The organism is Streptomyces beigongshangae (assembly GCF_019710745.1).
GTDB classification, from domain to species: Bacteria; Actinomycetota; Actinomycetes; order Streptomycetales; family Streptomycetaceae; genus Streptomyces; species Streptomyces beigongshangae.
In genome coordinates this window covers 1-114,801 of sequence record NZ_JAHKJW010000004.1, presented here as the reverse complement: position 1 = coordinate 114,801, position 114,801 = coordinate 1, and the positions used below count along the sequence as shown (strand labels likewise).

General features: G+C 72.2%; 97 protein-coding genes, 1 tRNA gene and 2 pseudogenes (1 of these 100 only partly in view). 41 read left to right on the top strand and 59 right to left on the bottom strand.

Translation table 11 applies throughout. From position 1 onward, the window contains the following. Positions 1–658, bottom strand: partial view of a hemolysin family protein gene (locus tag KM933_RS04495; protein ID WP_221348469.1) — the 5' end (the start) only. The gene continues 782 nt to the left of window position 1, outside the view; only the first 658 of its 1,440 coding nucleotides appear in the window; it begins with the start codon at positions 656–658; its stop codon lies off the left edge, out of view. Between the two features lie 301 nt (positions 659–959). On the opposite strand from KM933_RS04495, the gene KM933_RS04490 reads away from it, so the two are divergent. Both KM933_RS04490 and KM933_RS04485 read left to right on the top strand, forming a co-directional pair. Further along, entirely contained in the window at positions 960–1,952 is a 993-nt protein-coding gene (locus tag KM933_RS04490) for a sporulation protein (RefSeq protein ID WP_221348468.1), read from the top strand. Between the two features lie 165 nt (positions 1,953–2,117). Continuing rightward, entirely contained in the window at positions 2,118–2,693 is a 576-nt protein-coding gene (locus KM933_RS04485) for a TerD family protein (RefSeq protein WP_221348467.1), read from the top strand. Positions 2,694–2,941: 248 nt separating this feature from the next. Here KM933_RS04485 and KM933_RS04480 read toward each other — a convergent pair whose 3' ends face one another. The 4 genes from KM933_RS04480 to KM933_RS04465 all read right to left on the bottom strand — a co-directional run bounded on the left by KM933_RS04480 (position 2,942) and on the right by KM933_RS04465 (position 6,968). Next, on the bottom strand, positions 2,942–4,174 hold the full coding sequence (locus KM933_RS04480; protein ID WP_308013251.1) for a cation:proton antiporter: 1,233 nt from the start codon (positions 4,172–4,174) through the stop codon (positions 2,942–2,944). Between the two features lie 3 nt (positions 4,175–4,177). Beyond that, a complete protein-coding gene (locus KM933_RS04475; protein WP_260333033.1) occupies positions 4,178–4,648 on the bottom strand; it encodes a cation:proton antiporter regulatory subunit in 471 nt (156 codons plus the stop codon). A 161-nt stretch (positions 4,649–4,809) separates the two neighbouring features. After that, the gene (locus KM933_RS04470) at positions 4,810–6,243 is read right to left on the bottom strand and encodes a flotillin family protein (RefSeq protein ID WP_221348465.1); all 1,434 of its coding nucleotides are present in this window, start codon (positions 6,241–6,243) and stop codon (positions 4,810–4,812) included. A gap of 209 nt (positions 6,244–6,452) precedes the next feature. Beyond that, on the bottom strand, positions 6,453–6,968 hold the full coding sequence (locus tag KM933_RS04465; protein ID WP_221348464.1) for a hypothetical protein: 516 nt from the start codon (positions 6,966–6,968) through the stop codon (positions 6,453–6,455). A 506-nt stretch (positions 6,969–7,474) separates the two neighbouring features. On the opposite strand from KM933_RS04465, the gene KM933_RS04460 reads away from it, so the two are divergent. Then, complete coding sequence (locus KM933_RS04460; protein ID WP_221348463.1) at positions 7,475–8,527, top strand: PucR family transcriptional regulator; 1,053 nt, start codon at positions 7,475–7,477, stop codon at positions 8,525–8,527. Between the two features lie 64 nt (positions 8,528–8,591). On the opposite strand, the gene KM933_RS04455 is transcribed toward KM933_RS04460, so the two are convergent. Both KM933_RS04455 and KM933_RS04450 read right to left on the bottom strand, forming a co-directional pair. Beyond that, positions 8,592–10,160: a serine/threonine-protein kinase gene (locus KM933_RS04455; RefSeq protein WP_221348462.1), complete on the bottom strand. Its 1,569-nt coding sequence runs from the start codon at positions 10,158–10,160 to the stop codon at positions 8,592–8,594. A 184-nt stretch (positions 10,161–10,344) separates the two neighbouring features. Then, positions 10,345–11,352, bottom strand: a complete 1,008-nt coding sequence (locus tag KM933_RS04450) for an FkbM family methyltransferase (protein ID WP_221348461.1) — start codon at positions 11,350–11,352, stop codon at positions 10,345–10,347. Between the two features lie 194 nt (positions 11,353–11,546). Here KM933_RS04450 and KM933_RS04445 point away from each other — a divergent pair, with 194 nt between their 5' ends. Then, the gene (locus KM933_RS04445; protein WP_221348460.1) at positions 11,547–12,533 is read left to right on the top strand and encodes a hypothetical protein; all 987 of its coding nucleotides are present in this window, start codon (positions 11,547–11,549) and stop codon (positions 12,531–12,533) included. 9 nt (positions 12,534–12,542) lie between these two features. On the opposite strand, the gene KM933_RS04440 is transcribed toward KM933_RS04445, so the two are convergent. Further along, on the bottom strand, positions 12,543–14,681 hold the full coding sequence (locus KM933_RS04440) for an AfsR/SARP family transcriptional regulator (protein ID WP_221348459.1): 2,139 nt from the start codon (positions 14,679–14,681) through the stop codon (positions 12,543–12,545). 232 nt (positions 14,682–14,913) lie between these two features. Here KM933_RS04440 and KM933_RS04435 point away from each other — a divergent pair, with 232 nt between their 5' ends. After that, positions 14,914–15,795, top strand: a complete 882-nt coding sequence (locus KM933_RS04435) for an alpha/beta fold hydrolase (RefSeq protein ID WP_221348458.1) — start codon at positions 14,914–14,916, stop codon at positions 15,793–15,795. A gap of 135 nt (positions 15,796–15,930) precedes the next feature. Beyond that, positions 15,931–16,356, top strand: coding sequence for a luciferase domain-containing protein (locus KM933_RS04430; protein WP_221348457.1), 426 nt, complete (start codon positions 15,931–15,933; stop codon positions 16,354–16,356). A 184-nt stretch (positions 16,357–16,540) separates the two neighbouring features. Here the strand turns inward: KM933_RS04430 and KM933_RS40190 are convergent, their stop codons facing one another. Together KM933_RS40190 and KM933_RS04420 are read right to left on the bottom strand one after the other, a co-directional pair. Beyond that, a complete protein-coding gene (locus tag KM933_RS40190; protein WP_221348456.1) occupies positions 16,541–17,452 on the bottom strand; it encodes a L,D-transpeptidase in 912 nt (303 codons plus the stop codon). Next, positions 17,442–17,951: a SigE family RNA polymerase sigma factor gene (locus KM933_RS04420; RefSeq protein ID WP_221348455.1), complete on the bottom strand. Its 510-nt coding sequence runs from the start codon at positions 17,949–17,951 to the stop codon at positions 17,442–17,444. The genes KM933_RS40190 and KM933_RS04420 overlap by 11 nt, the downstream gene beginning before the upstream one ends. A gap of 166 nt (positions 17,952–18,117) precedes the next feature. On the opposite strand from KM933_RS04420, the gene KM933_RS04415 reads away from it, so the two are divergent. Further along, positions 18,118–19,335, top strand: coding sequence for a sigma factor-like helix-turn-helix DNA-binding protein (locus KM933_RS04415; RefSeq protein WP_221348454.1), 1,218 nt, complete (start codon positions 18,118–18,120; stop codon positions 19,333–19,335). After that, positions 19,332–21,119: a transglycosylase domain-containing protein gene (locus tag KM933_RS04410; protein WP_221348453.1), complete on the top strand. Its 1,788-nt coding sequence runs from the start codon at positions 19,332–19,334 to the stop codon at positions 21,117–21,119. The genes KM933_RS04415 and KM933_RS04410 overlap by 4 nt, the downstream gene beginning before the upstream one ends. Before the next feature lie 178 nt (positions 21,120–21,297). Here KM933_RS04410 and KM933_RS04405 read toward each other — a convergent pair whose 3' ends face one another. From KM933_RS04405 to KM933_RS04395, 3 genes and pseudogenes are all read right to left on the bottom strand, one after another. Further along, positions 21,298–23,922, bottom strand: coding sequence for an eCIS core domain-containing protein (locus tag KM933_RS04405; RefSeq protein ID WP_221348452.1), 2,625 nt, complete (start codon positions 23,920–23,922; stop codon positions 21,298–21,300). A 274-nt stretch (positions 23,923–24,196) separates the two neighbouring features. Next, on the bottom strand, positions 24,197–24,442 hold the full coding sequence (locus tag KM933_RS40530; protein ID WP_430727276.1) for a hypothetical protein: 246 nt from the start codon (positions 24,440–24,442) through the stop codon (positions 24,197–24,199). Beyond that, positions 24,439–25,463: pseudogene (locus KM933_RS04395) on the bottom strand (permease). The gene KM933_RS40530 and the pseudogene KM933_RS04395 overlap by 4 nt, the downstream one beginning before the upstream one ends. Positions 25,464–25,886: 423 nt before the next feature. On the opposite strand from KM933_RS04395, the gene KM933_RS04390 reads away from it, so the two are divergent. After that, positions 25,887–27,230: a helix-turn-helix domain-containing protein gene (locus KM933_RS04390; RefSeq protein ID WP_221348451.1), complete on the top strand. Its 1,344-nt coding sequence runs from the start codon at positions 25,887–25,889 to the stop codon at positions 27,228–27,230. Between the two features lie 90 nt (positions 27,231–27,320). On the opposite strand, the gene KM933_RS04385 is transcribed toward KM933_RS04390, so the two are convergent. Beyond that, on the bottom strand, positions 27,321–28,724 hold the full coding sequence (locus KM933_RS04385; RefSeq protein ID WP_221348450.1) for a hypothetical protein: 1,404 nt from the start codon (positions 28,722–28,724) through the stop codon (positions 27,321–27,323). A gap of 158 nt (positions 28,725–28,882) precedes the next feature. Beyond that, on the bottom strand, positions 28,883–30,004 hold the full coding sequence (locus KM933_RS04380; RefSeq protein ID WP_260333057.1) for a PP2C family protein-serine/threonine phosphatase: 1,122 nt from the start codon (positions 30,002–30,004) through the stop codon (positions 28,883–28,885). Positions 30,005–30,269: 265 nt separating this feature from the next. On the opposite strand from KM933_RS04380, the gene KM933_RS04375 reads away from it, so the two are divergent. The 3 genes from KM933_RS04375 to KM933_RS04365 all read left to right on the top strand — a co-directional run bounded on the left by KM933_RS04375 (position 30,270) and on the right by KM933_RS04365 (position 33,364). Next, positions 30,270–31,385, top strand: a complete 1,116-nt coding sequence (locus KM933_RS04375) for an ATP-binding cassette domain-containing protein (RefSeq protein ID WP_221348448.1) — start codon at positions 30,270–30,272, stop codon at positions 31,383–31,385. Beyond that, on the top strand, positions 31,382–32,239 hold the full coding sequence (locus KM933_RS04370) for an ABC transporter permease (RefSeq protein WP_221348447.1): 858 nt from the start codon (positions 31,382–31,384) through the stop codon (positions 32,237–32,239). Before KM933_RS04375 ends, KM933_RS04370 begins: the two co-directional genes overlap by 4 nt. 240 nt (positions 32,240–32,479) lie before the next feature. Then, positions 32,480–33,364: a hypothetical protein gene (locus KM933_RS04365; protein WP_221348446.1), complete on the top strand. Its 885-nt coding sequence runs from the start codon at positions 32,480–32,482 to the stop codon at positions 33,362–33,364. Here KM933_RS04365 and KM933_RS04360 read toward each other — a convergent pair. Beyond that, positions 33,279–34,601: an aminotransferase-like domain-containing protein gene (locus KM933_RS04360; protein WP_221348445.1), complete on the bottom strand. Its 1,323-nt coding sequence runs from the start codon at positions 34,599–34,601 to the stop codon at positions 33,279–33,281. The genes KM933_RS04365 and KM933_RS04360 overlap by 86 nt on opposite strands. A gap of 95 nt (positions 34,602–34,696) precedes the next feature. Between KM933_RS04360 and KM933_RS04355 the strand changes: the two genes are divergently transcribed. Both KM933_RS04355 and KM933_RS04350 read left to right on the top strand, forming a co-directional pair. Further along, positions 34,697–35,473, top strand: coding sequence for an alpha/beta fold hydrolase (locus KM933_RS04355; RefSeq protein WP_221348444.1), 777 nt, complete (start codon positions 34,697–34,699; stop codon positions 35,471–35,473). Between the two features lie 192 nt (positions 35,474–35,665). Next, positions 35,666–36,718 (top strand): endonuclease/exonuclease/phosphatase family protein, encoded by a 1,053-nt coding sequence (locus tag KM933_RS04350; RefSeq protein ID WP_430727275.1) that lies wholly within the window; start codon positions 35,666–35,668, stop codon positions 36,716–36,718. Between the two features lie 197 nt (positions 36,719–36,915). Here KM933_RS04350 and snpA read toward each other — a convergent pair whose 3' ends face one another. Next, positions 36,916–37,599, bottom strand: a complete 684-nt coding sequence (gene snpA, locus KM933_RS04345) for a snapalysin (RefSeq protein WP_221348442.1) — start codon at positions 37,597–37,599, stop codon at positions 36,916–36,918. 186 nt (positions 37,600–37,785) lie between these two features. Here snpA and KM933_RS04340 point away from each other — a divergent pair, with 186 nt between their 5' ends. Beyond that, positions 37,786–38,709, top strand: a complete 924-nt coding sequence (locus KM933_RS04340) for a LysR family transcriptional regulator (protein ID WP_221348441.1) — start codon at positions 37,786–37,788, stop codon at positions 38,707–38,709. A gap of 61 nt (positions 38,710–38,770) precedes the next feature. On the opposite strand, the gene KM933_RS04335 is transcribed toward KM933_RS04340, so the two are convergent. Next, the gene (locus tag KM933_RS04335; RefSeq protein WP_221348575.1) at positions 38,771–40,864 is read right to left on the bottom strand and encodes a PhoX family protein; all 2,094 of its coding nucleotides are present in this window, start codon (positions 40,862–40,864) and stop codon (positions 38,771–38,773) included. A gap of 246 nt (positions 40,865–41,110) precedes the next feature. Between KM933_RS04335 and KM933_RS04330 the strand changes: the two genes are divergently transcribed. Beyond that, complete coding sequence (locus tag KM933_RS04330) at positions 41,111–42,970, top strand: VWA domain-containing protein (RefSeq protein WP_221348440.1); 1,860 nt, start codon at positions 41,111–41,113, stop codon at positions 42,968–42,970. A gap of 208 nt (positions 42,971–43,178) precedes the next feature. Continuing rightward, positions 43,179–44,903, top strand: a complete 1,725-nt coding sequence (gene metG, locus KM933_RS04325; protein WP_221348439.1) for a methionine--tRNA ligase — start codon at positions 43,179–43,181, stop codon at positions 44,901–44,903. Positions 44,904–45,006: 103 nt separating this feature from the next. Here metG and KM933_RS04320 read toward each other — a convergent pair. Both KM933_RS04320 and KM933_RS04315 read right to left on the bottom strand, forming a co-directional pair. Further along, positions 45,007–45,495, bottom strand: a pseudogene (locus tag KM933_RS04320) (hypothetical protein); the annotation flags it as partial. Continuing rightward, entirely contained in the window at positions 45,486–45,929 is a 444-nt protein-coding gene (locus KM933_RS04315) for an ATP-binding protein (RefSeq protein ID WP_221348437.1), read from the bottom strand. The gene KM933_RS04315 and the pseudogene KM933_RS04320, both read right to left, overlap by 10 nt. A 218-nt stretch (positions 45,930–46,147) precedes the next feature. Between KM933_RS04315 and KM933_RS04310 the strand changes: the two genes are divergently transcribed. The 5 genes from KM933_RS04310 to KM933_RS04290 all read left to right on the top strand — a co-directional run bounded on the left by KM933_RS04310 (position 46,148) and on the right by KM933_RS04290 (position 49,783). Continuing rightward, the gene (locus KM933_RS04310; RefSeq protein WP_221348436.1) at positions 46,148–46,999 is read left to right on the top strand and encodes a helix-turn-helix domain-containing protein; all 852 of its coding nucleotides are present in this window, start codon (positions 46,148–46,150) and stop codon (positions 46,997–46,999) included. A gap of 8 nt (positions 47,000–47,007) precedes the next feature. Further along, complete coding sequence (locus KM933_RS04305; protein ID WP_221348435.1) at positions 47,008–47,205, top strand: DUF397 domain-containing protein; 198 nt, start codon at positions 47,008–47,010, stop codon at positions 47,203–47,205. A 580-nt stretch (positions 47,206–47,785) separates the two neighbouring features. Then, positions 47,786–48,682, top strand: a complete 897-nt coding sequence (locus tag KM933_RS04300) for a hypothetical protein (protein ID WP_221348434.1) — start codon at positions 47,786–47,788, stop codon at positions 48,680–48,682. Continuing rightward, positions 48,679–49,080 carry a type II toxin-antitoxin system VapC family toxin gene (locus KM933_RS04295; protein ID WP_221348433.1) on the top strand — a complete coding sequence of 134 codons (402 nt, stop codon included), beginning with the start codon at positions 48,679–48,681 and terminating at the stop codon, positions 49,078–49,080. The genes KM933_RS04300 and KM933_RS04295 overlap by 4 nt, the downstream gene beginning before the upstream one ends. A gap of 226 nt (positions 49,081–49,306) precedes the next feature. After that, positions 49,307–49,783, top strand: a complete 477-nt coding sequence (locus KM933_RS04290) for a hypothetical protein (RefSeq protein ID WP_221348432.1) — start codon at positions 49,307–49,309, stop codon at positions 49,781–49,783. On the opposite strand, the gene KM933_RS04285 is transcribed toward KM933_RS04290, so the two are convergent. The 8 genes from KM933_RS04285 to KM933_RS04250 form a co-directional block, all read right to left on the bottom strand. Then, the gene (locus KM933_RS04285) at positions 49,771–50,151 is read right to left on the bottom strand and encodes a hypothetical protein (protein WP_221348431.1); all 381 of its coding nucleotides are present in this window, start codon (positions 50,149–50,151) and stop codon (positions 49,771–49,773) included. The genes KM933_RS04290 and KM933_RS04285 overlap by 13 nt on opposite strands. 141 nt (positions 50,152–50,292) lie before the next feature. After that, on the bottom strand, positions 50,293–51,621 hold the full coding sequence (locus KM933_RS04280) for a hypothetical protein (RefSeq protein ID WP_221348430.1): 1,329 nt from the start codon (positions 51,619–51,621) through the stop codon (positions 50,293–50,295). Next, a complete protein-coding gene (locus KM933_RS04275; protein WP_221348429.1) occupies positions 51,618–53,018 on the bottom strand; it encodes an MFS transporter in 1,401 nt (466 codons plus the stop codon). Before KM933_RS04275 ends, KM933_RS04280 begins: the two co-directional genes overlap by 4 nt. Then, positions 53,015–53,890 carry a hypothetical protein gene (locus tag KM933_RS04270; protein ID WP_221348428.1) on the bottom strand — a complete coding sequence of 292 codons (876 nt, stop codon included), beginning with the start codon at positions 53,888–53,890 and terminating at the stop codon, positions 53,015–53,017. Before KM933_RS04270 ends, KM933_RS04275 begins: the two co-directional genes overlap by 4 nt. Beyond that, positions 53,887–54,798, bottom strand: a complete 912-nt coding sequence (locus KM933_RS04265) for a multinuclear nonheme iron-dependent oxidase (RefSeq protein ID WP_221348427.1) — start codon at positions 54,796–54,798, stop codon at positions 53,887–53,889. Before KM933_RS04265 ends, KM933_RS04270 begins: the two co-directional genes overlap by 4 nt. 4 nt (positions 54,799–54,802) lie before the next feature. Beyond that, positions 54,803–56,632, bottom strand: coding sequence for a B12-binding domain-containing radical SAM protein (locus tag KM933_RS04260; protein ID WP_221348426.1), 1,830 nt, complete (start codon positions 56,630–56,632; stop codon positions 54,803–54,805). Position 56,633: 1 nt separating this feature from the next. Next, on the bottom strand, positions 56,634–56,870 hold the full coding sequence (locus KM933_RS04255) for a hypothetical protein (RefSeq protein ID WP_221348425.1): 237 nt from the start codon (positions 56,868–56,870) through the stop codon (positions 56,634–56,636). Positions 56,871–56,955: 85 nt separating this feature from the next. After that, a complete protein-coding gene (locus tag KM933_RS04250; protein ID WP_221348424.1) occupies positions 56,956–57,126 on the bottom strand; it encodes a hypothetical protein in 171 nt (56 codons plus the stop codon). Positions 57,127–57,505: 379 nt separating this feature from the next. On the opposite strand from KM933_RS04250, the gene KM933_RS04245 reads away from it, so the two are divergent. Beyond that, the gene (locus tag KM933_RS04245; protein WP_221348423.1) at positions 57,506–57,826 is read left to right on the top strand and encodes a hypothetical protein; all 321 of its coding nucleotides are present in this window, start codon (positions 57,506–57,508) and stop codon (positions 57,824–57,826) included. Between the two features lie 103 nt (positions 57,827–57,929). Here KM933_RS04245 and aspS read toward each other — a convergent pair whose 3' ends face one another. Then, positions 57,930–59,699, bottom strand: a complete 1,770-nt coding sequence (gene aspS, locus KM933_RS04240) for an aspartate--tRNA ligase (protein ID WP_221348422.1) — start codon at positions 59,697–59,699, stop codon at positions 57,930–57,932. Between the two features lie 228 nt (positions 59,700–59,927). Here aspS and KM933_RS04235 point away from each other — a divergent pair, with 228 nt between their 5' ends. After that, complete coding sequence (locus KM933_RS04235) at positions 59,928–62,183, top strand: ATP-binding SpoIIE family protein phosphatase (protein WP_221348421.1); 2,256 nt, start codon at positions 59,928–59,930, stop codon at positions 62,181–62,183. On the opposite strand, the gene KM933_RS04230 is transcribed toward KM933_RS04235, so the two are convergent. The 3 genes from KM933_RS04230 to KM933_RS04220 form a co-directional block, all read right to left on the bottom strand. Beyond that, on the bottom strand, positions 62,111–63,265 hold the full coding sequence (locus tag KM933_RS04230; protein ID WP_221348420.1) for an AI-2E family transporter: 1,155 nt from the start codon (positions 63,263–63,265) through the stop codon (positions 62,111–62,113). The two genes, KM933_RS04235 and KM933_RS04230, sit on opposite strands and share 73 nt — an antisense overlap. Positions 63,266–63,523: 258 nt before the next feature. Next, positions 63,524–64,495 carry a pirin family protein gene (locus KM933_RS04225; protein ID WP_221348419.1) on the bottom strand — a complete coding sequence of 324 codons (972 nt, stop codon included), beginning with the start codon at positions 64,493–64,495 and terminating at the stop codon, positions 63,524–63,526. Positions 64,496–64,770: 275 nt separating this feature from the next. Beyond that, on the bottom strand, positions 64,771–65,268 hold the full coding sequence (locus KM933_RS04220; protein ID WP_221348418.1) for an SseB family protein: 498 nt from the start codon (positions 65,266–65,268) through the stop codon (positions 64,771–64,773). Positions 65,269–65,540: 272 nt separating this feature from the next. Here KM933_RS04220 and KM933_RS04215 point away from each other — a divergent pair, with 272 nt between their 5' ends. The 3 genes from KM933_RS04215 to KM933_RS04205 all read left to right on the top strand — a co-directional run bounded on the left by KM933_RS04215 (position 65,541) and on the right by KM933_RS04205 (position 69,388). Further along, on the top strand, positions 65,541–67,367 hold the full coding sequence (locus KM933_RS04215) for an acyl-CoA dehydrogenase (RefSeq protein WP_221348417.1): 1,827 nt from the start codon (positions 65,541–65,543) through the stop codon (positions 67,365–67,367). 263 nt (positions 67,368–67,630) lie between these two features. Next, complete coding sequence (locus KM933_RS04210; RefSeq protein ID WP_221348416.1) at positions 67,631–68,929, top strand: M18 family aminopeptidase; 1,299 nt, start codon at positions 67,631–67,633, stop codon at positions 68,927–68,929. A gap of 210 nt (positions 68,930–69,139) precedes the next feature. Then, complete coding sequence (locus KM933_RS04205; RefSeq protein WP_221348415.1) at positions 69,140–69,388, top strand: DUF6458 family protein; 249 nt, start codon at positions 69,140–69,142, stop codon at positions 69,386–69,388. A 133-nt stretch (positions 69,389–69,521) separates the two neighbouring features. On the opposite strand, the gene KM933_RS38970 is transcribed toward KM933_RS04205, so the two are convergent. Beyond that, entirely contained in the window at positions 69,522–69,911 is a 390-nt protein-coding gene (locus KM933_RS38970) for a cupin domain-containing protein (protein ID WP_308013264.1), read from the bottom strand. Between the two features lie 219 nt (positions 69,912–70,130). On the opposite strand from KM933_RS38970, the gene KM933_RS04195 reads away from it, so the two are divergent. Both KM933_RS04195 and KM933_RS04190 read left to right on the top strand, forming a co-directional pair. After that, the gene (locus KM933_RS04195) at positions 70,131–71,120 is read left to right on the top strand and encodes a helix-turn-helix domain-containing protein (RefSeq protein WP_221348413.1); all 990 of its coding nucleotides are present in this window, start codon (positions 70,131–70,133) and stop codon (positions 71,118–71,120) included. Further along, a complete protein-coding gene (locus KM933_RS04190) occupies positions 71,117–71,611 on the top strand; it encodes an LURP-one-related/scramblase family protein (RefSeq protein ID WP_221348412.1) in 495 nt (164 codons plus the stop codon). Before KM933_RS04195 ends, KM933_RS04190 begins: the two co-directional genes overlap by 4 nt. 93 nt (positions 71,612–71,704) lie before the next feature. On the opposite strand, the gene KM933_RS04185 is transcribed toward KM933_RS04190, so the two are convergent. Next, complete coding sequence (locus KM933_RS04185) at positions 71,705–72,541, bottom strand: carbon-nitrogen family hydrolase (RefSeq protein WP_221348411.1); 837 nt, start codon at positions 72,539–72,541, stop codon at positions 71,705–71,707. A gap of 154 nt (positions 72,542–72,695) precedes the next feature. Here KM933_RS04185 and KM933_RS04180 point away from each other — a divergent pair, with 154 nt between their 5' ends. Continuing rightward, complete coding sequence (locus tag KM933_RS04180; protein WP_221348410.1) at positions 72,696–73,520, top strand: maleylpyruvate isomerase family mycothiol-dependent enzyme; 825 nt, start codon at positions 72,696–72,698, stop codon at positions 73,518–73,520. A 154-nt stretch (positions 73,521–73,674) separates the two neighbouring features. Here KM933_RS04180 and KM933_RS04175 read toward each other — a convergent pair whose 3' ends face one another. Then, positions 73,675–75,573 carry a protein kinase domain-containing protein gene (locus KM933_RS04175; RefSeq protein ID WP_221348409.1) on the bottom strand — a complete coding sequence of 633 codons (1,899 nt, stop codon included), beginning with the start codon at positions 75,571–75,573 and terminating at the stop codon, positions 73,675–73,677. 397 nt (positions 75,574–75,970) lie between these two features. On the opposite strand from KM933_RS04175, the gene KM933_RS04170 reads away from it, so the two are divergent. Then, the gene (locus KM933_RS04170) at positions 75,971–77,041 is read left to right on the top strand and encodes an alpha/beta hydrolase (RefSeq protein WP_221348408.1); all 1,071 of its coding nucleotides are present in this window, start codon (positions 75,971–75,973) and stop codon (positions 77,039–77,041) included. A 165-nt stretch (positions 77,042–77,206) separates the two neighbouring features. On the opposite strand, the gene KM933_RS04165 is transcribed toward KM933_RS04170, so the two are convergent. Beyond that, positions 77,207–78,586, bottom strand: coding sequence for an MFS transporter (locus KM933_RS04165; protein ID WP_221348407.1), 1,380 nt, complete (start codon positions 78,584–78,586; stop codon positions 77,207–77,209). Further along, positions 78,583–79,317, bottom strand: coding sequence for a GntR family transcriptional regulator (locus KM933_RS04160; protein ID WP_260333032.1), 735 nt, complete (start codon positions 79,315–79,317; stop codon positions 78,583–78,585). The genes KM933_RS04165 and KM933_RS04160 overlap by 4 nt, the downstream gene beginning before the upstream one ends. A 203-nt stretch (positions 79,318–79,520) precedes the next feature. Between KM933_RS04160 and KM933_RS04155 the strand changes: the two genes are divergently transcribed. Continuing rightward, a complete protein-coding gene (locus KM933_RS04155; RefSeq protein WP_221348406.1) occupies positions 79,521–80,417 on the top strand; it encodes a D-alanyl-D-alanine carboxypeptidase family protein in 897 nt (298 codons plus the stop codon). 121 nt (positions 80,418–80,538) lie between these two features. Here the strand turns inward: KM933_RS04155 and KM933_RS04150 are convergent, their stop codons facing one another. From KM933_RS04150 to pdhA (KM933_RS04140), 3 genes are read right to left on the bottom strand one after another with little or no spacing between them, the layout of a single operon-like run. Continuing rightward, complete coding sequence (locus tag KM933_RS04150; RefSeq protein WP_221348405.1) at positions 80,539–82,020, bottom strand: dihydrolipoamide acetyltransferase family protein; 1,482 nt, start codon at positions 82,018–82,020, stop codon at positions 80,539–80,541. 10 nt (positions 82,021–82,030) lie between these two features. Next, complete coding sequence (locus tag KM933_RS04145) at positions 82,031–83,011, bottom strand: alpha-ketoacid dehydrogenase subunit beta (protein WP_221348404.1); 981 nt, start codon at positions 83,009–83,011, stop codon at positions 82,031–82,033. Beyond that, positions 83,008–84,180: a pyruvate dehydrogenase (acetyl-transferring) E1 component subunit alpha gene (gene pdhA / locus KM933_RS04140; protein ID WP_221348403.1), complete on the bottom strand. Its 1,173-nt coding sequence runs from the start codon at positions 84,178–84,180 to the stop codon at positions 83,008–83,010. The genes KM933_RS04145 and pdhA (KM933_RS04140) overlap by 4 nt, the downstream gene beginning before the upstream one ends. A gap of 406 nt (positions 84,181–84,586) precedes the next feature. Here pdhA (KM933_RS04140) and KM933_RS04135 point away from each other — a divergent pair, with 406 nt between their 5' ends. Both KM933_RS04135 and KM933_RS04130 read left to right on the top strand, forming a co-directional pair. Further along, positions 84,587–85,249, top strand: coding sequence for a response regulator (locus KM933_RS04135; protein WP_221348402.1), 663 nt, complete (start codon positions 84,587–84,589; stop codon positions 85,247–85,249). A 319-nt stretch (positions 85,250–85,568) separates the two neighbouring features. Beyond that, positions 85,569–85,991, top strand: coding sequence for a pyridoxamine 5'-phosphate oxidase family protein (locus tag KM933_RS04130; RefSeq protein WP_221348401.1), 423 nt, complete (start codon positions 85,569–85,571; stop codon positions 85,989–85,991). 37 nt (positions 85,992–86,028) lie between these two features. Here the strand turns inward: KM933_RS04130 and KM933_RS04125 are convergent, their stop codons facing one another. Beyond that, entirely contained in the window at positions 86,029–87,597 is a 1,569-nt protein-coding gene (locus KM933_RS04125; RefSeq protein WP_221348400.1) for a protein kinase domain-containing protein, read from the bottom strand. A gap of 365 nt (positions 87,598–87,962) precedes the next feature. Here KM933_RS04125 and KM933_RS04120 point away from each other — a divergent pair, with 365 nt between their 5' ends. After that, entirely contained in the window at positions 87,963–89,609 is a 1,647-nt protein-coding gene (locus KM933_RS04120; RefSeq protein WP_221348399.1) for a protein kinase domain-containing protein, read from the top strand. A gap of 151 nt (positions 89,610–89,760) precedes the next feature. On the opposite strand, the gene KM933_RS04115 is transcribed toward KM933_RS04120, so the two are convergent. Continuing rightward, entirely contained in the window at positions 89,761–90,303 is a 543-nt protein-coding gene (locus tag KM933_RS04115; RefSeq protein WP_221348398.1) for a bacterial proteasome activator family protein, read from the bottom strand. Between the two features lie 190 nt (positions 90,304–90,493). On the opposite strand from KM933_RS04115, the gene KM933_RS04110 reads away from it, so the two are divergent. Then, positions 90,494–90,922: a hypothetical protein gene (locus KM933_RS04110; RefSeq protein WP_221348397.1), complete on the top strand. Its 429-nt coding sequence runs from the start codon at positions 90,494–90,496 to the stop codon at positions 90,920–90,922. A gap of 98 nt (positions 90,923–91,020) precedes the next feature. Here the strand turns inward: KM933_RS04110 and KM933_RS04105 are convergent, their stop codons facing one another. The 7 genes from KM933_RS04105 to pdhA (KM933_RS04075) form a co-directional block, all read right to left on the bottom strand. Further along, positions 91,021–92,001, bottom strand: a complete 981-nt coding sequence (locus tag KM933_RS04105) for an NAD(P)H-quinone oxidoreductase (RefSeq protein WP_221348396.1) — start codon at positions 91,999–92,001, stop codon at positions 91,021–91,023. Between the two features lie 39 nt (positions 92,002–92,040). After that, on the bottom strand, positions 92,041–93,138 hold the full coding sequence (locus KM933_RS04100) for a potassium channel family protein (protein WP_221348395.1): 1,098 nt from the start codon (positions 93,136–93,138) through the stop codon (positions 92,041–92,043). Beyond that, complete coding sequence (locus tag KM933_RS04095; protein ID WP_221348394.1) at positions 93,135–94,547, bottom strand: molybdopterin molybdotransferase MoeA; 1,413 nt, start codon at positions 94,545–94,547, stop codon at positions 93,135–93,137. Before KM933_RS04095 ends, KM933_RS04100 begins: the two co-directional genes overlap by 4 nt. Beyond that, the gene (locus KM933_RS04090) at positions 94,544–95,521 is read right to left on the bottom strand and encodes an NTP transferase domain-containing protein (RefSeq protein ID WP_221348393.1); all 978 of its coding nucleotides are present in this window, start codon (positions 95,519–95,521) and stop codon (positions 94,544–94,546) included. The genes KM933_RS04095 and KM933_RS04090 overlap by 4 nt, the downstream gene beginning before the upstream one ends. A gap of 124 nt (positions 95,522–95,645) precedes the next feature. Continuing rightward, positions 95,646–97,133 carry a dihydrolipoamide acetyltransferase family protein gene (locus KM933_RS04085; RefSeq protein WP_260333031.1) on the bottom strand — a complete coding sequence of 496 codons (1,488 nt, stop codon included), beginning with the start codon at positions 97,131–97,133 and terminating at the stop codon, positions 95,646–95,648. Next, complete coding sequence (locus KM933_RS04080) at positions 97,130–98,137, bottom strand: alpha-ketoacid dehydrogenase subunit beta (RefSeq protein WP_221348392.1); 1,008 nt, start codon at positions 98,135–98,137, stop codon at positions 97,130–97,132. The genes KM933_RS04085 and KM933_RS04080 overlap by 4 nt, the downstream gene beginning before the upstream one ends. Further along, on the bottom strand, positions 98,134–99,309 hold the full coding sequence (gene pdhA, locus KM933_RS04075; protein WP_221348391.1) for a pyruvate dehydrogenase (acetyl-transferring) E1 component subunit alpha: 1,176 nt from the start codon (positions 99,307–99,309) through the stop codon (positions 98,134–98,136). Before pdhA (KM933_RS04075) ends, KM933_RS04080 begins: the two co-directional genes overlap by 4 nt. A 188-nt stretch (positions 99,310–99,497) precedes the next feature. Between pdhA (KM933_RS04075) and KM933_RS40185 the strand changes: the two genes are divergently transcribed. After that, positions 99,498–99,983 carry an Lrp/AsnC family transcriptional regulator gene (locus KM933_RS40185; protein WP_221348572.1) on the top strand — a complete coding sequence of 162 codons (486 nt, stop codon included), beginning with the start codon at positions 99,498–99,500 and terminating at the stop codon, positions 99,981–99,983. Positions 99,984–100,098: 115 nt separating this feature from the next. Here the strand turns inward: KM933_RS40185 and KM933_RS04065 are convergent, their stop codons facing one another. Then, entirely contained in the window at positions 100,099–100,689 is a 591-nt protein-coding gene (locus tag KM933_RS04065) for a TetR/AcrR family transcriptional regulator (RefSeq protein ID WP_221348390.1), read from the bottom strand. Beyond that, a complete protein-coding gene (locus tag KM933_RS04060) occupies positions 100,686–102,200 on the bottom strand; it encodes a 3-hydroxyacyl-CoA dehydrogenase (RefSeq protein ID WP_221348389.1) in 1,515 nt (504 codons plus the stop codon). The genes KM933_RS04065 and KM933_RS04060 overlap by 4 nt, the downstream gene beginning before the upstream one ends. 191 nt (positions 102,201–102,391) lie before the next feature. Between KM933_RS04060 and paaN the strand changes: the two genes are divergently transcribed. After that, on the top strand, positions 102,392–104,086 hold the full coding sequence (gene paaN, locus KM933_RS04055) for a phenylacetic acid degradation protein PaaN (RefSeq protein ID WP_221348388.1): 1,695 nt from the start codon (positions 102,392–102,394) through the stop codon (positions 104,084–104,086). 95 nt (positions 104,087–104,181) lie between these two features. Here the strand turns inward: paaN and KM933_RS04050 are convergent, their stop codons facing one another. The 3 genes from KM933_RS04050 to KM933_RS04040 all read right to left on the bottom strand — a co-directional run bounded on the left by KM933_RS04050 (position 104,182) and on the right by KM933_RS04040 (position 107,239). Beyond that, positions 104,182–104,997, bottom strand: coding sequence for a TrmH family RNA methyltransferase (locus KM933_RS04050; protein ID WP_221348387.1), 816 nt, complete (start codon positions 104,995–104,997; stop codon positions 104,182–104,184). Next, positions 104,994–106,241 carry an HTTM domain-containing protein gene (locus tag KM933_RS04045; RefSeq protein WP_221348571.1) on the bottom strand — a complete coding sequence of 416 codons (1,248 nt, stop codon included), beginning with the start codon at positions 106,239–106,241 and terminating at the stop codon, positions 104,994–104,996. The genes KM933_RS04050 and KM933_RS04045 overlap by 4 nt, the downstream gene beginning before the upstream one ends. 164 nt (positions 106,242–106,405) lie before the next feature. Continuing rightward, entirely contained in the window at positions 106,406–107,239 is an 834-nt protein-coding gene (locus KM933_RS04040) for a DUF5819 family protein (protein ID WP_221348386.1), read from the bottom strand. A 308-nt stretch (positions 107,240–107,547) separates the two neighbouring features. On the opposite strand from KM933_RS04040, the gene KM933_RS04035 reads away from it, so the two are divergent. Continuing rightward, the gene (locus KM933_RS04035) at positions 107,548–108,696 is read left to right on the top strand and encodes an acyl-CoA dehydrogenase family protein (protein WP_221348570.1); all 1,149 of its coding nucleotides are present in this window, start codon (positions 107,548–107,550) and stop codon (positions 108,694–108,696) included. An 81-nt stretch (positions 108,697–108,777) separates the two neighbouring features. On the opposite strand, the gene KM933_RS04030 is transcribed toward KM933_RS04035, so the two are convergent. The 4 genes from KM933_RS04030 to KM933_RS04015 all read right to left on the bottom strand — a co-directional run bounded on the left by KM933_RS04030 (position 108,778) and on the right by KM933_RS04015 (position 112,360). Then, positions 108,778–109,107 carry a rhodanese-like domain-containing protein gene (locus KM933_RS04030; RefSeq protein WP_221348569.1) on the bottom strand — a complete coding sequence of 110 codons (330 nt, stop codon included), beginning with the start codon at positions 109,105–109,107 and terminating at the stop codon, positions 108,778–108,780. A gap of 81 nt (positions 109,108–109,188) precedes the next feature. Beyond that, on the bottom strand, positions 109,189–110,184 hold the full coding sequence (locus KM933_RS04025; protein WP_221348568.1) for a J domain-containing protein: 996 nt from the start codon (positions 110,182–110,184) through the stop codon (positions 109,189–109,191). 146 nt (positions 110,185–110,330) lie between these two features. Then, complete coding sequence (locus KM933_RS04020; RefSeq protein ID WP_221348385.1) at positions 110,331–111,812, bottom strand: DUF2252 domain-containing protein; 1,482 nt, start codon at positions 111,810–111,812, stop codon at positions 110,331–110,333. Between the two features lie 176 nt (positions 111,813–111,988). Next, positions 111,989–112,360 (bottom strand): winged helix-turn-helix transcriptional regulator, encoded by a 372-nt coding sequence (locus KM933_RS04015; RefSeq protein WP_221348384.1) that lies wholly within the window; start codon positions 112,358–112,360, stop codon positions 111,989–111,991. A gap of 228 nt (positions 112,361–112,588) precedes the next feature. Here KM933_RS04015 and KM933_RS04010 point away from each other — a divergent pair, with 228 nt between their 5' ends. Continuing rightward, positions 112,589–113,248 carry an FMN-dependent NADH-azoreductase gene (locus KM933_RS04010; protein ID WP_221348383.1) on the top strand — a complete coding sequence of 220 codons (660 nt, stop codon included), beginning with the start codon at positions 112,589–112,591 and terminating at the stop codon, positions 113,246–113,248. 387 nt (positions 113,249–113,635) lie between these two features. Here KM933_RS04010 and KM933_RS04005 read toward each other — a convergent pair. After that, positions 113,636–113,722 (bottom strand) — tRNA-Leu (locus KM933_RS04005). A 618-nt stretch (positions 113,723–114,340) separates the two neighbouring features. On the opposite strand from KM933_RS04005, the gene KM933_RS04000 reads away from it, so the two are divergent. Further along, a partial coding sequence (locus tag KM933_RS04000; RefSeq protein WP_260333028.1) for a DUF3662 domain-containing protein occupies positions 114,341–114,801 on the top strand: 461 nt, incomplete at its 3' end.

Here is a 114,801-nt window from a genome sequence, read left to right as displayed (position 1 = left end):
TCACGTTCTGGGCGGTCAGCTCGCCCAGGTGCAGCGTACGGACGAACAGCTCGGCGGAGTCGGGCTCCAGCGCGCCCTGCGCGGCCGAGTGCTGGGCCAGCGCGACGAGTTCCTCCGGGCCGCGTGCCGCGGCCAGCTCCTCGGCGGGCTCCAGGCCGAAGCGGCGCACGAAACGGTTCGCGGTGTTGTTGAGGTGGCGGATGAACGGGCCGAACGCCGCCGTGAAGGCGCGCTGCGGTCCCGCGACCACCTTGGCGACGGCCAGCGGCCGCGAGATCGCCCAGTTCTTCGGCACCAGTTCGCCGACGACCATCAGGACGACGGTGGAGACCACCACGCCCAGGACCGTCGCCACGGACGAGGCCGCGCCGCCCAGGCCGGCCGCCTCCAGCGGTCCTTCCAGGAGGACGGCCAGCGACGGCTCGGCGAGCATGCCGATCACCAGGGAGGTGACGGTGATGCCGAGCTGGGCACCGGACAGCTGGAACGTCAGCTTCCGTACGGCCTTCAGGGCGCCGTCCGCGCCCCGCTCGCCCGCCTCGGCCGCCCGTTCCAGATCACCGCGCTCGACGGTGGTCAGCGAGAACTCGGCCGCGACGAACAGCGCGCAGGCAAGCGTGAGCGACAGGGCGAGCAGGAGCAGCAGGATCTCGGTCACCGCGCCACCCCCGCTCCCGTACGCACGCGTCCCGGGCCGGACATGGCACGGCTGCTACTGGGAGGTTCACCCATGGTGGAACCGCTGCTCCTTCGTCGTCATCACACGTTTCCGCCAGTGTAAAGGAATCGCAAAGTGGGGTGTCCGGTGGCCGCGACGGCGGGGGTTCCGGATCCGGTGCGACCGGCCGCCCTTAATCTTCTACAGGTACGTAGAGGTGTGCAGGGGCACACAGAATCGCACAGAGGTACGCGGAGACACGTGGGCAGGGCCCACCGCACATGAAGGAGTCACCCTCTCCATGGTGTTCAAACGGCTGCTCGGATCACTCGGCGTGGGCGGCCCCACGGTGGACACGGTCCTGGACCCGGGCCCCGCGCTGCCCGGCGGCACACTGTCGGGCGAGGTCCGGCTCAAGGGCGGTGACGCGGACTTCGGCATCGAGCACATCACGCTGGAACTGGTCGCGGGCGTCGAGGCCGAGCACGCCGAGGGGGAGAGTGAGGGCGCGGTCGTCTTCGAGCGGTTCACCGTCGGCGGCGGCTTCCGGCTCGGCGGGGGCGAGGAGCGGACCGTACCGTTCGAGGTGGCGCTCCCGTGGGAGACGCCGGTCACCGAGCTGTACGGGCAGGACCTGGGCATCGTCCTCGGTCTGCGTACGGAGCTCTCGGTGGCGGGCGCGAGGGACAAGGGCGACCTGGACCGGCTGCGTGTGGCGCCCCGGCCCGTGCAGGAGGCGGTCCTGGAAGCCTTCGGGCAGCTCGGCTTCGGCTTCAGGTCCGCGGACCTGGAGTACGGCCGGATCGGCGGTACGGGCCAGCAACTCCCCTTCTACCAGGAGCTGGAGCTGACCCCGTCGCCGGCGTACGCCCACGCGGTCGACGAGATCGAGCTGACCTTCCTCGCCGCCCCGGCCGCCGTGGAGGTGGTCCTGGAGGCCGACAAGCGCGGCACGCCGTTCCCCTCGGGCGAGGCGGGCTCGTCGGGCTCCCCGGGCGACGCGCTGGCCAGGTTCACCGTCCCCCACGAGGGGGCCGCGCACCAGGACTGGAACACCGTCGTCGACGGCTGGGTCCGGCAGCTGGTCGAGCACCGGGAGTCGTACGGCCCGGACGCGGCGTACGGACACGACCGGCCGGCGCCGGGCATCGGCCCGTCGGTCGCCGTGGGCACGGCGGGTCTCGCCGTCGGCGTCGCGGGCGGCCTGGTGGCGGCGGAGATCGTGGACGAGGTGGGCGACTTCTTCGAGGACGAAGGAGAGGGAGAGGGAGAGGGAGAGGACGAAGAGGTCTGACGGGGGCCTGACGGGGCCGACCGGGGGCCGACGAAGGGCTGACGAAGGGCTGACGGGAGCCCGCCACCGGTCCGTCACGTCCCGTCTCCGCACTCTCCTTCCTTATTTTCTACAGTGATGTAGATTTTTCCTACGACGTACGCCCTCACCAACAAGGAGATCAGCGTGGGAGTTTCCCTGTCCAAAGGCGGCAATGTCTCGCTCAGCAAGGAGGCGCCGGGCCTGACGGCCGTGCTGGTCGGCCTCGGCTGGGACGTGCGGACCACGACGGGCACCGACTACGACCTCGACGCCTCCGCGCTGCTGGTCGACGCGTCGGGCAAGGTCCTCTCGGACCAGCACTTCGTGTTCTACAACAACCTGAAGAGCCCGGACGGTTCGGTCGAGCACACCGGTGACAACCTCACCGGTGAGGGCGAGGGCGACGACGAGTCGGTCAAGGTGGACCTGGCGGCCGTGCCCGCCGAGGTCGCGAAGATCGTCTTCCCGGTCTCCATCCACGACGCCGAGAACCGCGGGCAGAGCTTCGGACAGGTCCGCAACGCGTTCATCCGCGTCGTCAACCAGGCCGGCGGCGCGGAGCTCGCCCGCTACGACCTGTCCGAGGACGCGGCCACGGAGACGGCCATGATCTTCGGCGAGCTGTACCGCAACGGGGCCGAGTGGAAGTTCCGTGCGGTGGGGCAGGGATACGCGTCCGGGCTGGCGGGCATCGCGTCCGACTTCGGCGTCGGCGTCTGAGCGGGCCGCACCCGGCGTACCGCCGGGCCGCGTCCGGCGGTATGCCGGGTACGGCCCGGCGGGGCCGACCGCGCAGTTCCCCGCGCCCCGAGGACGGGGCTGCGCCCCGCAGGGGCGCGGGGAACTGCGCGGGGCGAGCGGCCACAGACGTCGCGCGGCCGGCCACCGCGCCGCCACGCCCGGCGCCGGCCGGGGCCGGGAGCGGGCGTGAACCCGGCCCCTGCCCCTGTCCCTGCCCTGGACCCGGCCTACTTCTCCGCGGGCGCGTCCGTGCTGGGGACCAGGTCCGGCTCCCGCTCCGCGGGCGTGGGCGCGGCCCCCCGCGACCGCCCGAGCGCCCACGTCGCCACCGGCTCCGCGTACCGCGCGGTCAGCGGGCCCACGATGACCAGGATCAGCACGTACGCCGTCGCCAGCGGCCCCAGCCTCGGCTCGATGCCCGACGTGACGGCCAGCCCGGCGATCACGATGGAGAACTCGCCACGGGCCACCAACGTACCGCCGGCCCGCCACCGCCCCTTCTCCGAGATCCCCGCCCGCTTGGCGGCCCAGTACCCCGTGGCGATCTTCGTACCGGCCGTGACGACGGCCAGCGCCAGCGCGGGCAGCAGCACGGGCGGGATGCTCGCCGGATCGGTGTGCAGCCCGAAGAAGACGAAGAACACCGCCGCGAACAGGTCCCGCAGCGGCGAGAGGAGCCCGTGCGCCCCCTCGGCCACCTCCCCGGACAGCGCGATGCCGACCAGGAACGCGCCCACGGCCGCCGACACCTGGAGCTGCTGCGCCACACCGGCGACCAGCAGGGTCAGGCCCAGCACCACCAGCAGGAGCTTCTCGGGGTCGTCGCTGGAGACGAAGCGGGAGATGTGCCGCCCGTAGCGCACCGCGACGACGAGGACGAGCCCGGCGACGCCGAGCGCGATGGCGAGCGTGGCACTGCCCGCCGCCAGACCGGCACCGGCCAGCAGGGCGGTGATGATCGGCAGGTAGACCGCCATCGAGAGGTCTTCGAGGACCAGGATGCTCAGGATCACCGGCGTCTCGCGGTTGCCGAGCCGCCCCAGGTCGCCGAGGACCTTGGCGATGACACCGGAGGAGGAGATCCAGGTGACACCGGCGAGGACGACGGCGGCCACCGGGCCCCAGCCGAGCAGCAGTGCCATCGCCGCGCCCGGCAGGGCGTTCAGCGCGGCGTCCACCAGACCGGCCGGGTACTGGGTCTTGAGGTTGGAGACCAGGTCGGTCGCCGTGTACTCCAGGCCGAGCATGAGCAGCAGCAGGATGACGCCGATCTCGGCGCCGATCGCGACGAACTCCTCACTGGTGCCCAGCGGCAGCAGCCCGCCCTCGCCGAACGCCAGCCCCGCCAGCAGGTAGAGCGGGATCGGTGAGAACTGAAAACGTCCGGCGAACCGGCCGAGCAGCCCGAGACCGAGGATGATGGCGCCGAACTCGATCAAGAAGACCGCGGACGAGTGCACGTGTCACTCCCTTCCGAGTATGGTCGCGGCCGACTCCACGCCCTCGCGGGTGCCGATCACGATCAGGGTGTCCCCGCCGGCCAGCCGGAAGTCCGGTGCCGGCGAGGGGATGGCCTCGGCCCTGCGCAGTACGGCGACGATCGACACACCGGTCTCGGTACGCATGCACGTCTCACCCAGCAGCCGGCCGTTCCAGTGCGAGACCGACGACAGCTCGATGCGCTCGGCCACCAGGCCCAGCTCGGTCGTGGACAGCAGGCTGGGGCTGTGGTGGTCGGGCATCAGCGCGTCGATCAGCGCTGCCGACTCCCCCGCGGAGAGCCGGACGGAGAGGGCGCAGGCGTCCGGGTCGTCCTTGCGGTACGCGCTCAGCGTCCGGCCACCGTCGCGGTGCGCGACCACGGAGAGTCGACGCTGCTCACGGGTCGTCAGGTCGTACCGCACCCCGATCCCCGGCAACGGCGTACTGCTCATGCGTGGACTGCCCATGACTGGTCCCCTGTCCGGTCTCGATCCATGTGTCGCGTTCACCCTACGGCGGGCTGCGAGACGTCCCGTCCGCAGCCCAGCGGGGCTGGTCGCGCGGTTCCCCGCGCGACCGGCCGCGACCGGACCGCGGACGGAACGCCGTCCCGTCAGTCGGTCACCTCGACCTTGCCGCCGGCGGGCGGGGCCGGTGTGGCCGCCGGGTCCGGTGTGGCCGCCGGGGCCGTGATCCTGCGGAGCAGGCCGGGCAGGTCGACCCCCGTCGTGGAGCCGAGCAGCTCGATCCCCTGGGCGACGTTGTCCGCGACCGTGCGGGACAACTGGCTCGCCCCGTCCGTCGAGATCACCGTCATCTTGTCCACCGCGCTGAGCGGCTCGGACGCCTTCGCGACGACCTGCGGCAGCACCTCGACGAGCATCTGCAGCACGGCCGCGTCGCCGTACCGGGAGAACGCGTCGGCCTTCTTGTGCATCGCCTCGGCCTCGGCGGAGCCCTTCGCCGCGATGGCGGCGGCCTCGGCCTCGCCCTCGATGCGTACGGCGTCGGCGAGCGCGGCACGGTGCGCCTTCTCGCCCTCACCGGTCAGCCTGGAGCGCTGCGCGTCCGCCTCGGCCTGCTTGACCAGGGCGACCCGGCGGGCCTCGGCCTCCTGCTCGGCCTGGTAGCGGGCGGCGTCGGCGGGCTTGCGGACCTTGGTGTCCAGCTCGCGGTCGGTCAGCGCGGCCTGCCGCTGGGCGACCTTCTCCTGCTCGGCGAGGACCTCCTGGCTGCGCGCCGCCTGGGCCAGCGGACCGGCCGCGGCGGCCCGGGCCGCCGCCTCGTCCGTCTCGGCCTGGATCTCGGCGGTCTTGAGCGCGAACGTCCGCTGGGCGACCGCGATCTCCTCCTCGGCCTTCAGGCGGGCCTGCTCGGCGGCGCGCCGGGCCACCGCCTCCGCGATGTCGGCCTCCTGCCGGGCGCGGGCGGCCTCGGGACGGCCGAGGTCCTCCAGGTAGGAGCCCTCGGTGGTGATGTCCTGGATCTGGAAGGCGTCGAGCACCAGGCCCTGCCCGGACAGGCTGGCCTCGGCCTCCTCCGCGACCTGTCCGGCGAACGCGGCACGGTCCCGGATGATGTCCTCCACCGACATCCGGCCCACGATGGAACGCAGCGCGCCGGAGAGGACCTCCTGGGTGAAGCCGACGATGCCGTCCTGCTGCATCAGGAAGCGCTGGGCCGCGGCGCGGATGGAGTCCTCGGTGCCGCCGACCTTGACGATGGCGACGCCTTCGAGGTTCGCCTTCACACCGCGCAGCGTGACGGCCCCGCGCACCGAGATGGGGATGTGCCGGCTGGACAGGTCGAGGGTGAACTTCTGCTGGACGAACGGCACGACGAAGACACCGCCGCCGACCACGACCTTCTGTCCGCTGTTGTCGGTGAACACCCGGCCGGTGTCCGGGTCGGTGGACTTCTTGCCGCGCCGGCCGGTGACGATGAACGCCTGGCTGGGCCCGGCCACCTTGTAGCGGGTGACGACGACGAGTGCGAGCAGGACGAGGAGTACGACGACTCCCACGACCGCGACGAGCACGGGACTCATGATGGGTTCCCCCTTGCCACCCCCCGGGCGGCGGATCGGTACGGGCCGTTCGGCGGACGCCCACGGTGCGGCGGCACGCTCACGACAGATGTGCTGGGCTGGGCGGGGCTTTGCTGGGCGGGACTTTGCTGAGCTGGGCCGGGATGGGCTGGGCCGGGCTGGGCTGGGCTGGGCTGGGCGGGACGGTGGCGCCATGTCGGCGTCGTGTCTCAGCGCCGGACCGGGCGGACCGCCACCGATGTCGGTGACAGGGACTCCTCGACCCAGATCTCGGTGCCCCGGGCCACGGCCTCGGGACTCCTCGCCGCGAGTTTGACCGGCTGGCCGGCCAGGTGCACGAGCACCTCGCCGTAGCCGTCGGGCGGGATCGCGGTGACGACGGAGCCCGGACTGCCGACGAGGTCGGTGCCGCGCGGCGTGGCGGACGGATCGTCGCGCATCAGGGCCCGGCTGAACCGCCAGGTCAGCCAGCCCGCGCCGGCTCCGGCACCGACCCCCGCCGCGGTGGCGGAGCCGGCTCCGAGTCCGGTCGTACCGAGCACCAGCGCCCCGCCGAAGCCGAGCATCGACACGAATCCGGCGATGACCGGCAGCGACAGCAGCCCGTCGAAGAGGCCGTCCAGGAAGCCGGCCCCGCCGGACACCCCTTCCAGAACGCCGTCGAAGACCAGCGCCAGGAGCAGCACGACGACACCAGCGATGCCGAGACCCAGAAACCACGTCATCCGGTCCGCCTCCTCGTCCGTGCCGTTCACCTAGGGACGACCGCATTGTGTCAGGTTCGTACATATGAGCCCATTGCCGGTTCCCGGCAGTCTTTACGCCTTCTTGATGCCGTGTCGTCACAGGCTTCGGGCCGCTGCGGAACCCTGCGCACCGTCCGGCATCGGGAGCGCATGAAGACTGCCGGGAACCGGCAGTGCGGTGGGCGGCGGCCCCGGGGCACGATGACCGGGCGAAAACGGGGGAGCCACGGGGGAACCACGGGGGAGCCACGGGGGACGGAGAGGGGTCCCGGTACCGGACGCCGTCGGTCGGCGTCCGGCACCGGGGCCCCGCCCCCCGTCCGCCTCCCCCTCCTTCGTGTCCCTCGTGTCCTTCGTGCCGAGGAGCACCGCCGCCTTCCACGCATCTGCCGCGTCCCGGCAGCGACCCCCGTCCTCGCTCCACCGCTCTCCCCGCGCATGCGCTAGAAAGACGGGGACGGCTCATCGAGAAACCGGGGGAGCGCATGGCGGGGCGGGACATACCCGAGGAGTACCTGGACGGGTACGCGCGCATCCTCGCCGACGCCTCCGCGACCGGTCGCCGGCTGACCCGTGACGAGCTCGACTCCCGCCGGGCTCTGGGCGAGCGGGCCGCCGAGGCGGGGTTCGGACTGCGTGCCCTGGTCGGCGCGCACCTCACCGCGGCCCGTGTGCACTGGCCCACCACGGCCGGTGAGAACACGCTCGCCGCCGTCGAGCAGGCCGTCGACGCCTTCGCCGAGGGCTACGAACGGGCCCAACTGCTCGCCGTGCGCCAGGAGGAGGCGGCCCGCCGGGAGTTCATCGACGACCTGCTGCACGGCCGCAGCGATCTCGGCCTGCTCGCCGAGCGCGCCGAACGCTTCGGGCTGCGCCTCTCGCACGCGCACGCCGTCGCCGTGGCACGGGGCGGGACGGGTTACGACGAAGGGGACGCGGTGCCCCGCGAGGTGGAGCGTGCGCTGTTCGCCAGGTTCGGCGACCGCAGCATCCTCGTGACCACCAAGGACGGACGGCTGGTGTGCATCGCCCCCGGCGACCAGGACGACGTGCTCTCCTTCTTCGCCAAGCAGGCGTACGCGGCCACCGACGGCGGGCAGGTCGCCATCGGCCGTTCCCAGCCCGGACCCGGCGGGGTCGTCCAGTCCTACGAGGAGGCCCTGAACGCCCTCGCCCTGGCGGAGCGCCTGGAGTTCGACACCCCCGTGCTGCGCTCCGCCGACCTGCTCGTCTACCCGGTGCTCACCCGGGACCGGCAGGCCATGGCCGACCTGGTGGTCAGCGCGCTCGGGCCGCTGCGCGCGGCGCGGGGCGGCGCCGGGCCGCTCCTCGACACCCTCACGGTGTACTTCGACGCGGGCTGTGTCGCCGCGGAGGCCGCCCGGCGGCTGTCACTGAGCGTCCGCGCGCTCACCTACCGGCTGGAGCGCATCCACAAGCTGACCGGGGCGAACCCGGCGGACCCGGTCCACCGGTACACACTGCAGACGGCGGTCATCGGGGCGCGGCTGCTGGACTGGCCGGAGAGGGACTTCTGACTTCGGCTTCTGGCTTCTGGCTTCTGGCTTCTGACTCTGGCTTCTGGGGGACCGCCCCGGCGTCTCATCCCTCGTCCTCCTCTTCCCCCTCGCCCCCCTCATCCCCTTCGTTCTCTTCGTCTCCCCCGCCGCCGCCCGCGTTCCCGGCCGGGTCGCGCTTCTCGGCCTTCTCCCCCTCCTTCTTCCGCGGTCCGTCCCCGTTCGCGGCGGGGTCCGGAGCGGTCGCGGGGTCCTGCGCCGGGCCGGCGCCGGACGTGGTCCCGGACTCCTGGTTCCGGCCGTCCCCGGCGCCCGCCGCGGTTCCCGCCACGGGCTCCCCGGACGCCGAACCGTTCGACGACTCGTCCGACGAATCGTCCGACGACCTGCCGGAGGTGCCCCCGGCCGGGGAGGCGGAGGGCGCCGTCCCCGACGGCCCGGTCTTCGTCCCGGTGGTGTCCGGCGCGAACATCGACATGCCCGCGAACACGGCCAGCACGAAGAGCACGGCCCCGGCGAGGACGCCGAACACCCGGGGCCGGCGGCGGACCGCGGTCCCGACACCTCCCCCGCGGCCGGACCCGGCGGGCCGCGCGCGGCGCGAGGGTCCGGGGCGGGCGGCGTGCGAGGAGGTGTCGGAGCGGGCCGCACGGGCGGCGGCGCGCCCGGTCGGCTGCGCGGCGGCGGAGGGCAGCCGGTACGTCGTCGGGGCCCCGGAGTCGGCGGCGCCGGACCGCGGCGGGGCGGTCCCGTACGACCCTTGCGCCCTCTGCGCCCTCTGCGTCCCCGGTGTCCCCTGCGTCCCCGGCTGTCGGGGTGCGGCGACCGGCAGCGGCTCGGCCCTCCCCCGCCAGGCCCCCGAGGCGAACCAGTCCGCGACCTCCTGGGCCGTGGGCCGGTCCTCGGGCTGCTTGGCGAGCAGCCCGAGGAGGTAGTTCTCGAAGGCGGGCGGCAGCCGGACGCCGTGCTCGCGGGGCGGCACCGGCGCCATGTCGATGTGCTGGTGCAGGGTGACCGTCGCGCTCTCGCCCTGGAACGGCGGTCTGCCGGTGAGGAGCTGGTACAGCACGCAGCCCAGGGAGTACACGTCCGAGGAGGCGGACGCCGGGCGCCCCAGGGCTCGTTCGGGGGCGAGGTAGAGGCTGGTGCCGACGATCTGGCCGGCGGTGGTGAGCGCGGACGACGGGTCGTCCACGAAGCGGGCGATGCCGAAGTCGCCGATCTTCACGGTGCCGTGGGCGTCCGAGAGGAGGTTGCCGGGCTTGATGTCCCGGTGCACGATCCCCTCACGGTGCGCGGCGGCGAGCCCGGCGGCGGCCTGGGCGGCGACGGTCGCGACCCGTTCCGGTCCGAGCGTGCCGGAGGCGGTCAGCTCCTGCGCGAGGCTGCGGCCCTCGACCAGCTCCATGACCAGGTAGAAACGATCCTCCCAGGCGCCGAAGTCGAAGACGGCGACGACGTACGGGTGGCTCAGCCGGGCGGCCGTCTGCGCCTCCAGCCGGAACCGCGCGGAGGACGCGCTGTCCGCCTCGTCCCCCAGCAGCAGCTTGACGGCCACGGACCGGCCGAGCACCTCGTCGGTGGCCTGCCACACCTCGCCCATCCCGCCCCGGCCGATGGACGCCTGCAACCGATACCGCTCCGCGACGAGCACCAGGGAATCATCCTCAACACAGCAGAAGACCAACACGACTACTGCGAGCGGCACTTCAGCGATGCGGAAGCGCTCGGGCGGGGGGTTCGCAGCGTCCCCAGCCTACCGATCTTCCGACCCCGCCGACGCCCGTCCGGGACGCAGACCCGCTCACCCCGCCCGTGCCGTCACCCCGCCCGTGCCGTCACCTCGCACGCCCCGTCACCTCGCCCGCCCCGTCATCCGCGCGCACCATCACGCAGTCGAACTCGACGACCCGGCCGGTCGCGGGATCCCGGGTGACGGGGTACATGCCGGTGACCCCGAACCCCGCCGCCTCGTACGCGGCGATCGCCTTCCCCATCGCCGGGCTCCCCTCGTACAGCTGGAGGGCCGCGACCTCCGACTGCATCCCGACGAATTCGGAGATCCGCTCGCCCGCCCCCGCGAACACCTCCATGTCGAACCCCTGCGTGTCCATCTTCAGATACGGCCGGGGGTCGTCGATGCCCTCCAGCGCCTTCTGCATCACGTCGTCGAGCCGCCGGATCTCGATCTCCTCGGTACGCCCCTTGGCGAACCGCCGGTAGCGCTCCTTGCCGTACTCGCTCGGCGGCAGCAGCGAGTTCATGGACTTCCAGTCCACGTGGATGGAGCGGACGGCCTCCTCGCGCCCGAGTGCGAAGTTGTACGCCTGCCAGTCGTGGTCGTTCTCGGCGGACCTGCGCAGCTTCGCGAACGTCGCGGCGACCGGCTCGAACGACACGATGCGTCCCGTGTAGCCGAACCGCCGCAGCCCCTTGCCGTACTGCCCGCTGTTGGCGCCGACGTCGAACACGCAGTTCACGCCGTTCAGTTCCAGCAGCGCGGCCACGTGCTGGGCGCACAGGTGGTGGGACGCGGCGAGCTGGAACTCCCGCTCCCCTTCCGCCGGCACGGCCCCGTCGAGAAGCAGCCGCGCTCCGGTGCCGCCGAGCGGCACGGTCGTCGGGTGCCGCTCCGTGGACCCGTGCGCCACCACCCAGGTGTCCGTCCCGGCCTCCGTGACCGTGTACCGCCCCTTGCCGCGGGTCACCAGGTCGGCTCCGCGTCCCACGGGCACGGCGGTCCGTTCGCCGCGCCGGAACACCAGGGCCGTACCGGGACCGAGGTCGACCACCTTCACGCCTATCCGGGGAAGGATACCGAGCAGTCTTCTGTAAAGGGTCTGCATCGGCTCAGCCTTGCAGAAGACGACTCGGCTTCACCCGTGCTTCACCGAACAATTCACGGAGCACGTGGACCGGTGTCCGTACGGGGTCGGGGGCGCGAGGGCTCACCCGGTCGGCCCGGTGCGCTGGTGGGAGGTGCCGGACGATGGTGCCGTGTGAGGAGACCCCCTGTCGTCGGGAGCCGTAGGAGGCATCCGTGCTGAACCGTCCGCCCCGCCGTGCCCGGCGCACCGCCCCCGCCCTCGTCCCGGCGCTGGCGGCGGCGACCGCCCTGCTCACCACGGCCGGGTGCTCGGACATGGTGGGCGGCGCCGACGCCGGTGCCGGTGCCGCGGACAGGGCGGCCGGCTCCGCCTCCCCCGCGGCCGCACGGGCCGTGTCGCCCTCCCCGTCGGTCACCGTCGCGCCCACGCTCACCGAGGCGCAGGCGGGATCGGCGCTGATCGGCCCCGCGGACCTGGGCGACGGCTGGACACCGACCGGGGGCGCGGCGACCTGGCGGGACGCCCTCCTCAAGGGGAAGCCGGACACCGCCGACTGCCGGCGGCTGCTCGACGGTCTGTACGCCGAGGATCTGCTGGGCGGGCCCGTCGGAGCCCGCTCGGTGGCGGGCTTCGACCGCGCCGACGGCGTAGCACAGCTCCGGTACCAGGTCGGGGCGTACGACCGGGCGGCGCTGGACGAGGCGCTGACCTGGCTGAAGAGGGTGCCGGAGACCTGCGGGGAGTTCACGGCCACGGACGCGCGGGGCGGGCAGGTCACCGTGCGGACCGCCGCGGCGCCGCCGCCCGGTCTCGGTGAGGCCCGCGCGGGCCTGCGGGTCACCGTGAACGGCTACGACTACGGCGACGGCGACGGCGACGAAGATGGCGACGAGGACGGCTATGGTGACGGTCAACCCGCCTTCCTGACACTGGACTTCGCCGCCGTACGGGTCGGCGACAGCGCCCTCTCCCTCACGCACGGCGGCCTCGCGGACATCGACGCCGAGGACACGCGGAAGGCGGTGGAGGCCGGTACGCGGCGCCTGGAGGAAGTGCTCGCGGGACGGACGCCCCCGGCGCCCCGGGAGACGGTCCCCGCGGTTCAGCCACCCGGGGAACGGGCCGACGGGGACGTGCAGGGCAGGCAGGACGAGCAGGACGAGCAGGACGAGCAGGGCGGGCAGGACGAGTGGGGCTGAGCGCACCGGTCATCGCCGGTCGGTGAGATACCGCTCGACCGGCCCCAGGGTGAGCAGTCCGCTGCCCGCGCCCGCGAGTTCGGCGGCGGCCGGGCGCAGACGGGTGCGGGCCCGTTCCAGCGCGGTGCGGTCGCCGAGCCGGTGGGCCGCCTCGGCCTCCAGCGCGCAGCATGCCTCGTACAGGAGGTCGTGCGGGGGCTCCGGGAGGGCGCGCAGGGCGGCACGGGCCTCGGCCCCGCGACCCGCCGCGAGCAGGGTGAACGGCTCGGCCCAAGGACGGTGGGGACCCCAGTCCGTCCCGAGGTCCTGGTCCGGCGGGAGTCCGTGGGTCAGGCGCAGGCAGAGGAGCGCGAGGGGGAGGAGGCCGCGTGCCAGGCCGGGCATGCCCGCGCCGTCCAGGCGGGCGGCGGCGGTGCGGTACGCGGTCTCGGCACGGGCGGGGTGACCGGTCGCGCTGAGCCGCAGGGCTCCGTACCACTCGGTGAAGGCGCCCACCAGGGGGAGTTCGTGGCGTTCGGAGAGGCGGTCGGCGGCGGCCGCGTGGTGGTCCGCGGCGGCGAAGTCGCCGAGCGCCGCACGGGCCTGGAGACGGATGAGGTGGCCCAGCACCTCGTAGGTCACCAGGCCGTGGCGGGCGGCCAGTCCGACGAGTTCCGCGCCGATCGCGTCCCGGCGCGGGGCGAGGCCCGCGCGGGTGAACGACTGCATGAACGCGCCGTTGAGGGCGAAGGCCAGGAGGGCCGGGTCGTCGAGGCGGCGGGCGAGCCCCTCCGCCTCGCGGGCGGCCTCGGGACCCCGGGGTCCGGTCGCGCCGCGGGTCTCCAGGGCGATGGTGGTCAGGAGGCGGCAGCGGGCGGCGTCGTGGGAAGAGGGGCCGTGGGAGGAGGGGCCGTGGGAGGAGGGGCCGTGGGAGGAGGGGCCGGTGGCGGGCAGGGCCGCGAGGGTCCGTTCCGCCGCGGCGACGATCCGGGCGGCCGCCGCGGGGTCGTCCGAGCGGGTCCAGATCGCCGGGACGTCGTACGCGCCGATGACCCGGGCGGTGAGTTCCGGGTCCGCGAACTCCTCCGCCGCGGTGATGGCCGCGGTGCGGTGGCGGCGGGCCTCCTCCAGGCCCGCGCCGCCGGTGACCGCGAGGCCGCGGAGCAGGTGGACGGTGGAGTCCAGGCGGGCGCGGGCACCTCCGGCGACGGTGCGGTCGTAGGCCGCGGCGGCCCGCGTCCACAGGCGGGCCGTGGGGTCGGCGGAGGGGACGCTGCCGTGGCCGGGCGGGGGTGAGGGCGAGAACGAGGGCAGGGGTGGGGGCGGGGGTGTTACCGCCGCACCTCCCCCGGTACCCCCCTGGACCCGGCCCGGCCGGAGGTCCAGGGCGGGGGAGTGGTGCAGGATGTCCGATTCCAGGTGGCGCAGGGCGGGAGACGGATCCACTCCCAGTCCGGTCACCAGGACCGTGCGGGCCCTGCGCAGGACCGCCAGCGCGTCGCCCTGGCGGTGGTGGCGGTAGAGCGCCAGGGCCAGGAGGCGCCAGGCGTCCTCCCGCCAGGGGTGGTCCGTGAGGTGGGCGTCCAGGTCGGGCACCGCGTCCGCCGGGCGGCCGAGCGCCAGCAGGGTCTCCGCCCGCCGTTCCACCGCCTGGAGGCGCAGTTCGGCGAGGCGGGCGCGTTCGGCGCGGGACCAGTCCTCCCCCGCGAACTCCGCGTAGGCGGGGCCCCGCCACCGGTCCAGCGCCTCCTCCAGGGTGGCGAGCGCCTCCGGTGCGGGCAGGCCGGCCGCACCGCCCAGTGCCGCCTCGAAGCGCCAGGCGTCCACCGCGTCCGGCGCCGCGCGCAGCGCGTAACCGGGGCCGTCGGTGACCAGCAGCCGGGCCGGTGTCCGTGGCGGCCGCTCCGGTTCCAGGGCGCGCCGCAGCGCGGCCACGAAGGTCTGCACCGCTCCCACCGCACCGGGCGGCGGGTCCGCCCACAGGTCCTCGACCAGCCGGGCGACGGGCACGACCCGGCGGCGGGCCACGATCAGCCGGGCCAGCACGGCCCGGTGCCGCGGCCCCTTCAGAGCGAGCTCCCGCCCGTCCCCGGCGAAGGCGACCGTCGGCCCGAGCACCCCGAACCCGATCCGGTCCTCCGTGTTCCGGTCCTCCGCGATCCGGTCCATACCGTCCGACACCCTCCTCACCAGCAGAGATCTCCGCCTCTCACGCTACTGCGCCCGCCTGTGGTGCCACCTGTCGTGCCACCTGTCGTCCCGCCCGCCGTCCCGCCCGACGATCGTCTGCTGATCGCCCGCTGATCGGCGTCCCCGAGGCTGGAACCGGGCCCGGTACCCGGTACCCGGCACCCCGCCCCGCTCTGCCCCGCCCCGCCCCGACACATCACCTGGAGACCCTGTGACCCCCACCATCCCCGGCTTCACCCAGCACCGCGTCGCCGTCGGCGAGGACGTCTCGCTGAACGTCGCCGTCGGCGGTACCGGCACACCCGTGGTCCTCCTCCACGGTTTCCCGCAGACCCACCTCATGTGGCGCCACGTGGCACCCGCCCTCGCGTCCGGGCACACCGTCATCTGCCCCGACCTCCGCGGCTACGGGGCCAGCGACAAGCCCGCCGACCCCGACGGCACGGCGTACTCGAAGCGCACGATGGCCGCCGACGTCGTCGCCCTCGCGAAGGCGCTCGGGCACGACCGGTTCGCGCTGGCCGGCCACGACCGCGGCGCCCTCGTCGCGATCCGCGCCGGCCTCGACCACCCGGACACGGTCACCCACCTCGCCTCCCTGGACGTCCTGCCGACGCTCGACATGTGGGAGGTGATGCGCGGCACGTCCGCCGCGGTCGGCTTCCACCTCTATCTGATGGCCCAGCCGCCCGGCCTGCCCGAGCAGTTGATCGGGGCGAGCCCCGACGCGTTCTTCGGCCACTTCCTGGACGCCTGGACGCGCGACCCGGCGGCCCTGCCGACGGACGTCCGCGCCGCCTACCTCGCGGCGTCCCGCGCGGCCGTCCCGTCGATCGTCGCCGACTACCGCGCCTCCGCGGGCGCCGACGTCGCGCACGACCGCGCCGACCGCGCGGCCGGCCGCCGCCTGCGGATGCCGGTGACCGTCCTCCAGCAGGACTGGGGCCCGGCCCTCGGCTTCGACGCCGCCGCGCTGTGGTCGGCGTGGGCGGACGACCTGCGGCACAGCACCGTCCCGTACGGCCACTTCATGGCGGAGGAGGCCCCCGACGAGATCACCGCGGTGATCCGGGACCTGCTGCGGCGCCCCTGACCCCGAACGCCCCTGCCCCGAACGCCCCCGACCCCGAACGCCCTTGAGGACGGCCGCGTCACCGGGCGTGCGACCACGGTGATCGGAGGTTGCCAGGGGTGGTACTGCAGGTGAAGCGTGCGCAAGGATGGGGTCATGACCGCGGCCCCTCGCGCCATGGCTCTTCTGGAGACCTGGCCGAACCTGGTAAGTGGCCCGCCCCGGTGCGCCGTCGGGCTCGCCTTCGCATCGGCGGGACACGAGATCGTCCACTTCCACTCCGACGACTCCGCCGACCTCTACCTCACCCCCACGGCGGTCGAACGGCTGCTCCCCCAACTCCTGCACTCCGGCGCGATCAGGGTCCGCCCCGGCGCCTCCTGGATCACCGTGCTGCTGGACTGCGACTCCGACGTCCAGCTCCTGCTGGGCCTGGTGAGCGTGGCGCTGAAGGAGCACGGCGCGGCCCCGCCCCACCGGCCGTCACCGCCCTGCGACTGGGAGCGTCCGCCGGTGGCCGCCGAACCGCGTCCGGGTGCGGCCCGCCGCGTGGTGGACCGGCTGCTGCCGCACGCCCGCTGAGCCACCCGCCGAACGGTCCGTCCACGGAGTCCCACCCGCTCCTCCCGGTTGCGGGGAGGCACGTCAGGAGGAGGGGTGGCCGTCGGGCGACCGCCGGAGGTGCCTCCGGCGGGACTGCCCCCACCTTCACGCCGGGACCCCGCACCTGCAACTAACGCGCAGTAAAGCCCACCCCAGGATTGCCCTATCCGCGGGCCGGTTCGCGCCGCGTATCGCCGATGGCGGCCGGCGTGTCCGAGACCCCGGCCGTGGTCGGCGTGTCCGTGGTCCCGGCCGCCGTGTCCGTCCCTCCCGGTTCCGCCCCCGGTCCCGCCACCGGCTCCGTCGCCGCGGACGGTTCGGGCAGTCCCGTCCGCGACGGTGCCCCCTCCGTGGCCGACCGGGTCGGAGCCGCCCCCACCACCTCCACCACCGCCCCCGGCTGGAGCACCCCGTACAGCCACTTCGCGTCGGCGCTGCGCAGACCGATCGCGCCGCCGGTGCTGTCGTAGTTGCCGGGTGCCTTCTCGTCCCAGGTGAGGGCGAGGAGGTAGCCCGTACGGTCGTCGGCGCCGCGCAGGCGTATCACCCAGTCCGTCTCGACCTGGTACTTCCTCCAGTCGGACACCTCGCCCGGCACCACCGCCGACTCGTACTTGGCGGTGACCGTCATCAGCCCCGTCGGCGTCGACGACCCGCCCGTTCCGGAGGAGATGGGCAGGTTGCGCCCCTGGGCGACGAGTTCCCGGCGGACGAGGTCCACCCTGGCCGCGGCGACGACCGGGGAGGGCGCCGCGGTGGCCGGCGGGACCGACGGGGACGGCGCCCCGTAACTGGCCGCGGGCGGGACCGGCCGGGGTTCCCCGCCGCCGGTCAGCACGACGGCCAGGACCAGGGCCAGCACCCCCGCGCAGGCGGTGCCCGCGGCGGTCAGCGCGGCCGTGCGGCGCCGGCGGCGGCGTACCGCGCGGCGGCGGATCTCCGCCCCCGGGACGGTCGCGGGGGTCTCGTGGTCCTGGGCCAGTTCGCGCAGCGCGGTGTCCAGCTGTGCGCGGTCGGGGCCGGCGCCGGGCTCCTCGTCCGCGTACCGGCGGCCGGGCGTGAGTTCATCGGACACGGTCGTCCTCCCTCTCACCCAGTTCGCCGGACTCGCCGAGCCGCTGTGCCAGTGCCGCGCGGCCACGGGAGAGCCTGGCCTTGACCGTCCCTGTGGGCGCACCGGTTTCGGAGGCTACCTGTTCGACACTCAAGTCGCACAGATGGTGCAGAACGACGGCCATGCGCTGCGCCTCGGGCAGTTCCCGCAGCGCCGCGACGAGCGCGGCCCGTTCCGGGCCCGGTCCCGGCGTGTGCTCCGGCGGCGGGTTGCGGCGCACCAGTTCCAGCCAGCGCCGGGCCCGGCGCCAGCGGCTGACCGCGAGCCGCATCGCCACCGTACGTATCCACGCCTCGGGCGCCCCGTCGGCGAGGAACTCGCGCCGGCGGTCCCAGGCCCGCACGAACGCCTCCTGGACGACGTCCTGCGCCTCGCCGTGGTCACCGGTGAAGGCGTAGAGCTGCCCGGTCAGCCGAGGGAACGCGGCAGCGTAGAAGCCGTCGAACTCGTCCTCGGTCATACCCCCGTCACACCCCCTGCCGCTGTTCCCGGAAGTCCCGTGCAACCCGGCTGCCTCTGTCGTGCGTACAGGTCCCGTACGTCACTTGGGTCGCGTACATCGAAGCACAAGCACCGCGCAGGGCCGATCCGGAGGGAGTGGCGCGCACCGTCGCGCTCGACTGACCATGGATGACGACTTCACCGCCCGCGCCGGGGAGTACTGGCCCCGGCTCACGCGTACCGCCCGGCTGCTCACGGGGAACTCCGCCGACGCGGACAGACGCGCGAGAGCGGCGCTGGCGGAGGTGTACGCGCGGCGCGGGGTGCCGGGCGACGACGCGGAGTTCTACGTCCGGCGGGCCCTGGTACGGGGCTTCCTGCGATGGCGGCCGAGGCTGCCCGGCCGCTCCGGCACGGGATTCGGCGCCAGGTTCGGCAGCGGATTCGGCAGCGGATTCGGCACCGGGTTCGGCAGCGGCTCCCACGCCCGGCGCACGCCGTGGCCGTACGTGCCCGACCCGCTCGACCCGCTCACGGAGGTGCTGGCCGGTCTGCCGCCCCGGCGGCGGGCCGTGGCCGTGCTGCGGCACTGGGACGGTCTGACCCGCCGTGAGGTCGCCGCCCTCCTCGGCTCCTCGCCCGGAGCGGTCAAGGCGGTCGAGCGCCGCGCCGAGAAGGCCCTGCGCGCCCATGCGGCGTACCGCGAGAGCCGTCCCGCCGGAAGCCCGCAGTTCGGAGGTCCGCAGCCCGGAGGTCCGTCCGCGGCCGGGCCCGTTCCGCTGTCCGCCATCGAGCAGGCCGGCCGCACGCGCCGCAGGCGGCGCCGGCTCACCACGGCGGCGCTGACCTCGGCGGGGGCCCTGCTCCTGGTGCCGCTGGTCGTGGGGGCCGTCCGCGGCACGGGCTCCGGTTCCGGCGGCGCCCCGGTCTCCGTGGCGGGGACGGCGGTCCGCGTCGTCACGCCCGGGGAGCGTGTCGCCGCCGCGCCGGGTGTGCAGTTCTGGCTCTCCAAGGACGGCACGCACTGGTCCGCCGAGGGACGGCCGAACCGGTTCCGCGACGCGGACGAGGGTGACGGCGAGGGGAAGAAGGGCGACGGCTCCCTGCTGACCGCCTGGGCCGACCCCACGTCCGGGAAACGGCTCTTCCTCTCCGGCGTCCACCGGGGCACCCGTGAGGCGGCCCGCGTCGAACTCACCGTGTCCGACGGCACGTCCGACGGCACGTCCGTCGCGCGCGTCCTCACCCTGGCGGGCTCCCCCGGCTGGTCGGCCTGGTACCTGGACACACAGCTCGGCGGCTCCGGCGTGTCGTCGCAGGACCTCACCGTGCGGGCCTACGACGCCGCCGGGAAGCTCCTCGCGCGGACGGACGCCGTCATACGAACGGACACCCCTTCATGAGCGCCCGCGACCGACTGTTCCCCGGCACCGGAACCGGCAGCGGCACCAGCACCGGCGCTGGTCTGCGGCTGCGGCTGCGGCTGCGACTCCTCGGTGCCGGCGCCCGGCTGCGGCGGATCCGCCTGCGGCTGCGGCGCACCCGGGCCCGTCGGCTGCGCCGCGTCCTGGCCGTCCTGCTGGCGCTGTTCCTGACGGCGTGCGCCGCGCTCGTCGTCGCGTACCGGATGACGCCCGTTCCCGAGCCGCATCCGGAGACCGTCAGCCAGAGCACGGTCTTCGTGGACGCCGAGGGCGAGTACCTGGGGCGGCGCGGCCCCGTCGACCGCCAGGACGTCCCCCTGCGGCAGGTCCCGCGGCACGTCCAGGACGCCGTGATCGCCGCGGAGAACCGCTCCTTCCGTACGGACTCCGGGGTCGCCCCCTCCGCGATCCTGCGGGCCGCGCTCGCCGCCGTGACGGGCGGCGGCCGCCAGGGCGGCTCCACGATCACGCAGCAGTATGTGAAGAACGCCCTGCTCACCCCCGAGCAGTCCCTGAAACGCAAGGCGCACGAGGCGCTGATCGCCGTCAAGCTGGACCGCACCAGGTCCAAGGACGAGATCCTGGAGGGCTACCTCAACACCGTCTACTTCGGCCGCGGCGCCGCCGGTGTCGAGTCGGCCGCGCGCAACTACTTCGGCGTCGCCGCCCGGGACCTGACGGTCTCCCAGGGCGCGGCCCTCGCGGCGATCGTCAACCTGCCCTCGTACTACGAGCGGGCGGGCGCCGACGCGAAGGTGACGGGGACGCTGCAACGGCGCTGGGTGTGGGTGCTCGACGCGATGGCGGACTCCGGCGCCATCAGCCGCGGCGAGCGGTCGGCCGCCCGCTTCCCGGCCTTCCGCTTCTACCCGCCGGGCGACACGGACGGCGGGCGCCAGTACCTGATCGACGCGGCGTCCGCCGAGGCCGCCGACCGGCTCGGCATCAGCCAGGACGAGCTGGCCCGCGGCGGCTACAAGGTGCACACCACCTTCGACCTGGGCCTCCAGGACGAGACGGCGGAGCTGGTGCGCGAGCGGACGCCGGCGAACGGCAAGCACGGCGAGGGGGACCGGCTGCACACCGCCGTCGTCGCGACCGTCCCCGGGGACGGTGCGGTCCGGGTGCTGTACGGCGGGGCGGACTACGCCCGCCAGCCGTTCAACGACGCCGTCGACGGGGCGGTCGAGGCGGGCACGGTCCTGGACCCGTTCCTCAAGGGCACCCGGCTCGGCGGCCCGCTGGAGGACCTGGTCGAGGAGACGGCCCCCACGCCGCTGCGCCTGAACTCGGCGTACGCCGCCCTGGCCGCCGACGGTACGTACGCGGCCCCGTACACCGTCGCGAGGATCACCAGGGCGGGCCGTACGGTCCACACCGCGCGGCCCGACACGCACAGGGCGATGCACGGGAAGGAGGCGGCGGCGATCACCGGCCTGCTGAGCCTGCCGTACGCCTCCGACGGCGGCCTCCTGCCGGCCGGGGCCGCCCGGTCGGGCCCGGCGGCCGGTCACTCGGCGGGCGCGGGCAGCGGGCCGGGCACGCGGACGGTCTGGCACAGCGTGTACTCGCCCCGGCTCGCCCTCACCCTCGCCCTGTTCGCCGAGCGCGGCGGGAAGCCGGCCCGGGTCGCGGGCCTCACCGGCGGGCTCGAACCCGACGAGCACGCCGCGCTGGAGGCGGGCGAGGTGTGGCGCCTGGCCGGCTCCCCCGGAGGCACGCCCTCGAACACGCCGGAACCCACGGCCGCGCCACGACCGTAGGCACCGGTCACCCGGACGGTCCCGTCCACCGACGGACGGGACCGTGCCGCGGAGCGGCGGGCAGCCGGGCAGCCGCTCCGGGGTCCGGCGGCTCCTCGACGACCGCCCGGCCGCACTGCCGCCCTACCGCCCTACCGCCGAGCACCTCGCGCCGTCGGGAGCCCGTCGCGCACGGACGTCAACCGCCCAGCCGCGCAAGGAGCTTCTGGATGTCCGCCATCCTGTCCTGCCAGGCGCCGAGATCATCGATTGTCCTGGTGATGAGCACAGTGCATTCCTTCTTGCTGAGGGTGTCCCACTTCTTGAATGAACTACCGCGCCGGCCGATCATGTCCTTCAATTCTGCGGCCTGTTTCTGGACGTCTTTGAACCCCTCCAGGAGGTCTGCGTCCTCGGCGGTCCACGCACGAGACCTGTCACGCGCGAGTTTCTCCATCCCCCTGACCCCGCGTTTCGCCTGCACGACGAGCGACCCGACCTCGCCGGAAATTTTCGCCACCTTCTGCTCCGCTCGCTCGACGGCCAGAGTGTCGAAGGATTGGTACGGGTAGTCCATGTCGTACGGAACACCGAAGTTCTGTGCGATGTCCATCACCTCATGCAGAGTGTGATAGGCGAACCTGGTGGTGTGGTCGAAGTCCGTGCGCCAGAACGCGAAGATTCCCCAGCCGAGCGCCGTGATCTCCTCCGGCGACGCTCCGCTCTGTTCCGCCATCTTGAACATCCGGCCGGCCGTGAAGGACTGGCCCGCCCACACAGGTACGTTGCTCAAGCGCGCCAGCCTGGTGGTGTCCGAGTTCTCGTTCCGCGTCGACGGATGCTCCATCGGCTGACCGCGTTCGTTCAGTTTGGGTTGGCCATCAGGATGCAGGAGAGGATTCTGCCCCCGGTCGAACGTGGTCACCCTGCGACCGCGGTGATCGAAACCGGCAGTACTCCTGAGATCGCGTGCGCTGGGCTCGGAGATCGCGCCCTTTCCCTTGGTCGGAGGGGTGTGCCGACTGTGCCCGAAGTACTCGGAAAGATCGTGCAGGACTATCATCTTCTCGCGGAGTCTGTAGTTCTCGGGCTCCTTCATCACCGCGTACAGTCCTCCGCTCGCCACTATGCCGGCATCCAGATGAGTGCCGGCGAACTGCGGATTGATCGATCCGTCGAAGTGGGCGATATAAGATCCGACCGGCCGTCCGGCCTGCCCATCGGGGTCGAGCACACCACGCGCATCAACGCGCTGCGACTCTATACGGGCAAGACCGGTACGCAATTCGGACTGCATCACCTCGATCTCGGCGCCATCCATGCGCCTTGCCTCCTGGACCGACTTGCTGTACCGATACATACGCTTCAGGAGCACGTTGAGATAGACGTCCAGATTTTCGTCGCGATGCATCGCCTGCGCATGCAGTTTCTCCTTGTGCCTGCCTTCCTTGGCGTACACCCATCCCATCAGGTTACGGGCGAGCTCCGTGTAGTTGTTGACCTGGATGTCGTGGTTCTTGGCCCCGAAGTCGGGATGCTTACCGACCATTCCTTTCAGAACCGGATGGTATGTGTTCTTCATGCCGACAGGGGAAACGATGACCTTGGCCAACTGCCATCCGATCCTGTTCGCCTCCATGCCGAATTTTATACGCTCATCCTCGGAAAATTCCCTCGACGCAAAAGTATTGAAATGGTAAGTCACCTCGTTCGTGAGGTTCATGAGAATGTTCTGATGCTGCACGGGCGGAGCCATGGAGGTGAGACTGTTGTACTCCGCAGTGAAATCCCGGTCCCCCACCTTGAGCGCTCGCTGCACACTCGGAGCCTGCACGTCCGAGAAGCCGCCGCTTCCTGAACTCTCCGCACTCCCCTTGCTCTCCGCACTCCCCTTGCCCTCCTCGCCCTCCTTGCTCTCCTCGCCCTCCTTGCTCTCCTCGCCCTCCTTGCTCTCTTTGTGGGAAACACTCCGATCACCGGCCCCGTGCCGTTCGACCGGCGAAACGGGGGATCTCATGACGTGGTGCGCCTTCCTGTCCGCCGCAATCTCCGACGGGCCGTCCGGCTCGGACACGGAGACGGCATCACCGTAAGGGACGGACTTGAACGAGGCCCCCTTCCTGTTCTCCACGTAATGCGCGAGCTCATGCGCGACAACCAGTTTGTTCCGTTCGAAACCTCTGCCGAACACCACATGATTTTTCACGGTGTATGCCTGCGCCTGGAGTTCGTCCGCCGACCTGGCGGCCTGCCCCCCGGTGTGAAACCGCACGGATCCGAAATCTTCTCCGCCGAAGCGCTGCTCCATCTCCTGCCGCAGGTCGGCAGCCATCAGATCGCCCGGAGAACGGAGCACATCGTGGATCTTCAGAGACGGGGCCGGAGTCCCTTCATGCCTTTCGCGCTCCTCCGTCCCCTTCTCCGTGCCGACCGGGGCACCGGCAAAGCGACCGATCATCTTGCCGACCGCGTCATTGCCGACACTCCGCTGCAATGCGGTGACACCTGCCGCTCCCAGGGCTGCCGGGCCCGGGCGCCTCGCGGTGCCGGTCCGGACGTCAGCTCGCGTACCGGCCCCCGACCACGTCGCCCCGCTGCCCGCATCGGGACCGTCGTGTCCGCAGCCGGCGGCATGCTGGTGATCGTCCCGGCCCGGCCGCGGCGTAGGCGCCATGCCGGAACGCTGCAGCCAGGTCGTCATCGCGGCATTGCCGGCGCTTCGCTGCAGTCTGGGCAGACCGGCCCGGTATGCCGCACCCGTCGTCCGCGCGGAAGTCCGCTGACGCCCGCCCGACCGCTTGTTCTCCTTCTCGGCTGACGTCATACGCGTTCCCCTTGACCATGTCGTCCCACCCGATGCGTCAAGGTGACATGCAGCCGCTCCCACCGGCATCGGCAACAACTACCGATCCACCGGACCCTGGCGCACTAGGCGAACATCACCGGTGTGGGGGCGTACACAGACACATCACCGGTCCACCCGGAGTCGAACCGGGCGGTGCCCCGCGCACTGCCCGTGCTGTACTGCCCGTGCTTCGGAAGAGGGACAGCCGGAATCAGGGACATACGGGCCCCGGTCGAACTGCGCGGACAGCGGCTCAGCGCTTCTCGTACGGGTCCGAGGGTGCCGTGGTCCTCTTCACCGTCACGGCGTCCGGTACCGGGCGGGCCGTGTCCGAGCCGGGCTCGCCCATGGGGTGCCAGGTTCCCGTGACCGTCAACGGGCGCAGCCCTTCCTTCACATAGCGCAGGTACAGCTCGCCGAACAGGGCGATCCTGAGCAGCGCCGCCCCGCACAGGAGCAGCAGTACGCCCTGCGGGCGCAGCCGGACGTGGCGGTTCACAGCAGCCACCCGCCGACCAGCACGCTGCTCACCACGGCCACCACCCACGTCACGGACGAGAACCGCACCGCGAACGCCCGCCCGAAGGTGCCCGCCTGCAGGGCGACGAGCTTCAGGTCGACCATCGGCCCGACGACCATGAAGGCCAGCCGGGCCGTGGGCGAGAACCCGGTGAGCGAGGCCGCCACGAAGGCGTCCGTCTCGGAGCACACGCACAGCACGACCGCGAGGACGGCGAGCAGCAGTACCGACAGCCAGGGCGCGCCGGTGAACACGTCGAGCAGGGACCGCGGCACCACGATGCCGAACGTCGCCGCGGCGGCGGCCCCCAGCACGAGGAAGCCGCCGGCGCGCAGGAAGTCGTGCTGCAGCCCGTCCCGGAAGCCCCGCCGGCCGCGCCCGGCGGCCGGGGGTCCGCCCCCTCGCCGTACGGACGGCAGCCACTCCTCCTTGCCGAACCGCACCCACAGCCAGCCCATCGCCACGGCCGTGGCGAGCGAGGCGACGAGCCGCGCGCCGACCATGGCCGGATCTCCCGGGAAGGCGACCGAGGTGGCGACGAGGACGACCGGGTTGACGGCGGGCGCGGACAGCAGGAAGGCGAGCGCGGCGGCCGGCGCGACCCCGCGCCGCATCAGGCTGTCCGCCACGGGTACGGACGCGCACTCGCACCCCGGCAGCACCACACCGGCCGCTCCGGCGACGGGCACGGCGAGCGCCGGGTTCTCCGGCAGGACCCGCCGGAAGACCCGCTCCGGCACGAACGCCCCGATCGCCATCGACACGACCGTGCCGAGCAGCAGGAAGGGGATGCCCTGCACGACGACGGCCGTGAACACGGTCCGCCAACGGTCCACCAGGCGGCCACGGCGGGGGTGGCGAGATCGAGCGCCGGCAACGGCCCGAGCACGGACCCGACGGTGACGACGGCGATCAGCGCGCCTCCGCCGACCACCGCGTACACCGGCGCACGGGCCACCACCCGTGCCCCGTCGCCCGCACCGCGCCGTACCTTCTCCATGGTCGGCGCAGGTTAACGGCCGTCCCTGTGCACCACCCGTGCCCCGGCCCGGGGAGGACCGGGGCGGGCGCGGTGTGCGGTGTGCGGTGTGCGGTGTCTAGTGGGGTACCGCGTTGGCCGCGCTCACCAGTGTGGCGACCGCGATCACGGCAGCACCGAACGCCGCGATGAAACGACCCGGAAGGTAACGCGCGGCAATGCGTCGGAACACGGCGACAACCTCGCATCGTCAACGTAGGCCAGCGTATTAAATCTGCTTCATCGTGCGCTTAATGCGCCGCTTAACCTAGGACCTGTTCGCCTTTCGGGCAAGGGTCGCATTGAGCCGATCGTCGCCCTCCGCACACGAGGGCTAACTGACAGGTTTCACCCGGAAGTTGGATAGCGGACAGGCGTAAGTCGACTTACTGGCATGCTTACGCCATGGCCGAGCGCGACGACCCGGGAATCATCGGGCGCAGAGTGCAGCTGCTGCGTACGGAACGCGGGCTGACACAGAGACAACTGGCGGAACCCGCCTACACCCCCGCCTACGTCTCCACGCTGGAGGCAGGACGCGTACGGCCCTCCGAGGAGGCGCTGCGGCACATCGCCGAGCGGCTCGGGGTGGCGTACGAGGAACTGGCCACCGGGCGGCCCGCCCACCTCGCCACCGACCTGCGGCTGAGGCTCACCGACGCCCAGCGGACACTGGCGACCGGCGAGGCGGAGATCGCCACCGAGCAGTACACCGCGCTGCTCGCGGAGGCGGAGGCCCACGGGCTGGAGGCGGAGTGCGCGGCGGCGCTCCTCGGGCTCGGCGAGTGCGCCCTGGACACCGGGGACCTGGCGACGGCCCGGCAGCGCTTCGAGCAGTCGGAGCAGCGGCTGGCGGACGCGCCGCTGCCCGTCCGGGTCCCGGCCCTGCGCGGCCGGGCCGTCTCGCACTACCTCGCGGGCGAACTGCGGTACGCGTGCTACCTGCTGGAATCGGCCATCGACGAGCTGAACCGGGGCGGACTGCACGACCCGGACGCCCTGCTGCTGCTCTACGCGGCGGTGATCGCGCCCTACATGGACATGGGGGCGCACGCGCGGGCGGCGCAGGCCGCGGAGTTCGCGCTCGCGCTGGCCCCGCAGGTCGGCGATCCCGCGCTGCTGGCGCGTATGCACCGGTCCGTCGCCCGCACGATGATCGCCGAGGGGCGGATGGCGGAGGCCGACGCGTCCCTGGGCAAGGCGGCGGAACTGTACCGCCAGCTCCAGATCCGTACCGAGCTGGCCAACTGCCACTGGATGCGCGGCTACCTGTACGCGCAGAACGGCGACCTGGAGCGCGCCGAGAACGAGCTGCGCGAGGCACAGGCCATGCACTCCGCCCGGCGCGCCGTGCTCTACACCAGCCAGGTCGCGGTGGAACTGGCGGACGTGCTGCACCGGCGCGGCAAGTCCGACGAGGCGGCGGCGCTGCTGCACGGCGTGCTGGGCGACCTCAGCTCCGAGCGCGGGGCGGTCCACTCCGCGGGCGCGCACCGGCTGCTCGGCATCATCGCGGAGGACAGCCGGGACACCGAGGCGGCCGAGGAGCACTACGTCCGTGCGATGAGCCTGCTCGAACGGGCCGGCGCGGCGGGCGACCTGGCCGACCTGTGCCGGCTGCTCGGCGACCTGCTCCGGCGCACGGGCCGGATCGACGCGGCCCTGGACGCGTACCGGACGGGCCTCGGCCACCGCACCGCACCCGGCACGACGACCCTGGGCCCGGCACCGGCACACCCGCCGCTCTGACCACCGCCCGTCCCCCACCGCCGCCCACGCCCGCCGCCCCGGGGCGTGAAGAAACACGTCACGCACGCCCGGTACACGGGCCGGGGTCCGTCACACCTGCGTCCGCAGCCGGCCGAGCTGGCGCCGGATGTCGTCGAGCGCGCCCTGCCGGCGCCCCGGGACACGCTGCCGGAGGCCGGCCAGCGCGGTCCCGAGCTCACGGGCGCATGCCGGGTCGCCGATACGGCCCCACTGGTGGTGCGCCCGGTCGACGGCCGTCTCGACCCCGGCGGCGTCCGGGGACTGCCCCGCGGCCAGCCGGGCGTCGGCCACCGCCAGCCAGATCCGGCAGCTCAGCTCGGCGTCGCCCGCGAACATCGCGAGGTCGGCCCGTACCTCCATCCAGTGCACGACCTCGCCGGCCCCCGGTCCGTGCGTCCGCCGCGCCGCCCGCTCCCACCACTCGGCCAGCGCGGCGGCCTCGTCGTGCCGGCCGCTCTGCACGGCGGCGGTGATCTCGGCGTGCGGATCGACGGGGGCGTCCGCGGGCACGGGCGGGACGGGCTGAGCGGACAGGACGGGTTGAGCGGACAGGGCGGGTTGAGCCGGCAGAACGGGCTGTACGGGTACCGGCGCGTCGACCGGAGACGACGGCATGGGCGCGAGGGCCGGTACCGCGTACCCGGGAGCCGGAACGGCGGTCGGCGGGGCGGGAGTCGGCGGGGCGGGAGTCGCCGGGACGGCCACCGCCGGAGCGTCCGCCGTCGGAACGGCGGCTGTCGGGGTGGCGGCCGTCGCCGGAGCGTCCGCCGTCGGGGTGGCGGCCGTCGCCGGAGCGTCCGCCGTCGGGGTGGCGGCCGTCGGGGCCGGACGCGTGGGGTCGACCGCGAGGACGAGGTCGCGGCCGGCCGAGTCCGGGTCCTCGCCGAAGAACCGTGCCAGCGCCTGCTGGTGGAGCTGCGCGAGCGGCGGACGGTGACCGCTGCGGAGGATCGTGGCCACCGACCTCATGTACGCGGGCGCCGCCGTCGAACGCCGCGAGGGGGGCGGGGCGACCCTGCCGTACAGCGCGGCGCCCGGCCCCGCGGTGAGGGGCCGGGACGCCAGGTGCAGCCAGGTCTCCGCGTCGGTGTGCAGGTCGACGAGCAGGGTCGTGCTCCCCGGCGCGCGCAGCCGCAGTTCCTCGCGGATCCAGTGCCAGGGGAAGCCGGTGTAGCGGACGGTCGAGGGGGTCGTCCGGGCGAGCGCGAGGTGCGGAAGCCGTTGGCGGCGGTCGAGCTGGAGCTGCCCGGTGAGGAAGACCGTGAGCGGTCCGGGGGCCGTCGCGGCGCCCCGCAGCCGGGTCAGGACGGCCTGTGGCTCCAGGGGGTCGGCGAGTTCGACCACGTTCGCGGTGTCCGTGCCGGAGAGCACCGGGGGCGCCACCGCGGCCAGCACGGGGAGCACGGACGCGGCGTCCACGAGGCAGCCCTTGCCTGCCGGCGACGCTGCGATCAACAAGACGGTTCCTGGCATCGCGGTTGTCTCCTCCCCTTGGATCACCACGGCGTCACGGTAACGGGTGCGGGTGCAAAGTGGTTCGGTACGGGGGCGGTACGGGTCGGTCGGTGTCGTCCGCCGGGCCGTCACACCCTCCGTCACGTTCGCCGTCACACCCGCCGTCATGTCCGCCGTCACGTCCGTTGTCGCACCTGTCGTACGGCGAAGATCGTCGTGTCGTCCACCAGGTGACCGGTGCTGTGGCGCAGGGTGCCCTCCCTGACCAGTTCCACCAGGGGGCGGGGGCGGGCGGCGGCGGGGTCGGTGGAGACGGCCAGGGCGACCCGGGCGTGCAGGGGGAAGAAGACACCGTCGGCGTCGCGGGCCTCGGTCACGCCGTCCGTGACGAGCAGCAGGGTCTCGTCGGGGGCGAACGGCACCCGGTGGACCGGCGGGACGCGCGAGTCCGGCCCGGCGAGCCCTGTCAGGCCGAGCGGCAGGCCGTCGCCGGACGGCAGGAGACGTATCCCGGACGCCCCCGCCACCAGCGGCGGCTCGTGCCCGAAGTTGACGACCTCGATGTGGCCGCCGGGGGCACCGGGGACGCCGGGCGGCGGGAACGCAACGAGCACCGCCGTCGCGAAGCGCTCCACCCCCACCCCCACATCCACGCCCACGCCGCGCCGCGGTCGCCCGCCGAGGTCCGTCACGTACTGGCGGTGGCGGCTCATCCGCACCTCCAGCCGTTCGGCGACGACGGCCAGGGACGCCTCGTGGTACGCGGCCTCACGGAAGGTGCCGAGCAGGGCGGCGGCCGCGTCGACGGCGGGCAGGCCCTTGCCCTGGACGTCCCCGAGGAGGACGCGGGTGCCGTGCGGGCCCGGCTGGATGTCGTAGAAGTCGCCGCCGACGCGGGCCTCGCTGTCGGAGGCCAGGTAGACGGCCGCGTGCTCCAGTCCGCCCCAGGGGGAGGGCAGCAGGCGCAGGACGGTGCGGCGGGTCGTGTCGGCCACGTCGCGCATGTGCAGCATCCGCCGCTCCTCGCGCACCCGGACGGCGCACGCCGCCGTCGCGAGGGCGCCGCCCACGGCGACGAGGATGAAGTCGGGGAGGCCGGTCTGGTCCTGGTGCGGCCAGGCGGTGTCCACCTCGATGTAGGTGACGAGGGCGAGCACGGCGAGGACGGCCGTGCCCCTGAGTCCGCAGACGGCCGCGGCGATGCCCGGCACCAGGACGATCCAGGAGATGATCCTGAACTCGCCCGAGGTGTTGCTGTCGATCACGGCGATCGCGACGAGCAGGAGCAGCGGGGGCATCCAGGCGATGCTCCGTCCGCGTACACGGAGCAACTGCCGCCGCTGGGCACGGGGGAGCTCTTCCGTGCGGTCCACGTTCCCCAGCGAACCACGCACGCGGACGCGCCGCACGCCGGACCCGGCAGCGACCGGGGGCACCCGCCCCCACCCGGCACTCATGGGCCGATGAGTTTTCGCGGCACCAGGGGTCTGCATCCCAGGACCACGACAAGACCACGACAAGACCACGACGAGCCACGAGAACGACGCGGATGGGCGGACCGACATGACGAGCAGCAACCGCACCGGCCCCTGGGCCGGGCCGGCCATCGAGACCGCGGGCCTGGTGAAGACCTTCGGCGACACCCGCGCGGTCGACGGGGTCGACCTGCGCATCGAGGCGGGCACGGTCTACGGCCTGCTCGGCCCGAACGGCGCCGGCAAGACCACGACCGTACGCATGCTGGCGACCCTGCTGCGCCCCGACGGCGGCGAGGCCCGCGTCTTCGGCCACGACGTCGTACGGGAGGCGGACGCGGTCCGCAGCCGGGTGAGCCTCACCGGCCAGTACGCCTCGGTGGACGAGGACCTGACCGGCACCGAGAACCTCGTCCTGCTGGCCCGGCTGACCGGCCACGCCAAGAAGGACTCGTACGACCGCGCGGCCCAGCTCCTGGATGCCTTCGGCCTGTCGGAGGCGGCCGGCCGCCAGGTGAAGAACTACTCCGGCGGCATGCGGCGCCGCATCGACATCGCCGCGTCCATCCTGAACACCCCGGAGCTGCTGTTCCTGGACGAGCCGACGACGGGCCTGGACCCGCGCAGCCGCAACCAGGTCTGGGAGATCGTGCGGGCGGTCGTCGCCCAGGGCACGACGGTCCTGCTGACGACCCAGTACCTCGACGAGGCCGACCAGCTGGCGTCCCGGATCGCCGTCATCGACCGGGGCCGGGTCATCGCCGAGGGCACCAAGGGCGAGCTGAAGGCGTCGGTGGGCGCGGGATCCGTGCACGTACGGCTGCGGGACGCGGACCGGCGCCCGGACGCGGAGCGGCTGCTCCGGGGGGTCCTCGACGCGGAGATCCAGCTGGAGCCGGACCCGGTGGCCCTGACGGCCCGCGTGGGCAACGGCAACGGCAACGGCAACGGCACCCGGAACGGGAAGGACGCCGCCAAGAAGGCGTCCCGGGCCCTCGCCGAGCTCGCCCGCGCGGGCATCACCGTCGACAACTTCTCCCTCGGACAGCCGAGCCTGGACGAGGTGTTCCTCGCCCTCACCGGGAAGTCCGACCACCAACAGCCCGACCACCAGCAACCCGACCATCCGCGGTCCGGCGACCCGCGGCCCGGCGACCCGCGGCCCGTATCCGACCTCCCGCACCCGAAAGAGGCCACGGCATGAGCACCGCAACCCGGTCCACCACCGCGGAGACCGCGGACCTCGCACCGGTCAGCACCACGGACCTCGCCGCGCTCCTCGTCGGCGGGAAGCGGCCGCCGCGGCCCAACGCCCTGCAGACGTCCCTCACCTTCGGCTGGCGGGCGATGCTCAAGATCAAGCACGTCCCCGAGCAGCTCTTCGACGTGACCGCGTTCCCGATCATGCTGGTGCTGATGTACACGTACCTGTTCGGGGGCGCGCTCGCCGGCTCCCCGCGGGAGTACATCCAGTACCTGCTTCCCGGCATCCTCGTGATGTCGGTCGTGATGATCACGATGTACACGGGTCTCGCGGTCAACATCGACATCGAGAAGGGCGTCTTCGACCGCTTCCGCTCGCTGCCCATCTGGCGTCCGTCGACGCTGGTCGGCTATCTGCTCGGCGACGCCCTGCGCTACACGATCGCGTCGGCCGTGATGCTGACGGTGGGCCTGATCATGGGTTTCCGCCCGGACGGCGGCGTCCGGGGCGTGCTGGCGGGCGTCCTGCTCCTGATCGTCTTCTCGTTCGCCTTCTCCTGGGTGTGGACGATGTTCGGACTGCTGCTGCGCACGGAGAAGTCGGTGATGGGCGTGAGCATGATGATCCTGTTCCCGCTGACCTTCCTCAGCGACATCTTCGTCCGTCCCGAGACGATGCCCGGCTGGCTGCAGGCATTCGTCAACAACAACCCCGTCACCCACCTCTCCTCGGCGGTGCGCGGCCTGATGGACGGTTCCTGGCCGAGCGCGGAGATCGCGTGGACGCTGGGCTGGGCCGGCGTGCTGGTCGCGGTCTTCGGCCCGGTCACGATGAGGCTCTACAACCGCAAGTGACCGGCCCTCCCGGGGCCACCGAGCCTCCCGGGGCTGCCGGGGCCGCCGGGGCCACCGGGGCCACCGGGGCCACCGGGGCCGCCGGGGCCACCGGGCTCCGGAATCCCGAAATCCCCCGGATCCCCCTGGGGCCCCGGGATCCCCCTGGATCCCCCGGAAGAACGTAATCCGCGGCCGGATGCAGTCACCCCGGCCGTGCCCCGCGGGCGGAGGGCACGGCCGGGGGTCCTTCCTTGAGGGGTGCGCAAAGTCCTCTCGGCGCTGCTGATCGTGCTCGCCTGCGTCCTCGTGCCGCCGGCCGGGTTCGCGGCGTGGGCGAAGTACGAGATCGGCGACACCGGCCGGTACGTCGACACGATGGCACCGCTGGCCGCCGGCGCCGACGTGCGGGGCGCCGTCACGGACACCGTCACCGACGGGATCATGAACGAGGTCGAGGTGGGACCGCTGGAGGACGAGGTCCGCGCATACGTCCGCCGGGCGGTCCGCTCCTTCACCGGTACGGAGGCCTTCCGCAGGGCGTGGAACACGGCGAACCGGGCCGCGCACCGCACCGTCCTGCGGGCCCTGCGCGACGACGGCGAGCGTGCCGTCACGCTCGACCTGGCGCCGGTCGCGTCCCGGCTGAAGACCCGGCTGACCGACGACCACGTGCCGCTGGCGGACCGCATCCCCGTCGCGCGCACCGAGGTCACCGTCCTGCGCGCCCGCGAGGCGGGCCCGTTGCGGAAGGGGTTCCGCACGCTGGAGGTCGCGGGCTTCTGGCTCCCCCTGGCGACGGTCGCGCTGGCCGTCTGCGGCATCCTGCTGGCCGTACGCCGCCGTCGTGCCGTCACGGCCACGGCGCTCGGCACCGCCCTGGGCGCCGCGCTGCTGGCCCTCGCCACGGCCGCCGGACGCGCCCTGACCCTCTCCGGCCTCCCCGAGCACGTCCCGCGCGCGGCGGCGGGCGCGGTCTACGACGCCCTCACCGGGACCCTGCGCACGGCCACCTGGACCCTCCTCGCCCTCGGGCTCACGGTGGCCCTGGCCGCCCGGCTCACGGAGCGCCGCGCACGACGTCGCGCAGCGTCCGCAGCGCCTGCCCCAGCACCGGAACCGGAACCGAGGCGAGCCCGAGCCTGACCGCGTCCGGCGCGCCCTGCGGCCCCACGGCGAAGGCGGACCCCGGGGTGACCGCGATGCCGCGTGCGGCGGCGGCCGCCGTGAAGGTGTCCGCGCGCCAGGGCGCGGGCAGCTCCCACCAGGCGTGGTACGCGTGCGGATCGGCCCGTACCGTGAACGCGCCGAGCAGTTCCGCGACGACGCGCTGCCGCCGGGCCGCGTCCGCCCGTTTGCGCGCGACGAGCCGCTCGACCGTCCCGTCCCGGATCCACCGCGTGCCCGCCTCCAGCGCGAACCCTCCCGCCGTCCACCCGCCCGACCGCAGCGCCCCGGCCACCGCGCCGCTCCGCCCCTCCGGGACGACGAGGAAGCCGACGGTCAGGCCGGGCGCGACCCGCTTCGACAGACCGTCGACGACATGGACGCGCTCGGGGGCGTAGGCGGCGAACGGCACGCCCTCCTCGTGGAGGAAGGACCAGATGCGGTCCTCCACCACGGGCAGGTCCACGTCCCTGACCACTGCGGCCAGTTCGCGCTTGCGCGCGTCGCCGGCCGTCACCGAGGTCGGATTGTGCAGCGTCGGCTGCACGTACAGGGCGGAGAGCGGCGCGGCGCGGTGGGCCGCGGCGACGGCGTCGGGCCGCACCCCCTCCTCGTCCGTGGCGAGCGGCACGAGCGGGCAGCCGATGCGCGCCGCGATCTCCTTGACCAGCGGATACGTCAGCGCCTCCACGCCGATCCGCCCGCCGGGCCGGACCAGTGAGGCGAGGACGCCCGCGACGGCCTGCCGCGCGTTGCCCGCGAAGAGCAACTGGTCCGGCCGGGGCCGCCAGCCGGAGCCGCCCAGCAGCCCCGCGGCGGCCTCGCGCGCGGCGGCGGTCCCGGCGGCCGGGACGGTACGGGTCGCCTCACCGAGCACGTCGGGCCGCAGCAGCGGCGCGAGTCCGGCCGCCAGCAGCTCCGACTGGCCCTCCACCGACGGGTAGTTGAGTTCCAGGTTGACGGACACCCCGGGCGTGGCCTCGGTGAGGGACCGGCCCGACGGCACCGGCGAGGCCCGTACGTAGGTGCCGCGCCCGACCTCGCCGACGACGAGCCCGCGCCGCACCAGCTCCCCGTACACGCGCCCGGCGGTGGATCCCGCGATACGGCGCCGCCGGGCGAACACCCGCTGCGGCGGCAGCCGTTCACCGGCCTTCAGCCGTCCCGAGTAGATCTCCTCGGCCAGCCGGTCGGCGATGCGCCGGTAGTCCTCCACGTCCGTCCCTCCCTCGATCGCACGACGCACCCGGATTGCACCGAGAGCAAAGACCTTATTGCACCGAGCAGTCGACGCGGCCTAGGGTCCGTCCCATGGCTCCCTTCCTCGCGTACGGGGACAGCGGCCCGCGCGCTTCCACGGCGCCGCCCCTCGTCCTGATCCACGGCCATCCCTTCGACCGCACGATGTGGGCCCCCCAGGTGGCCGCCTTCTCCCCGGACCGCCGGGTGGTCACGCCGGACCTGCGCGGCTACGGCGCGTCCCCGGTGGTTCCCGGGACCACCCCGTTCGCCGTCCTCGTCGAGGACGTCGCGGCCCTCCTCGACGACCTCCGGATACCCGAATTCGTCCTCGGAGGACTGTCGATGGGCGGTCAGATCGCCATGGAGTTCCACCGGCTGTTCCCCGGGCGTGTCCGGGGCCTGCTCCTGGCGGACACCTCCCCGGCCGCGGAGACCCCGGCGGGCAGGAAGTCCCGCAACGCGACGGCCGACCGGCTGCTGCGCGAAGGGATGGCCGGGTACGCCGAGGAGGTCCTGTACGGGATGGTCGCGCCGTACGCCCGCCCGGAGGTGGCGGCCCACGTCCACCGCATGATGACGGGCACGCCGCCCGAGGGGGCCGCGGCGGCCCTGCGGGGGCGGGCGGAGCGGCCCGACTACCGCGAACTGCTGACACGGGTCGGCGTGCCCACGCTGGTGGTGGTGGGCGAGGACGACGGGTTCACCCCCGTGGCGGAGGCGCAGGCGATGCACGAGGCCCTCCCGGACTCGGTCCTGCGGGTGGTACGGGGCGCGGCACACCTGCCGAACCTGGAGCGTCCGGCGGACTTCAACGAGGCCGTGGCCGGCCTGCTGGCCCGCGTTTGAGGGGTTGCCGGCCGGGGAGCAGCCCCGCTTTTCAGGGACGCGGGGAACTGCGCGCTCAGCCCTCACCGGCCGGCCCCCGGGAACCCGCGGAGCAACCTCGCACGCACTCCCCCCGTCTTTGAGAGAAGATCCATGCAGACGCATGCAGGCGCATGCAGACGCATGCAGACGCCTGGGACGGAAGGGGTGACCTTGCGGAGCACGACGGCCGGGACGGCCGAGTGGACCCGGGACGACGGGGGCCCGATACCCCGGCACGGCCGCACCCGGGCCGGCGCCTGGTTCGCCGGCCTGCTCCTCCTCGGCGTGAGCGTCGTCCTCGGCTGCCGCATCGCGGACACCGACGCCGTCACCCCCGTACCCCAGCTCCTCGCGTTCCTGCCCTGGCTCCTCGCCCCCACCGGCGTGGCCCTCCTGTTCGCCCTGCTGTCCCGCTGGCGCACCGGACTCGTCTGGGGCGTGGCCGCCCTCGGTGTGACCGCCTGGTACATCGAGCCGTACGGCAAGACCATGGAACCCGGCGGCGTACCGGTCGCCGAGGTCCGCGTCCTCACCTCGAACGTCGAGTTCGGCCGGGCCACGGACGCCCTGATCGAGGCGGTCGGGAAGCAGCGCCCCGACTTCGTCTTCGTCCAGGAGTGCGAGGACACCTGCATGAAGGCACTGGATCGGACCCTCGGCAAGAACGGCGGGGGGAGCGGGGGGAGCGAGAAGAGCGGAGCAGGCGGCTATCCCTACCGACAGGCCGTCGAGGGAGCCGGTTCCGACGGTTCCGTCATCCTCAGCCGCCACCCCCTCAGGCCGGCGAAGGGCATCCGCGCCACCATGGGCATGCCCGGCGCCACCGCCGACGTGGACGGGCACGAGATCCGTCTGCAACTGGCCCACCCCATGCCGCCGCTCCCGGCACACCTGGACACCTGGCGCGAGGAGCTGTCCGCCCTGCGCGACTACGCCGCCGCGAACGCCGGCCGCCCCACGGTCGTCGCGGGCGACTTCAACGCCTCCCAGGACCACGCGGCCTTCCGCCGCATCCTGGACACCGGCCTCATGGACGGCGCCCGCCTGACCGGCGACACCCGCACCCCGACCTGGCCCGCCCTGACGGCCCCGGCCCTGGGCGCCCAGATCGACCACGTCCTGGTGTCCCGGGGCTTCACCGCGCACCGGACCCGTTTCCTGGACCTCGGGGACACCGACCACCGGGCGCTCGTCGTGGACCTGACCCTCAACAAGAGCCCGTGACCCCGTGGCCTCATGACCCCGTGACCCCGTGACCCCGGACATGACGACGTGGGCCGCCCTCTGTGCAGGAGAGGCGGCCCACGTCCGTGGGGGGTGGGATGGTACGTCCGAGGGGGCCCCGCGGGCCCCGGTCAGAACGGCCCGGTCGGGTCAGGCCCGGTCAGGTCGGGTCAGGCCCGGTCGGGTCCGGCCCGGTCCTAGTCCTGGTTGACCTTCGCCAGCGCCTTCGCGAGGCCGTTGGCCCAGAGCTGGTTGACCCGCGCCCGCTCCGCCGCGTTGGGGGTCGCGTTCGTGCAGGACGTGCCCGGACCGCCGCCCGACATCAACTCGCTGCACGGCCCGGAGTAGTGGTCGGGGAGCCCGAGCACGTGCCCGGTCTCGTGGGCGGTCACCCGGGTGGAGTTGTACTGCTGGTTCTGCCGGTAGTCGAGGAAGATGTAGCCGCGTCCGTGCCCGTCCGTGGAGGCGTACGAACCGCGCGAGTCGTTGCCCTCGCGGTACGTGAAGTTCGCCCCGCTGGTGCCGGCCTGGAGTCTGACGTTGGTGACGGAGCTGTTCCAGATCTGCGTACTGCGGGCTATCTGGGAGGCGAAGGTCGGCGCGGCCGAGGCGTTGTAGGTGACGGTGACGGCGGCGGTGGACTTCGGGTTCGCGGCACGCTGCTCCGCCACGGACTTCAGCACGGCGTCGAAGAATGCCTGATTGGCCTTCGCCTCCTCGCCGGAACCGTTGTAGCCCGCGAAGGAACCCGCGGTGGAGACGGTGGAGGCGGCGGACGCCGGCTCCGGCGCCGGGGCCGCGGCGGCCGGGACGGTGCCGAGCGCGGCGGCGGTGAGGCCGAGGCCGACCGCGGCGGAGAGCAGGGGGGTGGACAGTCGCATCGATGACTCCTTGCGTGGGGGGTGAAGTCGTCATCGGTGAGTTTCGGCGTCCGTGAGGCCGCTGTGATGATGCCAAACGGTGATAGGACGCACCTATCCGTTCGGAAACGATCAGCCAAGTCGCCTCTTTTGAGGAGGGTTTGTGCGTCTGGTGAAAGCCATACTTCCGCTTTAGGCTCCGACGCCATGGACCTCGAGGTGAGGCACCTCCGCGCGCTGTGCGCCATAGCCGACACCGGCAGCCTGCACCGGGCCGCCCGGCAGCTCGGCGTGTCACAACCCTCGTTGAGCACCCAGCTCAAACGCATCGAGCAGGAGCTCGGCGGCCCCCTCTTCCTCCGCGAGCGCACCGGCTGCCGGCCGACCCCGCTGGGCCTGGTCGTCCTCGGCCGCGCCCGGCCGCTGGTGGCCGAAATGCGGGCCCTGGTCGCGGAGGCCCGGGCCGCCGCGACGGACGCCGACGGGCCGCAGCTGCGTATCGGCTCCACCGCCAGCCGCGCCCTCGCGGGCTGGCTGCGGCGGCTGCGCGCACAGCAGCGGGAGCCGGTCCTGCAGATGGACGTCTCCCCGAACGCCCTGCTGCGCATGCTCGCCGACGGACGGCTCGACGTGGCCTTCGTGCACGAGGTCGAGGGCAGTCCGCTGCGGGTGCCGGACGGGCTCGCGCTGCGCGTCCTGATCGAACGCGAGCCGCAGTTCGTCTCCCTGCCGGCCGACCATCCGGCGGCCGCGCGCGAGGAGGTGCAGCTCTCCGACCTGGCCGGGGACCGGTGGATGATCGATCCGACGGTCGACGGCGAGTGGGACGCCGTGCACCGCATGCTGCGGGCGGCGGGGCTGCGGCCGCGGGTACTGCACGGGGACTACCACACGGCCGCCTCGCTGGTCGCCACCGGTGAGGTCGTCACGGTGTGCCAGCCGACGTGCCAGGTAAGGCCGGAGATGGCGGTGCGGCGGATCCAGGGGGACCCGCTGGGGGTCCGGCTGCTGCTCGCGGCGCGTACGGAAGGGGAGCTGGACCTCGTCTTCCCCGAGCTCTGGGAGGCGTACGCAGAGGTCGCACGGGAGGCACCCGGCTATGGGGAGTGGCTGGATCTGGTGGGGGTGTGAGGGCGGGAGCGTCCCCGACGAGTGGGGGCACCCCGTCAAGGACGGGGTGCCCCCACTCGTGTCAGACGCCGATGTCCTGGCCGTCCTTGCGCCAGACGGCCACGACCGCCGGGCGGACGATCCTGCCGGGACCGTCGGGCCAGGTGCTGGCCGGGTTCTCGACGGTGGCGCCGGTGATCTCGCCCGGGTGCTGGACCGCCACCAGGACGCGGCGGTCCTGGACGATCGGGCCGCAGGTCTCGGCGCCCTTCGGCACGGTCAGGAACTGCTTCAGCTCACCGCGCCGCTCGCCCTTCGTCGCCACGCCGAACAGGCCGTCGTGGGAGCCGAGCTGGGCGCCGTCGGTGGAGATCCACAGGTTGCCGTGCGGGTCGAAGGCCACGTTGTCCGGGCAGGAGATCTGGCTGACCTTGTCCTTCGGGTAGCCCGCGAAGTACGTGGCCGGGTCCTTCGGGTCGCCCGCGACCAGGAACAGCGACCAGGCGAAGCTCGTGGCGTCGGCGCGGTTGCGGCGCTCGGTCAGCTCCAGGACGTGCCCGTGCTTGTTGGCGTTGCGCGGGTTGGCCTCGTCCGCCTTGGCGTTGGAGCCGACACCGCGGTTGGTGTTGTTCGTCAGGGCGACGTACACCTTGCCGGTGTGCGGGGAGGGCTGGATGTCCTCGGGGCGGTCCATCTTCGTGGCGCCCACCTTGTCGCCGGCGAGACGCGTGAAGACGTACACCTCCTCGGCGGTCATGCCCGGGACGTGCGAGACGGCGCCCTTGGCGGTGGCCGTGGCCAGCGGGATCCACGTGCCGCCGCCGTCGAACTCGCCGTCGGCCGGGAGCTTGCCGGTGCCGTCGACCTCGATGGCCGGGGAGTCGCCGGTGAGCTTGGCGACGTACAGCGTGCCCTCGTCGAGCAGGGTCATGTTGTGCTCGCGGGCGGCGCGGCTGTTGCCGTGGCGCATCCGCTTGCTGCCGACGAACTTGTACATGTAGTCGAAGCGCTCGTCGTCGCCCGTGTAGGCGACCGGGCGGCCGTCGTCCGTGAGGCGGATGGTCGCGCCCTCGTGCTTGAACCGGCCGAGCGCGGTGCGCTTGCGGGGCGTGGAGGTGGGGTCGTACGGGTCCAGCTCGACGATGTAGCCGAAGCGGTGCACCTCGTTCGGCTCCTGGGCGATGTCGAAGCGCTTGTCGAACCGCTCCCACTTGCGCTCGGTGGTCCCGGTGCCGATGCCGTAGCGGGTGTCGGTCGTCCGGCTGCCGTTGGCGAAGTACTGGTTGAAGTTCTCCTCGCCGTGCAGCGTCGTGCCCCACGGGGTCTCGCCGCCTGCGCAGTTGTTGAGCGTGCCGAGGACCTTCTTGCCGGTCGGGTCGGCGGAGGTCCTGAGCAGCTCCGAACCGGCCGCGGGACCCGTCACCCGGAACTCGGTGGTCGCGGTCACCCGCCGGTTGAGGTGGTGGCGGGGCACGGCGGTGAGCTTGCCGCTGCGCCGGTCCTCCTCGACCACGACGACACCCAGACCGTGGGCGGCCCAGGCGATCTCCACCTGCTCGCGGGTCGGGTTGGCGGGGTCGTAGCCCTTGAACATCAGGACCTCGTCCGTGTACTCGTGGTTCGCCACGAGCAGCTGGCGGCCGCGCTCGCCCGGCAGCGGGAGCAGGGCGAGGAAGTCGCAGTTGTAGCCGAACTGGCCCGCCTGCGCCTTGGCGGTCTGCCTGTCCGGGTCGAAGGCCGGGGCGCCGCGCAGGATGGGCTCGCCCCAGCGGATGACCACGTTCTGGCCGTAGCCCTCGGGGACGGTCACGGCGTCGGCGGTGTTCGGCGCGACGGGGGTGAAGCGCAGGCCGCGGGCTGCCTTGCCCTTCGAACCGTGCGCGCCGTGCGACCCGTGCGAGCCCTTCGCGGCGGGGGCGGGGGCGGCCGCGGCGGGGGCCGCGCCGGCGCCGAGGACCGCGCTCCCGGCCGCCGTGGTCACGGTCACCGCGGCGGCGGCGCGCATCATGGACCGGCGGCTGAGCGCCCCGGCGATGACGTCGCCGACGTATTCGTTGGCGCTGGTGTTGGGCGCCGGGTGGAAGCAGGCGTCACCACAGCGGTAGCGGCAGGTCATCTCGGAACGGCCGCCCGGGTGTGATCCGGTCGGGCCGATCAGCGGCAGCAGGTTGCGCACGTTCACTCCCCTATGTCTGTGTCTGTCGCGACGCTAGGGGCACACCCGTGCGAGGGCGCAGCCAGAAGGTGAACGATCGGTGAACCCCATCGGTCCGCAGGGGCGCCAAGGCAAAGGGAAGGTAAGGCGTACCTAAGTTGACAGGCATCGGCGACCCTGCCCAAGATCCCCGAATCCTGCGGATAACCTTACGTGTCCGTCCTGGCCAGGGATCGACGGAAACAACTCATGCGAAGGGTTGCGCACATGGGCATTCTCACCCGCCTGCGGAATGCGTTCGGAAAGTCACGCAAGGGAGAGTCTGCCGCTGCCGCGGACCCCTCCACCTCTGCCACCGCCGAGCCGACCGTGCCGGCGGCCCGGCAGGAGACGGCTCCCGAGCCCACGCCCGCGGCAGCCGAGCCCGAGGCGTCCGTCCCCGCGCCGGCTGCCGAGCGCGAGGCCGAGCACCGGACCGAGCGCAAGGCGTCCGTGGTGGACGACCTCGTCTCGGCGGCGTTCGACAACGTGACGGTCCCGAAGCAGGCGGCTGCGCCTGCGCCGACCGAGCGGAAGTCCGAGCCGGAGCCCGAAGCTGAGGCGAAGCCCGCGGAGGAGACAGCCGAGGCGAAGGCCGAGCCTGCCGTCGAGCCGGAGCCCGCCACGGCTGCGAAGCCCGAGCCCGAGGTGGAGGCGAAGCCCGAGGCTGAGGCTGAGGCGACGGAGTCCGAGGCGAAGAGCGAGCCCGTAGCCGAGACGGCGGCGGAGCCGGAGCCGGCCGCGAAGGCCGAGACCGCTCCCGAGCCGGAGCCGGTGGCGGCCGAGCCCGACGCGGAGCCGGAGCGGAAGAAGTCCGAGCCGAAGCCCGCCGCGAAAGCCGAAGCAGCCCCCGAGCCTGAACCGGAGCCGGAAGCGAAGGCCGAGGCCGCTGCCGGGACGGCACCGGAGCCGAAGGCTGAGCCCGAGCCCGTCACCGCCGAGGCCGCCCCCGAGCCGAAGCCCGAGCCCGCAGCCGCAGCCGCAGCCGACACGGAGCCGGAGCCGAAGCCGGAGTCGGAGCCCGCCACGCATGCCGAAGCCGCTGCGGAGCCCGAGCTGATCATCCAACTCGTCCCGGAGCCCGAGACCACTCCCGAGCCCGAGCCCACCGTCGCCTCCGACGAGGAGGCCGAAGCCGCCGCGGAGAAGGCCGTCGAGGCCGAGGCCGAGGTGAAGGCCGCGGTCGCCGAGGCGGTGTCGGAGCCCGAGACGCCCACCGCGGAGGCGGACGAACCGTCGGCCGCCTCCGTCGCCGCCGACGACCAGACCGAGCAGAAGCCGGCCGAAGCCGAATCCGAAGCCGGTACCGCGGCCGAGCCCGCCACCGAGAAGGCGGAGAAGGCGGAGAACGCGAAGGACGCGGAGGACGCGGACGGCGTCGAGAACGCAGAGGCAGAAGAGGCCACCCCGGCCACCGCAGCCGCCCCGGCCACTCCCCTCCCCGACATCGAGTCCCACGCCCCCGGTCTCCTCTCCGCCTACAAGGCCGCCGCCACCGCCCTGGAGAACCAGGGCCTGACCGGCACCCGCGCCAGGGTCTACCTCGTGCTGGACCGCTCCGCGTCGATGCGTCCGTACTACAAGGACGGCTCCGCGCAGGCGCTCGGCGAGCAGACCCTCGCGCTCGCCGCCCACCTGGTGCCGGAGGCGAACGTCCAGGTCGTCTTCTTCTCCACGGAGCTGGACGGCACCGGCGAGCTCACCCTCGCCGAGCACGAGAACAAGATCGACGAACTCCACGCCGGCCTCGGCCGTATGGGACGTACGAGCTATCACGCGGCCGTGCAGGAAGTGATCGCCCTGCACGAGAAGGCCGGCACCCCCACGGCCCCCGGCCTCGTCGTCTTCCAGACGGACGGTGCTCCCGACGCCAAGACCCCGGCCACCCAGTCCCTCACGGACGCGGCGAAGAGCCACCCCGGTCTCTTCTTCTCCTTCATCGCGTTCGGCGAGCACGACAACAAGGCATTCGACTACCTGCGCAAGCTGAAGACGGACAACACCGCCTTCTTCCACGCGGGCCCGACGCCCCGCGAGCTCACGGACACGGAGGTCTACGAGGGCGTACTGGCGAACTGGCGCCCGTAACCTCCGCCTCCCCCGCCCCTCAGCCCTCTCAGCCCCCTCTCCTCCCCCTCCTCACCCCCACACCCCGGCCGCCCCTTCTCGTCCCGTAAAACGAGGAGCGGGCGGCCCACCCGTGTCGGCTACGATTTCAAGGTTCGTAAGACGGCCGACGGCCGAAGCACCATCCGGCCCTCCGTCACCCCACGTAGCGACTCGGGAGCAGCCCGCAATGGCTCGACACCTCATCACCAGCGCCCTTCCGTACATCAACGGGATCAAGCACCTGGGCAACATGGTGGGGTCCATGCTCCCGGCGGACGTGTACGCCAGGTACCTCCGCCAGCGCGGCCACGACGTCCTCTACATCTGCGCGACGGACGAGCACGGCACCCCGGCCGAACTGGCGGCGAAGGAGCAGGGCCTGCCGGTCGCCGAGTTCTGCGCCGGGGCCCATGACGCGCAGAAGGCGATCTACGACGGCTTCCAGCTCGCCTTCGACCACTTCGGCCGCAGCTCCTCCCCGCAGAACGCCGAGCTGACGCAGCACTTCGCCCGCAGGCTGAACGAGAACGGCTTCATCGAGGAGCGCGCGATCCGGCAGGTGTACTCGCCCGCCGACGGCCGCTTCCTGCCCGACCGCTACGTCGAGGGCACCTGCCCGCACTGCGGTTACGACAAGGCGCGCGGTGACCAGTGCGAGAACTGCACGCGCGTCCTGGACCCGACCGACCTGATCGAGCCGCGGTCGGCGATCTCGGGTTCGACGGAACTCGAAGTGCGCGAGACGAAGCACCTCTTCCTCCTCCAGTCGAAGCTGCAGGGCGAGGTGGAGGCATGGATCGACCAGGTCTCCGACGAGTGGCCGCAGCTCGCCTCCTCCATCGCCCGCAAGTGGCTGACCGAGGGCCTGCACGACCGGGCGATCACCCGTGACCTGGACTGGGGCGTGCCGGTCCCGGCCGACACGTGGCCGGAGCTGGCGGCGGAGGGCAAGGTCTTCTACGTCTGGTTCGACGCGCCGATCGAGTACATCGGGTCGACGAAGGAGTGGGCGGACGCGGCCCCGGAGGAGAACCGGGACTGGAAGTCGTGGTGGTACGAGCCGGCGGGCGCGTCGGACGTGCGCTACACGGAGTTCATGGCGAAGGACAACGTCCCCTTCCACAGCGTGATGTTCCCGGCCACGGAGATGGGCGTACGGGAGCCGTGGAAGAAGGTCGACCAGCTCAAGGCGTTCAACTGGCTGACGTACTACGGGGGCAAGTTCTCCACGTCGCAGAAGCGGGGCGTCTTCACCGACCAGGCCCTGGACATCCTCCCCGCGGACTACTGGCGCTACTTCCTGATCGCCAACGCGCCCGAGTCGGACGACGCGTCGTTCACGTGGGAGCACTTCACGGCGACGGTGAACAAGGACCTCGCCGACACCCTCGGCAACTTCGTCAACCGCGTCCTGTCCTTCTCGAAGAAGCGCTTCGGCGAGGAGGTCCCGGCGGGCGCGGCGGCGGGCGACCCCGAGGCGAGGCTCGGCGAGGAGATCGCGTCCCTTCTCGCCGAGTACGAGACCCAGATGGAGGCGCTCCAGTTCCGCAAGGCGGCGACGGCCCTGCGCGCGCTGTGGTCGGTGGGCAACTCCTACCTGGAGGAGAAGGCCCCCTGGCTGGAGATCAAGACGAACCCGGAGGGCGCGGCCCTCACGCTCCGCACGGCGATGAACCTGATCCACCTGTACGCGGTGGTCTCGGAACCCTTCATCCCGTCCTCGTCCGCCGCCATGCGCGCGGCCTTCGCCCTGCCGTCCGACACGGCGTCCTGGGTGACCGCGGAAGAGGCCCGCACCCTGGACTCGGTCCCGGCCGGCACCCCCTTCACGGTCCCCCCGGTCCTCTTCGCCAAGATCACGGACGAGGACCTGGAAACGTACAAGGAGCGCTTCGGCGGCGCGCCGGAGTAGTCGAGGGGGGAGGGGCCCCGGGCACCCGCCCCTCTCCCCCTCCCTCCCGAGCGAACTCCGTACGCGACGGCCCGCCCGGCCCGCCCCCCCGGCCGGGATGCGCTCAGTCGCCCTCGAAGAGCTGCGCCGCATCGGTCGCGTGCACCGCACGCCGCGCCCAGATGTCGAGCTGCCCCATGTCGGCACGAGCACGCACCCGCTCGCGCACCGGGTCGGGCACCTCGATGCCGCGCCACTGGAGGATGTTCAGTGTCATGTCGGCCCGGTCCTCCAGCCGCCCCTCTTCGCGCCCTTCCTCGCGAACCTTCTCGGCGACCTCGTGCCTGAGGAAGTAGTTGATCGCCGTCATCAGGTCCCTCCAGATCTGCTTCGCCTGGGGATCTACCAGGCACGACTCGGTGAACTGTGCGAAGACCGCCGCGGTGTCGGGGTCGAGGGTCTGCAGTGCGGTGGCGAGGGTCTCCCGTATGGCGGCGGCCTGCGGGCCCCTGCCATGCGTCATCGCCGAGAACGCGGCGAGCGGTACGTCCCGTGCGGCTTCGCGCTCGTCCGTGATCAGCGGCACGTTCTCGGGCCAACGAACTACGCGACGCCGAGGTCACACCACACGTACTTGCTCCTGCCGCCGTCCTTCGACAGCGGGTGCCAGCCCCAGACGTCCGCGCAGGCCTGGACGAGGGCCAGGCCCCGCCCCGATTCCGTCTCCGCCCCCGCCCCCGCCCCCGCTCCCGCTCCCGCCAGGTCGGACACCGACGGGGCTGGCCGCGGGGGTTCGGGGTCCCCGTCCCACGCGCCGATCCGCAGGATTTCGTCCCGCCATCGCAGACGCAGGGCGGCGGGCCCTTTCGTGTGGCACACGGCATTGGAGACGAGCTCCGCCGCGAGAAGCTCGGCGACATCGGTGAGACCGATCAGCCCGTGGACGGTGAGGATCGGACGGAGGGTCCGGCGGCAGACCGTCACCGCGCGGGGGTCGTTGGGGATACTGAGCGTGTATTCCCAGGGTTCGATGGCGTTGTGCGGCATGCGTGAACTCCACTCCGTGAAAGGGGTCGAGGTGGGGGGCAGTGGCATGCCGCAGCCGTCGTGGCAGGACGGAGTGGTGCGCTTCCGGAGCCCCGAAATTCGCATAGTGTGCGTCGCGTCACTGACAGTAGAGACCAAAGTTGGTCTCATGCAACCAGCTGCCATAATCTGCCCCCGAACGAGGCAGCCTTCAGCGCCGTTGCGACGAGGAGAACCCCATGGCTCGGAGACGGCAGCCGACCGCACGCCAGACGCGCCTCGGCACCGAGTTGCAAAGGCTGCGTGAGGCTTCCGGACTCAAGGGACGCGAGGCTGCTGCGGCTCTGGGAACGGACTCGGCACGGTTGAGTCAGATCGAGTCCGGGGTCGTCGGCATGAGTGAGAACACCGTCCGTCGACTCGCCGCCAATTACGCCTGCACCGACGAGCAGTTGATCGATGCACTGGTAGCGATGGCAACCGAGCGGACCCAAGGCTGGTGGGAGAAGTACCAGGGCATCCTTCCGGTTTCGTTCCTGGACATCGCCGAGTTGGAACATCACGCCTCACACCGGTTCGATGCCGAGTTCCTGCATGTCCCCGGCCTCTTCCAGACGGAGGACTACGCTCGCGGTCTTTTCTCGTACCGCGTCCCCGTACTCCCGGACGCCGACCTGGAATCACGCGTGAGCCATCGCATGGATCGCAAAGTGATCATTAACGGTCCGGCACCCATCCCCTACGAAGCAGTGATCCACGAAGCGGCTCTACGTATCCGAGTCGGCAACCGAAGTGCCACAAGGGCTCAGCTCACCCGCATCCTGGAACTCTCTGAAGCTGATCACATCACTGTGCGCGTCATCCCCTTCGAGCTGGACGAATTCGGCGGAGCCTGGAGCGCAATGACGTACGCGGGTGGCGCCGTACCCAAACTGGACACCGCACTTCGCGATACGGCTCACGGCACGGCCTTCATCGACTCCGAGGCGCAACTCGGAGCGTTTCGAACCCTTTTCCGTAAGGTTGAAGCCGTGTCACTCGAACCCGAACGATCGCGTGACTTCATCCACAAACTGGCCAAGGAACTGTGAGGCGCCCCGTGACCGCCCCCGACAACTGGCAGAGGTCCTCCTTCTCCGGAGGCGCCGACGGCAACAACTGCGTCGAACTCGCCTCCACCTCCTATTCCATCCACCTCCGCGAGAGCGACACCCCCTCCACAGAACTCGTCACCACCCCCACCCCCCTCACCCACCTCCTCCACGGCATACGCTCCGGCGCCCTCAAGGGCACGTGAAAGAGGTCCGGAACGCCAAGCCAAGTCCCGAGCAGTCCGCTCGCCTTCGGTGAGCGGGGTCCGAGGAGAACTCCGGCCGCCGTCCCGCCGACGGAGCCGGTGGGACGACGACGGACCCCAGAAGCCCGACTCCTCCGTCCCGTGCGCCGAGACACCGGATCCTGAAAACGTGCGTTCCGGCGGACCTGACACTCTCCCCAAAGAACCACGCGAGGGAAAGAAACCCCAGCAAGCCCCACCCCTCCCGCCCACGGCAGGCGTTCACTCGTGCGAGTGAGCATTCCCGGATCGGCCGGTTCCGAGACAGGTTGCTCGCTCTACGCTCGGCGCGGCACAACAGCAGACACGCTGAAATCTGACGACTCATGGCTACCTGCGATGCCCTCAGAGAGGTCCGGTCCGACGCGCGCAAGCGGGGGAGACGAGCGAGCCACAGGGACGACGGCGTATCCGCTGGAGAAAGCAGGAACCTACGGGCGGGGGTCGGGTGAACGCTGTGCGAAAGCGTAGTGATGCGGATCGTGCGTGGGTACAGTCACAGCACGGGAGCATCGCATGGTCGGACAGAGGAGGTGGACCGATGGCCTCCGATTCGGAGGATGACGGGTTCAAGGCAACTCTCTACGCGTCGGGCCCCTCGACGGAGGGCGGTCGCATCCCTCTTGCCGAACTGGCGCGCATCGCGAGTGAGATGCAGGCCACCCTGGAACGACTGGCTCTTGCTCTCAATGGAAGTCAGATAAAGGCGGGGCGTCGACCTCGGGAGATCGTCGACGCCGTCAGACTGGATTTCGTCGGATTTGAGCGCGGATCCGCCGTTCTCCAAGTTGCCAGAACGGGTCAACGGTCATGGGACGACGATGGCTTGCTGAAACAGTCGTTCACGACTTTGGCCAGGGGAGTGAAAGCCCTTGAGCAGGGCGAGCCGCTCCCTGAGGCATTCACACCGCAAGTGATCAACGGGCTGCGTTCCCTCACCGGCGGAATCGGCGCAAAGGGAATCACACGGATCCGCGTCGCCTCCACCGGTGCGCCAGAATTCGAGTTCAACAGCGGACTACGGAAGGCATTACGCGCGGTTTCCCTCTCACTGGTCGAGAGCGAAGCAACCGTGGTGGGGCGTTTGCAGATGGGTGATTTTTCGCCCGCCTCACTGCTGTGCCGCATCGACACCTATGCCGGAAGCATCCAATGTGGTTTTGGTTCCGAGATTCGAGACAGGGTTCTTGACTGCATGGACCAGCTGGTCATGGCGCACGGCATCGCTGAAATGCAACCGGACGGATCCACGATTCGGGTTCTACGAATTCTGGACATCGGTCCGATCGACTCCCCGTCGTCCCGCTCCTTGGATGATCTGGCCAGGGAGCAGCACGTCGCGCCCCTCGCCTCGGTGGATGAACTGTCCGGAGGAGACATCGACGGAATAAACGACTTTCTGGCCGCGATTTCGTCGGTTCGCGGTGATGACCGATGAGTTATGTCGTAGTCGACACCGATGTCTTCTCGCGTCTTTTTTCCGGAGTCGATACAGACGACTACAAATCCCATTTAACCGGCACTGTTCCCACGCTCTCCTTCACCTCGGTCGCAGAAATCTACTACGGTGCGGCGAAGGCGGGATGGGGGGATCGCAGGTTAACGGCTCTCGAAGAAGCCGTACGACGTTATCTGGTCGCCCCGTACGATGCGGACATGGCACGCTTGTGGGGCAAGCTGAAAAGCCAGGCGCAGAGCCTGGGGCACCCTCTGGGGCAGCCTCACCAGACTAATGACCTCTGGATCGCGGCGACGGCAATTTATTACAACTGCCCCCTCCTCACTGGCAACGTCCGGCACTTTTCCGGCTTTCCAGGTCTTTCGCTGATTTCGTAGACTCATACGCCTCAGGTGTTTGCAGCGCACGGCACATATCGATCTTCAGACCCGGGCAGAACGCCCGGGTCCTTTTTGTCGGCCCGAGGTCCTGCGGCAGTGGCTCCGGCGGGCCGTCGTCGTGCCGGTGGCCGAGGACATCTTCGCCGCCGGGTAGCCCGCGGTCCGCGGCCCGTTACGGGACCCCGCTCCTGGCATGTGCACGATGCATCCGTATGGTTTCGTCATGGCAGTCCCCCAGGTGATCCCGATCGCGTACGAGCCGCGCCACCGCACCGATGCCGTCGGGCAGTACGCGCAGGGGCAGTTCCTGGGGTCGGTCACCTACGCCTTCCCCGAGGACTACCGCCCCGACGACGGCTGGGAAGAGCGCAAGCGCCTCTTCACCGTGCTCCACACCTTCGACGCGCAGGGCCGTCACCGTGACTCGGAGATCTGGTGCGCCGGTACCTGGGCCGAGCAGCAGCGCGCCCCGCACGGGCCGCACTCGGTCCTCGCCCAGGCCCAGGCCCACCTCGCGAAACTCCTCCGCAGCCTGCCGCGCCGCCGCTACACGGACATCGCGGTCCAGCCCTTCCGGCTGGTCCGCGACGACGTGCTGTTCGGCCTGCTGACCGGCGAGGACGACGGTGAGCCGTGGGCCGAGCTCTACCCGGACCGCCTCGGTTTCCGCCCGCCCTGGGACGGCACCTACGACATCTGAGCCCGGTCCGGCCGGTTCAGGGAATCGCAACCGCACCGCCGGTCCCCCTCTTCCGGCAGGAACGGACCCGGGTCCAGGCCGAGGACGGTGCGGGCCCTGCGGATGTGGCGCAGGCCCTGGGTGGCCGTCCGGGTGACCTGCGCGTACTGGACCGGAGTGCGAGCGGTGGCCAGTTCACCGCGGGCCGTGCACAGGCATGTGGTGGCGTCCGTCAGGGACCGCGCCGCGCTTCTGTCGGCCCCCGCCCGGACCCGTGCGCCGGGGCCGGGGCCGGACATCGCGTGCGACCGGCGGCGTCGGGCGACCACCACCGCGGCGGCCACCAGCGCGGCGATCGGCAGCAGTACGAGCAGCACGGTGTGTCCCATGTTCCCCTCCGGTCGTCTCCGGTCGTCCCGTTCGGCACCGTCGGCGCCCCACGGGGTGAGCCGCCTGATCCCCTCCCTTCTTCCCGGCATCGCGCGCGGCGAACGGGCCCGGAACCGCCCCCGGCGGCTCGCCCCCGACGACTAGGGAACGTGCAGCGCGTCCAGGAATCCGGCCGCCGACCCCGCCGGTCCGGTACGCGCCAGCGCGCTCCGCAGCAGGGCCCAGGCATCCTCGCGGTCCGCCCAGCCGGCGCCGAAGCGGGCGTCGAGCCCGCTGCGGACCGTGTCCCGCCAGGCGTAACCCGCGAGGTAGGAACGCCAGTGCAGCATGCGGGTCTGCCGCAGCAGGAGGAGTTCCGGCGCCCACCGCAGCCCGGTGCCGTCGGCCACGGCCGACGCGGCGTCCAGCGCCTCGGCGGGCGTACGGCAGCCCGCGAGGTCGGCGTCCAGGGCCAGGTCCGCCGCCATCAGTCCGCGGCTGAAGTACTCCTCCTCGGCGAGGAAACGGGCCAGGAGCACCGCGGTCTCCTCCTCGATCCCCAGCCGTGCCAGAAACACGGTCGACCCGGCCAGGTGTTCCAGCAGCAGGGCCCAGCCCTCCGACCGCAGCGGGTCGAACGCCCACCGCTCGGCAAGCGGGGCATCCCGTGGACGCAGCGCGTGCTCGGCGAGGTGGGCCAGCTCGTGCTGCACGTACTGGACCGTCACCGGAGTGACGGCGGTCGGCAGGGAGAGCAGTGAGGAACCGGGCAGCCGTACGGGCATGACCATCGACGGGGTGTTCGGGCGCCGCAGCACCCGCACCCGGTGGGCGAGCGGCAGCAGTCCGCGCCGCCGTGCCTCTCCGACGAGCAGGGTGATCAACTCGTTCAGCTCGGGCAGTCCCGGCGGCCGGATGCCGCCGTCGTGCGGCCCCAGCGCCCCCTTGCCCAGCAGCAGCCAGCGCCAGTTGTACTCCGCGATGGCGGTAGTGGCGGCCGTGCTGGTCGGTCCGGCTCGGTGGGCCCAGGTCTCGGCGGTCTCCGAGAGGTCCGGCACCGGGGGCGCCATCCCGGCGAGCCGCCGTACGGACTCGCGGGGCAGCGGGAACGCCGACCCGCCGCACCACCAGGGCAGTTCACCGGAGGCGCGGCGCCGGTCGGCCAGCCACCGCCAGACTTCCCCGGTCAGCTCGCGCGCCTCCGCGCACCAGACCTCGTACGAGGCCCGCCTGCCCTCCTCGTCGGCCTCCAGGTCGAGTACGGCCGTGGGGGCGGGCACGGGTGCCGTCCCGCCCAGGAGCTCGGCGACGAACCGGGAAAGACCCAGGCCGTCCAGTTCGTCGGCGGCCTGGACGGCTCGCAGGGCCGCCGGTACCGGATTCCGGTTCCGGCCGGGCAGCCCGGCCCGCTCCAGCTGGAGATCGGCGAGCAGGTCCTCGACGTACGCGTCGTCGGCAGCGGCGGGAACGGGAGAAGCGGCGGCGGTCATGGCGCGCCCACCTCTTGAGGGCCCGTCGGCGGCGGCGCCGGTGTCTGCGTCTCCCGGGTCGGTCCGGCGGGGGATGCGGTGTCCCGGCGCGCGGCCAGGGACGCCACCCACAGGCCCGCGAGGCCGAAGCCGGCCGCCGCGAGCGGCCAGGCCGGGACGACGCTGCCGAGTCCGTCGACGGCCAGGCCGGTCAGGACCAGCCCGCCGCCGGTGAACAGGCTGTTGAACAGCGAGGCCACGGACAGCACGGTGGCGCGGTGCCCGCTCTCGATCCGCTCGTTCACGGCCGCCCGCACACCGGGCATGCACAGACCGAACGCCGTGGAGAAGCACACGTAACAGACGACGGAGACGGCCGGTTCCCGCACGACGGCGGCACCGGCGAGGGCGAGGGCGCCGGCCGCGGAAGCGGTGACGATGACGGTCCGGCGCGCGGCGGCCCGGCGTTTCTGGAATCTCAGGGTCCAGCCGAGCAGCGGGATCTCCAGCAGGGAGCCGACGCTGCGCATGGCACCGAGCACCAGCAGGTTTCCGCCGACGAGTCCCTCGTACACCACCGTCCACTGCACGCCGGGGACGCCCCGGAACAGCCACAGCAGTGCGGTGGCGACGATCAGGGCGATCAGCACCTTGTCGCCCCGCAGGGTGAGCCGGGTCCCGGTCATGACCTCGCCGCACGATGCCCGCAGTCGCGGGGCGAACGCCTCACGAGGACGGTCTGTCCGGTCCGGGCCTTTCGACCCGTCCGGGCGTGATTCGCCGGTCATGAGCCGCAGGGACAGGACGGCCGCCAGCGCGCAGCAGACGCCCGCGACGATCTGGGGCAGCGTCAGGTCGAGCGTGCCCAGCGCGGCACCGGCCAGCGTGCCCAGGACGAGGCCGGTGTTCTCGGCGATCCTGCCCTGGGCGAAGAGCCGGTCCAGGCCGCGCGGATCCCCGGCCCTCGTCTCGTCCACGGCCCACGCCTCCAGGGCGCCGGAGGCGAAGGTGCCGCCCAGCGCGGCGAGGAGGACCCCGGCGGCGGCGACGTACACGTCGCCGCTGAAGAACAGGGCGCCGTAGCCGATCGCCCGCAGGACGAAGCTGATCGCGACCGAGACGCGACGGCCGAGCAGGTCGGCCAGGACGCCGGTGGGGATCTCGGAGACCCCCTCCACGATCCACACCGCGGCGATCAGGGCGAACACCGCGCCCGAGCCCATGCCCAGCGACTGCAACAGCAGGACCGACGTCACGGTGAGGAGCATGTCGGCGAAGCAGTCGAGACCGGAGACCAGCAGATAGCCCCGGCGGACGTGCCGGACACGCTCGGCATGCTGGACCTGCTGGACCTGCTGGACCTGCTGGACCTGCTGAACGGAAGCCTGGTCGGGAGGCCGTGGGGTCCCGGAGGTCACCGAGCGGCCCCGTCCACCGGTCCGGCGGTGTCCACCGGTCCGGCGGCGTCCACCAGTCCGGCACCGACCGCCCTCGCGTAGGCGGGCGCCCCGGTGGCGCCCTCGGGCACCGGTACGCCGGTGTCCCACAGCCAGCGCAACGCGGCGACGGTGTCACCCGTGAGCCGCACCCGGCGGATACGCTCCCCGGCCGGGACCGACACGACGGCGAGCGGTTCGGGACGGCGTTTGACCATCAGCAACGCCTCGGTCCACGGATCGACGGCGCCCCGCTCGCGCAGCAGCCCGCCGTACGCGGGTACGTCGAACGTGGCCTCCGCGGTCCAGGCGCCGGACACCAGGCGGGGGCGGCCGGCGGGGCACGGGCGCGGGCCGGCCGTGGCGCCGCCGAAGAGGTGGGCGTCCTCGAAGGCGAAGGCCTCGCCGACCCAGTCCTCCTGCCGGGCGAGCCAGTCGGAGGCGCGCAGGAACCCGGCGAAGGCGGCCGACGCGGTGGCCGCGGGCGGGAACACGGACCCGGGCTGGGCGGGCCTGCGCTGCCAGAACCCGCTGTCCAGGAAGGTGTGCAGGCCCTCCGCGCCGGTCCGCCCGTAGTACGCGAAGAAGGTGACCGGGAAACTGACGTTCAGCACGTTGGCGACGGTCTTGCGGCGCCGGGCCTGCTCCATGGCGAAGCCCGGCCCCGACGTGCCCGCGGCGACGACCGCGCGCTCGGCCGGGGGCAGCGCGTCGAGCAGTTCGGCGCGCCGCCCGGCGGTCGCGTTGAGGACGCGCCAAGTCGTGTCGGTCACCCTGACGTAGTCGAGAGGGGCGGCCGGGGCGGCCGACGGATCGGAGGCGTCGGAGGCGTCGAGAACCGTTTCATGGGTCACGAGGCGCTCCACCAGTGGTCGGCGCGGGCGGCGAAGCGCCGTACGCTGCTCGTCAGTTCGTCCGCGCTCATGCCCTCCGCCTCGGCCATCACCGACCGCAGCCGGGGAGCGCGGGGGAGCAGCGCGTCGGCGAGTTCCCACACCTCCTCGCCGACCGGCCAGTCGTGCTTGTCGTCGACCACGCGCACCCCGCCCTCGAAGCGGCGCAGGAACGTGCCGCTCATGTGCGCCTCGACGACCCGGTCCCAGGCGATGTCGTCGTCGCTCGGCAGCACCGGCGGCAGACCGCACTGCGTCCTCAGTCCGTAGAGGTGCCCGACGTCGATGGTCATGAGGCAGTCGGCCCGCTCCGCGATCCGTGTCATCAGGGTGAGGATGTCCCGGTCGCCGACCACGAACGGATAGGGGGCGTTCTCGACGGTCAGCGGACGGCCGATGACGTCCTGGGCGTGCTTGATCCGGTCCACCGCCCGGTCGACGGCCTCGTCGACGAGTGCCATGGGCACCAGGGACTCCAGCAGCGTCTCCCCCTCGCGGACCCACATCGCCAGGTCGATGTTGAGCCAGGGTGAGCCCAGTTCGTCGGCGCGTTTCCCGATCGAGCGCAGCAGCCGGTCGTCGAGCGGGTCGGTACCGCACACGTCCAGGTCGAGCGGGTGGAACAGCGCGTGCAGTCCGTGCCGGCGGCAGAACTCCGCCCAGTACTCCGCCAGTTCCTGGTCGGTGGCCAGGATTCCGACGCCGTACCAGGTCGCGGTGGAGCCGAGCCGGATGGCCGTCTCCTCGGCGGTGTCCATGCCCTTGATCGAGTCGCAGCTGAAGCAGATCCCGTGGACACCGGGCGGGCCCAGTTCGGGGATCGGGTACCTCGTGCTGCCTGTGATGCTCGTGCTGACTGTCGCGGTCATGCGGCTAGTCCCTCCCGTGCGGGCCGACGGCGTCCGGAGCCCGCGCGCAGCCCGCCTCCCGCGCCATGGCCTCGGTGCGTGCGATCAGGTCGTGCAGGGGGACACCGTCGTGTCCCGGGCAGGGCAGCAGAGCTTCCAGTCCGCCCCGGTCCAGCAGCGGGAACCCGGCTTCGGCGTCCGTCAGCAGCCGCTCCGCCAAGAGGTTGGGCGCGTGGCGCAGCGACACCACGTCGAGCTGCAGCCGGGCGTGCGACATGCGGGAGAAGCCCTCGCCGTACCCCGGGGAGCCGGCTCTCCGGGAGCCGACCTCCGGGGGGCCGTCCCTCCGGGAGCCGTCCTCCGCGAAATCGTCCCCGAGGGAGGCGAGCGCGAGTTCCCCCTGGGCCAGGGCACGGTCGATCCGGCCCTGCCACTGCTTCCGGAAGGCCCGCAGCGTGTCGCTGAACCGCTGCACCTCGGTCAGTTCGAAGAGCGCGAAGGGGTTGGGCAGGTCGTCCGGGTCGAAGACGACACCGAACCGCCGGGCGTAGAAGTCGCGGATCGGCGTGCCCTCGTAGAGCACGAGGGCGGTGTAGAGGTGGTCGTGCGGTACGTAGTCGTAGAAGCCGGCCTCGCGCAGGAACTCCATGTTGGCGCGGATGTCGGCCAGGGTGGTGGCCGGGTCCAGCATGATGAAGTCGAGGGAGATCTCGATGCCGAGACGCCGCAGCAGGCGTACGGCCGCCATGTTGACCTCGGGCTTCACATGCTTGGCGAGCCGTTCCAGGACCGGTTCCGAGGCGGACTCGATGCCGAGTTCGATGAACCGCAGCCCGCACTCCTTGAGGCGGGGCAGGACCTCGGCTGCCTTGAGGATCTGGTTGACCCGGGTGCCGAAACTGAAGGTGACCCGCGGATCGGCCTCGTACAGCGCCTCGGCGACCTCCAGGGCACGGGCCGGCGACACGAAGAAGTTGGCGTCGCTGAAGTAGACGTGCTCGTAGGTGACGCCGTGCCGCTCACGGAAGTGGAACAGTTCCGCGACGACCCGCTCCGCCTCGCGCGACCGGTACGTGCGTCCGATGGTCAGCACACCGCAGAAGGAGCAGTTGTACGGGCAGCTGCGGCTGCTGCAGATCGTCAGCGCCGCCTTCAGCCTGCCCTGGACCTCGTCGTAGTACGTGAGGTCGGGGTAGCCGGAGTGCGAGGTGAACTCGGCGTCGGGGAACGGGATCTGATCGAGGTCGGGCACGAGATCCCGGTCCTTGTTGACCAGCAGGCCAACGGCGCCGGTGCCGGTTCCAGTGCCGCCACTGCTGTCATCGCCGCCGCCACGGCTGCCGTCATCCCCGCTGCCGTCATCCCCGCTGCCGTCATCCCCGCTGCCGTCGGGAGCACGCCAGGTGGTGCCCCTGATTCCGGTCAGCCGGGCCCGGTCGCCGAGGCCGCGGACGAGTTCGAGCATCGCCTCCTCGCCCTCGCGCCGGACCACGACGTCGACGCAGGGATGGCGGCGCAGGATGTGCTCGTGCACGGCGGTCGCGTGCGGGCCGCCGAGGACGATCAGGCAGTCCGGGCGACGGCTCTTGATCCACCCGGCCATCGCGACCGCCGCGCGGAGCGACTCGTTGTAGACGGAGAACCCGACGACGTCGAAGCGGTCCAGACCGTAGGTCCCGGCGAGCTCGACGGCGTCGTCCTCGGAGTCCCCGAAGTCGAAGCCCGAGCTGGGGAATCCGTGTTTCTCCAGGTAGGCCATGATGTAGGCCAGCCCGATCGGCTTGGACTTGCGGCGGTCGGAGAAGCCGACCGAGGGGTTGACGAAGGCGATGGCCGGCTGTGTCGGCGGACCCATCTCACCCTCCCTCCGGCGCGGGCGCGGTGTGCAGGACGCCGCGCCGGGTGAGGCCGAGCAGGAAGTCCCGGTCCGGCGCGGGCAGGTCTTCGAGGTCCACGGGGCGGCGCAGGGCCTCACGCCAGATCCGGGACGCGTGGCGGTTGAGCTTCAGACAGGAGCGTGCCGGTCCGGCGAGCGGCACGTAGACATGGCCTGCCTGGTCCAAGTAGGGCAGTTCCGAGGTGATGCGCTGCATCGAAAAACGGCTCTCGCTCTCCGGGGTCCGGCACGGCGGATCTCGGGGCTCCGGTGTCTCGCGCGCCGGAGCCCCGAGGGAGCCGTCAGGAGTAGATCTTGCCGAGCATCTTGGTGTAGCTGGCGCCGCCGAGGCTGACGATGTCCGCCTCGGGGGTCTCGACCTCGTCGAACCCTGCGATCTCGAGTTCGTCCTGGGTGCGCTCGGTCAGCGACTTGCGGACCGGCTTGTGCTGGTTCTCCGTGCTGAGGGCCATCGTTGTCTTCCTCTCGTCCGGCCCCGGGCAGCCTGGGGCCCCTCCGAAGCCGCCCCGGGAACGGGGAGACCGCGTGCTGGAGGAGCGTGCGACGAGGGGCGCTTCGCGGTCAACGAGATGGATGGCCGGTAAGTGACCCCGGGGGCCGGAGCGTCGGGGAGCGCGCGAGGGGGTGCGTGAGGGGGTGCGTTCCTTCGCCGGGCAGGTCCCGCGCGGTGACTCCGGATCGGAGTGGACCGCTCCACGTACAGGTGACTTACAGTTACAGGGAATGCGCCATGTCCGGATCTCTACGTCCTGAGACAAACCATTTTCACCCGTATGAGAAAAGTCGAATACGCACTCCCCGTAATCGCCGATTCGTGCCACCGTGTGAACCATGGCAGACGAGACGGGCGACGCGGACGAGCCGGGCGGTCCCGGCAGTGGCACGCCCGGAGAGGCGGCGGCCGCCCAGGAACGCTCCTTCTGGGAGAACCGCCGGAGGTACCACGAGCTGGACGACGACGAGGCCGGGCGACGTGAGCGGCGGCGCCTCAGCAGGAAGTCCCGGCGCCTGAACCTGGACGTACGCGTGCACCGCTACGCCCGGAGCCGCGGCGACGGACCGGTACCGGGCGACCTGCGCCTCCCGCCGCTCCCCCCGTCCCCGGACCGCGAGACCTTCCCCGACGAGGACGACCACGGGGCCCTCCCCTGAACAGCCGGGCGACCGAACAGCCATGGGGCGGTGCCACCTCCGGAGAGGTGGCACCGCCCCACAGCGACGTGCTGTCGGTTCCCGGCCCGGGCCCGGACGGGCCCTACTTCGCCTGGTTCACCGGCTTGCGCACCGAGATGTGCAGCTCACGCAGCCGCGTCTCGTCCAGTTCCGTCGGCGCGCCCATCATGAGGTCCTGCGCGTTGCCGTTCAGCGGGAACGCGATGGTCTCCCGGATGTTCGGCTCGTCGGCGAGGAGCATGACGATACGGTCCACACCGGGGGCGATGCCGCCGTGCGGAGGTGCGCCGAAGCGGAACGCGCGCAGCATGCCCGCGAACTGCTCCTCGACCGTCTCCCGGTCGTAGCCCGCGATCTCGAAGGCCTTGAGCATGATCTCCGGCTCGTGGTTCCGGATGGCGCCGGAGGACAGCTCGACGCCGTTGCAGACGATGTCGTACTGCCAGCCCAGGATGTCCAGGGGGTCCTGGGTCTCCAGGGCCTCCAGACCGCCCTGCGGCATCGAGAACGGGTTGTGCGAGAAGTCGATCTTCCCGGTCTCCTCGTCCTTCTCGTACATCGGGAAGTCGACGATCCAGCAGAAGCGGAAGACGCCCTCTTCGAAGTGCCCGGCGCGCTTGGCGGCCTCGACGCGCACCGCACCCATGATCTTGGAGACCTCGTCGAACTCGCCCGCGCCGAAGAACACCGCATGGCCGGCCGCCAGCGACAGGCGCTTCGTCAGCTCGGCGACGTTCTCCTCGGTGAGGAACTTGGCGATCGGGCCGGTCAGCGAACCGTCCTCGGCCACCCGCACCCAGGCCAGGCCCTTCGCGCCCTGCGAGACCGCGTAGTCGCCGAGCTGGTCGAAGAACTTCCGGGGCTGCGCGGACACGTCCGGCACCGGCAGCGCCCGTACGTGCTTGCCGGCGAATGCCTTGAACTCCGAGCCCTCGAAGACGTCGGTGATGTCGACGAGCTCCAGCTGGGCCCGCAGGTCCGGCTTGTCGGAGCCGTACTTGAGCATCGACTCGCGGAACGGGATCCGCGGGAACGGCGAGGTGACGTGGCGGCCGTTGCCGAACTCCTCGAACAGCTCGGTCATGAGCTTCTCGATCGGCTGGAAGACGTCCTCCTGCTCGACGAAGGACATCTCCACGTCGAGCTGGTAGAACTCGCCCGGCGAACGGTCCGCGCGCGCGTCCTCGTCACGGAAGCAGGGCGCGATCTGGAAGTACCGGTCGAAGCCCGAGATCATCAGCAGCTGCTTGAACTGCTGCGGGGCCTGGGGCAGGGCGTAGAAGCGACCCGGGTTCAGCCGGGACGGGACGACGAAGTCGCGCGCGCCCTCGGGGGAGGTCGCGCTGAGGATCGGGGTCGCCATCTCGTTGAAGCCCAGCGCCGTCATCTTGTGGCGGATGGCCGAGATGACCGACGTACGCAGCAGGATGTTGCGGTGCATGCGCTCACGGCGCAGGTCGAGGAAGCGGTACTCCAGGCGCCGCTCCTCGTTCACACCGTCCTCGGTGTTGATCGTGAAGGGCAGCGGGGCGGCGGCGCCGAGCAGCTCGACCTCGCCCACCTCGACCTCGACCTCACCGGTCGGCAGCTCCGCGTTCACGTTCTCCGCGCCGCGCGAGACGACCTTGCCGTCGACCCGGACCGTGGACTCCTTGGAGACCTTGTCGAGGGCCTCGTACGCAGGGGTGCCGGGGCGGGCGACGAGCTGCGTGATGCCGTAGTGGTCGCGCAGGTCGATGAAGAGGATGCCGCCCAGGTCTCGGCGATTGTGCAGCCAGCCGCTCAGCCGGACGTCGCTGCCGACGTCAGAGGCGCGGAGCTCGCCGCAGGTGTGGGACCTGTACCGATGCATCGTCGTTCATCCAGTCTTCGCGATCGGGGACGTGTTTCACGTGAAACACAGGCAAGGGTACCGGCCGCCCCGTGATCGCCGCCCGCAATAGCCTCCGGGGTGGCCTCCGACGCGGTCTTCGGGAAAGCCGCGCGACCGCGCGCGGGGAGAGCCCGCGGGGACAGGCGGCCGTCTGCGCCTCACCTGCCTCGGTGGCACCTCTCGTTCACCTGTTCATACAGTGGGTCAATGCGCACAGATGATCCCCTTCCTTCTGTGGGGGACGTCCTCGTTACCCTCGCCACCGGCCTGTGGAGATGGGACCACGCCGCCGGGAAGGTCGCTCTCGACGCCGAGGCATCCCGGCTCCTCGGCCTGCCCGCGGAGCCGGCCGTGCTCACGGAGGCCGGCATACGGGCCCGTTTCCACCCCGTCGACTGGAACGAGGTCAACGGGGTCGTCCAGCTCGCCGCCGCCGAGCGGACACTCGCCGAGCTGCGGCTGAGGGTCATGGACGACCAGGGCCGGGTGGTCCGCACCGTGCGCAGCCGCTCCAAGCCGTCGATCGATCCGGACACCGGGTCGTACCAGCTCATCGGCACCCTCCAGGAGGTCACCGAGCCGCCGCCGGGCGCCGCCGCGCGCACCCCCGTGACGGGGGACTGGCGGCGCTCGCGCGAGGCGTTCCTGCTGGACGCGGGGCGCGCGCTGGCCGAGGCGCGGTCCACGTCCGAGGTGCTGAGGGTCGCGGCCGGCCTGTCGATGCCCGGCTTCTCGCCGGACGGGCTCGCGGTCTTCGGCGCGGAGGCCGACCGGCTCACCGTCATCGGCCACCACGGGCAGCAGCCGGGGGACGAGGACCCGTTCTCCCAGATGCCCCTGGACACGGACTACCCGGCCGCGGAGGTCGTCCGCACCGGTCGCGCCGTCTACCTCTCCTCCCCGGAGGACTACCACGCCCGCTATCCGGCCGCCTGGCCGCTCGTCCAGCACTTCGACCGCCGGTCCTGGGCGTTCCTGCCGCTCACGGTGGCGGGGCGCACGATGGGCGCGTGGATGGCGGCCTTCACGTATCCGGTCACCTTCACACCCGACGAACGGTCCGTGCTGACGACGGTGGCGCGCATGCTGGCGCAGGCCCTCTCACGGGCCGGCGTCACCGAGTCCGAGCGGGAGCTCACGGACGGCCTCCAGCGCTCGATGCTGCCGACCCTGGGACCGAAGATCCCGGGGATGAGCGTCGCGGCCCGGTACGTGCCCACGGGCGGCGGCCTCCAGGTGGGCGGCGACTGGTACGACATGATCCCGCTGCCCGGCGGCACCGCGCGGACGAGCCCCGCCGGCGGTCGCTTCGCGCTGGTCATCGGCGACGTCCAGGGCCATGACGTACGCGCCGCGGGGCTGATGGGCCAGTTGCGGATCGCGCTGCGGGCCTACGCCTCCGAGGGGCACCGCCCGGACGCGGTCCTCTCACGCGCCTCACGCTTCCTGTACGGGATCACGTCCGACGACGAGGCGGCGGACCCGCGCTTCGCGACCTGCCTGTACGTGGAGGTGGACCCGGAGACCGGCGTACTGGAGATGGCCAGGGCGGGCCACCCGGACCCGGCGATCCGCATGGCGGACGGGACCGTGCTGAGCCGGGCCACCGCGGGCGGACTGCCGCTGGGCGTCGACCCGGACGCCGACTACCCGACGACGCGGATCGTGCTGGAGCCCGGCGAGACGATGCTGCTCTGCACGGACGGGCTGATCGAGACCGGCGGGCACGACCTGGACACCGGCTGGCTCAGGATCCGCAGGATCCTGGAGGACCACGACGGCGACATGGAAGTGCTCGCCGACGCGCTGGTCCAGGGCGTGCACGGGCCCTCCTCGCACCACACGACCGGCCCTCTGGTGGACCGCCGCGAGGACGACATAGCGGTACTGCTGCTGTACCGGGCGGGAGAGGAGGACTACGCTCCCGGCGGCTCGGCGTTCCCGCGGCCCGCCGTACGGCGCACCGTGCTGACCGTCGCGCAGGCCGAGCCCCGGAAGGTCGCGGTGACGCGGCAGCAGCTGCGGGAGTTCCTGCACGACTGGACCTCCGCCGACCAGGTCGACTCGGCGGTGCTGCTGGCCTCCGAGATGATCACGAACGTCCTCGTCCACACGGACGGGGACGCACTGCTCGTCGCCGAGGTGTCGGGTGCGCCGGGCACGGCAGAGGGGGCGGGCGCGGCAGGGGCGACGGGCGCGGCAGGGGTGACGGGCACTGCGGCTGCCCGCCGGATACGGATCCAGGTGACGGACGGCAGCGACGACCTGCCCCACAAGCGGCACCCCGGTGAGATGGCCTCCTCCGGGCGGGGCCTGGTCCTCACCGAGCTGCTCGCCGACGCGTGGGGGGTCGACCCGCAGGGCGAGGGCAAGAGCATCTGGTTCGAGCTCTACGAGAAGGAGCCCGGGCCGGAGCTGCCCGAGGGTGCCGTCTCCGCTCCCCCGGGCGACGGGGACGCGTAACGGCCCCGCAGTTCCGCGACCACCCCGAACGCCGCGGCCGTAAGGGGCACCGCCAGCAGCATCCCGAGGATCCCCGCGACCGACGCGCCCGCGGTGATGGCCAGCAGCACGACGGCGGGGTGCATCTGGACGGTCCGGCTCTGGATCACCGGTTGCAGCACATGCCCCTCCAGGACCTGGACGGCCAGGACGATCCCCAGCGCCCACAGGGCGATCACGAACCCCCGGTCGGCGAGCGCCACCAGGACGGCCACCGCGCCGGAGAGGAAGGCGCCCAGGTAGGGGATGTACGCGCCGACGAACACCAGCGCGCCCAGCCCGAGCGCTCCCGGCACCCGCAGCACGAGCAGCCCCACAGTGATGCAGCCGGCGTCGATGAGCGCGATGAGGGTCGTGCCGCGCATGAACCCCTCGACGGCCCGGTACGCCCGCCGCGCCATCGCCTCGACGGTGTCCCCCGACCGCCGGGGCGCCAGCGAGCGCAGGACGCCGGGCACCCGGTGCGCGTCCCGCAGGAAGAAGAAGACGAGCAGCAGCGCGAGGACGGCCATGGCGACGGCCTCCCCCACGACACCGAATCCGCTGATCACCCCGGACGCCGCCGTCCCGCCGAACTTGCCGAGCAGCTCCCAGGCATCGGAGGCGAGGTCGTCCAGGGAGGTGCCGGCCGTCCCGAAGTGATCGGACAGCCACCGGGCCGACTCCTTGAGCGAGGCGGCGATCTGGTCACCGGTGTCGATCAGCGCGGCGACGACGATGTAGGCGGCCCCGCCGACGACGGCGACCACGGCCGCGCACGTCGCTCCGGCCGCGACCGACCGGTTGACCTTCGCCCGTACCAGCCACCGGTACAGCGGCCCGAGCAGGGCGGTGCCGAGGAGCGCGAGCAGCACGGGCACCACGGCGGTCCTGAGTTCCTCGCACAGCCGCACCCCCACCAGGACGACCCCGGTGACCAGCAGCACGACGAGGCACCAGGCGGCCACGCGGCGCACGGGCCCGGGCAGGAGCGGATCGGCTCCGGGAGCGTTCCCGACGGATTCGGCGCGGCTCCCGGCGGACCCGGTGGGAGGGGACTGCACGTTCTCACCTGAGCACGCGGCGGTCGGGGCGGCACTCCCACAGGACCGAACGAGGACCGGGACGCACGGGCCGGGACGCACGGACCGGGACGCACGGGCCGGAACGCACGGGCCGGAACGCACGGACCAGGACCCATGAGCCGGGACGCACGGGCCCGGACGGACCGAGCCCGTTGAAACGGGCCCGGTCGGAAAGGGCCGGGACGGAAAAGGCCCCTGTCCGGTTCGGACAGGGGCCCTCCCGGGGAGCGTCGGGGCCTAGAGCCCGCCCTCCGACATGCCGTGCACCGCGGGGACCGTGCCGAGGCGGCCCTTCTGGAAGTCCTCGAATGCCTGCTGCAGCTCGTCGCGGGTGTTCATCACGAACGGACCGTAGTGGGCCATCGGCTCCCGGATCGGCCGGCCGCCCAGCAGGACGACCTCCAGGTCAGGCGTGTTCGAGTCCTGCCGCTCGTCCGCACGGACGGTCAGCGAGGAACCGGCGCCGAAGACGGTCGTCTGGCCGGTGTGGACCGGACGGCGCTCGGCACCGACGGTGCCGCGGCCCGCCATCACGTACGCGAGGGCGTTGAAGTCCTCGCGCCACGGCAGCGTGAGCTCGGCACCGGGCGCGACGGTCGCGTGGACCATGGTGATCGGCGTGTGCGTGATGCCGGGACCCTCGTGGCCGTCCAGCTCACCGGCGATGACCCGCAGGAGCGCGCCGCCGTCGGCGGTGGAGAGCAGCTGGACGGAGCCGCCGCGGATGTCCTGGTAGCGCGGCGCCATCATCTTGTCCTTGGCGGGGAGGTTCACCCACAGCTGCAGGCCGTGGAAGAGACCGCCCGACATGACCAGCGACTCCGGCGGGGCCTCGATGTGCAGCAGGCCCGAGCCCGCCGTCATCCACTGGGTGTCGCCGTTGGTGATGGTGCCGCCACCGCCGTTGGAGTCCTTGTGGTCGAAGACGCCGTCGATGATGTAGGTCACGGTCTCGAAGCCGCGGTGCGGGTGCCAGGGGGTGCCCTTCGGCTCGCCCGGCGCGTACTCCACCTCGCCCATCTGGTCCATCATGATGAACGGGTCGAGGTGGCGGTAGTTGATCCCGGCGAACGCGCGCCGGACCGGGAAGCCCTCGCCCTCGAAGCCGCTCGGCGCGGTGGTCACGGTCAGCACGGGACGGGCCACGGCCTCGGTCGACGCCACCACACGGGGCAGGGCCAACGGGTTCTCGACGGTCACTGCAGGCATGTCGGTACCTCCTTGTGCTTCGAGTTTAGTTGAATGTAGAACTTTCTGCCACCCGGAACGCGGGACGCCCGGAGGGAATTCCCTCCGGGCGTCATGGGGTGGTCGGGGCGGGGCCGTCGTGCGGGGGCGGCCCATGGGTGACTGATCGCGCAGTTCCCCGCACCCCTTCGAAGGGGTGCGGGGAACTGCGCGAACGGCCCCCGCCGGCCCGCGGCGCACAACACACCCGGGCCACCGGATGCGGGCCACCGATCCGGGCAGGACCGGGAAAGACCTCAGCCGTACATGCGGCGCATCGCGAAGTCCACCATCTGCTCGACCGCCTTCGCGTCGAAGACGATGCGGTGCTCCCCCTCCATGTCCAGGACGAAGCCGTACCCGGTGGGGAGCAGGTCGATCACCTCGGCACCGGTGATCACGAAGTACTTGGACTCCTTGCCGGCGTACCGGCGCAGCTCCTTGAGCGAGGTGAACATCGGGATCACGGGCTGCTGGGTGTTGTGCAGCGCCAGGAACCCGGGGTTGTCGCCGCGCGGACAGTAGACCTTGGACGTGGCGAAGATCTGCTGGAAGTCCTCCGGGGTCAGCGAACCCGTGGTGAACGCGCGCACGGCGTCCGCGAGCGACGGCGGCGACGGCTCGGGGTAGAGCGGTGGCTGCTGGCCGTACCCGCCGACCCCACCGACCCCACCGGGCATCTGCTGCTGGGGCGGCGGCTGGGACTGCGCGTACTGCTGCTGCCCCGGTCCCACGTTCTGGTCGTAGCCGTACATGGGCCAAGCGTACCGACGGCAGGGGGCCCGGGGCCGCGCATGCCGGATTTCGTCGAACAGGTGGCGGCCCCGCCGACTCGCATCCGAATGTAGACCCTGCTCACACTTGGACGGCCAGGGGTTGCTTCTTATTACCGACGGGTAGCATCATCGTAGCTACCAGATCGTAGCCACCAGTTGGTACGCGAACCGGGCGCGGGCAGACCCGCATCCGCAGCTCGAACCAGGTACGAGGAATCACCACCTCCCCGATCCCTAACGGAGCCGTCGCCATGGGGCACTACAAGTCGAATCTCCGCGACATCGAGTTCAACCTCTTCGAGGTGCTCGGGCGCGACAAGCTGTACGGCACCGGCCCGTTCGCGGAGATGGACACCGAGACCGCCAAGAGCATCCTCGAAGAGCTGACCCGCCTGTCGGAGAACGAGCTGGCGGAGTCCTTCGCGGACGCCGACCGCACCCCGCCCGTCTTCGACCCGGAGACGAACACGGCGCCCGTCCCGGCGTCCTTCAAGAAGTCCTACCAGGCATTCATGGACTCCGAGTACTGGCGGCTCGGCCTGCCGGAGGAGATCGGCGGCACCACCGCGCCCCGCTCCCTGATCTGGGCGTACGCGGAGCTGGTGCTCGGCGCGAACCCGGCGGTCTGGATGTACTCCTCGGGCCCCGCGTTCGCGGGCATCCTCTTCGACGAGGGCAACGAGGTCCAGAAGCACATCGCGAGGATCGCCGTCGACCGGCAGTGGGGCTCCACGATGGTGCTCACCGAGCCGGACGCCGGCTCGGACGTCGGCGCGGGCCGCACGAAGGCGGTCCGGCAGGAGGACGGCTCCTGGCACATCGAGGGCGTGAAGCGGTTCATCACGTCCGGTGAGCACGACATGTCGGAGAACATCCTCCACTACGTGCTCGCCCGCCCCGAGGGCGCGGGCCCCGGCACCAAGGGCCTGTCCCTGTTCCTGGTCCCGAAGTACGAGTTCGACTTCGAGACCGGCGAGCTGGGCGAGCGCAACGGCGTGTACGCGACGAACGTCGAGCACAAGATGGGCCTCAAGGCGTCCAACACCTGCGAGATGACGTTCGGCGACCGCCACCCCGCCAGGGGCTGGCTCGTCGGCGACAAGCACGACGGCATCCGCCAGATGTTCCGCATCATCGAGTTCGCCCGCATGATGGTCGGCACGAAGGCGATATCCACGCTCTCGACGGGCTACCTGAACGCGCTGGAGTACGCCAAGGAGCGCGTCCAGGGCCCCGACCTCGCGCAGTTCATGGACAAGACCGCGCCCAAGGTCACCATCACGCACCACCCCGACGTGCGCCGCTCGCTGATGACGCAGAAGGCGTACGCGGAGGGCATGCGCGCGCTCGTGCTGCACACCGCCGCGATCCAGGACGAGATCCAGGTCAAGGAGGCCGAGGGCGCGGACGCCTCCGCCCTGGAGGCCATGAACGACCTGCTCCTGCCGATCGTGAAGGGCTACGGCTCCGAGAAGGGCTACGAGCAGCTCGCCCAGTCGCTGCAGACGTACGGCGGTTCCGGCTTCCTCCAGGAGTACCCGGTCGAGCAGTACATCCGGGACGCCAAGATCGACACGCTGTACGAGGGCACGACCGCGATCCAGGGCCAGGACTTCTTCTTCCGGAAGATAGTCCGCAACCAGGGCGCGGCGCTGAACTCGCTCGCGGAGGACATCAAGAAGTTCCTGGCGCTCGGCACGGGCGGCGAGGAGCTGTCCGCCGCGCGCGAGCACCTCGCCGGGGCGGCCGTCGAGCTGGAGGCCGTCGTCGGCCTGATGCTCACCGACCTCGCGGCGACCGAGCAGGACGTCAAGAACATCTACAAGGTCGGGCTGAACACCACCCGCCTGCTGATGGCCGCCGGGGACGTCGTCGTCGGCCACCTGCTCCTGAAGGGCGCGGCCGTCGCCGCCGAGAAGCTGGAGACGGCCTCGGCGAAGGACCGCGCGTTCTACACGGGCAAGATCGCGGCGGCCAAGTTCTTCGCCGCGAACGTCCTGCCTACGGTGGCCACGGCCCGCAAGCTCGCCGAGGCGGTCGACCTGGACCTGATGGAACTGGACGAGACGGCGTTCTGACCCCCCTGCGGGGCCCGGGGACCAGGGCGCGGCCCTTCGGGGACGGGGGTGCGGCCCCTTGGGAACCGGGGCGCAACCCCTTGGGGACGGGGGTGCGGCCCTTGGGGACAGGGCGTGGGGAACCGCGCGACCGGCCCCCGCACACCCGCCGCCGGCACGGCTCACCCCGGAAACGAACGGAACGTCCGGACCCGCACAGACCTCTCACCAGGGCCCGCTCCCATCCCCGGGAGCGGGCCCTGGTACGTCGTTAAGGTGAACCCATGCGCACACCGCCCCGCTTCGACCGCGGACACACCGACGACCTCATGTCCTTCCTGGCGGCGAGCCCGTCCCCGTACCACGCGGTGGCGAACGCCGCCGAGCGGCTGGAGAAGGCCGGTTTCCGTCAGGTCGCGGAGACCGACGCGTGGGACGGGACCACCGGCGGGAAGTACGTGCTGCGCGGAGGCGCGATCGTGGCCTGGTACGTACCGGAGGGCGCCGAGCCGCACACCGCCTTCCGCATCGTCGGGGCGCACACCGACTCCCCCAACCTGCGGGTGAAGCCCCGCCCGGACAGCGGCGCCCACGGCTTCAGACAGGTCGCCGTCGAGATCTACGGCGGTCCGCTGCTCAACTCCTGGCTGGACCGGGACCTCGGCCTGGCCGGACGCCTGTCGCTGCGGGACGGCTCGACACGGCTCGTCACCGTCGACCGCCCGCTGCTGCGGGTGCCGCAGCTCGCCGTCCACCTGGACCGTTCCGTCATCTCCGAGGGCCTCAAGCTCGACAAGCAGCGCCATCTGCAGCCCGTCTGGGGCCTGGGCGACGACGTGCGCGACGGCGACCTGATCCGCTTCCTGGAGCAGGAGGCCGGGATCCCCGAGGGGGAGACCACCGGCTGGGACCTGATGGTCCACTCCGTCGAACCCCCCGCCTACCTGGGCCGCGACGGGGAGCTGGTCGCGGGCCCCCGGATGGACAACCTGCTGTCCGTGCACGCCGGAACGGCGGCGCTGGCGGCCGTGGCGACCGCCGGGGACCCGCTGCCGTACATCCCGGTCCTGGCGGCGTTCGACCACGAGGAGAACGGTTCGCAGTCCGACACGGGAGCGGACGGACCGCTGCTCGGCAACGTGCTGGAACGTTCGGTCCACGCGCGGGGAGGGTCCTACGAGGACCGGGCGCGCGCCCTCGCCGGCACGGTCTGCCTCTCCTCCGACACGGGTCACGCCGTGCACCCCAACTACGCGGAGCGGCACGACCCGACGCACCACCCGCGCGCGGGCCGGGGACCGATCCTCAAGGTGAACGTCAACAACCGCTACGCCACCGACGGCTCGGGCCGCGCGCTCTTCACCGCGGCCTGCGAGAAGGCCGACGTCCCCTTCCAGACCTTCGTCTCCAACAACTCCATGCCCTGCGGCACGACCATCGGCCCCATCACCGCGGCCCGCCACGGCATCAGGACGGTCGACATCGGCGTGGCCATCCTGTCGATGCACAGCGCCCGCGAACTGTGCGCCGCGGACGACCCGTTCCTGCTGGCGAACTCCCTGGTGTCCTTCCTGGAAGGGTAGTTGGCCCCGCGGAGGGACCCGGCCGGCGGGCCGTGCCCGGCAAGCCGCCCCCGCCGCAGCCTGCCTGATGTGCCGTCCACTCCTGCGCGTGCCCCCCGCACGGAGGCGCCGGGCGCATGGAGGCGCCGGGTCCGGGTACCCGCACGGCACCCGGGAACCGCACGGTCCCCGGGCCCGGCACCACACCGTGCGCAACAGGAGGCGACACCCATGGGCCTGGGCGGGTGCATCATTCTGATCGCCGTAGGGGCGATCCTCACATTCGCGACCGACTGGGACATGCAGGGGGTCAACCTCGACCTGGTCGGCATCATCTTCATGATCGTCGGACTGATCGGCGTGGCGACGTTCAGCAGCATCGCCAAGCGGCGCAGGGTCATGGTGCCGCCGCCGGCCACGCGGGTGGTCGACGACCGCCGCCACAACCCCGGCGGCTACAGCGACGGGTACGGCGCCTGACCGGCGTACGCCTCGGGGGTACGCCGCCACCGTCCTCCGCCACCGTCCTCCGCGCGCAGCGGGAGCCGGCCCGGCCCACCCCCGACGGGGCGGGCCGGCACACCCGGGCCGCTCCCCGCCGAGGGCCACGCGGTCACCCGAGCGGGTGCCCCGTCGTGACGTCCACGTGGCCGGGGACCTCTTCGTGCCGGTCGCCGACGGTCAGCGTGCCGGTGGGCTCGAAGAGCAGGATCGCGGCGCCCGACGGGGCGGACGGCCTGTGCTCGACGCCGCGCGGCACCGTGTAGAGCGAGCCCTCGGGAAGGGTGACCGTGCGCTCGCCGGCCGGCTCGCGCAGTTCGATGAGCAGCTCCCCCCGCACGACCAGGAAGAACTCGTCGGTGTGGTCGTGCGTGTGCCACACGTGCTCGCCCGCCACCTTGGCGAGGCGCACGTCGTAGTCGTTGACCGACGCGACGATACGAGGACTCCACAGCTCGGTGAAGGACGCGAGGGCGGCGGAGAGCGCGACGGGTCCGGACACGGCGGGTCCGGACACGGCAGGCCCGGACACGGCAGGCCCGTCGACTGCGGCTTCGTCGACTGCGGCTTCGTCGGCGGCGGGTGCGTCGGCGGTGGGTGCATCGGCTGCGGCTTCATGACGTGCGGCTTTGTCGCTTGCGGCTTCGCGGACCGCGGGTTCGTTGGTCATGGACTCATCGTGGCCGTGACGGATCCGCCGGACGAGTGCTAGAAATCGCACATGACGCATGGATCCTCGCACCGCGTGGCCGTGATCGTCGACGAGGGCACCAACCCCTTCGAGGTCGGCGTGGCCACCGAGCTGTTCGGGCTGCCCCGTCCCGAGCTCGGCCTCCCGGCGCCGCTGTACGAGCTGACGCTGTGCACGCCCACTCCCGGTATCCGGATGAACCACGGCTTCTTCACGCTGAGCGGGGTGCCCGGGCTGGACGCGGTCGACGGCGCGGACACCCTCGTCGTACCGGGCCGCCCCGACAACGTCGTACCGCGCGGTGCGGCCGTGCTCGACGCGGTCCGGCGCACGCACGCGCGGGGCGCCCGTGTCGTCAGCCTGTGCACCGGCAGCTTCGCGCTCGCCGAGGCGGGAATCCTGGAAGGGCGCCGGGCCACCACGCACTGGCGCTGGGCCGGCCTGTTCAGGGAGCTCCACCCGGACGTCCTCCTGGAGCCGGACGTCCTCTTCGTGGACGAGGGGGACGTGCTGACCGCGGCGGGCAGCGCGGCCGCCCTCGACCTCGGACTGCACATCGTGCGGCGCGACCACGGCGCCGAGGTCGCGAACGCCGTGTCCCGGCGGCTCGTCTTCGCCGCCCATCGCGACGGCGGGCAGCGGCAGTTCGTCGAACGGCCGGTGCCCGACGTACCGGACGAGTCGCTGGCGCCGCTGCTCGCCTGGGCCGGGGAGCGCGTCGGCGAGCCCCTGACGGTCGCGGACCTCGCGGCGCGGGCGGCGGTCAGCCCGGCCACGCTGCACCGCCGCTTCCGCGCCCAGCTCGGTACGACCCCGCTGGCCTGGCTGACGGCCGAACGCGTGGCGCTGGCCTGCCGGCTCATCGAACGCGGCGAGGAACGGCTCGACACCGTGGCACGGCGCAGCGGTCTCGGCACCGCCGCCAACCTGCGCGCGCGGCTGCGGCAGGAGACGGGTCTCAGCCCGTCGGCCTACCGGCGGCGTTTCGGGCCCGCCGCCGGGGAAGCACCAAAGACATGAAATTCCTCGTGCGCGACCGGCTCCTGGGTATCGGCGACGACTACTGGATCGAGGACGAGCAGGGCCGCAAGGCCTTCCTCGTCGACGGCAAGGCGATGCGGCTGCGGGACACCTTCGAGCTGAAGGACCGGCAGGGGCGCGTGCTGATCGACATCCACAAGAAGATGCTCGCCCTGCGGGACACGATGGTCGTCGAGCGGGACGGCGAGCCCCTGGCGACCGTCCGTCGCAAGCGGCTGTCACTGCTCCGCAACCACTACCGCGTCTCCCTCGCCGACGGGCCCGAGCTCGACGTCAGCGGCAGGATCCTCGACCGGGAGTTCGCCGTCGAGCACGACGGGGACCTGCTGGCCCACATCTCGCGCCGCTGGCTGCGCGTACGGGAGACGTACGGCGTCGAGGTCGTACGGGAGGACGCGGATCCGGCGCTGATGATCGCGGTGGCGGTGTGCGTCGTCCACCTGGCGGAGAAGGAGCGCGAGTCGGACTGACGACCGGCCCCGGAACGGGGCGCGGGGGAGGACGAGGTCCCAGGGGCGCGGGGTACGGGGCGCGGGGACGGAACCCCGGACTCGTCCCCGGACTCATCCCCGGCCCGGCACCCCGACACCCAGCACCCGGTCCTTCAGCGCGGGGAACTGCTCCCGGGTGGCCCCCACCCTCCCGGGATCGAACTCCACCGTGAGGACCTCCTCCCCGGCCCCCGCCTCCGCGAGGACCTCCCCCCACGGATCGACCACGATCGAGTGCCCCGCCTGCGGAACCCCCGCGTGCGTCCCGGCCGTTCCGCAGGCGAGCACGAACGACTGGTCCTCGACGGCCCGCGCCCGCGCGAGCAGCGTCCAGTGCGAGCGCCGACGTTCGGGCCAGCCCGCACAGACGACGAGCGTCTCGGCCCCGGCGTCGACGAGGCCGCGGAAGAGCTCGGGGAAGCGGAGGTCGTAGCACGTGGTCAGACCGAGCGTGGTCTCCGGCAGCCGGACGGTGACGAGTTCGGAGCCGGCGCCCATCAGCACGGCCTCGCCCTTGTCGAAGCCGAAGCGGTGGATCTTGCGGTACGAGGCGGCGAGCTCGCCGGAGGGCGAGAAGACGAGGGAGGTGTTGAACAGCGCCCCCGCGCTTCCGCCCGCCGCGCCCCCGTCCGCCGCGCCGTCGGGGGCGACCCGCTCGGGGATCGAGCCGGCGTGCAGCCACACGCCCGCGTCGCTCGCCGCCTTGGCCATCACCTCGTACGTGGGCCCTTCGAGCGGCTCGGCCCCCGTGTCGAACGACTCGAAGGCGAAGGCTCCGGTCGTCCACAGTTCCGGCAGAATGACCAGGTCGGAGTCGGTTTGCTGCCGTACCAGCGAGGCAACCCGCTGTCTGCGGACGTCGACCGGTTCGGCTTCGTCCACGGCGATCTGGAGGAGAGAGGCGCGCACACTACCACCGTCCTGGCATTCGAGCCTTTGATACGGGCCTACGATCGTCACACCAAAGCACTGCCGGGGTGCCTCACAGCAGCGTAACTTAGCGTCCCAAGACACCCGCTGCCTGTGCACTGCCCGCGCCCAACCGCCCGAGGGGTCCCGTTTCGTGAGTCTGCATCCCAGCCTTCAGTCCTACGCCGACGCCTGGACGCACTCCATCGATGCGATATCCGAGCTGGTGTCGCCGCTGGTGGAGAATGAATGGAACCGGCGGACCCCGTGCCCCGGCTGGTCGGTGCGCGACATCGTCTCCCATGTGATCGGGCTCGACTGCGAGGCGCTGGGCGACCCCCGCCCGATCCACACCCTCCCGCGTGACCTGTACCACGTGACGAACGAGCACCAGCGGTACATGGAGATGCAGGTCGACGTCCGCCGTCACCACACCGCTCCGGAGATGACCTCCGAGCTGGAGTACACGGTCATCCGCCGCAACCGTCAGCTGCGCAACGAGTCGCGGCAGCCCGACACGCTGGTGCGCGGCCCGCTGGGCACCGAGGTCACCCTTGAGCAGTCCATGCGCATCCGGGCGTTCGACCTGTGGGTGCACGAGCAGGACCTGCGCACCGCCCTCGGCCAGCCGGGCAACCTCGACTCGCCGGGTGCGTACATCACCCGTGACGTGCTGCTCAGCAGACTCCCCAAGGTCGTCGCCAAGGACGCGGGCGCCCCGGCGAACTCCGCGGTCGTCTTCGACGTCCACGGGCCCGTCGATTTCCTGCGCACGGTCCGCGTGGACGCCGACGGCGTCGGTTCGATAGACGGCACCCCGTCCCTCGGCCCGGCCGCGACCCTCGCCCTCGACTGGGAGACCTACTTCCGCCTGGCCTGCGGCCGGGTGACCCCGGAAGCGGTGGCGGACCGCCTGAAGACGGAGGGCGACCCGGACCTGACGGCGGCGATCCTCAGGAACTTCGCCGTCACGCCGTGATGCCTCCCGGCCTGTCGGACCCGTGCCGGGTGCTGCTCGCGGCGGGATCCCGGCAGGGCGTGCACGCCCTGCCGGCAATGCCCTGACCTGCCGTACGGCGGTGGACGGGACAACGGAACACAGGCACACAGGGGGACGGTCGTGGTCGGTGCCGTCAGCGGGATCGGTCGGCCGTGCTGGTCCGGAAGACGTCCTGGCCGTTGCGGGTGATGGCCACGTCGCCGTCGGCACGCAGTTCGAGAACACCACCCTCGGCGGACCCCGTATTACTGGCCCACACCGGCTTGTCCTCGGCATTGTGGACGACCAGATTGCCGTCCTCCTGGAAGATCGCCCGGTAATTCGCGCCCGATGTCCTGGATTCCCAGCGGATTCGGTTGTTCTCGTCGTAGGAGACGAGGTTCCCGTCCTCCCGCATGACCAGCTTCACATGCGCGGCCTGCACGAATTCACCGGCCTCCAGGACCCGCCGGGGCTCGACCTTCAGCGACTGCGGGGCCTCGGGGTCCGTGCTGGTCCGGAAGACGTCCTGGCCGTTGCGGGTGATGACCACGTCGCCGTCGGCACGCAGTTCGAGAACACCACCCTCGGCAGACCCCGTATTACTGGCCCACACCGGCTTGTCCTCGGCATTGTGGACGACCAGGTTCCCGTCCTCCTGGAAGATCGCCCGGTAATTCGCGCCGGACGTCCTGGTCGCCCAGCGGGGCCGGTCGTTCTCGTCGTAGGAGACGAGGTTCCCGTCCTCCTGCATGACCAGCTTCACGTGTGCGGCCTGCACGAATTCACCGGTCTCCAGGACCCGCCGGGGCTTCACCTCCAGCGACTGCGGCAGGGCCGCGGCCGGCTTCCCGCCCTTCCGCCGGTTCCCGTCGTCCGCCGTGCTTCCCCGGGAGGCGTCGCGGCTCACGGACGCTCGCGGGTCCTTGGCCTCGGCGTCCGAGCCGGAGCCCTCCAGGGCGACCACCGTGGCTGCCGCGACGGCGACGGCGACCACCGCGCCGACGACGACGAACGGCTTGCGGCGGAACCGGGCCGGCCCTGTGCCGTGCGCGGACGCGGCGGCCGGATCGTTCCGCGACGGAGGCCGGGGCGGGGGCGCGGACGGCATGAACCGCGTCTGCACGGCGGTCGCGGCGGCCGGATCGACCGGCGGGGCGGAGTCCGCAACCGTGGGCGTGGGCGTGGGCGGGGGTGTGGACGCTGCGGGAGCAGGGGTCGCCGCCGTGTCCGCGGAGGACGCCATGGCGATGATCCGCTGGTAGGCGGGGTGCCGCACGATGTCGGTCTCGCTGTCGCAGAGTTCCACGATGCGGTGCGGCTCCGGACGCCGTGCCGGATCCCGGTGCGCACAGGCGGCGATCAGCCGGGCCATCTCCGCGGGGACCCCGCCGAGGTCCATCTCCTCGTGCACGGTGCGGTAGGAGAGGGTGGCCGGCGAGCCCTGCCCGTACGGCGGACGGCCCGTGAGGCAGTAGGCCATGGTGACGCCGAGCGCGAACACGTCTGACGCGGGCCCGGCCTCGCTCCGGGTGAGGGTCTCGGGCGCGATGAATCCAGGGGTGCCGATGGCGGTGCCGACCTGCGTGAGGTGCGACATCTCCTCGCCACGGGCTATGCCGAAGTCGATGAGCTGGGGCCCGGTGGCCGAGAGGATGACGTTCTGCGGCTTGATGTCGCGGTGCAGCACGTTGTGCACATGGACGTCGGCCAGTCCTTCGGCCAGCGCGGCCAGCACCGCGCGGGCCAGGTCGGCCGGGAACGGACCCGATGCCTCGACCGCCCCGGCCAGGGTCGGGCCGGGCACGTACTCGGTCGCCATCCAGAACGGCGGGTTGGTCACCTCGGCGTCGATGAGCGCCGCCGTGAACGCGTTGCGGATGGTCCCCAGCGTCTCCACCTCCCGGCGGAAGCGGCCCAGCGCCGCCGGGTCGTACTGGAGATGGGCGTTGATCACTTTGACCGCGGCGGGCCGCCCCCCGGGGGTCCGGCCGAGGTAGACGCTCCCCATGCCCCCGGAACCGAGCCGGCCGAGCAAGCGGTAACGGCCCATGGTCGTCGGGTCGGAACTGTGCAGCGGATACACCTGACACGCCCTCCAGGCAGTCGAGACACGGGGAGCCGTAGCGACGGGGCTCACGTCCAGGACCCTCCGCGGCAGGGCGCCGGTTCCGGTGGCACCGGAGGCGACGGGCCGGCTCCGTACCCGACATGCCGCCACTGTGGCCCAGCATGCGGGGTATGTGCGGTGTGTACGGCATGCGCGGCATGAAAAGTATGCGGAAAAGCACAGACGGTCATCTGCGGTTCGTCCGTTTCCCGCGTTTCTTCATTCACCCTGAGCACGGAGAATATATCGTCCGCGGCGCCGTCCCGATTGCCTTCCGAATTTGTCCACAAAGCACCTTATGAAGGCATGGCGGCTTTCCTCTGGGTTGTTCAGGAGTGTCATGCGTATCGATGGCTCGTCACCGGAGGCCGGAGCAGGCACCGGCATCGTGCCCGTACCCGTGCCGGTACCGCCGTTCGACCCCGAACTGGGCGCCGCGCTGGCGGCCCGGAGGGCCGGGGCTGCGGGGGCTGCGGGGGCTGCGGGGACGAGGGTGCCGCTGACCGCCGGCAACCTCGCGGCCGCGCAGGAGCGCGACGCCGCCGTCCGTCCCCGACCGACGCTCTCCGACCTGCGGGCCGGCGGCGCCTTCGACGTCGAGGAACTACGGGTACCGGGCGGGGACGACGGGCCGGACGTCATGCTGGTGAGCGCCCGGCCGGCCGGGCTCACCGGACCGCTCCCGCTGCTGTACTACATGCACGGCGGAGGCATGGTCATGGGCAACGCGTGGTCCGTGCTTCCGCGGCTGCTGGCCGACTGGGCCCTTCCGCTGGGGCTGGCCGTCGTCTCCGTCGAGTACCGGCTGGCGCCGCGGGCGCGGTATCCCGCGCAGGTGGAGGACTGCCGCTCCGGGCTGGTGTGGACCGCCGGGAACGCGCGCACGCTGGGCATCGACGCGGAGCGGATCGTCGTGGGCGGCAAGAGCGCCGGGGGCGGGCTCGCCGCGGCGCTCGCCCTGCTCCTCCGCGACCGGGGCGGTCCCGTCCCGGCCGGGCAGCTCCTCCTGAGTCCCATGCTCGACGACCGCGGCACCACCTTCTCCAGCCACCAGCTGGACGGTGTCGGCACCGGGGACCGGATCTCCGGCGCGACCATGTGGCAGGCGCTGCTGGGCGAGCTGTACGGCACCGCCGAAGTGCCGCCCTACGCCGCTCCCGCCCGCGCCACGGACCTGTCCGGCCTTCCGCCCGCCTATGTGGACGTGGGGTCGGCCGAGATGTTCAGGGACGAGGGCGTCGCCTACGCCGACGCGCTCTGGCGCAGCGGGGGCCGGGCCGAACTGCATGTCTGGCCGGGCGCGTTCCACGGCTTCGACACCTTCGCCCCGCGGGCGGCCCTGAGCCGCGACGCACGCGAGACCCGCCTGCGCTGGCTCCACCGAACCCTCCGCCCCGGCACGGCCCTCTGACCACCCGCGGGCGCCGGCCGCCGCCGTCCGGTCCCGGCGGGCACCACCCACCACAGCCGCCCGACGGGCGCCGATCACCCGCGACCGGCCGACGAACGCCGGTCACCACGGCTGACCGGCCGACGTCGCCGGGCCGGCCCGGCGACGTCGGCCGGTCGCAGGTGGTCAGAGGGCCGTGCCGGTCGCCCGCGCGGGCACGTGCGCCGTCTCCACCCGGCTCGCCGCCAACCGCTCCCGCTCCCGCCGGACCGCCGGCTTCCGCAGCCGGAGGATCTGACTGATCCCGAGCGCCTGCAGCACGAACACCGCGGAGAACGCGACGGTGTAGCTCCCGCCGGTGGCGTCCAGCAGCACCCCGACCGCGAGCAGTGTCGTCATGGAGGCGACGAACCCGCCCATGTTGGTGATGCCGGAGGCGGTCCCCTGCCGCTCGGGCGGGTTCGCGGGACGCGCGAAGTCGAAGCCGATCATCGACGCGGGCCCGCACGCGCCGAGCACCGCGCACTCCACGACCAGCAGCCACATCGGCGCGTGATCGCCGGGGTACGCGAGCGTGGCGGCCCACACGACGGCCGTCGACAGGACCGTGCCGAGGGCCAGCGGCAGCCGCGCCGCGTGGTGCCGGGCGACGATCTGCCCGTACACCAGCCCGATGGTCATGTTGGAGAGCACGACCAGCGTGAGGAGTTCACCGGCCGTCGCCCGGGACAGGCCCTGGGCCTCGACGAGGAACGGCAGCCCCCACAGCAGCAGGAACACCATCGCCGGGAACTGGGTCGTGAAGTGCACCCACAGTCCGAGCCGCGTCCCGGGCTCCCGCCAGGACGCCGCGATCTGACGGCGTACGTACGCCCCTCCCCGGTGCGGGGACGGCTCCGGGCCGTGCCCCTCGGGGTGGTCCTTGAGGAAGAGCAGCATCAGGACGAGGACGACGACACCGGCGGCCGAGCTGCCCGCGAACGCGGCCGTCCAGCCGACGCCGTGCAGCAGCCGGGCCAGCACGAGCGTCGAGACGAGGTTGCCGGCCATGCCCACCAGCCCGGCGAGCTGCGCGACGAGCGGTCCGCGGCGGGCGGGGAACCACCGTGTGCCGAGGCGCAGCACGCTGATGAAGGTCATCGCGTCACCGCACCCGAGCAGCGCCCGCGAGGCCAGCGCCGTTCCGTACGTCGGCGAGAAGGCGAAGCCCAGCTGTCCGGCCGTGAACAGCACGACGCCGAGGGTCAGCACCCTCTTGGTGCCGAGCCGGTCGACCATCAGGCCGACGGGTATCTGCATGCCCGCGTAGACGAGGAGCTGGAGGATCGAGAAGGTCGACAGCGCGGAGGCGTTGACGTGGAAGCGGTCGGCGGCGTCGAGGCCGGCCACCCCCAGCGACGTGCGGAAGATGACCGCGACGAAGTAGACGGAGACGCCGACGGACCAGACCGTGACGGCGCGACGGCCGCCCGGCGGGTCACCGGGGAGGGCCGACGAGGACGCCGAGGACGGTGAGGACGGCGAGGACGGCGAAGAGGGGGACGGGGACGGCGGGGTCGAGCTCATCGGACGTCCCCCCGTGCCAGGTTGGAGAACCAGCTGACGTGCCGGTGGACCAGCGCGACCGCCGCCTCGGCGTCGCCGGAGCGCAGTGCGTCGAGGATCTCCTGGTGCTCGGAGAGCGTCTTGGTGATCCGGTCGGGGTGGGCGTGCATCACGGCGACACCCATCCTCAGCTGCCGGTCGCGCAGCTGGTCGTAGAGGCGGGAGAGGATCTCGTTGCCGCCGCTGCGGACGATCTCCGCGTGGAAGCAGCGGTCGGTGACGGCGGCCCCGGCCAGGTCACCGGCGGCGGCCTGCTCCTCCTGCTCCGCCAGGAGTTCGGTGAGGCGCGCGATCAGCGCGGGCGGGGCCGGCACCGCCTTGCGGACGGCGTGCTCCTCGACGAGCTGGCGGGTCTCCACCACGTCCGCGATCTCCTGCGCGGAGACGGGCAGCACGAGGGCGCCCTTCTTCGGGTAGAGCCGGATCAGGCCCTCGACCTCCAGCTTGAGCAGCGCTTCGCGCACCGGTGTCCGCGAGACGCCGACGGCCTCGGCCAGCTCGCCCTCGGTGAGCAGCGTCCCGCCCTCGTAACGGCGCTCCAGTACGGCCCGCTTGACGTGCGCGTAGACGCGCTCCGCGGCGGGAGGCCGCTTCACGACCCGCTGCTCGTCCCGCCGCTCGTTCCGCAAGTCGGTCTGCTGGTCGGTCTGCTGTTCGGGCACGGGCACGGCAGGGGGCGGGGCTGAAGACATGCGCACAGCATAGATACAACACGTACGCATGGTCATGCGTGGTCCAAGATATGGATGAGGTAAAAAGAGGCGGTCCGGTTCCGAACCCGCGCATCCTTTTGTGCTAGTTACATGTCTGAAGGGAAGGCGCCACTGGCAAGTGGCAGCTCTCCTGGGGCATTTGGCACCACTTGGGTGCTTTCAACGTAATCGGGGTAATCGACTTGATAACCGCCATAAAGGGTCAACAGGTTCGCAGAGCTGCCGCTGTGGTCTTCACCACCGGAGCCGTGCTCGCGACCGGCGCCCTCGGTACGGCGCCCGCGCAAGCACTCACCGTGCCCACGATCGCCGCCAAGGGCGGCTTCGTGATGAACAACGGCACGGGTAAGTCCCTCTACACCAAGGCCGCGGACACCCGGCGTTCCACCGGCTCCACGACGAAGATCATGACTGCGAAGGTGGTGCTGTCACAGCCGAACCTCAACCTTGACACCAAGGTCACCATTCAGAAGGCGTACAGCGACTACATCGTCGCCAACACCGCCTCGTCGGCCCGTCTGATCGTCGGCGACAAGGTCACCGTCCGCCAGCTCCTGTACGGCCTGATGCTGCCGTCCGGCTGCGACGCCGCGTACGCCCTCGCCGACAAGTTCGGTTCCGGCTCGACGCGGGCCGCCCGGGTGAAGTCGTTCATCGGCAAGATGAACAAGCAGGCCAAGGACCTCGGCCTCACCAACACGAAGTTCGACTCGTTCGACGGCATCGGCAACGGTTCCAACTACTCCACACCGCGCGATCTGACGAAGATCACCAGCAGCGCGATGAAGAGTGCCAACTTCCGTGCGATCGTGAAGACGAAGAAGTACACGGCCAAGACGATCACGAAGACCGGCGGCACCCGCACGATGGCGCCGTGGACCAACACGAACGGACTGCTCAGCAGCTACAGCGGTTCGATCGGTGTGAAGACCGGTTCCGGTCCGGAGGCCAAGTACTGCCTGGTCTTCGCGGCGACCCGCAACGGGAAGACGGTCATCGGGACCGTGCTCGCCTCGACGTCCATCGCGGCGCGCGAGTCGGACGCGAAGAAGCTCATGAACTACGGCTTCGCCAAGTAACAAGTAAGCGGAGAAGTGGCGCAGGAGCAGCTGGGCGGACAGGTCGCGCGGTGCCCCGCACCCCTTCGAGGGGTGCGGGGCACCGTGCGATCAGCCCTCGCCGGCCGGCGGGGGCCGGCGCCTATCCCCAGGTGATCAATCGCTTGGGGCGCTCCAGGACCGCCGCCACATCGGCGAGGACCTTGGACCCCAGCTCGCCGTCCACCAGCCGGTGGTCGAAGGACAGCGCCAGCGTCGTCACCTGACGGGGCTTGACCTTCCCCTTGTGCACCCACGGCTGGAGCTTGATCGACCCGACGGCGAGGATCGCCGACTCACCGGGGTTGAGGATCGGTGTACCGGTGTCGACGCCGAACACCCCGACATTGGTGATCGTCACCGTGCCCCCCTGCATGGCCGCCGGTGAGGTCCGCCCCTCGCGGGCGGTGCCCACCAGCTCCCCGAGCGCCTCGGCGAGCTGCGGCAGCGTCTTGGCGTGGGCGTCCTTGATGTTCGGGACGATCAGGCCGCGGGGGGTGGCCGCCGCGATGCCCAGGTTCACGTAGTGCTTTCGGACGATCTCCTGGTTCGCCTCGTCCCAGGAGGCGTTGATCTCGGGGTGGCGCTTGACGGCGACCAGCAGGGCCTTGGAGATCAGCAGCAGCGGATTGACCCGCAGCCCCTGCATGTCCTTGTCCTGCTTGAGCTCCTCGACCAGCTTCATCGTGCGTGTCACGTCGACCGTGACGAACTCTGTGACGTGCGGCGCGGTGAACGCCGACCCCACCATCGCGGCCGCGGTCGCCTTGCGGACGCCCTTGACCGGCACCCGGATCTCCCGCACGCCGTCGGACGAGGACGGAGAAAGAGACGGAGACGGCGAAAGAGACGGGGACGGGGCGAGCGGGGCCGCAGCCGTGGTGCCGGCCGGGGCCGGAGCACCGACGGGGGCCGGTGCCGGGGCCACCGGGGGTGCCTCGGTGCCGGAGGGCTCCGCCGCCGGGGCCGGGGCCACCGCCGCGTGCACGTCCTCGCGGGTGATGATCCCGTCCGGGCCGGAGGGCGTGACCGACGCGAGGTCGACCCCGAGGTCCTTGGCCAGCTTGCGCACCGGCGGCTTGGCCAGCGGACGGGCCGCCGGTGCCGCGTGGCCGTTCAGCTCGCCCCGCACCGCCGCGGCCGCCTCCGCCTGCCGGACCGGAACGCCCCTGCGGGGACGGCGCTTCGTGGAGGACACCGCGACCCCGTACCCGACGAGGACCGGCTTGCGGCCCTCCGGCTCGGGCTCCGCCGGGGGTGCCGTCACGGCCGGTACGGCCGGGGCCTGTGCCACGGCCGGTGCGGTCGGGGCCGCTCCGCCCGACACGTCCACCGCGATGATCACCTGGCCCACGTCCACCGTCGTCCCCTCGGGGAAGCGCAGCTCGTGCACCACCCCGTCGTAGGGGATCGGCAGCTCGACGGCGGCCTTCGCGGTCTCGACCTCGCAGACCACCTGCCCGTCGGTGACCGTGTCACCGGGCTGGACGTACCACTTGAGGATCTCCGCCTCGGTCAGGCCCTCGCCCACGTCGGGCATCCTGAACTCGCGCAGCCCCGAGGCCGTTTCTGTCATCGTCGTCACGACCCTCTCCTCAGTACGCCAGCGAGCGGTCGACGGCGTCGAGCACCCGGTCCAGGCCCGGCAGGTACTCGTCCTCCAGGCGGGCCGGCGGATACGGCGCGTGGTAGCCGCCGACCCGCAGGACCGGCGCCTCCAGGTGGTAGAAGCACCGCTCGGTGATCCGGGCCGCGATCTCCGCGCCCGTCCCGAGGAACACCGGCGCCTCGTGCACCACGACCAGGCGGCGGGTCCTCTCGACCGAGGTCTGGATCGAATCGAAGTCGATCGGGGACATCGACCGCAGGTCCAGCACCTCCAGGGACTTGCCCTCCTCCTGGGCGGCCGCCGCGGCCTCCTGGCAGACCTTCACCATCGGTCCGTAGGCGGCCAGCGTCAGATCGGTGCCTTCGCGCACCACGCGTGCCCTGTGCAGCGGCCCGGGGATCGCCTCGCGGTTCACCTCGGACTTGTCCCAGTAGCGCCGCTTCGGCTCGAAGAAGATCACCGGGTCGTCGCTGTGGATGGCCTGCTGCATCATCCAGTAGGCGTCGCCCGCGTTCGACGGGGAGACCACCTTCAGGCCCGCCACGTGCGCGAAGAGCGCTTCGGGGGACTCGGAGTGGTGCTCGACCGCGCCGATGCCGCCGCCGTACGGGATGCGGATGACGACGGGGAGCTTGATCTTGCCGAGCGCCCGCGCGTGCATCTTCGCGAGCTGCGTGACGATCTGGTCGTACGCCGGGAAGACGAACCCGTCGAACTGGATCTCCACGACCGGGCGGTAGCCGCGCAGCGCGAGGCCGATCGCCGTGCCGACGATGCCCGACTCGGCGAGCGGGGTGTCGATGACCCGGTCCTCGCCGAAGTCCTTCTGCAGGCCGTCGGTCACCCGGAACACACCGCCGAGCTTGCCGACGTCCTCGCCCATGATCAGGACCTTGGGGTCCGCGTCGAGGGCCGTGCGCAACGATTCGTTGATCGCCTTGGCCAGCGCCATCTTTTCCGCTGTCATCGCTGCTTGCCCTCCCCTTCATCGGCGAACGACGCCTGGTAGGCGGCGAACTGGGCCCGCTCCTCGTCGACGAGCGCGTGCCCGTCCGCGTACACGTTCTCGAAGATGGCGAATCGGTCCGGGTCCGGCATGGCACGGACGGCTTCGCGCACTCGTCTGCCCAACGCCTCGCTCTCGGCGTCGAGTTCCGCGAAGAATCCCTCGTCCGCGTGGTTTGAGTCCTCCAGGTACGTGCGCAGGCGCAGGATCGGGTCCTTCGCCTCCCACGCCTCGCGCTCCTCGTCGGCCCGGTACTTGGTCGGGTCGTCGGAGGTGGTGTGGGCGCCCATGCGGTACGTGTACGCCTCGACGAGGGTCGGCCCCTCGCCCCGGCGGGCCCGCTCCAGCGCCCACTTCGTGACGGCGAGGCAGGCGAGGACGTCGTTGCCGTCCACGCGGACGCCCGGGAAGCCGTACCCCTGTGCGCGCTGGTAGAGCGGGACGCGGCTCTGGCGCTCGGTGGGCTCGGAGATCGCCCACTGGTTGTTCTGGCAGAAGAACACGACGGGCGCGTTGTAGACCGCGGAGAAGGTGAATGATTCGGCAACGTCGCCCTGGCTGGAGGCGCCGTCCCCGAAGTACGCGATCACGGCCGAGTCGGCGCCGTCCTTGGCGACGCCCATGGCATAGCCGGTGGCGTGCAGCGTCTGCGAGCCGATGACGATCGTGTACAGGTGGAAGTTGTTGCCGTTCGGGTCCCAGCCGCCGTTGTTCACGCCGCGGAACATGCCGAGCAGGTTGGTCGGGTCGACTCCGCGGCACCAGGCCACGCCGTGCTCGCGGTAGGTCGGGAAGACGTAGTCGTCCTCGCGGGTGGCCCGTCCGGAGCCGATCTGGGCGGCCTCCTGGCCGAGCAGCGAGGCCCACAGGCCCAGCTCGCCCTGGCGCTGCAGGGAGGTGGCCTCGGCGTCGAAGCGCCGGGTGAGCACCATGTCGCGGTACAGCCCGCGCAGCTCTTCCGGGGTGATGTCGGCTACGTACGCGTCGAATTCGCCATTCTTGACGCGCTTCCCCTCCGGGGTCAGCAACTGTACGAGGTCGGGCCGGGCGCCCGGCGGCTTCTTCGCAGCGGTGCGCTTGACACCGGCGCTGCGTCGCGGCTTACGCGCGGCAGTGCTCTCCACGGTCACGTGTGCTCCTCCGTCGGTCCGGCCCCCGGGGTTGCCGGGAACTGGGGTTCCCCAGTCCTTTCGAGGACCGGGGAGCGGCTCGCCCGCTCTCCGTACCCGTGCACGGGGTGGGTGCCCTCGGCAGGGAACAGGCGTGACAGGTGCCCCGGCGAGCACCCTGCAACAAGCACGTTACCCAGTGCGCCACATTTCTGTGAAACCCCTCCTGACCTGCATTTTTACTCGGGTTTCCAAGTAATTTCACTTGGACTTCCGAGTACTTCGCGAAGGTCGGGAGCGGTTGCCGGTCGCAGCACTGGTCACAGCCTCGCAGGGGGCCGGAACACCGGCACGTTATCCCGGCCACCCCGGCGACGGGAAGAGTTCATCCAGGGCGAGCGGAAAGATCGTGTGTGAGACTTGCTCCGTGCACGAAGAAGGAAAAATCACTGTATTTCTTCTCGACGACCATGAGGTGGTCCGCCGGGGGGTGCACGAGCTGCTGTCGATGGAGGACGACATCGAGGTGGTCGGCGAGGCCGGTACGGCGGCCGACGCGATGGCACGCATTCCGGCCACGCGCCCCGACGTCGCCGTCCTGGACGTACGGCTGCCGGACGGCAGCGGGGTCGAGGTCTGCCGGGAGATCCGCTCCCGGGACGAGTCGGTCAAGTGCCTCATGCTCACCTCGTACGCCGACGACGAGGCCCTCTTCGACGCGATCATGGCGGGTGCCTCGGGCTACGCGCTGAAGGCGATCCGCGGTGACGAACTGCTCTCGGCGATCCGTGACGTCGCGGCGGGCAAGTCGCTGCTCGATCCGGAGGCGACCGCCCGTGTCCTGGAGCGGCTGCGCGACGGGGGCGGCCCCAAGGGCGACTCCAGGCTCGCGAACCTCACCGACCAGGAACGCAGGATCCTGGACCTGATCGGCGAGGGGCTCACCAACCGCGTGATCGGCGAACGGCTGCACCTGGCCGAGAAGACGATCAAGAACTACGTCTCCAGCCTGCTGGCCAAGCTCGGCATGGAGCGCCGCGCACAGGCGGCGGCCTACGTGGCCCGGCTGCAGGCGGGAAAACAACGGTGAGCTGCCGCCCTTCGTAGCGCCGGGGCGGCACGGGGTGCCCGGCACGGGCGGCTGGGGGATGCCCGGCACGGGCGGCTGAAGGAGAGCCCTGGCACGGGTGACCGGAGTCGGGCCGGCACGGGTGACCGGAACCGGGCCGGTGCGGGTGACCGGAGTCGGGCCGGTGCGGGCGGGCGGGACCGGGCCGGCGCGGGCGGGCGGGACCGGGCCGGCGCGGACGGGCGGGACCGGGCCGGCGCGGGCGGGCGGGACCTTCGGCCCGGTGTGAAAGGCCCCGCGTCCCTTCTGCGGGATCATCCGCGTACCGCACATTGGGGGCATGCCGACCGACCAGCACACCGCCGCCGGCCTGCTCGGCCACGTCGCGTACGGCCGGGTGGCGGCCAGCGTGCGCGCCCTGCCCTTCCTGGCGCCCGCCCGGCACATCGTGACGGACGGCCGCGTCCTGCTGCGGATGCACGGGGGACACGGTCACCACCGGGTGTGCGCGGGCAGTGTCGTCGCCTACGGCGCGGACAACCTGTCCTGCGCCCCGGCGGGTGCGGAGCGGTGGTCCGTGCAGGTTGTCGGGGTGTGCGAGCCGGTCGAGCCGACCGCCGCGCAGCTCGAACGCTTCGGCCCCGTCCCCCTGCGCGTGGACGGCGGTCCGTTCGAGCCCGTCTACCTCGGCATCACCCCGCACCTGGCCACGGTGCACTCCATGGGCATCGGCGGGGAACGCCGGACCGGGCGCGTCACCTGACGCGCCCGGTCCGTGGCCCTCCCCGGCCCCGCCGGGATCAGGTTCCGCCGCCGCCGCTCTCGCCGCCGGGCTCCCCGTTCGTGCCGCCGTCGGCAGCCGGCGACTCCACCGGGGGCGGGTCCTCGTTCGTCGGGGTCGGGTCGTCGTCCGGCGTCTCGGACGCGGTGGGCTCCTCGGTCGTGGGCTGTGCCGAGGGCTCGACCCGTGTGGGGGTGGGCGAGTAGGTCGGCGACGGCCGGTAGGACGGCTGGTAGTCCGAGGAGCCGCCCGTGGTCGAGTCCTCGTTCGTCTGCTCGTCCGTCGGTTCCTTCGACGTGTCCTTGCTCGGAGTGCTCTTCTTCTCGCTCTCCGAGGCGCTCGGCGACGTCGTGGAGTCCTGCCCGCCGCCCTCGCCGCCACCGCCGTTCATCGCCAGCGCCACCCCCGCCGCGATCGCGATCACCGCGAGGACCGCGAGGATCCACAGCTTGCCGCGGCCGCTGCCCCGGTTGCCGTTGCCCTCGAAACCCCCGTCGTCGCCTCCGCCGCGGCCCTGGGGCAGCAGCGGTGCCGGGATCGGAGCGGTTCCCATGTCGCCGGAGTGCGGCAGCCCGGCCGCGCCCGCCATGCCCATCACCGAGGTGCTGCCCTCGTACGCGGTGACCGGGCCGGTGTTCCAGGTGCCGGTGTGGCCGCCCTCCTCGTACAGCATCTGCAGTGCGTACTGGACGGTTCCGCGCATCTCCTCCGCGGTCTGGAACCGGTCGTCCGGCTCCTTCGCGAGCGAGCGCATGACCAGGCCGTCGAGCTCCGGCGGCACCCCGTCCGAGACCTCGGAGGGGGGCACCGGGATGTCCTGGACGTGCTGGTAGACCACCGACAGCGGGGTCTCACCGGTGAACGGGGGCCGCAGCGCGAGCAGTTCGTAGAGCAGACAGCCCGTCGCGTACAGGTCGCTCCGGTGGTCGACCGCCTTGCCGAGCGCCTGCTCCGGCGACAGGTACTGGGGCGTGCCCATGACCATGCCGGTCTGCGTCATCGTCGACTGGGCGCCGTGCAGGGCGCGCGCGATGCCGAAGTCCATCACCTTCACCGCGCCGGTGTTGGTGATGATCACGTTCGCGGGCTTGATGTCCCGGTGCACGATGCCGTGCTGGTGCGAGTAGGCGAGCGCCTCCAGCACCCCGGAGACGATGATGAGCGCCTGCTCGGGCCCCGGTGCCTCGGCGTTGATGAGGAGGTCGCGGATCGTGCGGCCCTCGACGAGCTCCATCACGATGTACGGCACGGTCTGGTGGGCGAACACGTCCTCGCCCGAGTCGTAGACCGCCACCACCGCATGGTGGTTGAGGCCGGCGACCGACTGCGCCTCGCGCGTGAAGCGCGCCTTCGAGGTGGGGTCCTCCGCCAGGTCGGCGCGGAGCAGCTTGACCGCGACGGTCCGTCCCAGGCGGACGTCCTCCGCCGCGAACACCTCGGCCATTCCGCCCCGGCCGAGCCTGTGGGTCAGCCGGTACCGGCCGTCCCCGACCAGCCCGCCGTTACCCCACAACTCCGGCGCATCTGACATACCGCCGCCAGTCGCCTCGGGGTCGGACGGGCCCTGAGCGCGCTGCTGCTGTGCCATCGGTCCTCGCCGTCGTTTCTGTCCGCACCGGTCGACGTAGTACGCGCGGTGGTTGTTACGGTCTCCGTCGGGCCACGCTACAGCCTCCGCGCGAGGCGTCGGTCCGGGATGGACCCGGTCGCCGGACCCGCGGACGGGCCGCGGGTGCACATACGGGTGCACATGCTGTGTACCGGCGGTAGGACACCTGTAACGCTTCCGCGACCGTTCCTTCGCGTACGGTCACGGAACGGGCACCGAGCTTGACGTGTCGGTGCCCTGGGGCAGACTTGGCCGGGAATAACCATAGAGATCACCGGCCGCGGGGGCCACACCGGCAGCTTTCGCCCGCGTGACGGCGCACGGCCGATGGGGGACGCAGGAAGATGAGCCAGGACGGCGCACATGACCGCTATGCAGGGCGCTCGGTCGCGGGCGGGCGCTACCAGCTGCGCGACCTGCTCGGCGAGGGCGGCATGGCTTCGGTGCATCTCGCATACGACTCCGTGCTCGACCGGCAGGTCGCGATCAAGACACTGCACACCGACCTCGGGCGGGAGCAGGCATTCCGCGAGCGCTTCCGGCGCGAGGCCCAGTCGGTGGCCAAACTCACGCACACGAACATCGTCTCGGTCTTCGACACCGGCGAGGACGACCTGGACGGGGTGACGACCCCGTACATCGTCATGGAGTACGTCGAGGGCCGCCCGCTCGGCTCGGTCCTCGACCAGGACATCGCGCAGCACGGCGCCATGCCCGCGGACAAGGCCCTGAAGATCACCGCGGATGTGCTGGCCGCGCTGGAGATCAGCCACGAGATGGGCCTGGTGCACCGCGACATCAAGCCGGGCAACGTCATGATGACGAAGCGCGGTGTGGTGAAGGTCATGGACTTCGGCATCGCCCGCGCCATGCAGTCCGGTGTGACCTCGATGACCCAGACCGGCATGGTCGTCGGCACCCCCCAGTACCTCTCCCCGGAGCAGGCCCTCGGCCGCGGTGTCGACGCCCGTTCCGACCTGTACTCCGTCGGCATCATGCTGTTCCAGCTGGTCACCGGACGGCTGCCGTTCGAGGCGGACTCACCGCTGGCCATCGCGTACGCGCACGTCCAGGAGACGCCCGTCGCGCCCTCCTCGGTCAACCGCTCGCTGCCGCCCGCGGTGGACGCGCTGATCGCCCGCGCGCTGAAGAAGAACCCGAACGAACGCTTCGTGAGCGCCGAGTCGATGCGCGACGAGTGCCTGCGCGTGGCCCAGTCCTTCCAGGCCGCGCCTCCGAGCATCGTGCCCGGTGCGCAGACGCCGAGCGGAGCCGGTGTCAGCTCCGCGGTGTTCCCGCCCGTCGACCAGTCGGCCCAGCCGCCCCAGGGCACCGTGCAGACGCCGTACCGGCCCGGCGCCTACGGCCCGCCGACACCGCCGCCCGCGCACACGCCCGCCCCGTCGTACGGCTACCCGCAGCAGGGCGGCTACCCGGCGCCGGCCCAGGGCGCGGCGTACTCCCCGCAGCAGGGCCTGCCGACCCCGCCGTACACGATGTCCCCGCAGTCCCCGCAGAACTCCGGTTCCGGCGGGGGCGGGCGCAAGAGCAGCATGCCGGTGGTCGTGGGCTCGATCGTCGTCGCGCTCGTCGCCGTCGGCGGGCTGATCGCCGCCCTGACGCTGGGCGGGGACGACGACAAGAAGGAGCCGTACGACGCCGAGAGCGCCCGTGCGTCGGCTTCGGAGAAGGTGGCCGGGCACAAGGGTCCCGACACCACGAAGAAGATCGACAAGACCGAGTGCACGGAGCCCGACGAGTCGTACAACGACGCGGACAAGATCAAGGTCCCGGAGTTCAAGTTCAAGAACATCGACTCCGTGAAGGCGTGCTTCCAGGCGGCGGGCTGGCTGTACGAGTCCAAGCCGGTGGACGAGAACGCCTACGGCGAGGGCACGGTCATGACCCAGATCCCCGAGTCGGGCTCGGACGTCGACCCCAAGGACATGCCCAGGATCCAGCTCTACGTGTCGACGGGCAACCCCGCCTGACCCGCTCCCGCTGGCGTCCGCACGGACGAGGGGGCCCGGCATCCCCGCCGGACCCCCTCGCTGCTCGTCTCTCGAAGTCGTCCACGTGTTCAAGTCACCCGTGCGCGCTGTGCACTCGGTGCGCGCCTCCGGGACCTACCGGTACGAGGGCCTACAGGTACGGGCCGCCCGTGCGGCCGCCCGCCGCCCGCGGGTCCACCTCGTCCTCGCCGCCCATGCCCGGCGGCAACGCTCGGCGCATCTGCTCCAGCTGGGCCCTGGCGGCCATCTGCTGGGCGAACAGGGTGGTCTGGATCCCGTGGAAGAGGCCCTCCAGCCAGCCGACCAGCTGAGCCTGCGCGATCCGCAGCTCCGCGTCGGAAGGGATGCCCTCGTCCGTGAACGGCAGGGAGAGCCGTTCCAGTTCCTCCACCAGGTTGGGGGCGAGCCCGTCCTCCAGCTCCTTCACCGAACTGGCGTGAATCTCCTTGAGCCGTACCCGGCTCGCCTCGTCCAGGGGGGCCGCACGCACCTCCTCGAGCAGCTGCTTGATCATGCTCCCGATACGCATGACCTTGGCGGGCTGTTCCACCATCTCCGTCACCGGGACCTCACGGGAGTCCTCGTCCCCACCGCCGCCCAGAGCCATCCCGTCCTGGCCCACGACCAGGATCTGGGGGTTCTCCGGCGAGCTTTCGTTCCTCGGCATCTCCATGCCGCCATTCTCTCGCACGCACACACGTCACCACCGTGGTGCCCCCTCCCGAACGTGATCCACCGTGTACGGATCCACCGCTCGCGTCGGACGGAGGGCGCCGGCGGGGACCGGGATGCCGGGGCGGGCTCCCCGTGTGATGCTGTTGCCGTCGATCTTGGTCCTTCCGTACCGGGAGGGGGTCACCGGCGTGACTCCATGGCTTCGCACCCTCCGCGTGACCGGCCTGCTGCTGCTCGTCCTGGCAGGCCCCGCACACCCGTCGTACGCCGCCGCGTACGAGCCGGTCCCCGCCGAGTCGCGGGCCGGCAGCCGGGCGGGAGAGGGGCGTGAGCGCCCGGGGCGGTCGGCACCGCCGACGGACCGGACCGGACCGCCGGCTCATCCGGACGGCTCAGCGAACCGGGACCGGGAGGCTCCCGTCGTTCCGGAGACCTCCGCGGTGCCCGAGCGGCCGGCCGAGCCGCCCGCCCGCCCCGTCGACGCGCACGAGACCGCCGACCGTCCCGTACGCGCGTCGGAGCCCGTCCTGAGGGTGCTCCCGCTCGGCACCGGCCTGGTCCTCATCGGCCTGGGCCTCGGCCTCGCGTTCTTCGCCCTGCGGGCACGCCGGAGCTGATCCGCGGATACGCGGATACACCGGGGCTGACCCGCGGGGGCACCCGGGCTGTCCCGCAAATACACCGGGGCTGGGGGGACGGCACGGGGACGGGGCGCCTAGGGCAGCGTCAGCAGCACCTTCCCGATGTGGCTGCTCTCCTCCAGCACCCGGTGCGCGGTCGCCGCCTCGCTCATCGGCAGCTCCCGGTCCACCACCGGCCGCACCCGGCCTGCCGCCACCAGCGGCCAGACGTGCTCCCGTACGGCCGCGACGATGGACGCCTTCTCCCCGGCCGGCCGGGCCCGCAGCGAGGTCGCCGTGACGGTCCCCCGCTTGCCCAGGAGCGCTCCGATGTTCAGCTCGCCCTTCATACCGCCCTGCATGCCGATGATCGCCAGGCGTCCGTTGACGGCGAGGGCCCGGATGTTGCGGTCGAGGTACTTGGCACCCATGTTGTCGAGGATGACGTCGGCGCCCGCCCCGTCGGTGGCGGCCCCGACCTCCTCGACGAAGTCCTGCTCGCGGTAGTCGACGAGCACGTCAGCACCGAGTTCCGCGCAGAAGTCCAGCTTCGCCCGGCTGCCCGCGGTGACGGCGACCTTCGCGCCGACGGCCTTGGCCAGCTGGATCGCCATGGTGCCGATCCCACTCGACCCGCCGTGCACCAGCAGTGTCTCGCCGGGCCGGAGGTGGGCGATCATGAAGACGTTGGACCAGACCGTGCAGGTCACCTCCGGCAGGGCGGCCGCCTTGTCGAGGGCGACGCCCTCGGGCACGGGCAGCAGCTGCCCGGCCGGGACGACCACCTTTTCGGCGTAGCCGCCGCCCGAGAGCAGCGCGCACACCTCGTCCCCGACGCTCCACCCCGAGGTACCGGGGCCGAGCGCGGCGATCCGGCCCGAGCATTCGAGCCCGGGACAGGGGGACGCGCCGGGCGGCGGGTCGTAGAGGCCCTGCCGTTGCAGCAGGTCGGCACGGTTCACCGCGCTCGCCGCCACCTCGACCAGTACCTCGCCCTCACCGGGCTCCGGGTCCGGGACCTCGTCCCACACCAGCGCCTCGGGCCCACCAGGTTCAGGAATCGTGATCGCTCGCATGCGGGCGAGGCTACTCCCGGCGACCCGTCGCGCGGGGATTCAGTCCTGCGGCAGCGGTTTCATGTCCGGCGCGACCTGTCGGTGCGGGCTGACCCGCACGATGGTGATCAGGCGGTCCGTCAGCTGCACCTTCCCGATGGCCGGATCGTCGTAGCCGAGCACCCGGTGCCCTCGCACGACACTCACCACCAGGTCCTCGATCTCGCGGACGCCCTTGCCGACCTCCGCCTTTATGACGGGTCGCTCGACCATGTCCAGGCCGCTGCCCTGCTGGATGAGGTCCTCCATGACCATGCCCGCGCTGGGACTGAGCACGGAGAGCCCGAGGAGCCGGCCGGCCGCGCTCGCGCTGGTGATGACGGCGTCGGCACCGGACTGCTTCAGCAGCGGCGCGTTCTCCTCCTCGCGCACGGCGGCCACGATCTTCGCCTTGCGGTTGAGCTGCCGGGCCGTCAGCGTGACGAGCACGGCGGTGTCGTCGCGCTGGGTGGCGATGATGATCTGCCGCGCCCGCTGCACCTCGGCCCGGAGCAGGACGTCACTGCGCGTGGCGTCGCCCACCACTCCCGCGTAACCGTCCGCCGTCGCCGCGTCGATCACCTTGGAGCTGGGGTCGACCACCACGACCTGCTCCTTCTTCAGGCCCGTCGCGCACACGGTCTGGATCGCCGAGCGGCCCTTCGTGCCGAACCCGATGACAACGGTGTGCTCCCTCAAGGCGGTCCTCCAGCGGTTCAGTCGCCACTCCTCCCGGGTGCGTTCGGTGAGGACCTCGAGAGTGGTGCCGACCAGGATGATCAGAAAGAGCACGCGCAGCGGCGTGATCAGGAAGATGTTGGTGAAGCGGGCGCCGTCACTGACCGGCGTGATGTCGCCGTATCCGGTGGTGGAGAGGGTGACGGTCGCATAGTAGAAGGCGTCGAGCAGGTCGACGGGACCGTCGGAGTTGTCGGTGTAGCCGTCCCGGTCGAAATAGACGATGAGGGCCGTACCGACCAGCACCACCAGTGCTATCACGACTCGTTTGGTGACCTGGCGCAAAGGGCGTTCCACCCGTTGGCGCGGCAGCGTCACCTGATGGGTTACCAGATGTTCGTCCGCCTGGCGGGCGATCGCGTCGTGGCCCGGAAGTTTCACGTGAAACACACCTCGATTCCCGCCATGGTCCAGGGCAGGTCGAGGATCTCCAGTTCCTGACCCGGCCGTGCGCCGCCGGGCGGGACGACGGCAAGGGCGTCTGCCACGGCGATGCCCCGCAGCATGGCCGGTCCGTTGTAGCGCAGCGGCACGGCCCGGTCCCGGCGCAGCACGACGGGGACGAGCCGGGTGTCGTGCGGGTGGCCATGCGCGGCGTCCTGGAGCGGCAGCGTGTACGGCTCCGGAGCCGCACGGCCCGCGAGGGTGCGCAGCAGCGGCTCGGCCAGCGTGAGGAGGCCGGAGACGGCGGCGAGCGGGTTGCCCGGCAGCCCCACGAGGTGCTGGTCCTCCTTGAGGCGTGCCAGCAGCATCGGGTGGCCGGGGCGCACCCCGACGCCGTCCACCAGCAGCTCGGCGCCGATGCGGTGCAGAACGGGATGCACGTGGTCGACGGGGCCCGCAGCGGTGCCCCCGGTGGTCACGATGAGGTCGGCCCTGGATTTCCGCAGGGCCCTGCGCAGGGCCTCCGCGTCGTCGCCGAGCCGGCGCACCGTGCCGACCTTCGCGCCGAGCGCGCGCAGCCAGGGCGGCAGCATCGGGCCGAGCGCGTCCCGGATCAGCCCGTCGTGCGGCAGTCCTCCGGTGAGCAGCTCGTCGCCGAGGACCAGGATCTCCACGCGCGGCCGGGGAAGGACGGAGAGCGTGTCGTACCCGGCGGCGGCGGCGAGTCCGAGGACGGCCGGGGTGACCAGCGTGCCGGACGGCAGCAGGGAGACGCCGGAACGGCACTCCTGGCCGCGGGACCGGATGTCCTGTCCCGGCACCATGTCGCGGACCGCGTGCAGTCGGCCCTTGTCGTCGCAGCGGCCGTGCTCGCTGCGGAGCACGGCGGAGGCGTCCCGCGGGATCCGCGCGCCCGTGGCGATCCGGACCGCCTCGCCGTCGGCGAGGCACTGCGGCGCGTCGTGGCCGGCGAGCACTCCCTCGGCCCGTACGTCCCACGGGCCCGGCCCGGCGACCGCCCAGCCGTCCATGGCGGACGTGTCGAAGGACGGGAGGTCCGTGAGGGCGGTGAGCGGGGCCGCGAGGACGAGGCCCAGCGCGGCGTCCAGGGGGGCGGGGACGGGGGCGCCCGGGCGGCGGGGGGCACGCCCGGCAAGGGCGCGGGCCCGCTGCCAGGACGTGGTGGCGTGGTGCCCCGGGTCTTCCTTCCCGGCCTTCCTGTCCTTCCCGGCCTTCCTGTCCTTCCCTTCCTTCCCGTCGCCGCCGTGCGGGTCCGGGGAGGGGCCGGGAGGGCGGGCTCCGGTGGCTGCGGAGTCGTCGGGCATCCGCGCACCGCCTTCCTTGATCAGGGCAAGGATGTCCTCGACGTCGAAGCCGACCTCCTCGTACTGCCCCGAGGCGGTCATCCGGCGTCCGGGGTCGCCGGGGCGCCGGAACCGGCGCCCGGGGTCGCCGAGGCCGCCGGAACGTCGGAATCGGCCTCCGCGGCCCAGCGCAGCGCCAGCGCCGTCGCCTTGCGGACGGCCTCCGCGACCGCTTCCGGGCCCCCCTCGGCCCGGCCCGCCGCGTACCCGACGAGGAACGTCGTCAGCGGGGCCGCCGGACGGGCCACACCGTGAGCGGCGTCGCGGGCGAGGTCGAGCAGGATGCCGGTGTCGACGTCCAGGTCGACGCCCAGCTCGTCCTTGACTGCGGTAATCCATTCATCCAACACGTGCCCATGCTCCCTGATACGTGCCCGGGCGACGGCGATGTCGTCCCAGGTGTCGCAGTCGAAGGACGCGACGGGGTCGGTGATACGGGTCACTTCGAGCGCGCCGGTGAGCCGTCGCAGCGGCAGTCCGGCCAGCTCGCCGTGTGCGGCGCGCAGGGCGTCCAGCTCGCGGCGCAGCGCGGAACGGCGGTACGCGGCCACGAGAGGCTGGTCACGGCCGTCCCGGTCGGTGAGCAACACGCCGTCGCCACCCGACTCGTGAAGAGCCGTCAGCAGTCTCCCCACCGTCGCCCCGTCCAGGAACGGCAGGTCGGCGGAGAGCACCACGACGTGCTCGGCGGCGGTGTGCCGCAGACCGGCGTCCAGCGCGGCGAGCGGGCCCCCGCCGGGAGGTTCCTCGCGCGCCCATCGCACGGGGCGCGCGGTGGGCCGGGGCTCCGCGACCACGACGGTGGTGACCGCGCCGGAGCAGGCGGCCAGGACCCGGTCGAGCAGCGCCCGGCCGCCCACGCGCACGGCCGGCTTGTCCGCTCCGCCGAGACGGCGGGCGGCACCCCCGGCGAGCACGACGGCGTCATGGGCGTCCCCACCGGATGCGCCCGGGGAACCGGGTACTCCGAAGGCACCGGGGACACCGGGTGCGCTGGGCGGCTCGAACGCGGTCACCCCACGAGTATGGGTGCCCGGTGGATCATTTCCACCCCCGCGCACAGCATGTGGACGGGGTGGTGACGGGGTGGTGACGGGGCCGTACGGGAAGGCCGTGCCGGAAGGCCGCCGGCCCCGGGGGTCACAGGGTCCGCAGGAGCACCGCCGGCTGTTCCACGCAGTCCGCCACATACCGCAGGAAACCGCCCGCCGTGCCGCCGTCGCACACCCGGTGGTCGAAGGTGAGCGAGAGCTGCACGACCTGCCGCACCGCCAGTTCGCCCCGGTGTACCCAGGGTTTGGGGACGATCCGGCCGACGCCGAGCATGGCCGCCTCGGGGTGGTTGATGATCGGCGTGGAGCCGTCCACGCCGAACACCCCGTAGTTGTTCAGCGTAAAGGTCCCGCCGGTGAGGTCCGCCGGGGTGAGCGTCCCGGTCCGGGCCGCCTCGGTGAGCCGGGCGAACTCCGCGCTCAGCGACTCCGCGTCCCGCTCGTGCGCGCCCTTCACCACCGGCACGACGAGTCCGCGCTCGGTCTGCGCGGCGAACCCGAGGTGCACCCCGTCCAGCCGTACGACCTCGCGGGCGTCCGTGTCGACCGTCGAGTTGAGCTCGGGGTGGCGGGCCAGCGCGGCCGTGCAGATCCGAGCGAGGAGCGCGATGAGGGAGATCCTCGGCCCGCCGGCCTCGTTCATCCGGCGGCGCGCCTCCATCAGTTCGGTCGCGTCGGCGTCCACCCAGCAGGTCGCGTCGGGGATCTCGCGACGGCTGCGCGAGAGCTTGTCGGCGACGGCACCGCGGACGCCCTTGAGGGGGACGCGGGTGCCGGACGCGCGGGTGGCCGCCGGGGCGGCGGCCGACGCGGGCGCGCCGGCCCGCACGGCATGCTCCACGTCCGCGCGCATGATCAGGCCCTCGGGTCCCGAACCCGTCAGTTCCCGCAGGTCGAGCCCGTTCTCCCGGGCCAGCCGGCGCACCAGCGGCGAGATCACCGGCACGGGACCGTCGGTCCGGGTCCCGGCACCGGTGCCGGTGCCGGTGCCGGTGCCGGTGCCGGTGCCGGCCGCGGTCGGCCGCTCCTCCCGCGCCGGACGCCGGGTGGTGGCGGGCCCTGTGGGAGCCGCGCCGGGCACGGACGGCCGCACCCTCCGGCGCCGGGCTGCGGGCGCCTGCGTCCCGTAGCCCACGAGCACGTTCCCGGAACCCTCGTCCGCACGGCCGGAGGCCCGGTTCCCGGAGTCGCGGTCCCCGGAGGGCCGGTCCCCGGAGTCCCGCCCGTCGGGGACCGACGTGCCGAGAGCCCGCCCGCCGGAGGTCCGTCCGTCGGAGGCCGGTGCGTCGGGGCCCGGGGTGTCGAGGGCCGGTGCGCCGCCCACCGCGACCGTCAGCAGCGGGGAGCCGACCGGCAGTTCGGTACCCTCCTCGCCGTAGCGGGCGGTGACCACGCCGCCGTACGGGCAGGGGACCTCGACCATCGCCTTGGCCGTCTCGACCTCGACGACGGGCTGGTCGACGGCGACGACGTCACCGACCTGGACGAGCCAGCGGACGATCTCGGCCTCGGTGAGCCCCTCACCGAGGTCGGGCAGCTTGAATTCACGGCTGAACATGTCGGAGGCGCGGGTCATCGGCTCTGCGCCTCCCACTGGAGCCGGGCCACCGCGTCCAGGATGCGGTCCACACCGGGCAGGTGGTGCCGCTCCAGCATCGGCGGCGGATACGGGATGTCGAACCCGGCCACCCGCAGCACCGGCGCCTCCAGGTGGTGGAAGCACCGCTCGGTGACGCGCGCGGCGATCTCCCCGCCGGGTCCGCCGAAACCGCCCGACTCGTGCACCACGACGGCCCGGCCGGTGCGCCGCACGGAGGCGCAGACCGTCTCGTCGTCGAACGGCACCAGGGAGCGCAGGTCGACGACCTCCAGGTCCCAGCCCTCGGCCCGGGCCGCCTCCGCGGCCTCCAGGCAGACGGGCAGGGACGGCCCGTACGTGACGAGCGTGGCGCTGCGGCCCCGGCGGCGGACCACCGCGCGGCCGATCGGCTCCACGGCCCGCGGCTCGTCGGGGTTCCAGGAGTCCTTCGACCAGTACAGCCGTTTGGGTTCCAGGAAGACGACCGGGTCGTCGGAGGCGATGGCCGCGCGCAGCAGGCCGTACGCGTCGGGGACCGTCGCGGGGGTGACGACGTGCAGCCCCGGGGTCGCCATGTAGTACGCCTCGGAGGAGTCGCTGTGGTGCTCGACGCCGCCGATGCCGCCGCCGTAGGGCACGCGGACGGTGAGGGGCAGCGGCATCGCCCCGCGCGTGCGGTTGCGCATCTTCGCCACGTGCGAGAGCAGCTGCTCGAAGGCGGGGTACGCGAAGGCGTCGAACTGCATCTCGACGACCGGCCGCAGACCGTACATGGCCATGCCGACCGCCGTGCCGAGGATGCCCGCCTCGGCGAGGGGCGTGTCCGTGACGCGGTCCTCGCCGAACTCCTTCGCGAGTCCGTCGGTGACCCGGAAGACGCCGCCGAGGGCGCCCACGTCCTCGCCCATGACGTGGACGGCCGGATCGTCGGCCAGCGCGTCGCGCAGGGCGCGTCCGAGGGCCTGGGCCATGGTGGCCGGCTTCACCGCGACGGTGGTCATCGCGCGCTTCCTTCCCGGTCGTACGCCTCGTCGTCCTCGTGCCGGTCCGCCTCGGCGCCGGCGTCCAGTTCGGCCCGCAGCTGTGCCTCCTGCTCCAGGAGTTGCGTGGTGGGCCGGGCGTAGACGTGCGCGAACAGGTCCGCGGGGTCGAGCGGCGGGTCCTGGTTCATGCGCGCGCGCAGGTCCGCGGCCATCGCCTCGGCGTCCTCGCGCACGGCGCGCATCCCGTCCTCGTCGAGCAGTCCGCGCCCGGTGAGCTCGCGCTCCAGGAGGAGTATCGGGTCGTGCGCGCGCCACGCCTCGACCTCGGCGTCGTCGCGGTAGCGCTTGTCGTCGTCCGCGTTCGTGTGGGCCTCCATGCGGTACGTGACCGCCTCCACGAGCGTCGGACCGCCACCCGCGCGGGCGTGGGCGACCGCCTCGCCGAGGACCTCGTGCATCGCGGCGGCGTCGTTCCCGTCGACCAGCCGGCCCGGCATCCCGTACCCGACGGCCTTGTGGGCCAGTGAGGGGGCGGCGGTCTGCCGGTCGAGCGGGACGGAGATCGCGAAGCCGTTGTTCTGGACCAGGAAGACCACCGGGGCCCGCCAGACGGCGGCGAAGTTCAGCGCCTCGTGGAAGTCGCCCTCGCTGGTGCCGCCGTCGCCGACCAGGGCGAGCGCGACCACGTCGTCACCCTTGAGGCGGGCGGCGTGCGCGAGGCCCACGGCGTGCGGGAGCTGGGTGGCGAGCGGTGTGCTCAGGGGGGCGACGCGGTGCTCGTGGGGGTCGTAGCCGGTGTGCCAGTCGCCGCGCAGCAGGGTCAGTGCCTGGACGGGGTCGAGGCCCCGGGCGACGGCCGCGAGGGTGTCCCGGTAGCTCGGGAAGAGCCAGTCGCGCTCCTCCAGGACGAGCGCGGCGGCGACCTCGCAGGCCTCCTGGCCGGTGGAGGAGGGGTAGACGGCCAGGCGGCCCTGCTTGGTGAGGGCGGTGGCCTGCGCGTTGTACCGGCGGCCCCGTACCAGGTGCGCGTACAGCCTGCGCAGCAGATCCGGGGCGACCCCGTCGGCCGCACGGGTGCCGAGGACGCGGTGGGGCAGCGCGTCGGGCAGCAGCGGCGCGGGGTCGGTACGGGGCTGCCAGGCGGGCGGTGGCGTGGGCCGGTACGCGCCCCGCTGCTCCATGACCGTCATGTCGGCACCTCCTCGTGGGAGTGGCTTCGGGGCCCGCCATGAGTGACGCGCCTCACCTACCGATTGTTCGGTCGTCGGCACATTTTGGCTACAGGCCCCTCCAGGCTGTGGACAAACGGTTCTCCACAACCTGAGATGGACGCAGTACGTCCATGGTAGGGAGGCGGGGGGACATGGCACCTGAACAAATGGCCGAGGGACCGGACCCCGGCACGCCCCTGCCGCCGCCGCGCCCCCTCGACTCCATCGACCAGGACATCCTGCAGATGCTCCAGGCGGACGGCCGCGCCTCGATACGGTCCGTCGCCGAACGGGTCCACGTGTCCCGGGCCAACGCCTACGCCCGCATCAACCGCCTGGTCGAGGACGGCGTGATCCGCGGCTTCGGCGCCCGGGTCGACCACGAGCGCGCAGGGCACGGCACCTCGGCGTACATCACGCTCAAGATCGTGCAGAACACCTGGCGCACCGTGCGCGAGCAGCTCAGGGTGCTTCCCGGGGCGTCCCACATCGCGCTGATGGGCGGTGACTTCGACGTGCTGCTCCTGGTGCACGCCCCGGACAACAGGGCCCTGCGCGAGCTGGTGCTCACCCGTCTCCAGGCCATCCCCGAGGTGCTCAGCACGCGGACGCTGCTGGTGTTCGAGGAGGAGGACCTGGAACCCCAGGGGTGAGCCGGGGCCCTGGCCGGACTCCGACCGGGTTCCGTCCGGACGCCCTCCGGAGCTTTGATCGGACTCCGACCGGAGCTTTGACCGGGTTCCGTCCGAGGGCTTCCGGGCGCCCCGTTCAGCCTTCCCGCCGCAGCCCCCCGAAGACCATCCGCACCACCGCGTCGGCGACCTCGCGCTCGCCCATGCCCCGCCCGTCGGGCCGGTACCACTCGACTATCGAGTTGATCATCCCGAAGACCAGCCGGGTCGCGAGCCGGAACTCCACGTCACCGCGCACGTCCCCGTCGGCCGCCGCCGCCTTCAGGAGCGCGGCCACCTCGTGGTCGAACTCCCGGCGCCGCTCCAGGGCCCAGCGCTCGGTACCGGTGTTGCCGCGCACCCGCAGCAGCAGCGTCACGTAGGGCAGTTCGGCGGTGAGGACCTCCACCATGCGCCGGGTGACGTGCTCCAGGCGCTCCACGGCACGCCCCTCGCGCGCGCGGTCCTCGTCGAGGATCCCGAAGAGGCCGTCGAGCGCCCGGCTGACGGCCCGGCGCAGCAGCTCCTCCTTGCCGGTGACGTGGTGGTATATCGACGACTTGGAGATGCCGGCCGCCCTGGAGAGGTGCTCCATGGAGGTGCCGTCGTAGCCGCGCTCGTTGAAGACCCGCACGGCCACGGAGAGCAGCGTGTCCGGCGTGTAGGTGTCCCGCCTGGCGGTGGTCATGGGGTGCCCTCACGCTTCTCGGAGGCGTACGCGTGGCGGTAGAGCGCGAGGGACGGTGCGTAACGTCCTGACGGGTCGCGCATGTGCAGGTCGTCCAGGACGTCGTAGGCCCAGCTCCGGCCGAGTCTGCGGCTCCACTCGAAGGGCCCGAGGGGGTAGTTGACGCCCTGGCGCATCGCCGTGTCGATGTCCTCCTCGGTGGCCACCCCCTTGGCGACGGCGTCGTGCGCCAGGTCGATGATGCGGGCCACCGTGCGGGCGACGATCAGGCCGGGCACGTCCCCGATGACGCTGACGTCCTTGCCGAGCGCCTGGAAGAGGCCGGTCGCCTCGGCGAGGGTCCGCGTCTGGGTGTCCTGCGCGTGGGACAGGGCGATCCGGGTCGCCCTGCGGTAGTCGAGCGCCAGGTCGAAGTAGACGACGTCACGGAACTCGACGGCGGTCTGGCCGTCGGCGAGGGCCAGCTGCCCGCCGCCCGGCAGCACCAGGCGCGTGCCGTGGTCCTCCTCTTCCTCGCGGACCTGGATGCCCGCCTCGCGGATCAGCGCGAGCAGTTCGGCGGCGGGGCCCAGATCGCCCTCCGCGACGACGTACGCGGGCGGCGGCACCTTCTCCGCGGTGTGCGGCTCGGGCCGCTCACCGCCCGCCCCGTGGTCGTACCAGCCGTGCCCGGTCTTGCGGCCGAGGCGGCCCGACTCGACGAGCCTGCGCTGGGCCAGCGAGGGCGTGAACCGCACGTCCTGGAAGAATGCCTCCCAGACGGAGCGCGTGACGGACTCGTTGACGTCCTGGCCGATGAGGTCGGTCAGTTCGAAGGCGCCCATCCGGAAGCCGCCCGACTCGCGCAGGACCGCGTCGACGGTCGCCGGGTCGGCGGCCTGGGCCTCGTGGACCGCGAATGCCTCGGCGTAGAAGGGCCGCGCGATGCGGTTGACGATGAAGCCCGGGGTGTCGGCGCAGGCCACCGGGGTCTTCCCCCAGGCGCGGGCCAGCTCGTACGCGCGCGTGGCCGACGTGACGTCGGTGGCGAACCCGGAGACGACCTCCACGAGGGGCAGCAGCGGCGCGGGGTTGAAGAAGTGCAGCCCGACGAACCGGCCGGGGTTGCGCAGGGCGCCGCCGATCGCGGTCACCGACAGGGAGGAGGTGTTGGTGGCGAGCAGGCAGTCGTCCGCGACGATGTCCTCCAGCTCGCGCAACAGCTGCTGTTTGACGTCCAGTCGCTCCAGGACGGCTTCGAGGACCAGCCCCGAGTCGGCGAGTTCGGCGAGGCTCTCGGCGGGGTGCAGACGAGCCCGCGCGGCGTCGCGCTCGGCGCCGGTCAGCCGGTCCTTCTCGACGAGCCGGTCGAGACGGGTGCCGATCGCTTCGGCCGCCGCCCGGGCGCGGCCGGGGGCGGTGTCGTACAGCCGCACGGGGTGGCCGGCGGCGAGCGCCACCTGGGCGATGCCCTGGCCCATGGTGCCGGTGCCGACGACGGCCACCGGGCCGGCGAGGTCGAGTGCTGTCATGCTCGCGATCCTCCCGCACGGGGTTTTCCACAGGTTCGGCGGACCCCCTTGTACCGACCGATCGTTCGGTTACTCTAACTCTGTCCGGCTGTTCCCGCCCAGGTCATGAGCTCGACGAAGAGTTCTTGAAGCGACGAAGAGTTCTTGAAGTCCTGAACCCCTGAACCCCTGAAACGAGGAGATGGTTCCGCATGGCTGCCGCCGCACCGACCGCGCACGAGCTCGTCGCCAGGCACCGGCCCACCCTCGACCGGGCGCTGGAGGCGGTGCGCACGCGCGCGTACTGGTCGCCGCACCCGGAGCACCCCAAGGCGTACGGGGAGGACGGCAGCCTGGGCACGGCCGAGGGCAGGGCCGCCTTCGACGCGCTGCTCGGCAGCCGCCTCGACCTCGGCCAGCCGGGCACCGACGACTGGGTGGGCGGCGAGGTCTCGCCGTACGGGATCGAGCTGGGCGTCACGTACCCGCACGCGGACATCGACACCCTGCTGCCCGCCATGCGCCTCGGGCAGCGCGCGTGGCGCGACGCGGGCGCGGAGGTGCGCGCGGTGGTGTGCCTGGAGATCCTCAAGCGGATCAGCGACCGTACGCACGAGTTCGCGCACGCGGTCATGCACACCAGCGGCCAGGCCTTCATGATGGCGTTCCAGGCCGGCGGCCCGCACGCCCAGGACCGCGGCCTGGAGGCGGTGGCGTACGCGTACGCGGAGCAGGTCCGCACCCCCGACACGGCGGAGTGGACGAAGCCGCAGGGCAAGCGGGACCCGCTCGCGCTGACCAAGCGGTTCACGCCGGTGCCGCGGGGCATCGCGCTGCTGATCGGCTGCAACACCTTCCCGACGTGGAACGGCTATCCGGGCCTGTTCGCCTCGCTGGCCACGGGCAACGCCGTACTGGTGAAGCCCCATCCGCGCGCGGTGCTGCCGCTCGCGCTCACCGTCCAGGTGGCCCGCGAGGTGCTCGCCGGGGCGGGCTTCGACCCGAACCTGGTGGCACTGGCCGCCGAGCGGCCCGGCGAGGGCATCGCCAAGACCCTGGCCACCCGTCCCGAGATCCGGATCATCGACTACACCGGCTCGACGGAGTTCGGCGACTGGCTGGAGGCCAACGCCCGCCAGGCGCAGGTCTACACGGAGAAGGCCGGCGTCAACACGGTGATCGTGGAGTCCACCGACGACTACAAGGGGATGCTGTCCAACCTCGCGTTCTCCCTTTCCCTCTACAGCGGCCAGATGTGCACGACCCCGCAGAACCTCCTCGTCCCGCGCGCCGGAATCCGCACGGAGGAGGGCCCCAAGTCGTACGACGAGGTGGTCGCCGACCTGGCCGGGGCGGTCGACGGGCTCCTCAGGGACGACACCCGGGCGAACGGCCTGCTGGGCGCGATCGTGAACCCGGACGTGAAGGCCCGCGTCGAGGCGGCGCCCGGTCTGGGCGAAGTCGCCCTCCCCTCCCGGGAGATCACCAACCCGGAGTTCCCCGACGCGGTGGTCCGCACCCCGGTGATCGTGAAGCTCGACGGCGGCAAGCCCGACGACCGGGCCGCCTACATGAGCGAGTGCTTCGGTCCGGTCTCGTTCGCCGTCGCGGTCGACTCGGCGGCCGACGCCGTGGAGCTGCTGCGCCGGACGGTCCGCGAGAAGGGCGCGATGACCGTCGGCGCGTACACGACCTCGGAGGACGTCGAGGAGGCCGTGCGGGAGGCATGCCTGGACGAGGCGGCCCAGCTCTCCCTGAACCTGACGGGCGGGGTGTACGTCAACCAGACGGCCGCCTTCTCCGACTTCCACGGCTCGGGCGGCAACCCCGCGGCCAACGCCGCCCTGTGCGACGGCGCGTTCGTGTCCAACCGCTTCCGGGTGGTGGAGATCCGCAGCGAGGCGTGAGCGCCCCGCGGGGGCGCGGGGAACTGCGCGACCGGCCACGACGCAGCCGAACGTCCTCAACGAGGCGTCCCTACCCACGAACCCACGAGGCGTCCCTACGACGCACTCCAGTGGAACAGGGCCATCGCCACGCTGGTGGCCAGGTTGTAACTGGACACCTGCGCCCGCATCGGCAGGGACACCAAGTGGTCGCTGCGCCCCCGCAGGGCGACCGACAACCCACTCCGCTCCGAACCGAACGCGAGGACCGCGTCGTCCGGGAGCTTCACCCCCCGGATGTCCTCGCCCTCCGGGTCGAGGGCGAACACCGGCCCGGCGGGCAGTTCGTCCACGGCCAGCCGCTCGACCGCCGTGGCGAAGTGCAGCCCCGCCCCGCCCCGCACGACCGTGGGGTGCCACGGATCGAGCGTGCCGGTGGTGACGACCCCGGTCGCGCCGAACCCGGCCGCGAGCCGGATCACCGCCCCCGCGTTGCCGAGGTCGCGCGGCTGGTCGAGGACGACCACGGGCGCGGTGCGGGGGGTACGGGTGAGCGCCCGCAGGTTGGCCTCCCGCGAGGGGCGTACCGCCAGGGCGGCCACCCCGGTGGGGTGCGGACGCGGGACGAGCGCCCGGTACGCGGGCTCCGGGACCTCCGCCAGGAGGACGTCCAGCGTGTCCCGTACGTCGGGAGCCAGTTCGTCGGCGAGCGCGAGCGCGGCCGCCCGGTCCGTGGCGACCGCCGCCCGGACCTCGGCCCCGAAGCGGACCGCGTGCTTGAGGGCATGGAAGCCGTCGAGCAGCACGGCGGTATCGGCGAGCCGGTGCCAGGCATCCACGGACTCGGAGGCCGAGGCGGAGGCCGAGGCGGAACCGGCCTCCGGGACGGGGACGGGGCCGGATGCGGGCTGGGGGTCGTGCGGGTCCCTCATGCCGTGAAGCCTACGTGCGGGTGCCCGGCCGTCTCCGGGGGGCGCGGGGCCTCCGGATCCTCCTCGCGCGGCCCCGGGACCGCACGTCCCAGGCGGGCGGAGAGCCGGCCCCGCGCGCGTGCCAGCCGTTCGCGCCCCCGTGCGGCCCGTCCGCCGAGGCGGCGCAGGAAGGACGTCGGCAGGAAGACGGCGTCGGCGGCGATCATCGCGAGCGAGAAGAACGGCAGGCCCAGCACGAGGGCGATCACCGCGTGCTCCGTCATCATGCCCGCCAGCAGGATGTTCTTCACCCGCCGGTTGAACAGCGTGAAGGGGAAGGCGACCTGCGCGATCACCGTCCCGTACGTCACCAGCATGACCATGGTGCCGCTCGCGGACAGGGCGTCGGACAGCGCGGGCCAGGGGGAGAAGTAGTCCAGGTGCAGCGGGTAGTACACCGCCGTGCCGTCCTGCCAGCGCGAGCCCTGGACCTTGTACCAGCCGGCGGTCGCGTAGATCAGACACGCCTCGGCCATGATCACGAAGAGCGCGGCGTTGTGGACGAGGTTGGCGACGACGTCGAGGAGGACGCGCGGCTGGATGCTCCGGGTGTACCGCCCGGCCAGCCACCACAGGCCCTGGACCGCCCAGAGGCCCCAGTGGACCGTCCGCCAGCCGCCGGCCAGACCGCCGTCGATCTTCCCCGCGAGCGTGGCGGCCGCCAGGGCGAGACCGAGCACGGTCCACAGGGCGACACCGGTCCGGTCCGGTCCGCGGCGCCCGCCGTGCGCGCGTATCCGCGCCGACGCCCGGCGCTCGCGCCGGGCGTCCAGGGACCACACCTGGCCGCAGCGCGTGAACACCAGGTAGATCGCCATCAGGTGGATGACGTTGTCGCCGCCGTCCCCCATGAAGATGCTGCGGTTCTGGAGGGAGAGCACACCGACCAGGAACAGCACGGACATGGTGCGGGTGCGCCAGCCGAGCAGGAGCAGGGCGCTGGAGAGCACGGCGAACGCGAAGACCGTCTCGAACCAGAACCGGCCGTCGGCCCAGACCAGGACCGTGAAGGCGTGATTGCTCGCGGTGAGCTGCTGGGCGAGGTCCCAGCTCCAGGGCCCGTCGGGCCCGTACATCTCCTGGCGGTGCGGGAACTCCCGCAGCAGGAAGAGCAGCCAGGTCCCGGCGAACCCCATGCGGATCACGGCGCTCTGGTACGGCCCGAGGGCCTGTCCGGTGAGGCGGCCGATGACCTGCGCGAGTATCCGGTCGAGACGGTGCTCCCGGTCGAACCGGCCGACCCGCCCGGCCGGCCGCGACCGGCCGGGGGCGTCCGGGAGGGTGCCTGGGGGTGCGTCCGAGGGGGCATCCGAGAAGGCGCCCGAGGGTGCGTCGGCGCGGTCGGCCAGCGGGCGGTCGTCCTGATCGCTCACCGGGCGCTCGCCGCCGTCCCCGTGGAGGTGTCGGGGCGCGTCCCGGCCGCCCGGTCGGTCCCGGACACCGGCCACCAGGGCAGCCGGCGCAGGACGGGCTTGTCGGACACCTGCTCATCGCTCCACTCGGGCGGCGGCACGTTGACCGTACGGGAGCGGACCTGGACCTGCTGGATCACGGCCTCCCGACCGCCCGCCTCCTCCCGGTCGAGACGCAGGACCACGATCCGGCGCAGGTAGCGCTCGGAGAGGTCGCCGCGCAGACCGTTCGGGCGGTTCGCGTCGTCGTGCGTGGACACGAAGAAGTCCCAGGCCCGGCGCAGTTCGTTCTGCTGGGTGTGGCTGGGCAGCAGATTGCCGTCGATGGCTTGGCCGTCCAGCGCGGAGAGGTCGTACCAGCGGGTCGTCCTGATGGCCCCGTCCGTGCCCTTCACCTCGGCACGCACCTGGACCGCGATGTTCTGCTGCAGCGGGTTGGGCGCGAAGAGCTTCCAGTTCTGCTCGAACTCCGGGTAGATCCACTCGTCGATCGTCCGCCCGTGCTGCTTGGTGACCGTGTTCGACGGCGCGACGTGCAGGAAGACCATGCCGAGGTGGACACAGGCAGCCATGGCGACGAACGCCAGTGCGAACGCGGCGGCGATCTGGAAGGGGAGGGAGAGGGCGGCGATGCCAGCGGGGGGAAGAGGAGGGAAGCCGTCGGCGGGCGAAGGACCGGCGGGCGGAGGACCGGCGGGGGCGGAACCGGCGGGCGGAGGAGGTCCGGGGACGGCGGCCACCGGCTCGCCCGGCACGGGCCGGGCGTTCGCATCCTCGTCGTGCGCGTCCATTGCGTCCCGTCTTCCCGTGTCTGCCGAGTACCGCCGCCCGTCCCGTGACGGCCGCACCGGAACGGTACTCAGGCCCACCCGCCGGGCACAGCCCAGGGGGCACGGCGGCCACGGGGCCGTCCACAGCGGTGGACACCCTACGGGTCCGCCCTTCCGGCGCACCGCCGTTCCCTTCTTGTAGAACCTGTTCTATCTTGACGCTCCGCCGGGCCGGCCCGGCACCCGGACGGAGCACACGGGCCGGGCACGCGCACGGGCCAGGCACGCGGACGATCCGGACGAGCTGGATGAGCTGGAAGGGCGGGACCGTGGACTTCACCTTCGGCGAGGAACAGCAGGCGGCCGTGGAAGCGGCGAAGGCGGTCTTCGCGGGGGTCGCGCCGGACGGTGTGCCGAGTCCCGCGCTGACCGCGGGCGCCGTCGCGGACGACTTCGACCGCGTTCTGTGGGCCCGGCTCGCCGACGCGGACCTGCTGAGTCTGCTGCTCGACGAGCGCCACGGCGGCGCCGGTCTGGACGTGGTCGCCCTGTGCCTGGTGCTGCGGGAGTCTGCGAAGGTGCTCGCCAGGGTGCCGCTGCTGGAGAGCACGGCGGCCGCCGTCGCCGTACAGGCGTACGGCGGGGAGGAGTTGCGGGCCCGCCTGCTCGCACGGGCCGGCCGGGGCGAACTGGTGCTGACCGTCGCCGCGCACGGCCGCACCGGCCACGACGGCGCCGAACTCGCCGTGAGCGCCCGGCGGGACGGCGACGCGTGGGTACTGGACGGGCTGCAGACGGCCGTCCCCTGGGCGCGGAACGCCGACTTCGTCCTCGTACCCGCCCTGAACACCGGCCCGAACGCCGGTTCGGGCCGCTCCGTGCTGGCCCTCGTACCACGCGGCCACCGGGGCGCCGTGCTCGTCGAGCAGATCTCCACGACGGGCGAGTCGCTCGGCGAACTGCGACTGGATTCCGTACGGGTCCCCGCGGGTGACGTCATCGAGGCCGACGGCGCCTGGGAGTGGCTGCGGAACCTGCTCGTCACCGGGACCTGCGCGCTGGCCCTCGGACTCGGTGAGCGTGTGCTCGCCATGACGAGCGAGTACACCGGCAAGCGGGAGCAGTTCGGCTTCCCGATCGCCACGTTCCAGGCCGTGGCCGTGCAGGCCGCCGACCGCTACATCGATCTGCGCGCGATGGAGGCGACCCTCTGGCAGGCCGCCTGGCGCATCGGCACGGGTGCGGGCGGGGCGCTGCCCGCGTCCGGTGACGTGGCCGTCGCCAAGATCTGGGCCTCCGAGGGCGTACGCCGGGTCGTGCAGACCGCCCAGCACCTGCACGGGGGCTTCGGCGCGGACACCGAATATCCGCTGCACCGCTACCACGCCTGGGCCAAGCACCTGGAGCTCTCGCTCGGCCCGGCGGCAGCACACGAGGAGACGCTGGGGGACCTGCTGGCGGCGCACCCTCTGGGATGAGCAAGCCGCGGGACGCCGTGGAACACCTTGGGACGCCGTAGGGGCGAAGGAGCGCTCGGCCGAAAGTCGGGCTCGGGCTCGCTACAGCACGGACCCCGGTTTGCCCTCCGCGTCCACCACGGGACGGCCCTCGGCCGCCCAGACCTGCATGCCGCCGGCGACGTTCACCGCGTCGACGCCCTGCTGGTTCAGGTACATCGCGACCTGCGCCGACCGGCCACCGGAACGGCAGATCACATTGACCCTGCCGTCCTGCGGCGCCGCCTCGGTCAGTTCGCCGTAACGGGCCACGAACTCGCTGATGGGGATGTGCAGCGCCCCTTCGGCGTGACCCGCCTGCCACTCGTCGTCCTCACGGACGTCCAGCAGGAAATCCCCGTCCTTGAGATCCCCGACCTCGACCGTGGGCACACCAGCTCCGAAACTCATGCCCCCGACGCTACCGGACCGGCCGGACACACCGGTCCGCCGCGGCCCGGCCGGGAGGAATCCTCAGGCGTCGCTGCCGAGCAGTCCCGCCAGTTCGGCCTCGCGCTCGCTCACCTGCGCCAGCAGTTGCTCGGCGATCTCCTCCAGCAGCCGGTCGGGGTCGTCGGGCGCGATCCGGAGCATTCCGCCGATCGCGCTCTCCTCCAGGTCGCGGGCCACGAGCGAGAGCAGTTCCTTGCGCTGGGCGAGCCACTCCAGCCGGGCGTAGAGCTCCTCGCTGCGACTCGGCCGCCACTCCTCGGGCACCGGACCGGCCGCCCACTCCTCGGACAGCTCCCGGAGCAGCGCCTCGTCCCCCCGGCCGTAGGCCGCGTTGACGCGGGCGATGAACTCGTCGCGCCGCGCGCGCTCCGTGTCGTCCTGCGCGAGGTCGGGGTGTGCCTTGCGGACGAGCTCCCGGTAGAGCTTGCGGGCCTCGTCGCTCGGTCGCACCCGCTGCGGCGGCCGCACCGGCTGCTCGGTCAGCATGGCCGAGGCCTCCGGGGACAGCCCGTCCGAGTCGAGCCAGTCGTGGAACAGCTCCTCGATGCCCGGCATCGGCATGACCCTGGCCCGGGCCTCCTGGGCCTTGCGCACGTCCTCCGGGTCACCGGTGCTCGCCGCCCGCGCCTCGGCGATCTGCGCCTCCAGCTCGTCGAGCCGCGCGTACATCGGCCCGAGCCGCTGGTGGTGCAGCCGGGAGAAGTTCTCCACCTCGACCCGGAACGTCTCCACGGCGATCTCGAACTCGATCAGGGCCTGCTCGGCCGCCCGCACGGCCCGCTCCAACCGCTCCTCGGGCCGCTCGCCCCCGTCCCCCGAAGCACCACCCTCAGCACCGGCCCCGGCTCCGGCACCGGCCCCGGTCGCGGCTTCGGTACCGGTGCCGGTGCCGGTCTCCGTGTCGGTTCCGGCCTCCGAGCCGGCTGCGGCCCCGTCCTCGGCGAAGGGCCCGGCAGACGACTCGGCGGACGACTCGTCGGCAGGTTCGGTGGCGGGTTCGCCGGAGGGACCGGCCAACGGCTCGGCACCGGCGCCGGCGACCGGCTCCGCGGAGGGCCCGGACTGCGGCCCGGACTGCGGCTCGGACGGGGACTGGTGAGCTTCCGGGGTCGTCACCCGCCCAGCCTAGGCCACGTCCCGGCCCGCCACCCGAAATCGCCTGCTCAGACCCCCAGCTCTCCCGCGATCCGCCCCGCCCGCACGGCCGACACGAGCTCCGCGTGGTCCGCCTCGGTGCGGTCCGCGTACGCCACCGAGAAGTCCGCGATCGCCTCGTCCAGCTCCTCGTTCTTGCCGCAGTACCCCGAGAGCAACCACGGATCGGCGCTGTGGGCGTGCGCCCGTGCCAGCAGCGCCCCCGTCATCCGGGCGTAGTCGTCTATCTGGTCCGCGGCCAGCGCCGCCGGATCGACGCTGCCCTTGCGGTTACGGAACTGCCGCACCTGGAACGGGCGTCCCTCGACCGTCGTCCAGCCCAGGAGGTTGTCGCTGACGACCTGCATGCGCTTCTGGCCGAGGACGACCCGGCGGCCCTCGTGCTCGACCTCCGGCACCGGGAAGCCGACCGCGTCCAGATACGGCACCAGCACGGACGCTCGGGCCTCCTTCACCTGGAGGACCAGCGGCTCGTCCCGGTGGTCGAGGAGCAGTACCACGTACGAGCGCGTGCCCACGCTTCCGGTGCCGACCACACGGAAGGCGACGTCGTGCACCGCGTACCGCGCGAGGAGCGGGAGGCGGTCCGGGGACAGCGTGCCCAGGTACTCCTCCAGGGCCAGCGCGACCGCGGTGGCCTCACCGTCCCCGACGCGGCGCAGCACGGGCGGGGCGTCGACGAAGCGCCATCCCCCGTCCTCGACGCGCTCCGTCGACTTCGCCGCGAACCGCCCGCTGGTGTTGCCCCGCGCCTTCTCCGAGACCCGCTCCAGCGTGCCGAGCAGATCGCGCGCGTCGGCGTGCGAGACCAGTTCCTCGTCCGCGATGGCGTTCCACGCGTCCAGGGCCGGGAGCTTCGCGAGCAGCCGCATCGTGCGCCGGTAGGAGCCGGCCGTGAAGTGCGCGGCCTTGCGGCAGGTGTCCTCGTCCGCTCCCGCCTCGCGCGCGGCGAGCACCAGCGAGGTCGCCAGGCGTTTGAGGTCCCACTCCCACGGCCCGTGCACCGTCTCGTCGAAGTCGTTCAGGTCGATGACGAGCCCGCCGCGCGCGTCCCCGTACAGGCCGAAGTTCCCCGCGTGCGCGTCGCCGCAGATCTGGGCGCCGATACCCGTCACGGGCGTACGCGCCAGGTCGTACGCCATGAGGCCGGCCGAACCGCGCAGGAAGGCGAACGGCGTGGCCGCCATCCTGCCCACCCGCAGCGGTGTGAGTTCGGGCAGACGGCCGCGGCCGGACTCCTCGACGGCCCGCACCGCGTCCGGGCGGTCGCCGCCCGTCTCCAGCGACGCGTGCGCACCGCGCGGGACGCGTTCCCGCAGGGCCTTGCCCTCCGCCTTGGACGAGCCTTCCGCCGGCCGCCGCGCGAACCCGCGCACCTGCGGAATCCTCACAGCCCCAGCCCCAGCCCCAGCCCCAGAGCCGGCTCCAGAGCCGGCTGCCTCAGCCGCTCCGGCCGCCGCACCATCGTCGGTACCGCTCACCCGAACCATCTCCCCCGCGCACGAACGTCGATTCGTGACGACCGTACCCCCGGCTCCCGGTCCGCGTGCGCTCCTGTGGACAACTCCGCATTTGTGGAAAACCCGCCGGTCCAGCGCGGCCGACGGCCGACGGACAGCAACCGGCAGTCGGCTGCCGGCGGTGTTCCTCCCCGGACCACTCACCGCTACTTCCGGAACTCCTCCGAGCAACGGCCCTCCACCGTCAGGTACTTCTTCGCCCACGCGCCCAGTTCGGTGAGCGCGGGCTCCAGTGCGGAGCCGGCCTCCGTCAGCCGGTAGGAGACACGCAGCGGCGGCCCCTCGTCGACCTCCCGCACCACCACTCCGACCGACGCCAGTTCCGTGAGCCGGTCGGAGAGCATGCGTTCGCTGATGCCGGGGATGGCGCGGCGCAGGTCGGCGAAGTGCACGGGAGCGGGCAGCAGTACGGCCACGATCGGGCCCGTCCAGCGCTTCCCGATCACCTGGAAGACACGGGTGATGCCGTCGTCGACCCGTCTGCACGACGCAGCGTCGTGGTTTTCCTGCACCGCCATGCCTTCAGAGTACTTGCCCTTCCGCGTGGGGATGAAAAAAAGTAAGCTCCTGTGTTATTCATAGTGACGAACGAAAAAGCAAGCCGTGAACGTGCGCCGGGCCCAGCCGGCACCCGTCCCACGGCGACCCCTGCGAACCCCGTGAACCCTTGCGGACCCCTTGCGGACCCCTCGCAGACCCCTCGTGGACCTTTCACGCGCCCTTTCGCACACCTGATGGAGAACCCCATGGCCACCCTGCTGCACCTGGACTCGTCCGTCTCCCCCGGTCCCGCCTCGGCGTCCCGCGCCGTCACGGCCGCCTTCCGCCAGGCATGGGAGGAGCAGCACCCGCAGGGCACGGTGATCTACCGCGACCTCTACGCGCACCCCGTCCCGCACATCTCCGCCGACGCCCACAGCGCCGCCTTCACCGATCCGTCGGAGCACACCCCGGAGCAGGCCGCCGCCTTCGCCCGGCGCCTGGAGCTCATCGAGGAGCTGGAGCGGGCGGACGCCGTCCTGATCGGCGCGCCCATGTACAACTTCTCGATCCCGTCAACGCTCAAGGCGTGGCTGGACAACATCATCGTCGTCGGCCGCACCGCGGGCGACACCCCGTCGGCCAAGGGCACCCCCGTCACCGTCGTGGCCAGCCGCGGCGGCGCCTACGGGCCGGGCACCCCCCGCGAGGGCTACGAGTACGTGCAGAACTACCTGGGGTCCGTCCTCAAGGACATGCTCGGCATGGACGTCGAGTTCATCGTCCCGGAGCTCACGATGGCCGCGCAGATGCCGGCGATGGCGGAGCTGGTCCCGCTCGCCGAGGCGTCCCGCGCCAAGGCCCTGGAGGACGCGGCCGCCAGGGGGAGGACCCTCGCCGGGCAGTTCACCTCGAACGCCGCCTGACCCGGTACCGCACGGCCCGCGTGCCCCGGCCCGCCATCGCGGCCGGGACACGCGGGCCGCACCCCTGTCCACGGCAACGACCCCTGCACCCCAGCCGTCGACCCTGCACCACAGCCGTCCCCGCACGGTCGCCCCCTGCACCACGATCGCCCCCGTACGACGGACGCCCGGCGGATCACCTGGTCCGAACCGGCAGACCGCACCGCACCGACCGTGAGATACCTCACCGTCGAGAAGCCGCCGGAGAGCCGCCGGGGAGCCGCCGGGGAGCCGCCGGGAAACATCCCCCGCGAGACCTCCGTACAGAGGGACCGCCGTACGAACTGTCACAACAACGAGAGACGGGCCCCCGCCAGAACTTCCGTCCTGGCGGAGACCCGTCTCCTGTGGTGCGCGAGGGGGGAGTTGAACCCCCACGCCCTTTCGGGCACTGGAACCTGAATCCAGCGCGTCTGCCTATTCCGCCACCCGCGCATTGGGTGTGTCGTCCGTTTCCCACCAGGTGGGTGAGCGCCTTCCGACATGCAGAAGATTAGCACGCTGGTCGGGGTGGATTCACATCCGTTTCCGGGGGCGGCACGAGGTCCCCGGAGCGGCCGCGGGAGGACAGCGGCCTGTCGACAGGCTTCCCGCAGGCTTCCGGCAAGCTCCCGGCGAGCTCCCGGCAGCACCCCGCCCCACCGGCCGGAGACCCTCCCCCGGCACCCGCCCCACCGGCCGGACGGCCTCCCGCGCCCCTCCCGCGCCCGCCTCCGCCCCGCCCGTCCCCGCCGCTCCCACCGCTCCCGCCCTCCCCGCGCCGAGCAGAATCGGTTCACGTATCAACCTCGTACCGGTCCCGGTCATCTCCCCATGAGGGGCCGGGGTCCACTACGGGGTGCGGGACACTGTGGTGAAGCCACCTCTACGATCCTCTCCATACGGAGTGCCCCGGGGGAGTTCGAAGGGGAGCTTCGGAGGGAACTTCGGGAGGGGACTTCAGCGGGCGTCGACATCCGTCGACCGGGCCGACAGGGGGAACCAGCCGATTTCCCGGCGCGTGGATACGATCAGTAAGCAGTACCAGGGCAACGACGAAGGAGGAGGTGCCCCATGGGAGTCCTGAAGAAGTTCGAGCAACGTCTCGAAGGTCTGGTCAACGGCACCTTCGCCAAGGTGTTCAAGTCCGAGGTCCAGCCCGTGGAGATCGCGGGAGCGCTCCAGCGCGAGTGCGACAACAACGCGACGATCTGGAACCGCGACCGGACCGTCGTCCCCAACGACTTCATCGTGGAGCTGAGCACGCCGGACTTCGAGCGGCTCAGCCCCTACTCGGGCCAGCTCGGCGACGAGCTGGCCGGCATGGTGCGCGACTACGCCAAGCAGCAGCGCTACACCTTCATGGGCACCATCAAGGTCCACCTGGAGAAGGCGGACGACCTCGACACCGGCCTCTACCGGGTCCGCAGCCGTACGCTCGCCTCCTCCGCCAACCAGCAGGCCGGCGCTCCCGAGCGCGCCCCCGCGGGCCCGCCCCCGGCGGCCGCCCGCAGCGGGGCCGCCGGCCCCCCGGG

Coding starts and splice junctions, on each gene's coding strand:
- KM933_RS04490 (WP_221348468.1), top strand. CDS start 960: ATGGTGTTCAAACGGCTGCTCGGATCACTCGGCGTGGGCGGCCCCACG.
- KM933_RS04475 (WP_260333033.1), bottom strand. CDS start 4,648: ATGAGCAGTACGCCGTTGCCGGGGATCGGGGTGCGGTACGACCTGACG.
- KM933_RS04470 (WP_221348465.1), bottom strand. CDS start 6,243: ATGAGTCCCGTGCTCGTCGCGGTCGTGGGAGTCGTCGTACTCCTCGTC.
- KM933_RS04465 (WP_221348464.1), bottom strand. CDS start 6,968: ATGACGTGGTTTCTGGGTCTCGGCATCGCTGGTGTCGTCGTGCTGCTC.
- KM933_RS04460 (WP_221348463.1), top strand. CDS start 7,475: ATGGCGGGGCGGGACATACCCGAGGAGTACCTGGACGGGTACGCGCGC.
- KM933_RS04450 (WP_221348461.1), bottom strand. CDS start 11,352: ATGCAGACCCTTTACAGAAGACTGCTCGGTATCCTTCCCCGGATAGGC.
- KM933_RS04440 (WP_221348459.1), bottom strand. CDS start 14,681: ATGGACCGGATCGCGGAGGACCGGAACACGGAGGACCGGATCGGGTTC.
- KM933_RS04430 (WP_221348457.1), top strand. CDS start 15,931: ATGACCGCGGCCCCTCGCGCCATGGCTCTTCTGGAGACCTGGCCGAAC.
- KM933_RS04420 (WP_221348455.1), bottom strand. CDS start 17,951: ATGACCGAGGACGAGTTCGACGGCTTCTACGCTGCCGCGTTCCCTCGG.
- KM933_RS04415 (WP_221348454.1), top strand. CDS start 18,118: ATGGATGACGACTTCACCGCCCGCGCCGGGGAGTACTGGCCCCGGCTC.
- KM933_RS04410 (WP_221348453.1), top strand. CDS start 19,332: ATGAGCGCCCGCGACCGACTGTTCCCCGGCACCGGAACCGGCAGCGGC.
- KM933_RS04405 (WP_221348452.1), bottom strand. CDS start 23,922: ATGACGTCAGCCGAGAAGGAGAACAAGCGGTCGGGCGGGCGTCAGCGG.
- KM933_RS04390 (WP_221348451.1), top strand. CDS start 25,887: ATGGCCGAGCGCGACGACCCGGGAATCATCGGGCGCAGAGTGCAGCTG.
- KM933_RS04385 (WP_221348450.1), bottom strand. CDS start 28,724: ATGCCAGGAACCGTCTTGTTGATCGCAGCGTCGCCGGCAGGCAAGGGC.
- KM933_RS04380 (WP_260333057.1), bottom strand. CDS start 30,004: ATGCCCCCGCTGCTCCTGCTCGTCGCGATCGCCGTGATCGACAGCAAC.
- KM933_RS04375 (WP_221348448.1), top strand. CDS start 30,270: ATGACGAGCAGCAACCGCACCGGCCCCTGGGCCGGGCCGGCCATCGAG.
- KM933_RS04370 (WP_221348447.1), top strand. CDS start 31,382: ATGAGCACCGCAACCCGGTCCACCACCGCGGAGACCGCGGACCTCGCA.
- KM933_RS04355 (WP_221348444.1), top strand. CDS start 34,697: ATGGCTCCCTTCCTCGCGTACGGGGACAGCGGCCCGCGCGCTTCCACG.
- snpA (WP_221348442.1), bottom strand. CDS start 37,599: ATGCGACTGTCCACCCCCCTGCTCTCCGCCGCGGTCGGCCTCGGCCTC.
- KM933_RS04340 (WP_221348441.1), top strand. CDS start 37,786: ATGGACCTCGAGGTGAGGCACCTCCGCGCGCTGTGCGCCATAGCCGAC.
- KM933_RS04330 (WP_221348440.1), top strand. CDS start 41,111: ATGGGCATTCTCACCCGCCTGCGGAATGCGTTCGGAAAGTCACGCAAG.
- metG (WP_221348439.1), top strand. CDS start 43,179: ATGGCTCGACACCTCATCACCAGCGCCCTTCCGTACATCAACGGGATC.
- KM933_RS04315 (WP_221348437.1), bottom strand. CDS start 45,929: ATGCCGCACAACGCCATCGAACCCTGGGAATACACGCTCAGTATCCCC.
- KM933_RS04310 (WP_221348436.1), top strand. CDS start 46,148: ATGGCTCGGAGACGGCAGCCGACCGCACGCCAGACGCGCCTCGGCACC.
- KM933_RS04300 (WP_221348434.1), top strand. CDS start 47,786: ATGGCCTCCGATTCGGAGGATGACGGGTTCAAGGCAACTCTCTACGCG.
- KM933_RS04295 (WP_221348433.1), top strand. CDS start 48,679: ATGAGTTATGTCGTAGTCGACACCGATGTCTTCTCGCGTCTTTTTTCC.
- KM933_RS04290 (WP_221348432.1), top strand. CDS start 49,307: ATGGCAGTCCCCCAGGTGATCCCGATCGCGTACGAGCCGCGCCACCGC.
- KM933_RS04285 (WP_221348431.1), bottom strand. CDS start 50,151: ATGGGACACACCGTGCTGCTCGTACTGCTGCCGATCGCCGCGCTGGTG.
- KM933_RS04280 (WP_221348430.1), bottom strand. CDS start 51,621: ATGACCGCCGCCGCTTCTCCCGTTCCCGCCGCTGCCGACGACGCGTAC.
- KM933_RS04265 (WP_221348427.1), bottom strand. CDS start 54,798: ATGACCGCGACAGTCAGCACGAGCATCACAGGCAGCACGAGGTACCCG.
- KM933_RS04260 (WP_221348426.1), bottom strand. CDS start 56,632: ATGGGTCCGCCGACACAGCCGGCCATCGCCTTCGTCAACCCCTCGGTC.
- KM933_RS04255 (WP_221348425.1), bottom strand. CDS start 56,870: ATGCAGCGCATCACCTCGGAACTGCCCTACTTGGACCAGGCAGGCCAT.
- KM933_RS04250 (WP_221348424.1), bottom strand. CDS start 57,126: ATGGCCCTCAGCACGGAGAACCAGCACAAGCCGGTCCGCAAGTCGCTG.
- KM933_RS04245 (WP_221348423.1), top strand. CDS start 57,506: ATGGCAGACGAGACGGGCGACGCGGACGAGCCGGGCGGTCCCGGCAGT.
- aspS (WP_221348422.1), bottom strand. CDS start 59,699: ATGCATCGGTACAGGTCCCACACCTGCGGCGAGCTCCGCGCCTCTGAC.
- KM933_RS04235 (WP_221348421.1), top strand. CDS start 59,928: ATGCGCACAGATGATCCCCTTCCTTCTGTGGGGGACGTCCTCGTTACC.
- KM933_RS04225 (WP_221348419.1), bottom strand. CDS start 64,495: ATGCCTGCAGTGACCGTCGAGAACCCGTTGGCCCTGCCCCGTGTGGTG.
- KM933_RS04220 (WP_221348418.1), bottom strand. CDS start 65,268: ATGTACGGCTACGACCAGAACGTGGGACCGGGGCAGCAGCAGTACGCG.
- KM933_RS04215 (WP_221348417.1), top strand. CDS start 65,541: ATGGGGCACTACAAGTCGAATCTCCGCGACATCGAGTTCAACCTCTTC.
- KM933_RS04210 (WP_221348416.1), top strand. CDS start 67,631: ATGCGCACACCGCCCCGCTTCGACCGCGGACACACCGACGACCTCATG.
- KM933_RS04205 (WP_221348415.1), top strand. CDS start 69,140: ATGGGCCTGGGCGGGTGCATCATTCTGATCGCCGTAGGGGCGATCCTC.
- KM933_RS04195 (WP_221348413.1), top strand. CDS start 70,131: ATGACGCATGGATCCTCGCACCGCGTGGCCGTGATCGTCGACGAGGGC.
- KM933_RS04190 (WP_221348412.1), top strand. CDS start 71,117: ATGAAATTCCTCGTGCGCGACCGGCTCCTGGGTATCGGCGACGACTAC.
- KM933_RS04175 (WP_221348409.1), bottom strand. CDS start 75,573: ATGGGCCGTTACCGCTTGCTCGGCCGGCTCGGTTCCGGGGGCATGGGG.
- KM933_RS04170 (WP_221348408.1), top strand. CDS start 75,971: ATGCGTATCGATGGCTCGTCACCGGAGGCCGGAGCAGGCACCGGCATC.
- KM933_RS04165 (WP_221348407.1), bottom strand. CDS start 78,586: ATGAGCTCGACCCCGCCGTCCCCGTCCCCCTCTTCGCCGTCCTCGCCG.
- KM933_RS04160 (WP_260333032.1), bottom strand. CDS start 79,317: ATGTCTTCAGCCCCGCCCCCTGCCGTGCCCGTGCCCGAACAGCAGACC.
- KM933_RS04145 (WP_221348404.1), bottom strand. CDS start 83,011: ATGACAGCGGAAAAGATGGCGCTGGCCAAGGCGATCAACGAATCGTTG.
- KM933_RS04130 (WP_221348401.1), top strand. CDS start 85,569: ATGCCGACCGACCAGCACACCGCCGCCGGCCTGCTCGGCCACGTCGCG.
- KM933_RS04125 (WP_221348400.1), bottom strand. CDS start 87,597: ATGGCACAGCAGCAGCGCGCTCAGGGCCCGTCCGACCCCGAGGCGACT.
- KM933_RS04120 (WP_221348399.1), top strand. CDS start 87,963: ATGAGCCAGGACGGCGCACATGACCGCTATGCAGGGCGCTCGGTCGCG.
- KM933_RS04115 (WP_221348398.1), bottom strand. CDS start 90,303: ATGGAGATGCCGAGGAACGAAAGCTCGCCGGAGAACCCCCAGATCCTG.
- KM933_RS04105 (WP_221348396.1), bottom strand. CDS start 92,001: ATGCGAGCGATCACGATTCCTGAACCTGGTGGGCCCGAGGCGCTGGTG.
- KM933_RS04095 (WP_221348394.1), bottom strand. CDS start 94,547: ATGACCGCCTCGGGGCAGTACGAGGAGGTCGGCTTCGACGTCGAGGAC.
- KM933_RS04085 (WP_260333031.1), bottom strand. CDS start 97,133: ATGACCCGCGCCTCCGACATGTTCAGCCGTGAATTCAAGCTGCCCGAC.
- KM933_RS04080 (WP_221348392.1), bottom strand. CDS start 98,137: ATGACCACCGTCGCGGTGAAGCCGGCCACCATGGCCCAGGCCCTCGGA.
- pdhA (WP_221348391.1), bottom strand. CDS start 99,309: ATGACGGTCATGGAGCAGCGGGGCGCGTACCGGCCCACGCCACCGCCC.
- KM933_RS40185 (WP_221348572.1), top strand. CDS start 99,498: ATGGCCGAGGGACCGGACCCCGGCACGCCCCTGCCGCCGCCGCGCCCC.
- KM933_RS04065 (WP_221348390.1), bottom strand. CDS start 100,689: ATGACCACCGCCAGGCGGGACACCTACACGCCGGACACGCTGCTCTCC.
- KM933_RS04060 (WP_221348389.1), bottom strand. CDS start 102,200: ATGACAGCACTCGACCTCGCCGGCCCGGTGGCCGTCGTCGGCACCGGC.
- paaN (WP_221348388.1), top strand. CDS start 102,392: ATGGCTGCCGCCGCACCGACCGCGCACGAGCTCGTCGCCAGGCACCGG.
- KM933_RS04050 (WP_221348387.1), bottom strand. CDS start 104,997: ATGAGGGACCCGCACGACCCCCAGCCCGCATCCGGCCCCGTCCCCGTC.
- KM933_RS04040 (WP_221348386.1), bottom strand. CDS start 107,239: ATGGACGCGCACGACGAGGATGCGAACGCCCGGCCCGTGCCGGGCGAG.
- KM933_RS04020 (WP_221348385.1), bottom strand. CDS start 111,812: ATGGTTCGGGTGAGCGGTACCGACGATGGTGCGGCGGCCGGAGCGGCT.
- KM933_RS04015 (WP_221348384.1), bottom strand. CDS start 112,360: ATGGCGGTGCAGGAAAACCACGACGCTGCGTCGTGCAGACGGGTCGAC.
- KM933_RS04010 (WP_221348383.1), top strand. CDS start 112,589: ATGGCCACCCTGCTGCACCTGGACTCGTCCGTCTCCCCCGGTCCCGCC.